Consider the following 110,333-nt stretch of genomic DNA (forward strand, 5'->3'; position numbering starts at 1 on the left):
AGATCGACGGGATCCCTAAGGCAATGACCGTGATGACGGGGATCATGGAGTTGCGCAGGACATGTTTCATGACGACGACGCTCTCGGACATGCCCTTGGCCCGTGCGGTGCGTACGTAGTCCTGACCCAGATTGTCGAGCATGGAGGCGCGCATGTAACGGCTGACCTGAGCGGTCGTCTGTAGGGCGAGCACCATCACGGGCATGATCATCTGCTGGATCTGGTACTTGAAAGTTTCCCAATCCACGACCTCGTGCGTGGTGTCGTAGATTGACGGCAGCCAGCCCAGCTGGACCGAGAAGATGACGATGACCAGAACGCCGGAAAAGAAGGGCGGGACGGAAAAGCCGATCATGCTGACGAATGTGCCGGCCTGATCGAAGACGGAATATTGTTTGTAAGCGCTGATGATGCCTATGGGCAGGGCGATGGCGACGCCAACGACATAGGACATGCCCACGACCCAGAGCGTCTGGGGCAAGCGTTCCGCAATCGTATCGAAAACCGGGCTGCGGGATTGGAAGCTGATGATGCGCTGGGCGTCGTTGGCGAAGTTGGTGCCGAAGGCGCCGTCGATCCAGTATTGCGGCTCCACAATGAAGAACTGGTAGAGCCAGAGGTAAAAGCGTGTGTACCACGGCTCCCCCAGCCCCAGCGCCTCGCGCATGCGTTGTTTGACGTCATCGGGGATCGTCAGGGGCATCTGGCCCATCGGGTCGCCGGGTGCCAGTTCCAGCAAAAGAAAAATGACCAAAGCAATAAACAAAAGCGTCGGGATCGACAGGACCAATCTACGGATCGTGTAGTTGAACATGGGCGGCGCCTTGGTTGATGGCTTTGGGTGAAAATGGGGAGCAGCCCCGGCGCAAGGACCGGGGCTGCAGGACGTTTTAGCGGTTGTCGCCGGTCCGGTACCAGTCAGCGATGTTCCAAAGCTCACTGTCCCAAACGTTCAGGTCGATGCCGCCCAGGCTGTTGGCGTGGGCTGACAGACGACCACGGTGCACCAGCGGGATCATCCCGCCGCGGCTGACCATGATGTCGTTGAGCTGGCGGGCAATCGCCGCGCGCTCGGCCGCATCGGCGGTCTGCGTCAATTGCGCGTGCAGGGCGTCATATTCCTCATCGCAGAAGCGGCTGACATTCTCACCCTGCCACTGGGTTGCAGGGCTAGGTGCCTTGTCGCAAAGACCGTTGCCGAGATAGGACTGTGGGTCCGTTCCGTTGAACGTGTTGGCGTACATTTCAACGTCCGCATAGAACTTCTGGAACGTGTCAGGCGAGCCTGGGTCACCGCCGAAGAACACGGATGCGTCGATGTTGCGCAGCTCGGCCTCGATACCGATCTCGGACCACCATTCCTTGATCAGCGCCTGGAAGTCCTGACGGACAGCGTTGGTTGAGGTCTGGTAGAGCACGCGCATCGGTACGCCATTCGCTTCGCGGATACCGTCGCCGTCGCTATCAACAAAACCGGCTTCGTCCAGCATGGCGTTTGCGCCAGCGATATCCTGCACGTCACATGTGAAGGTGTCAGAGTTCACGGCAGCCGGGGCAGGAACCCAGTTACAGGTGACTTTACCGGCCTGACCATAGCCGATTTCCACCAGCAGAGGACGGTCGATGGCCATCGACATCGCCTGATACACCGCAGGCTCACCCAGGAATGGGTGCGGGCGGATGACGGCGCGCTCATCCGGTCCAAGTGCCGGATCAGGGTTGGTGTTGTTGAGCATGATGCGCTCAACCAGTGGACCGAAGCCAGCAACCGGCGTGCCAAGGCCGCCTTCTTGCATGCTGGCGATCACATCAGGTGCCAGCTGCAGGTTCCAGGCATAGTCGAACTCGCCCGTTTCCATCACGGCGCGACCGGCAGCCGTTGCATCGCCGCCACCTTTAAAGGTGACCGAGGCAAAGGCAGGTTTGTTCGGATCGCGGTAGTTGTCGTTGGCGACCAGCTGGATCACGTCATTTGTGCGGAACTCGGTGACAACAAATGGACCTGTGCCGATGGGGCCAAAGTTTTCATCCGTGCATTCAGGTGCCCGCGCGCCCATGCAATCGGCGAACTGGGCTGCCTGCAGGATCGGGCTTTCACCGCCCACGAACGGGCCGTAAGGGAAGGGTGTGGGGTTTTCGAAGTTGACGACGACGGTCAGATCGTCAGGCGTTTCGACCGAGGAGACACCTTCGAACTTGGTGACCTGCGCACAGCCGGATTCCGGATCGGTGCAGTATTCATAGGTGAATTTCACGTCAGCAGAGGTGAAAGGCGTTCCGTCCGACCACAGGATGCCTTCGGAAATTGTCCATGTGATCGACATCAGGTCTTCGGACACGCCGCCATTGGCGACCGTGGGCACTTCGTCAACCAGCCATGGGATCAGCTCACCATCGGGATTGTAGCGCGCTAGCGGCTCAATGATCAGCGAGGCGGATTCGACGTCCTTGGTGCCGCCCGACAGGAATGGGTTCAGGATCGATGGCGCCTGCCAATAGATGATCTTGACTTCGCCATCGCGCCCGCGCTCGCCTTCATGCGCGTCGGCAAAGGCCATCGGCGCAAGGCTTGCTGTGGCAACAGCGCCCATAAGGGCTGTTTTGAGTTTCATGTGATTGTCTCCTTGTTGGTGCTCGTAGTCGCCTCGGCTCCTGCCGTTTGGTCGGCAGTGTTGTTCATGTCGTTGTAAAGGTGGCAGGCCGTGAACCGGCCCGGTGCGACCTCGCGGTAATCCGGCTCAACCTCTTTGCAGATATCCATCACCGATGGGCAGCGCGTGCAGAAGTTGCAGCCCTTTGGCGGGTTGGCGGGGGAGGGTACGTCGCCTTTGAGGATGATGCGTTCGGTTGTGCGGGCCAGGCTGGGGTCTGGTTCAGGAACCGCCGAAAGCAGCGCCTTGGTGTATGGGTGCAGCGGCTCAGCATAAAGCGCCTCGCGCGGGGCGAGTTCGACGACTTTGCCGAGATACATCACCGCCACGCGTGTCGCGATATGGCGCACCATGGAAAGGTCATGGCTGATGAAAAGGTAGGTGAGCCCGTATTCTTCCTGCAGGTCCTCAAGCAGGTTGACGACCTGCGCCTGAATAGAGACATCCAGGGCCGCAATCGGTTCGTCGCAGACGATGAATTTGGGGTTGAGTGCCAACGCACGGGCAATCCCGATCCGCTGGCGTTGCCCGCCTGAGAAGGCATGCGGATAACGCTTGGCAAATTTGCGGTTGAGCCCGACCGCATCCATCAACTCCGCGACCTTGGCGCGCTTTTCGCGGTCAGTGAGCGTGGTGTGCTCGTCCAGCGGTTCTTTGATGATGTCCTCAACTGTCATGCGGGGATTGAGCGAGGCTTGCGGGTCCTGAAACACCATCTGCATGGTGGGGCGCATCTCGCGCAGGGCCGGCTGTGGTGTCGCACCGATTTCGCGGCCATCGACCACAATGGACCCATCTGTGATGTCATAGAGGCGCAGAACGGCGCGGCCGCAGGTGGATTTGCCGCAGCCGGACTCGCCCACCAGGCCCAGCGTCTCGCCTTCCATCACATCAAAGCTGACGCCGTCGACGGCCTTCACCTCACCCACACGGCGGCGGAAAAGACCCGCGAAGATCGGGAAATGCATCTTGAGGTCCCGGACCGAGACCAGCGGCTTTCGCTCGGCGTCAAACATCGCGGGACGCCCCCGTCCGCGCGTCAAAGAAGCAGGCGACATCGTGGCCTTCGCCCACATCATAACGGGCCGGGTTTTCCTGTGCGCAACGATCAAACGCCACATCACACCGGTCGCGGAACGGGCAGGATGATGGCGGGCCGACCATGATCGGCGGTTGCCCTTCGATGATCGTGAGGCGCGAAGCACGCTCCCCATGGATCGTTGGGATCGTTTTCAAAAGCGCGCGCGTATAGGGGTGCTGTGGGTTGCCGAAAAGCTCCTTCACCGGTGCATGTTCGACGACCTGACCGCCATACATCACCATGACACGGTCAGCGATGCCCGCGATGACGCCCAGATCATGGGTGATCCAGATCACTGCCATGCCGAGTTTTTCGCGCAATTCCTTCATCAATTCGAGAATCTGCGCCTGAATAGTGACGTCCAGGGCGGTGGTCGGCTCATCCGCGATCAGGACTTTCGGATCACAGGCCAGCGCAATGGCGATCATCACGCGTTGGCGCATCCCGCCGGAAAACTGGTGCGGATAGTCCAGCAACCGACGCTTAGCATCAGGGATGCCGACAAGCTCCAAAAGCTCCTGCGCGCGTTTGGCGGCTTGGCGTTTGTTCAAACCCATATGCTTGCGCAAAGGCTCCGCCAATTGCATGCCCACGTTGAAGACCGGGTTCAGCGATGTCATAGGGTCCTGAAAAACAAAGCCGATTTTGCCACCGCGCACGGCACGCAATGTCTCTGGATTGACCTTCAAAAGGTCCTTGCCGTCGAAATTGACAGAGCCGTTGCGCACATCCGCTGGCGGGGACGGCAGGAGACCCAAAAGGGACATCATCGTCACCGATTTGCCGGAGCCACTTTCACCGACAACACCCAACAACTCACCGGGCTTGAGTGAGAAGCTGACATCGTTAACCGCATGGACCTCTCCGGCCCGCGTTCTGAACACAGTTTTGAGGTCCTGGACATCCAGGACGGGCAGCGCCCCATCGGGCATAGATGAACCTCCCAAGTGGTTCAGATATTGTTCTTGTTCCGCCGCACTTGTGAACAGAAAAGCGGCGTTTGCCCAAACGGTAACATCAAAATTCGAACCCGCAAGACGATTCCTGTTTGCGCGATCACAGAGCCTACGCAACACTGTGTTGCATCTGCATTGTGCAGACCTGAAATCGTGTGGTGCGATTTAATGCAAAAAATGAAGGATACCCCATGACACTCAGCGCCCGTGACCTCCTGGACCGGCTCGTCAGCTTTCCGACCGTCAGCCGCGACAGCAACCTGGAGCTGATTGATTTTGTTGAGGATTATTTGAACGGGTTTGGCGTAAATGCGATCCGGGTACCAAATGAAGACGGCACCAAGGCCGCACTTTACGCGCATATCGGTCCGGAGGTTGAGGGCGGAGTGGTTTTGTCAGGCCACACCGATGTGGTGCCGGTTGACGGGCAATCCTGGGACACCGATCCTTTTGTTGTGACGGAACGTCATGGTAAGCTCTTTGGTCGCGGCACGTGCGACATGAAAGGGTTTGATGCACTGGCCTTGTCTGCGGTGCCACTGGCGCTCGAAAAAGGGATCAAACGGCCCATACAGATCGCGCTAAGCTATGACGAGGAGGTTGGTTGCGTTGGCGCGCCACCCATGATCGACCACATGGTGGCAATGGGTATGCCGCGAGCGGATACGGTTCTGGTGGGTGAGCCGTCGATGATGAAGGTGGTGACGGGCCACAAGGGTGGTATCGGCTACCACATGCATTTTCGCGGCTTTGAAGTGCATTCCTCGCTCGCGCCACAAGGCGTCAGTGCCATTATGATGGCTGCCAAGCTGATCAACTGGGCCAATGAGGTGAATGCCGAAAACGCAAGCCAAACGCCGGGTCCGCTCGCCGCCGACTTCGTTCCGCCCTACACAACACTGCACGTCGGCACGATTGAGGGGGGGACCGCGCACAACATCACAGCCAAGGATTGCCGTTTTGGCTTCGATTTCCGCATCGTGCCGGGCGAAGATATCGGCGGGTGGCAGGATCGGTTCCATGCAAAGGTGGCCGCGATTGAAGCAGAGATGAAAGCGGTCCGACCGGAAGCGGGCATCACGGCCGAACAATACTTTGAAGTGCCAGGTCTCAAGCCGGAAGAGGATGGCAAGGCCGAACGCCTGATCCGCCACATTACGGGTGAGAACGCCAGCAACGTCGTTAGTTATGGCACGGAGGCTGGCCAGTTTCAGGAGCGCGGTTATTCTGCCGTCATTTGCGGCCCCGGCGACATTGCGCAGGCGCATCAGCCCAATGAATTCATCAGCGTCGATCAGTTCCAGAAGGGTGAAGCATTCATCAAGAAGTTGGTCGACGCGCTAGCCGACTGAAGCCGAACGCAACGCGAGACGCTTGTCAGCGGTGACGGCTCAGCTCGGGCCGAACCTTGTTGCAGTACGCGCAAATGTGCGCATGCCGTAACGGCCCGGCTTTTTCGCTTGTCACTCCGCTCCGATGTGTGAAAACTATCGCAGCAAATGTTTTTTAGTTCATAGCTGGGATGAATTGCAGCCAGCGCATATCGCGAAAATTCCGGAGAGACTAATGCCCGTCAAAAACCGTTTTGCAGAGCTTCTGCCAGAGATCACCTCATGGCGCCGCGACCTGCATGAACACCCTGAAATCTTGTTTGAGACGCATCGCACATCAAAAATTGTTGCTGATAAGCTCAACGAATTTGGCTGTGATGAGGTCGTGAGCGGTATCGGGCGCACTGGTGTTGTGGGGGTGATCAAGGGCAAATCCGACACGTCCGGCAAGGTTGTTGGTCTGCGCGCCGACATGGACGCTTTGCCGATCCATGAACAAACGGATGTGCCCTACAAGTCAAAGACTGATGGGGCCATGCATGCCTGCGGGCATGACGGGCACACCGCAATGCTGCTTGGTGCCGCGAAGTATCTGGCCGAGACCCGCAATTTCGACGGCACGGTCGTTGTCATCTTCCAGCCTGCCGAAGAGGGCGGCGGCGGCGGCAAAGAAATGTGTGACGACGGCATGATGGACCGCTGGAACATTCAAGAGGTCTACGGCATGCATAACTGGCCCGGCATGCCCGCCGGTCAATTTGCGATCCGGTCGGGCGCATTCTTCGCCGCGGCTGACCAGTTCGAGATTGAGATCGAAGGCAAGGGCGGTCATGCGGCCAAACCGCAAGAGACAATCGATACGACAGTGGTCGCCAGCCACGTGGTCCTGGCGCTGCAAACCATTGTGTCCCGGAACGCTAATCCCGTCGATCAAGTGGTGGTGTCCGTTACCAGCTTCGAGACATCTTCAAAGGCGCACAACGTCATCCCGCAGCGGGTCAACCTGCGTGGTACGGTGCGCACATTGAACGCTGAGACACGCGACCTTGCCGAAAAACGCCTGACCGATGTTGTGCAGGGCACGGCCGCCACGTTCGGGGCGACAGCAAAGGTTGATTACATCCGAGGCTACCCGGTGATGGTCAACAGCGAGGATCAGACCGAGTTCGCTATCGAAGTGGCCAAATCTGTGTCAGGCAATTGTACGCATGCCCCGCTCGTCATGGGCGGAGAGGACTTCGCCTTCATGCTCGAAGAACGCCCCGGCGCCTACATCCTTGTCGGCAATGGCGACACAGCTTCGGTTCATCATCCGGAGTATAACTTCAACGATGACGCGATTCCAGCTGGGTGCTCATGGTGGGCGGAGATCGTTGAGCAGCGGATGCCGGCGGCCTAATTTACCTAACATAGCAGGGCCCCATTTGTCGGGATTCAGCAAATGGCAGCTTCGGCACATGCAGACACTCTTGTTCGGTTGTTGAGATTTCTCGATGACCGATGATCGGTCGCTGCTTCCCCGCACAGTGCTGTGGCGCCGCATTGACGTCGAAGGACTGGATGCCTGTCACTATGGGCGATCAGAGAGCGGATACGAGATTTCGGGTACGGCGATCTATCTGGAGGGCAACGAACCGGCCAATTTCACCTACCGCATCTCTTGCGGCACAGATTGGTCGAGCAACTCTGCTTGGGTGACCGGACGGCTTGGTGCCACGGAGAAAAACATCAAACTATCGCGAGACGCCAGTGGCGAGTGGGCCTTCAATGATGAGAGCGTTGCCGGCCTCAATGGCCTTCTTGACATCGACCTCGGTTTTACGCCTGCCACTAATACGAATGCGATCAAGCGGCTTGGACTCTCAATTGGTGAGGAAGTCGAAACAACCGCCGTTTGGCTCGATACTGGGGATTGGTGCATCAAGCCGCTGAGGCAGGTTTATCAACGGCTCTCGGACACCGAGTTCGTCTATCGCTCACCGTCACATGACTATTCAGCAAAGCTAACAACCGATGATTTCGGGATCGTTCGCGAGTACCCCGGACTGTGGACGGCTGTATCGCCGCGCGGCAGCTATGCTGGCTAATCGCTCAACCCCCAGTATGCGACATATGGCGGCTGACCTGCCCATCGACCTTTTGGCGCGAATAGTCGAAATCGTGGCCTTTGGGTTTGAGCGCAATTGCAGCGCGGATCGCGTTTTCGAGGTCGATATCGGCCTCTGATCCGCGGAGGGGCGCGCGGAGGTCCGAATGCCCCTCCTGGCCAAGACAGGTGTAGATCTCACCTGTACAGGTGATGCGCACGCGGTTGCAGCTTTCACAGAAATTGTGGCTGAGCGGGGTGATGAACCCGATCTTCTGAGCAGTATCGCCCACGCGGACATAGCGGGCCGGGCCGCCGGTGCGTTCGGGCAGGTCAGTCAGCGTCGAGCGCTCCTCAAGCCGCGCGCGCAAATCCTTGAGCGACCAATACTGATCCAGCCGATCCTCGTTTCCGAGATCGCCCATCGGCATCACTTCGATAAAGGTCAGGTCCATGTCGCGGGATGCGCACCAATCGGTCAGGTCGAACAGCTCATCCTCGTTGAAGCCTTGCAGGGCCACGGTGTTGATCTTGACCCGCATGCCCGCATGTTGCGCGGCATCAATCCCGCGCAAAACCTGTGGCAGGCGGCCCCAACGGGTGATCTGCGCAAACTTTTCCTCATTGAGCGTATCAAGCGAGATGTTGATACGGCGGACACCTGCCGCGTAGAGATCGTCGGCAAACCGCTCCAACTGACTGCCATTCGATGTCAGCGTCAGTTCCTGCAAAGCACCGCTTTCCAGATGCCGCCCCATGCCTTTGAAAAACGTCATGATATCCCGGCGCACCAGCGGTTCCCCCCCGGTGATCCGCAGTTTCTTCACGCCAAGCCGGATGAAGGCCGAACACATCCGGTCAAGCTCTTCCAATGTCAGAAGCTCTTTCTTCGGCAGGAAGGTCATGTTCTCGGACATGCAATAGACGCAGCGAAAATCGCAGCGGTCGGTGACCGAAACGCGCAGATATTCGATATGGCGGGCGAAGGGGTCGATCAAGGGCTGGCTCATGCACATGACATTAGGCACCGGCATCTGGCTGCGCAAGACGCAAGCCGGTCGTTGTCACGCCCTCGTGTGCGACATAAGTTACCGGTATGAGAGCTTTTCTGATCCTTCCCGTCTTGGCCTTGGCCGGGTGCACGTCACCCTCTTTACAAGGCATCTTCGGCACCGAACCTGTGCAGCCAGTGGCCGCGCCCGCGCCGACGCTTGACCCCACACCGCCACCGCCACCGCCAACGACAGCGACGACGGTGGATCAGTTTGATACAACGACACAAGAGGACCGCGACGCGGCAACAGCCGTTGATGAAAGCGACGCAGGCGAGGCATTGGGCACAACCATCGCCTCCCTCGGCTCCCCGACCGATCCGGGAATTTGGCTGGAAACGCCATTGGTCGATGAGCTCACACCGGGCCGCGTGGCCTATCAAGGCACCGAGATTAACATCGAACTCCGCCCCTCAGGCGGCGCGCCGGGTTCTGGCAGCCAAATCAGTCTGGCGGCGATGCGGCTCTTGAATGCACCGCTGACGGGCCTGCCGGAGATTGAGGTGTTTACGCGGTAGGCATGGTTTTCGGCGGTCCGGCTCGTCCTCTCAACTGCCCGCCAGATAGAAGATGGACGTCATAACGACGGCCCATATCGTCGCAAATACACCACCTAAGCTGTAACCAATGCATGTAAAGCTGTCATTGGTCAGCCATCTTAAGAACAGCGGAAATGTAGCCACGTAAAAGAAACTCGGAAAATAGAAAATCAAGCCGAATTTTAGAAAGAGAGCGAACCCCTCCTGCAGCGTGCTGATTACATCCCTTCCCCGATCTGCTGTTGTTAGCAACAGCGCGCAGAACAACAGCAACACGGCAGCATTTATGGCAAAGCAAATAGCGTTTAGCGCCAAATAGAGGTGTCTGCCGCGAAACGTCATAGTGTACTTTGAGACTTTCAAATCGAACGATAACTCGAATTTCACACAATCCGGTGCAAGCATTAATGGGGAAGTGTGGTTATCTCCGTCAGCCTTTCGATAGTTTCCGCGCCGCCTCTGTCACCGCAAACGCCTTCATCCCGTCCGCGTGTTCTGCCAAAAACACCCGCACCTGCTCCGCATCATGTTTGGAGAGTTCCCGCAGCCACCAAGCGATGGCTTTTTGAATGAACCAATCATTGTCGCTGACATAGGACGCGGCCCAGCCGAGAATCCGGTCGCGCGCCGCCAGTTCTTCTGGTTTGGGGTTGTTCTGCTTTGTCCATGGCAGCGTCATGACGAGCGCTGCACGCCGCGTCCACATGTGATCCGACGTTGTCCACGTTTCGACTTCGTCCAACCGGGCGGGATCAGCGACAAGCCGCTTTTGCCCCGCAATGCTTGCATGATCGGCAATCGCCCAAGCGTCAAAGTCGGCGACCCATGAGGTGATCAGGTCCCACGCGCTCTCATCGTCAGGACGGATACGCGCTTGAGTCAGGAGTTTGGCCGCAGCAACGCGCCCCTCATGCGTGTTGCCTTTCCAAAGCCCTTTAGCGAGCGCCAGCCGTGTGTCGAGGTCAATCGCCGCACGCCATTCCTTCACAAGGGCATCGATCTGCGGATTAGAAACACCCAGATAGGGGCGGTCGACTTTGTGGTAACGGTGCATTTCCGCTGCCTTGACCGGGTCGCCCAAAGAGCGCAGGGCTGCGATGGCCTGTTTCGGTGTCATGGCAGTTTTGCGGTCAGATGTGCTTTGACCGATGGCCATTCGGTGGCGATGATTGAATAGACCGCTGTGTCTCGCAACGTTCCGTTTGGCATGATCATGTGGTTGCGCAAGATACCGTCAAGCTGCGCGCCCAGCCGTTCAATCGCTGCTCTGGATTGTCTGTTGAGCCGGTGTGTTCGAAACTCGACAACATTGCACGACAGTTTTTCGAATGCATGGTGCAGCATCAGAAACTTCATTGCTGTGTTCACGGAGGTGCGCTGCACCTCGCGTGAGAGCCAGGTGGCGCCGATTTCCACCCGCCCATTGGTCTGATCGGTATTGCAATAAGTGGTCATGCCGACGGGCCGCCCCTCGGGCAAAAGCACGGCAAAGGGCTGCATGTCCGGTTGGCCAATGCGTTTCGTAATCTCTGCAGGCACGTCCTGCGGTATGCCCGTGTACCACAGATCACCAAGCGAAGCTGCGGCTTCCGCCAAGGCAGGTGCATGTTCCTGATTGAGTGGTTCCAGGCGCACGTATCGGTTTTCGAGCGTGACCGGTGCAGGCCAGGTCATTCGACCGTGACCGATTTTGCAAGGTTGCGAGGTTGGTCCACATCAGTCCCCTTGGCCACGGCAGTATGGTAAGCCAGCAGCTGGGCTGGGACGGCGTAAAGGATCGGGGCCAGAAACGGATCTATGTCGGGCATCAGGATCGTCTCCCAAACGCCGTCGCCAGCTTCCTTCGCGCCTTCACTGTCAGTGATCAACAGGACCTTGCCGCCGCGCGCCATCACCTCTTGCATGTTCGACACGGTCTTGTCGAAAAGCGCGTCTCGCGGCGCCATGACGATGACGGGCACATGTTTGTCAACAAGCGCGATGGGGCCATGTTTCAGCTCGCCAGATGCATAAGCTTCGGCGTGTATATAGCTGATTTCCTTTAGTTTCAGTGCGCCTTCGTGGGCCAGCGGATACATCGCGCCGCGTCCCAGAAACAGGATATCGCGGGCCTCGGCCAGTTTTCGGGACAGGTCAGAGGTTTTGCCCTCGATCCCAAGTGCGAGGTTCAAAAGCCCCGGCAAGCTGCGCAGCGCCTTCAGTTTCTCTGAGAACTCCTCCTCAGAGATTTTCCCGCGTACGCGCGCAGCTTCAAGAACCAAGACGGCCAGGGTCGTCAACTGGCACGTAAAGGCCTTGGTCGAGGCCACGCCGATTTCGGTGCCTGCAAGGATCGGCAGGGCCAAGTCACTTTCGCGGGCGATCGAGCTTTCCGCGACATTGACGACCGAAACGATCTTGTCCGCTTTGCCGTCCATATATCGCAGTGCCGCGAGCGTATCTGCCGTCTCGCCCGATTGGCTGACAAAGACGGCGACTGTGGCGGGGGTGACGGGTGGTTCGCGGTAGCGGAATTCGGAGGCGACATCGACCTCCACCGGCAGGCCCGCGAGCTGCTCAAACCAGTATTTCGCCACCATGCAAGCGAGATATGCCGTCCCGCAGGCGACCATCGTCAGTCGTGAGACATGCGTGAAATCAAGACCGGGCTCCGGTAGTTGCACTGCCGTAGCGTCTGCGTTGATGTAATGCCCAAGGGCGCCTTGCAGCACATTCGGTTGCTCCGCGATTTCCTTGGCCATGAAGTGCTTGTAACCCGCCTTGTCCACCTGCGCGGTGTCGATCTGGATCATTTTGACCGCGCGATTGGCGATGTCGCCGGTGCGGTCGCGGATTTCGACGGAGTTGCGTGTGACAACCGCCCAATCGCCGTCTTCAAGATAGGTGATCCGGTCCGTCATGCCTGCAAGCGCAATTGCATCCGAACCAACAAACATCTCGCCATCGCCGTGGCCGATTGCCAAAGGCGGGCCCATCCGGGCGGCAATCAAGAGATCGTCCTGGCCATCGAACAGAAAACATAGCGCAAATGCCCCTTTTAGTCGTGCAATGGTCTGATCGGCAGCGTCACGCGGGCTCAGCCCTTGATCGATATAGTATTGTGCGACGAGGGCGACCGTCTCTGTATCGGTGTCCGTTTCAAAGCCGATGCCTTTCTCAGCCAAAAAGTCACGCAACTCGCGAAAGTTCTCGATGATGCCGTTATGAACCACTGCAACTGTGCCGGTGCGGTGGGGATGTGCATTTCCGACGCTTGGTGCACCATGGGTGGCCCAGCGGGTATGGCCGATCCCGGCCTTGCCTGGCAGGGGATCGTGGACCAGCAGATCGGACAGATTGATCAGCTTCCCAACCGCACGGCGCCGGTCGAGCCTGTCATTGTTGATCGTCGCGATGCCCGCACTGTCATAGCCGCGATATTCGAGCCGCTTGAGCGCCTCGACCAGAATGGGGGCGACCTCATGGTTTCCCAATACGCCGACGATGCCACACATGGGTTATTCTCCCCTCGCTTTACGCGCTTTGAGTTTTTCGAAGAGCCGGATTGCAAATCCCGGTTTGTTGTCCTGCCTTGCACGCGCCAGAGCCAGATCACCATCGGGCACATTGCGCGTGATGACCGAGCCGCTGCCAGTCATCGCCTGATCGCCCACGGTGACAGGCGCAACAAGCATCGTGTTGGAGCCGATGAAGGCATCCGCGCCGATGGTCGTCTTGTGCTTGAAAACACCGTCATAATTGCAGGTGATCGTGCCCGCCCCGATATTGCTGCGCGCACCGATTTCGGCGTCGCCGATGTAAGTCAGGTGGTTGACCTTGGCGCCTTCATCGATCTGCGCGTTCTTGATTTCGACAAAATTGCCGACCTTCACATCTTCCGCCAGCTCTGCGCCGGGGCGCAGGCGGGCATAGGGGCCGACCACGGCGCCGCGCGCTACGTGGCAGCCTTCAAGATGCGAAAAGGCGCGGATCGTGGCACCGGATTCGACCGTGACACCCGGACCAAAGACGACATTGGGTTCGATCACGCTGTCTCGCCCGATCACGGTGTCATACGCAAAAAAGACCGTTTCGGGGGCCGTCAGCGTCACACCATTGGCCTGCGCAGCGGCGCGGGCCTGCATCTGGAAAAGGCTCTCGGCCCGCGCAAGGCCTGCACGGGAATCCACGCCAAGTGTTTCCGCCTCATCACAGCGGACCACCGTGGCGCTCAGCCCCTTGGCGCGGGCGATACCGACGATATCGGTCAGGTAGTATTCGCCCGCGGCGTTGTCATTGCTCACGGCGTCGATGAGCGTAAAGAGCGTTCGCGCATTCGCCGCGACCACGCCGCTATTGCACAACGTTACCGCGCGCTCTTCTTCTGTTGCGTCCTTGAATTCAACAATGCGGTCCAACTGGTCGTCTTGCATGACGAGGCGGCCATAGCGCGCGGGATCAGCAGCCTCGAAACCAAGCACCACGACATCATGGGTGAGCCGCGCCGCCATCATCGCGGCGAGCGTCTCAGGCCGGATAAAGGGCGTGTCGCCATAAAGGACAATCGCATCGCCGTCGAACTCGGCCAGCGCGTGCTTTGCCTGGGCGACCGCATGGGCGGTGCCAAGCTGTTCGGTCTGGAGCGCTATTTCGGCGGTCTCGTCATATGCTTTGGCCGCCTTGCTCACCGCTTCAGCGCCGTGGCCTGCTACCACAATGGTTTTGGCGGGGTCGAGCGCCGCACCTGATTGCATCGCATGCACCAAAAGCGGCGCTGAGCCGATCTGATGCAGCACTTTGGGCATATCGGAGTTCATGCGGGTGCCCATGCCCGCGCCCAGAATGATCAATGCAACTGCCATGGCTGCCCCTGCCTTTTGTTGTCTCCGACTTCTACTTGGCTTTTTGCGTATCACAAGGGCAGGGGGTTCACATCAGTTTACATGGCGTTACAGAGGGGGCTGGACGCCAAGATGGAAAGGACCCTGATGCGCACCGTGATCTTCGACCTTGATGGAACGCTTGCCGATACAAGCGGCGATCTGATTGCGGCGGCCAATTATTGCTTTCGCGGCCTTGGTCTTGGCGATTTGCTGGACCCTGCGGAGGATGCGGCGACAGCCTTGCGCGGTGGACGCGCGATGCTCAATCTGGGCTTCTCGCGGGTGACAGGGTTCGGGCAGGCTGAGGTTGATGCGCAATACCCGGTGTTGTTGGCCGCCTATGGCGACGCCATCGATACCCACACAACGCTCTATCCCGGTGCGATGGATGCGGTGATGCAGCTAAAGTCTGATGGCTATCGGGTGGGGATCGCAACCAATAAACCCGAAGCGCTGGCCGATGCGCTCCTGCGCAGTCTTGGGGTGCGCGACGAGTTTTCTTCCCTGATCGGGGCAGACACGCTACCGGTCCGCAAACCTGATCCCGAGCATCATTTTGAGGCCGTGCGCCGCGCAGGTGGCGACCCGCGTCAATCGCTCTTGGTGGGCGACACCACGACTGACCGTGAGACTTCCCGCAATGCAGGCGTGCCCTCTGTTCTGGTCACCTTTGGCCCTGGCCGTGAGGATGTGCTGGCGCTTGATCCCGACGCCACGATTGACGGCTATGCCGAATTGCCAGGCGTCGTGGCGCGGTTGATCGGCTAAGGATTGACCTTGCGATATCTCCATCCCACAATCTGCCCATGACAGAGATTTTTACCGGTAGTTTCACCCAGCAGGAACCGATCCCCGGTGAGGGGATCGCCGCAGCCAATGCCGTGATGCAGCACGGACGCCTTCACCGCTACAATACGGTTGGCGACGAGGTGGCCGAGGTCGCCTTGCTTGAGGAAGAGTTTGCCGCGTCCACGGGGGCAAGATACTGCCTTGCTGTTGCATCGGGCGGCTACGCGATGACCACGGCGTTGCGGGCAAGCGGCGTGAAACCGGGGGACCAGGTCCTAACCAATGCGTTCACCTTGGCACCTGTGCCAGGAGCAATTGCCGCTGTCGGTGGCGTGCCGGTTTTCGTTGGCGTGACCGAGGATCTGCTGATTGATCTCGATGATCTGGCCGCGAAGCTGAATCAGGCCAAGGTACTTCTTCTCAGCCATATGCGCGGACATATCTGCGATATGGGCACGCTGATGGCGATGTGCAATGCCGCAGGTGTCACGGTGATCGAGGATTGCGCCCACACGATGGGCGCCGCATGGGACGGCGTGCCCAGCGGGCGTTGGGGCCGTTTTGGCTGCTATTCGACCCAGACTTACAAACATATCAATTCGGGCGAGGGCGGCTTTCTGATTGGTGACGATGCCGAGGATATGGCGCGCGCGATTATGCTCTCTGGCAGCTATATGCTCTTTGAAAAGCATAGGGCGGCCCCCCCGCCAGAGGTGTTTGCGCAGATCAAATATGAGACGCCGAACATCTCGGGCCGCATGGACAATCTCCGCGCAGCGATCCTGCGCCCGCAATTGCGCAATCTCGAAGAGCAGGGCGCGCGCTGGAACGAACGCTATCGCGTCGTCGAGGCGGGGCTCGCCGATACGCCCGGCCTGCGCCTTGTCGACAGGCCAGAGAAGGAACATTTCGTCGCCTCATCCTTCCAGTTCCTGCTGCTCGACTGGACACCGGACGCCGTGGCCGATGTGATCGGACGCTGTGCTGCGAGAGGGGTGGAGCTGAAATGGTTTGGCGGGGCGGAGCCGAAAGGCTTCACATCGCGCTATGACAGCTGGCGCTATGTGCCGTCGGAGCCGATGCCAAACTCGGATCGGGTGCTGGCCGGAATCATCGATATGCGTCTGCCGCTGACATTCAGCCTTGATGATTGCGCGCTGATCGCACGGATCATCCGCGCGGAAGTAGCAGCCGTCTATCAAGGGCAAGCGGCTGCGGAGTAGGATGGCGCAACGGCCAGAGATTGACCTTTGCCCGGATAGTGAGACGTTTCGACGCTGGTATTATCTTAAGGCGGAACTCGTGGCTTACGCGCGCGAACACGGACTCAAAACATCCGGTGGCAAATTCGAGATAGCGGATCGTATTGCCTATTATCTTGACCATGGTGAGCCGCCAGAAGAGCGGAAACGGACTGCAGCGGCTTCGAAATTCGACTGGCATCAGGCGGAGCTGACACCAGAAACCGTGATCACCGACAGCTACAAAAACGGCCAGAACATGCGGCGTTTCATGCAGTCCCATATTTCCGGCTTCAAGTTCTCGATCCCGTTCATGGACTGGATGAAGGCGAATGTGGGCCTGACACTTGCCGATGCCGTCGAGGCTGCGCGACAGATTGACGCCGCGAAAAAGGCAGGGGTGAAACAGCCCGATCAGCCACATAATCAGTACAATGCCTATACTCGCGCCTATTTCTCACAGGTGCCCGGAGGCACGCAGGCAGAGTTGCGCAAGCTCTGGGCGTTGCGTCGCAAACAGCCCGGTCCTTACGTTTTCGACATCGCGGATATGGCCCTGCTTTCAGAAAAATGACTCGACACGGGATGTGCCTGGCGTATATCTGAACGAGCGTTCAATTAATCGGAGCTTCTCTATGTTTCACGCGTCAATGACCTTTGATCTGGGGGATGAGGTCAATGCCTTGCGCGACATGGTCCACAATTGGGCGCAGGACCGGGTCAAGCCGATGTCGGCGGAAATTGACCGGTCCAACACCTTCCCGCCGGAACTCTGGCCCGAAATGGGCGAGTTGGGTCTTTTGGGCGTTACCGTGGACGAAGCGCATGGCGGCGCGGGCATGTCCTACCTCGCGCATACAGTCGCCATTGAAGAAATCGCGCGCGCCAGCGCCTCTGTCTCATTATCCTACGGGGCTCATTCCAATCTTTGCGTCAACCAGATCAAGTTGAACGGAAATGATGAACAAAAGGCAAAATACCTCCCCCGGCTGATTTCCGGCGAACACGTGGGGGCCTTGGCGATGTCCGAGGCAGGCGCGGGGTCTGACGTGGTGTCGATGACCTTGCGCGCCGAAAAGCGCAATGATCACTACCGACTGAACGGCAACAAATACTGGATCACGAACGGCCCTGATGCGGACACGCTGGTGGTCTATGCCAAGACCGACCCCGATGCGGGAGCCAAAGGGATCACCGCCTTTTTGATCGAAAAAGAAATGACGGGCTTCAGCACCAGCCCCCATTTCGACAAGCTGGGCATGCGCGGCTCGAACACCGGTGAGTTGATCTTTGACGATGTGCAGGTCCCGTTTGAGAACGTGCTGGGCGAAGAGGGGAAGGGCGTTCGCGTTCTGATGTCCGGCCTTGATTACGAACGTGTGGTGCTCGCCGGGATCGGCCTTGGCATCATGGCCGCCTGTCTGGACGAGGTGATGCCCTATATCAGCAGTCGCAAACAATTCGGCGAGCCCATCGGAAACTTCCAACTGATGCAGGGCAAGATCGCCGACATGTACACGGCGATGAACTCTGCCCGCGCTTATGTCTATGAGGTCGCGCGGGCCTGTGATCGTGGGACGGTCACGCGACAGGACGCCGCCGCCTGCTGCCTGTATGCTTCCGAAGAGGCGATGAAACAGGCGCATCAAGCCGTCCAAGCCATGGGCGGTGCCGGGTTCCTGAACGACGCGCCCGTCGCCCGCCTCTTCCGCGATGCGAAACTGATGGAGATCGGGGCGGGCACCTCGGAAATCCGCCGCATGCTCGTGGGTCGCGAGATGATGGGGGCGATGGGGTGAGGTGGCTTGCCATCCTGTTGCTGACAGCACCGCAGGCTTTGGCCGCTGATGAGCCATGGCCGTTTTCAGATGTCGTGGCTGCGTGCTATTCACAAGGCAACGCATCGGCAGAGTGCATCGGAGATGCCGCCACGGCGTGCATGGATTCTGATCCCGCTCAGACGCAAACGACTTTGGGCATGATGTTCTGTTTTCTGGGTGAACGCGACGCCTGGGATGTGCTGTTGAACCAGGAATACCAGAAGGCGCGCAATTTTGCGCAATCCATGGATGAACAAGACAGGGAATTCTTCCCCGAATACGCCGTCCGCGACGATCAGGTTCTTGCGGCACAACGTGCCTGGATCGCATTTCGAGATACGAACTGCGCGATGGCCTATGGACTCTGGGGGGCGGGATCAATGCGCCAGATTGCCGGGGCAGAATGTATGATGCGGATGACAGCCGAGCAAACGCTCGCTTTGCGGGTCTATCAAGAGCATTTGCGATGAGGCGTTGGGTCTACTTCCTGCCCGTTGCGGCACTGATCGTTTTCGCTGGCTATCTGGGCCTGCGCAGTGGTGGTATCCCGAACGAGACTGAGATCATCGATCGCTACGCGGCCGCCTACCTTGCAACCGCGCCCAACGGTGCAAGTCTGACAGATTGTTCTGCTACACCACATCCGGACGATGCCATTCGCATGGTCATCAACTGCGCACACCCGAGTGGTATTCTGACCACCTATTATATTGGGCCGCGTGGCGAGGCGCTGCCTGCTCCTCAGGGACCGTCGGCATGACCCGTGCTGCACATGAAGCTGCACTGGCTGATGTGACGGCGGCAGTCGAGGCTGCTGCTTTGGGTGGTGGTGAAAAGGCTCGCGACCGGCATCTCGGCCGCGGCAAGATGTTGCCGCGCGACCGGGTGGCGGGGTTGCTTGATCCAGGTTCTCCTTTCCTCGAAGTGGGGGCCACGGCTGCCCACAGCATGTATGACGGTGCTGCCCCCTGTGCCGGGGTGATTGCGGGCGTCGGGCAGGTCAACGGTGTTGAGGTTATGGTGGTCTGCAACGATGCGACCGTGAAGGGTGGGACCTACTACCCGATGACCGTCAAGAAGCACTTGCGTGCGCAGGAGATTGCGGAGGCCTGTCATATCCCCTGCGTCTATCTCGTCGATAGCGGCGGGGCGAACCTGCCCAATCAGGATGAGGTTTTCCCCGACCGCGATCACTTCGGGCGCATCTTTTACAATCAGGCGCAGATGTCGGCGAAGGGTATTCCGCAGATCGCCGTAGTCATGGGCTCTTGCACGGCGGGCGGGGCTTACGTTCCCGCAATGGCGGATGTGTCGATCATCGTGAAGGAGCAGGGCACGATATTTCTGGCTGGGCCGCCGCTGGTGAAAGCGGCGACAGGCGAGGTTGTCAGTGCCGAAGACTTGGGCGGCGGTGACGTGCATACGCGGCTCTCGGGTGTGGCAGATTATCTGGCCGAGGATGACGCCCATGCGCTGGCGCTGGCTCGGCAGGCGGTCACATCATGTGCCCGGCAGAAAGCATTGGAGATCAAGCGGTTGGCGCCTGAACCTCCTGCCATCGACCCTAATACGATGTTTGACGCGGTCCCCGCCGACCTGCGGACCCCCTATGACATTCGCGAGGTGATCCGACGGATCGTCGACGGCTCGCGCTTTGACGAGTTCAAGGCCAGGTTCGGTGAGACGCTGGTTTGTGGCTTCGCACATATTGATGGCTGGCCGTGTGGGATCATCGCTAATAACGGCGTGTTGTTTTCGGAAAGCGCGCAGAAGGGGGCGCACTTTGTGGAGCTTTGCAGTCAGCGCCGCATTCCGTTGGTTTTCCTGCAAAATATCACCGGCTTTATGGTGGGCCAGAAATACGAAAACGAAGGGATTGCGCGGCATGGGGCCAAGATGGTGACGGCGGTGGCCACTACATCCGTGCCCAAGATCACGATGGTCGTGGGTGGTTCCTTCGGGGCCGGGAATTATGGCATGGCAGGAAGGGCTTACAGCCCGCATTTCATGTGGTCGTGGCCGACATCCCGCATTTCCGTGATGGGCGGTGAGCAGGCGGCTGGTGTGCTCGCAACGGTGAAACGCGATGCGATTGAGCGTGGTGGCGGAGACTGGTCGGCGGAGGAGGAAGCCACCTTCAAACAGCCCACCATCGATATGTTTAATGAGCAATCCCACCCGCTTTACGCATCCGCCCGGCTGTGGGACGACGGCATCATCGACCCCCGCAAATCGCGCGAGGTGCTGGCACTGTCATTGTCGGCAGCGCTGAATGCACCGATCAAAGAGACACGCTTTGGCGTGTTCCGGATGTGATGCAGCAGCCATGCGCAACTCATGCAGAAACCATGCGCATGATTTATGTACTTGGCTGCCGCAGCGGAGGTGCAGATGCGCGGGATTAAAGACCGGATTTGGGAGCAATTGCCAAACGTCAAGATGCCAACGCTTGGCAAAAACATCGATATTCCGGTCTATGTGATCCATAACAGCGCAGACCCAGAAGACTATTTCTTCATCTTCGATTTTGAACAATTCGTGGAACGCTCCCGGTCGGGGATGTTCGTGCGTCCGAGGCTGAAAGTCTGGGCCGGGCGGAACGATTTTGGACGCAGCGCGTTTGCCCGGCAATTCCGCGAAAGTTTCGCCGCCGAGTTTGACGCCGCGCGGCAGGCGCTGGCCGCAGGTGGGGGCAAGAAAAACGGATGGTTCAGCTGGAGCCTTGGAAAGGAACTTCTAGGCGGTGCATTGAGCGGTTTTGTGGCCAATTTGGTACTGCTTGTGGCGATGTCGGCGGGCAAGCTGGTCTGGTCCGCGCTGCCCTTGCCGGGGTTTCTGCGTGAGAAAAGCGATGGTGAAAAGCTGGAAAACAGCATCGCCGAGACGCAAGGCAAGGTCGATCAGGCCTTGGCGGGAATGAAGGTGACGTTGCATCGCGAGCTTTATGAGCACGCGCGCAAATTTGGCCCCGTATCCCAGCGGGATATGGATTGCGATGCCTGGCCGTTGCCTGACTTTGTGGCTCAGCATCTGAATAACGGGACATCAACATCATGGTGGTAGGCAATGTTTGACAAAATTCTGATTGCCAATCGGGGTGAGATTGCATGTCGCGTCATCCAGACGGCCCGCTCAATGGGTGTACGGACAGTGGCGGTCTACTCGGATGCCGATGCGGATGCGCTGCATGTGCAGCAAGCCGATGAGGCCATCAGGTTAGGACCCGCCCCCGTGGCCGAAAGCTACTTGCGCGGCGACTTGATCGTTCAGGCAGCGTTGGAGACGGGTGCACAGGCGATCCATCCCGGGTATGGGTTTCTGTCGGAAAACCCGGACTTCGTGGAAGCTGTGGAGGCAGCGGGGCTGACCTTTATCGGGCCATCCGCCAAAGCCATCCGTGCAATGGGTCTCAAAGACGCCGCCAAGGCGCTGATGGAGCAGGCCAGGGTGCCCGTGGTGCCTGGCTATCACGGCGAAAACCAGGACCCAGCTTCTTTGTCCAAAAAAGCTGAAGCGATTGGTTACCCCGTGCTGATCAAAGCCGTCGCGGGGGGCGGCGGTAAGGGTATGCGGTTAGTTGAGGGGCCGAAAAATTTTCTGGAAAACTTGTCCTCTGCTCAGGCCGAGGCGCGCACGGCCTTTGGCAACCCGGATGTGCTGATCGAGAAATACATCCAAAGCCCGCGCCATATCGAAGTGCAGATCTTTGGTGACGGGACAGATGCGGTGCATCTTTTTGAACGCGATTGCTCGCTCCAGCGGCGCCATCAGAAAGTGATCGAGGAAGCGCCCGCGCCGGGCATGACGGACGCGATGCGTCAGGCCATGGGCGATGCTGCCGTGCGTGCCGCCAAGGCCATCGGTTATTCGGGCGCGGGTACTGTCGAGTTCATTGTCGACGGGTCAGAGGGGCTGCGCCTGGACGGTTTCTGGTTCATGGAGATGAACACGCGCCTTCAGGTTGAGCACCCGGTGACCGAGGCGATCACCGGTGTTGATTTGGTGGAATGGCAGCTGCGGGTGGCAGCGGGAGAGCCGCTCCCCGCACGGCAGCAGGACTTGTCAATCAACGGGCACGCGTTTGAGGCCCGGCTTTATGCCGAAGACGTGCCCGCAGGATTTCTGCCTGCAACGGGCGTGATTGATTATCTGAGTTTCCCCGACGATGCCCGGATTGACAGTGGGGTGACAGCAGGGTCCGAGATTTCGCCGTGGTACGACCCGATGATCGCGAAAGTCACCGTGCATGGGCCGGACCGGGCGAGCGCTTTGCGGTCACTCTCGGCAGCGCTGGATGCCACGCAGGTCGCAGGTACGGTCACGAACGTGAGTTTCCTGCGTAAGCTTTCACGTGAGCCTGGATTTGTTGCCGGTGACGTGGATACCGGCCTCATTGCGCGCGAAGAAGCGCTGCTTTGCGCAAAGGATCAGCCCACGTCGCGCGATATTGCCGTAGCAGCTGCCACGGCAGCGGATATCGGGCAGGGGCCGCTGGTGGGGTTCAGTCTTTGGGCGCCGCTTCAGCGTGACATTGTGCTGGCCATTGACGGTGATATGCAGGTCGCGCGCCTCACGGTTCATGATGACAGCCGCATCGACGTGCAAATCGGCGGTGAGATCACGACACTCACGCGGCGAGGCTCCGATTGGGGCATGCCGGCTGTTCGCCATGGCGACAGGATCACAGTTTTTGGCGCACAGACGCTAACCTTTGATGTTGTCGACCCGCTGGATCGCGGCGGGGTCGTGATGGGCGGCGATACGGTGCTGGCGCCGATGCCCGGGCTTGTGCGCGATGTGGCGGTCGCCGCCGGACAAGCCGTATCTGAAGGCGACCGGATCGCCGTGCTGGAGGCGATGAAGATGGAACATGTGCTGCGCGCGCCGCGCGATGGTATTGTCGCCTCCGTGTCAGTCGCGACAGGGGATCAGGTGACAGCAGGCGCACTCATGGTCGCATTGGAGGAGGCGTCATGATCCGGCTGCATCACTGTCACCAGACCCGGTCAATGCGTAGTCTGTGGCTGCTTTACGAGATTGGCGTGGATTTCGAACTGCAGGTCTATCCATTCGACAAGACGCTGCGCGAGGAGCCTTACAGGTCGCTCAATCCGACCGGCCGGGTGCCGACGCTGGAGATTGACGGGCTGACACTGACCGAAAGTGGCGCGATTGCCGAATATCTGTGCGAACGCTTTCCCGAAGCGGGCCTCGGGCGAGAGCCGGGCCACAAAGAGCGCGGCGCCTGGCTCAACTGGATCCATTTCGCCGAGACGATCAGCCAGCATACTGCCGCGCTGACCCAGCAGCATGTGGCGCTTTACGAAGATCACATGCGCTCGCCCATCGTGATGCAGTTGGAGGCGAAACGGTTGGCCAAGACCTTGGCGACTGTCGAGGCCGGTTTGGCCAATGACTTTCTGTCGTCATTCTTTTCCGCAGCTGATGTCGGGGTGGGGCAGGCGGTCTACATGGCGGGGCATTTCGTGAAACTGGAGCAGTTTCCGAAGCTTTCAGCCTGGTTTGACCGGATAACCGCCCGCCCCGCCTATCAAAAGGCCCTGCCGGAGGGCGCGGCCCTTTATGCCAAGGACTTCTACCCTCCATGGGAGATCCCCGCGTGACCGACTTTGTCCGCATTCACGAGGTCGGGCCACGCGACGGATTGCAGAACGAAAAGGGGGTCATCCCGGTCGCCGACAAAGTCGCGCTGATCGATTTGCTGAGCCGCTCTGGTTTGCGCGATATCGAAGTGGGTAGCTTTGTGAGCCCGAAATGGGTGCCGCAGATGGCTGATACGGATCAGGTATTGACGCGCCTGACCCCCGCGCCGGGCGTGCGCTATGCTGTGCTGATCCCCAATATGCGCGGCTGGGAAGGCTTTATTGCCGCGCGTGTGCCGGAAGTCACCTACGAGGTGGCCGTGTTCATTTCCGCCTCCGAAGGGTTCTCGCAAAGCAATCTGAATTGCTCCATCGCAGAGGCGGTGGCGCGGCTGACGCCGGTTGTCCGGGCCGCGCTGGCTGCCGATGTCACTGTGCGCGGCTACGTTTCTTGCGTGACCGATTGCCCGTTTGACGGGCCGGTCGCCCCTGATGCCGTGGCGCGGGCCTGTCACATGCTGCTGGACGTCGCGCCAATGCAATTGTCACTGGGCGATACCATCGGCAAAGGCACACCTGAAACAGTGGGGCGCATGCTGGACACGGTGCTTAAAGACGTGCCTGCGTCGGGCTTGGCGGGGCATTTTCACGATACCGGCGGGCAGGCGCTCGCCAATATCGAGGTGTCCTTAGACAAAGGTCTGCGTGCTTTTGACAGCGCAGTCGGGGGGCTGGGCGGCTGCCCCTATGCGCCCGGTGCCCCGGGGAATGTCGCAACCGAGGCTGTTTTGGACCTCGTTCATGGGCTTGGTTTTGAAACGGGTGTCGATCCCGACATTATCGTGCAGGCGGCTGTATTGGCACGGGGAATGCGATGATTGATCTTACTGTCGATGACCGGGGTGTGGCGACGCTGGCGCTGGCCCGACCCGACAAACACAACGCGCTATCGCAGGCCCTGATCGATGCTTTGCGCGAAGCGGCTAATCAGATTGCAGGCAATCGGGACATCCGGGTGGTCGTGCTGGCCGGGCAAGGGCCATCATTCTGCGCTGGGGGCGATCTGAACTGGATGCGCGATCAGATGGCGGGCGATGCGGCGATGAAACGCGCCGCCGCCCGCTCCATCGCGGGTATGCTCGGTGCGCTCAACACCCTGCCGCAACCGCTTATTGGCAAAATCCACGGAAACGCCTTTGGCGGTGGTGTGGGTATGGCCTGCGTCTGCGACGTGGCCATTGCCCCCGATCATGTGAAGTTCGGGCTGACCGAAACCAAATTGGGGCTGATCCCGGCCACCATCGGGCCCTACGTGCTGGCGCGCATGGGCGAGGCCAATGCGCGGCGCGTGTTCATGTCAGGTCGCATCTTCGGCGCGCAGGAGGCCGTCGATCTGGGTATTCTCGCCAAGACCGTCTCAGCCGACGCGCTTGATGCAGCGATTGAGGCGGAGGTCACGCCCTATCTGGCCTGCGCTCCGGGAGCGGTTGCGGCGGCCAAAGCCTTTGCGCGATCCTTGGGGCCCGTCATCGATCAGGAAACAGTAGACCGGTCCATCGATGCATTGATCGCTCAATGGAATTCCGAGGAAGCCGCAGAAGGCATCGCGGCCTTCTTTGAAAAGCGTGCTGCGGCTTGGAACCCTACGTTATAAGGGCTTCATAAGGCTTTCGTCAGATTTCCGTCTCACTTTAGACCCATTCGCCCCGTTAAGTCTTCTTAACGAGGAGAGACCGATGCTGTTTGAATGGCCCACACCTGATCAGATGTTGTACCGCGTGATGCGGTTGCGACGCCTTGTGGCCTTGGCCATTGCAATTCCGGTGGGCGTGATGCTGATCGGTGCAGCAATTGATCCCGCGTTTCTCGCAGCTGACCGGGCGACGTTGGGCGCGTTGGCCGTCGCTGTGATGGTCGTGGGGCATGTGATGCTGTTTCCGAATGTGCCGACGGAGACGTTGAGCCTTTCGATTGGTGTGACCGGCCTTGTGCTGGCTGCCCCCTGGATCAAATCGCTGGCTTGGATGGCCCCTGCGGAAAACGCCTCTGCAGCCTATACCATTCTGGTGGGGCTCGCCCTGTTGGGCGCGGGTGGGGTCATGGCGCTGTCCAAGGCGCTGTTGTCGATGCTGGTCTATGCCGGTCCTGCCATCAAGTTGCGTGTAAAGGCGTCAATGGATCTGCCCTGCTCAACTTCGGTCGCGCGGCGTCAGTTTGCATTGCAGCCTGCCACGCGTCGTGGCCGCATCCTGTGCGGTGTGGCTGATAGCGATGGTCTTTTTGACGTGGCGATTGTTGCACCCCAAGTGGCCGACCCTGACAATCCTGATCAGCCTTTCGTGGCGCGTCTTGCGGCCAAAGTGCTGCATTCGGACGAGACCAGCCATCAGGTCATGCTGGTGCTAGGGGACGGTCAGGTGGCTGCCACTTCACAGACATTCACCGCAACGGATGAGGGCTGCCGGGTCGAGATGGTTGAGATGCCGGGAGACTTCACATTGGGCATGCATGCGATGTATTGGCTCACCGACCAGCAGGCCGACAATATGACGGAATGCGCCGACACGATCCTGTCAGAGCCTGCGCGCGCTAACGGCCTTTCGCATGGTGTCTCTCTCTTGTCCCTGGCAGGTGCCGTCCTGTCGCCACGCGCGCCGGTCGCCGACCGGGCGAAGTAAAGCGCGCCAATTCCCCACAACAAATGCAAACGTCTGCTGCGTATCTCTCCGCATCAGGTGTCAAATAGACAGCTAGCCGACGCCGTGACTTGGTTGACGCTCCAAAGGCCTGCAGCTATGCACCTTGCAGCCATATCACACGAGTGAAGGGACGCCCAAGTGCAAGAGATGTTGTCTGAGTATCTGCCGATCATGATCTTTCTCGGGCTGGCAATTGCACTGGGGCTGATCCTGATACTCGCTGCGGCCATTGTCGCCGTGCGCAACCCCGATCCAGAGAAAGTTTCGGCCTACGAATGCGGGTTCAACGCGTTCGACGATGCGCGGATGAAGTTCGACGTGCGCTTTTACCTGGTCTCGATCCTCTTCATCATTTTTGACCTCGAGGTGGCGTTTCTTTTCCCCTGGGCCGTAGCTTTCCAAGAGGTTAGCATGGTCGGTTTCTGGTCAATGATGGTCTTTCTCGCCGTTCTGACGGTTGGATTTGCCTACGAATGGAAGAAGGGCGCGCTTGAGTGGGAATAGTCCTCGGGGTGTTTTGATCTCTTGTCTGGTGGGGCAAGAGGCGGCTAAAGGCGGGCGCTGCACCTGAGATACCTAGAAAGCGCTGACAATTTTTTTCGAAGGAGATTTCGCCAGACTTCTCAAAAAATCTGGCGCGCCTGTGGCGCTTCTACCCGGCGTTTTTTGTACTCTTTGCGCGACGGCCTGCGCACAAGTTTGCGGCTCAGTTGCTGAAACGAAAAACGCCCGCAGCAAGGTTGCTGCGAGCGCCTATTTTTCGTTAGAAAGTAGCGGCTTAAGTGGGCGAGTTGATCCACACTTCCACGCGGCGGTTGATCCGGCGGCCCTGGTCGGTCTCGTTGCAGCCAGATGGCGCCACTTCGCCGTAACCGACTGAGCGCAGGTTGACACTGGACAACCGGTTGCCAGCAGTGCCCACAACCTCGGCAGCCACCTGGGCGGCGCGGCGCTCGGCCAGGTTCAGATTGCTGTCAAAGCGACCGACACTGTCAGTGAAGCCGACAAACAGAACCTCTGTGCCCGCAGGTTGCTCCGCGAGGTAGGAAATCAGGCGCTCCTTGTCGACATTGGCCCGTTCATCCAGCTCTGACGAGCCGGTGCGGAACCGGAAGGTGGTCGACAGGCGGTCAAAGTCGCGCATCTGGCCCAGCATCCGCTGTGCGGTTTGCTGCTCAAGCTGGCCGCCGGGTGTACTGCGAAGTGCAACACCGCGCACGTCGGTTGGAGATTGCTCCTTGCGGTTCACGCGGAAGCCGATGAAACCGGCCTTACGCAGGACACCGTCCACCTCGTCAGAGGTCGCGAAATCTACGAAGTCGCCAACATTGTCATTTTCCGTGTCGCCGCGTGTATAGAGGTAGAGCCGACGTTGCAGCGCATATTCTTCGGTCTGTGCCGAGAATGCGTCGGGTACCATGGTGATCCCACACTGGTTCACGATGTTGATGGTGTTCGCACCACGCTGGAACGCATAACCGACGACACCAATCGCGCCGGGATTTTCGTTCACGAATTGCGCCACGGCGTTACTGCTTGGAACAATTTCAGCACTCGGGGTGAGGCTAATATCCGCGCTGCCGAAGAAGCTGCTTTCAAACGCGTCCTGGCGGTTTGAGCCGACGATATTGCGCAGCACCACCTGAACCGGCAGGTCAGGTCCACCAAGCTGGGCCCAGTTTGAAACCGCACCACTATAGATGCCAAAGAGCTGACGCACATCCAGCGTGCTGATCGGGTTATCGGGGTGGACGACGACAATCAGGCTGTCAACGGCCAAAATATGTTCCTGCGAGGGCGATAGCATATCGCCCGCACCGGCGTCGCGGAGGGCGCTGACTTCCTGCGGGACGAGACGGCGTGACGTCATTGCCACGTCAGATTCGCCTGACAGAAGATCCGAGATCCCGGCGGAAGCGCTGGAGCCGGTCACCTGAATACTGGCAAGATCATCGCCAAAGCCCTGATCGCCAACAAGTTTTGCCACAAATTGGCCGGGCACAGCGGTGTTACCAATGTCAGCTGCCGCGTCTTTCGAACCGGCAAAACCTTCAACCAACAAAGGCATCAGACCGGCACCGATTTCCTCGGACCCTGAAATGGCCAGGTCCACGTCGGCCACGCTCAGGTCAGGGCAGGCGGCGCCGCTGCAAATCACGCGGTTGGCTTGAACCCTTAGTGGTCCCAACAGGGTTTGGATTGTATAAGTGTTGTTCTCAAAGCTCAGCAGGTCGCCGGTCATGTTGACGGTACCGTCGCTTGAACGCAGCGTGACCTCTTGCGCCAGTGCGCTGCCTGCCATGCCTGCAATCGCAGTTGCTGCGACCATCCCAAGCCAACGGGCGTTTCTAGGGTTTCTCATAATACTTTGGCCTCCATTATATCCCATAATCGCGATCGCGGACCGATTCATGCACATCGCCTATGGCGCTCTGTCCTTTGATTAAACTTTATTGCGTCGTCTCTTTAGCTAAAATGTGGGCAAAGTTAGGCATATTGTTTCGGGCAATGCGGCAATTGTGACGGATAGCTTTCACTTACAACTTGTCGCCGGTTTGGCTCGTCCTTGATGGCTGTTCAACCAATTCCTATTGAGTTCACAAGCCTGTCTCCGACCCCTGTATGATCAGGCGCGGCCTACCCCGTGAGCCGCCCAGAAGACGCGTACACATTCTGCGACATGCGCGTCTGCGGCACCAGGCTTCAACGTCTTTGCCGCTCCGGTGAGCATGGCCTCGCTCGTTGGACCGCCCATGATCAGCCAGTTGAAGGTCTCCGCCGCGCGGTGCGGTTCCGGTGTGTTCAGCTTGCCCGCCGCATGCCACTTCGTGAAGGCGCGTTCGAGCCGGTTGATGGAACTGCCGGGTCCCAGTTCGAACACGGCTTTACCAAAATCGGGAAAGCGTGCGGCCTCTGCAATTGCGACCCGCCTGATTTGCATCAGATTCGGGTCATGCGCTGTGCGTAGCTGTTGGCGCGCATGGGCCAGCAAGAAGGTATGTGGGTCGTCAGCCTGCTGTGGTTCGGCTGTTGCCTTGCGCTGGGCCGCAACCGCCTCTGCGATCATTCGTTCGGCCATCTCGAGAAACAATGCTTCCTTGGTGCCCGCATGCGCATAAAGCGTCTGTTTTGAAACTTTCGCCTGTGCTGCGACCTCATCCATGCGGGTTTCGACAAAGCCTTTACTGAGGAAAAGCTCTGTCGCCGCAGCGAGGATTTTTTCGCGGGTACGCCTGACACGCGGAGGAAGTGTTTCGCTGCTCATGACGGATGAGATAGCGCATATTCGTTGACAAATCAAACTAGACGGTCAAGTTTGATTATAAAAGGAGTGCTATGAACCAGATTCGTCTGACATGTCGCTGCGGCAAGTCCGCGATGGTTCTTGCCGGTCCGCCGATTGTGGCGGCTGAATGTCATTGCACCAGTTGTCAGGACGCGGCCAGCATCATGGAGGCACTGCCAGACGGCGTATCAGAGCTTGCCGAGACGGGCGGGACGCAATTTGTGCTGATGCGCAAGGATCGCATCCGTTTTGCCGACGGCGCTGAACGCCTGCGTCATTTTCGCCTGAAACCGGACAGCAAAACCCGGCGTGTGGTGGCGACCTGTTGTTCGAGCCCGATGTTTCTGGAATTCGCTGACGGCCATTGGCTGTCGATCTATGCTGCCCGTTGGCCGGAAGGTCAGCGACCGCAGATGGATTTGCGCACAATGACAAAGGATCGCGAAGAGGGGCCATCGCTGCCGAATGACATTCCCAATCCAAAGTCACACACGGTTGGGTTTATGGTCAGGTTGCTGGTTGCATGGGTCGCAATGCGGTTCCGGGTGCCGAAGGTGAATGTGGCGGAAGAAAGGATGACGTTTGATGTCTGACGAAACGATGGAAGTTCTAACGGCTGCCGGAAAGCCCTGGCGTGTGAACAAGGCAAAGTTCGAGGCGATGCGCGCCAGCCTTTTGGAAGCGTTGCCAGACGAGGCGCCCGGCATCACGGTGACCGAAGCGAAGGAGGCCCTGCTTCCCACATTGGACGCGGCGCTTTTTCCCGGCGGCGAGAAGGCCGGGTGGTGGATCAAGGCCGTGCAACTGGATCATGAGGCGCGAGGCCTGATCAAGCGCAGCAAGGGCAGCCCCTTGCGGATTTATCGCACCAAGTAGCCAATCTGCGGTGTCAGTGAAAAAGGGCGTCCTCTGCGGCGCCGGATCGCGTTGACGGCCCTGAGCCTGACGTCTACATGGATAGGAGCCAAATGCAGCAGCCCTGCCAGATGAAGGGAGCCACCATGGGTGTCATGACCGGGACCGCAGTTGGGGCCGATAAGGAACACGGCGCGCAACTGATCAACAGTGAGTTGCAGGACAAGGGTTTCCTCGTCACATCTACTGCCGACATCATCAATTGGGCGCGGACCGGGTCGTTGCACTGGATGACGTTCGGGCTGGCCTGCTGCGCGGTCGAGATGATGCATACTTCCATGCCGCGTTATGATCTGGAGCGGTTTGGGACTGCGCCCCGTGCGTCTCCGCGCCAATCGGACCTGATGATCGTGGCGGGCACGCTCACCAACAAGATGGCTCCGGCGCTCCGCAAGGTATACGACCAGATGCCCGAGCCACGTTATGTGATCTCCATGGGCTCCTGCGCCAATGGGGGCGGCTATTATCACTACAGCTACTCCGTGGTGCGCGGCTGCGACCGGATCGTGCCCGTCGATGTTTATGTGCCGGGCTGCCCGCCCACGGCAGAGGCGCTGCTCTATGGTATCCTGCAATTGCAGCGCAAGATGCGTCGGACGGGGACAATCGTGCGCTAAGCCGCACGCGAGGAAGGAACGAAGATGACCGAAGCCCTGCAAGAACTTGGTACCCATCTGGAACTCAAGCGTACCGATTGCGTGCTGTCGTGGGAGGTCGCACATGATGAGTTGACGGTGAATGTCGCGCCGTCGTCGTTGGTGAGCTTTGTGGAGTTCCTCAAGACCGATCAGAACTGCAAGTTCTCGACGCTGATTGACATCACCGCCGTCGATTATCCCAGCCGTGCGAAACGGTTTGACGTCGTTTATCACTTCCTCAGCATGTACCAGAACCAGCGTATCCGTCTGCGCGTCCAAATCCGCGAAGAGGATATGCTGCCCTCGATAATCAGCATTCATCCGTCAGCCAATTGGTTCGAACGGGAAGTGTTCGATATGTTCGGCATCCTCTTCAGCGGCCATCCCGACCTGCGGCGCATCCTGACCGATTATGGATTCCGGGGCTATCCACTGCGCAAGGATTTCCCGACCACGGGCTATACGGAAGTCCGCTATGACGAGGTGCAGAAAAGGGTTGTCTACGAACCTGTGAAGCTGGTGCAGGAATATCGCCAATTTGACTTCATGTCGCCGTGGGAAGGCGCGGAATATATCCTACCCGGTGATGAGAAGAAGGACGAAAAGGCGGGCTGATGCCTGAGCTGCGCGGCAGATGCATGTGCGGTGCTGTGCAGTTTACTGCGGACCCGCCCGCGCTGGAGGCAGGTGTTTGCCATTGCGGACAATGCAGCCAATGGACGGGTGGGATGTTTATCAACGTCTATTGTGCCGACACGATCCGCTTGGATGACGGAGCGCCAGTAGGCTCATACAAGGCGAGCGAATGGGGCGAGCGTCTTTTCTGCCAAGAATGCGGGTCTTCGCTGATTTGGCAGACACAGGATGGCCAACATCAAAGCGCCTCGATCCATTGCTTTGACAACCCGTCTCAGTTCAATCTCACCACCCAGATTTTCATCGATCGCAAACCTGATTGCTATGCTCTGGCCAATGCCACGGAAAACCTGACCGAGGCGGAGGTCTTCGCGAAGTATGCGCCTGACGGTGACGTGTGACGCAAGCAGACCTGATTGACGGCATCGACGCCCGGTTCCGCACCGCAGACCGGCTATTGTTCATTATCGGCAGCCAGAAATGCGGCACGAGCTGGTTGCACCGGTACTTTGAAGGCCACCCCCAGGTGTGCCTACCGGCGTGGAAAGAGCAGAATTACTGGAATGCCATCGACGGCTATCCGGTGGACGATTTCTTGAAGCTGCGTCGCAGGCAATTGCAGGGGCCCAACCCGGTGTTGCGTCTTGCCCGCAGAGTTGGGCTGAAACCTTACAAAAGGCCCGCCAAGCTCGCTGCAGTTACCCGCGCCCTTGCGGCACAGCGTAATGCCGGACCACCGCATAGCGGCTATGCAGATTCTATCTTTGAGTTCCGCACCCCGGAAAGCCGCGTGTTCGGCGAAGCCTGTCCGCAATATGCGTTGCTGCACAGCGATACTTACCGTCAGATGGACCGGCTTGGGCCAGAGGTGCGGTTTGTCTTTGTGATGCGCGATCCGGTGGCGCGGATGATTTCTGGCGTCAAACACTCCATGCGGATGGCCGCCAAACAATCCACCTTTCGGCGGGAAGATGTGGTTGATGCCGTTCTTGCCTCGACGCGTGGCCCAGGCAGTTGGGGCTATCGGATGACGCGCTATGACGAAATGATCGCGCGGCTTGAGGCAGCCGTCTCGCCAGAGCGGATCGGCTACTACTTCTTTGAGGATCTGTTCGATCAGACGCAGATTGATCAGCTATGTGATTTCGTTGGGGTCTCCCGCCACACCGCCGACTTTGAAGAAAAGGTCAACTTTGACGGACGGCCCCAACTGACCCTCACCGCAGAGGAACGGGTAGAAGTGGTTGCGACCTTTCGCAATGTCTATGAATCGGTCATTGATCGGTTTGGTGATCAGGTGCCTGACGCATGGCACAGATCGCTGGAACTGTTGCCTGAGATGGCTGCGTCGTGACATCGCCAACAATCCTTTTTTGCGTTGGCGCGACCAAGGCAGGGACCTCCTGGCTGTATCGCTACCTGCACGACCATCCCGATTGCGCCATGCCGGCCGTGAAAGAGGCGCATTATTGGGACACGTTTGATGCGGACGCGCTTGCCAAGCAGACGACGATGTTCCGCGTTCGTTTACGCGAGTTGCGCGACATGAAGGCCGAGGCATCCGAGGAAGCGAAAGGCTGGAAGGTCAAGAACCTCGACCGGCGGATTAATGAGATGAAGGCGCTTCTTGCTGTTCTCGAAGGGGACAGGGTAGAGGATGCGGCTTATCGGGGTTGGCTGATGGACCGGGGCGGGTGGCCCAAGCTGGTGGCGGATATGACGCCTAATTACGCCACGCTCCCCGACGAGACGCTCGCGCGTATGATCGCACTGAGCCCTGATGCCAAGGTCATGTTTCTCATCCGCGACCCGCTGGATCGGCTCTGGTCCCATATCCGCATGCAGGCGCGTCGCCAGCGCCAGGACCATGAAGTCTATGAGAAGAAGGCAAATAACATCCTATACCGCATGCTGAACCGCAATCAGGAGCGGCACATCCTCAAACGCGGCGACTATCCGAGCATCATACGCAAGCTGCGTCGCGTCGTCCCGGAGGACCGGTTGCGCGTGCAATTTGCCGAAGACCTCTTTACAAATGACGGCGTGGCAGCGGCGTGTGCCTTTCTGGGGATTGCGCCCGTGGCCGCAGAGGTTAAAACACCCGTGCATGAGGGCCCGGAGGTTGTCATGCTGGACAGGTTGCGCCCAAGGGCGCTGGGATTGTTGGACAAACACTATGATTGGGTGGCCCGCAATATCGGCCCCCTGCCACAACGCTGGCACGATAACCGCGCAAAGGGCTAGGCCATGATGGACGGCGATATTCGGACAAACACATATGATGACGGCTCGACCGACGCCGCCACAGATGAACAGCAGATCCGGAATTTCAACATCAACTTCGGCCCGCAACACCCGGCTGCGCATGGCGTTTTGCGGTTGGTGTTGGAGCTGGACGGTGAGATTGTGGAGCGTTGTGATCCGCATATCGGCCTGCTCCATCGTGGCACCGAAAAGCTGATGGAAAGCCGCACTTACCTGCAGAACCTGCCCTACTTTGACCGGCTCGATTACGTGGCGCCCATGAACCAGGAACATGCCTGGTGTCTGGCCATTGAGAAGCTGACCAAGACCGAGGTGCCGCGCCGCGCGTCACTGATCCGGGTGCTTTATTCCGAGATTGGCCGGGTGCTGAACCACCTGCTGAACGTGACGACTCAGGCTTTGGATGTGGGTGCGCTGACCCCACCGCTTTGGGGTTTTGAAGAGCGTGAGAAGCTGATGGTGTTCTATGAGCGTGCTTGCGGTGCGCGTCTTCACGCAGCCTATTTCCGACCAGGTGGTGTCCATCAGGACCTGCCCGACCAGTTGATCGAGGATATCGATCAATGGGCGCAGGAGTTCCCGAATATCCTCAATGACATTGACGGGCTCTTGACCGAAAACCGGATCTTCAAACAGCGCAATTGCGATATCGGGGTGATTACCGAGGAAGAAATCCTCGAATGGGGTTATTCCGGTGTGATGGTGCGCGGGTCCGGCCTTGCCTGGGATTTGCGCCGTGCGCAGCCTTATGAATGCTATGACGAGTTCGAATTCCAGGTGCCCGTAGGCAAAAACGGCGATTGTTATGATCGTTACTTGTGCCGCATGGAAGAGATGCGCCAATCAACCCATATCATTCGGCAGGCCTGCGAAAAGCTCCGGCATGAAAAGGGTGATGTGATGGCGCGGGGTAAGATGACGCCACCGACACGGGGTGAGATGAAAACCTCGATGGAGGCGCTGATCCATCACTTTAAACTCTACACCGAGGGATTCCACGTGCCCGCGGGCGAGGTCTACGCCGCCGTTGAGGCGCCAAAGGGGGAGTTTGGCGTCTACCTCGTGGCAGACGGCACGAACCAGCCTTACCGCGCCAAGCTGCGCGCGCCCGGTTTTCTGCACCTGCAATCCATGGATCATGTGGCATCCGGTCACCAATTGGCGGATGTCGCTGCCATCATCGGCACAATGGACATCGTCTTTGGTGAGATCGACCGCTAGAGAAAATGCGTTCAATCCTTTGGCTTTGCGCCCTTGGCGCGGCCATTTTCCTAACGGATTTTTCCTATTGGCAGATCTGGGATCACGCGGCAGCTTCCCGCGAACGCAGTGTGGCCTTTTCAGACACTTGTTCCAAAATCGCTGCGGATTTTGACGCTCAAGCATTGGGGGCGGTGCGTCCGCGCGCTTATGAGCAAAGCCTTGGTATCCTAAAAAAGCATCCCTTAACGCAAGTTGCGCAGTGCACGCAGGTGCGCGGACGCTGCGAGGTGGGCTATGTTTCAAAAGATGTCACCTCCGCCTCTTGGCAATATGACGCCCGTTTTGTTGCGCGCCCGATGCATCATTGCATTTTTCCTGTCACGCTCCTTCAAGGCGTCGGCGGGATGCGCGAAGTGGAGTTGATGGAATGATGACCTTTACAATCAATTACTGGCTTTTGGCTTATGGTGCCGTCGGCGGTGTTGCGGCTGTGCTCACGGCGCGCGGCAGGAACCGGCTGATCAAGGCGGCGATAGCTGGCGCAGTTGCGGTATTTCTGATTGACCTCGCGCGCGGGCTTTTGTGAACTTGCAGCAATTGGTGGGAACTGGAAGGAATTGCCCAATGGTCCGTTATGTCGCGACACTCTCTTTGCTTGGTCTTGCAGCCTGCGTTGCACCTGTTCCAACCACTTCACCCACGCCAGTGCCCACACTCGAACCCGATCCAGAGCCGGCGCCCAATCCACAATCCGCCAAAGAGCGTTTTGTTGCGGCGGTTGAGGCCAATGGTTGCGTGATGACGGCACAGAACGTGCGCACAATCATGGATCAGGCCACCGTCGGTACGGGTGACCTGGAAAACATCATCGTTGCATTGCAGGCGGAAGGGCGTGCGGCACCTGATGGCGCAAATATCCGCGTCATCACCGATACCTGCGTCGCCTGATGATCCTCGGAATTGTCCCCGATTTGATCGTCGTATCAGGCATTGCTTTGCACCCACTGCCTTTTGTTGTCTTTGCAGGTGCGACGGTGATTGCAACAGGTTTTGGTGTGCCGTAACGCGCTCGAATTGCGGGTTCTGCCCGTTGTCATCAGATCACCGTCGGTGTAGGTCGAAAACAATGCGGACATACCCGCGTTTTTAGAGACCCTGAGCCGAGGTTTTTCATGCTGCGTCGTCTTCATCCAGAGCAACCCGACAGCTTTGCGTTCACGCCAGACAATCAGAAATGGGCCGAAGCGCAGATGAAGAAATTCCCCGAAGGAAGGCAGGCCTCGGCCATCATCCCACTTTTGTGGCGCGCGCAGGAGCAGGAGGGCTGGCTGAGCCGCCCGGCGATTGAGCATGTCGCGACCATGCTGGATCTGGCCTATATCCGAGCTTTTGAGGTCGCGTCGTTCTATTTCATGTTCCAACTCCAACCTGTCGGTGCGGTGGCGCATATCCAGATTTGCGGCACGCTGTCTTGCATGATTTGCGGTGCTGAAGATCTGGTGGGTGTCTGCAAGGACAAGATCGCGGCGAAGCCGCATGAGCTCTCTGCCGATGGCAAGTTCTCCTGGGAAGAGGTCGAATGCCTCGGTTCCTGTGCCAACGCGCCGATGGCGCAGATCGGCAAGGATTATTATGAGGACCTGACGGCTGAGCGTTTGGGGGAAATCATCGATGAACTCGCGGCAGGTCGGGTGCCGGTGCCTGGACCTCAGAATGGCCGCTTTGCCGCGGAACCGCTGAGCGGGCTAACAAGTCTGAAAGACTACGAAAGCGGCAAGACCAAATACAATGCCAGTGCGCAGGCTGCAGTAGATATCGGCGATACCGTCAAGCGGATTGACGGCACCGAAGTGCCCCTGGTCACCCCATGGATCAGTGATGGCGCTGCCCCAGTTAGAGCCAAAGCGCCTGCTGCTAAGCCAAAGGCCAAGGCCAAACCGAAGGCATCGGCAAAACCCAAGCCCGCCAAGGAAGAGGTTGTCGCGACGACCACAGAAACTGCCCCCGAAACCCTGTCGGCGCCACGTGACGGCGGCGCTGATGATCTGAAAAAGATCACAGGTGTTGGTCCAAAACTCGAAGGCGTGCTGAACGAACTCGGAATCTGGCACTTTGATCAGATCGCGCAGTGGGGACCGGCGGAAATTTCTTGGGTCGACTCTCGGCTGAAATTCAAAGGGCGCATCGAACGCGACAATTGGGTGGCACAGGCGACCGCTCTCGCCAAAGAAGGTTAATGCGAGGCCAGCGCCCGATTCTTGGCGCAGGCAGTCACCCGCTGATCTCCAGATTGCACAGCGAAGGCGCGGTAACCGGGCGAAATTGACTCTTTTTTGGGTGTTAACCGTTACGGTTGCATAAATAATTTTCGATTTTCGCGCATTTCGGTTACAGCTTGTAGGCAGCAGGGGCTGAGGCGTTTTGCCGCAGGCGCCCTTCCAGATCTGCATGACCGCTGCCCGGTCACCTGAGGGAGAGAGATTAAGATGAAAGATACAGCACCAATCAGCGTTGGTATCATCGTGGTGGCGGGCCTTTTCGGCATTGTCGCCACTGGAGTGGCCATGGTTCTTTACAGTTACGAGATCGGGGGAGGCGCGACAATCGGGGTGATTGTTGCGTTGATCGCGGCCATTGTGCTGGCACTTGGTTGGCGTGATCCGGCGCCGGGGCCAATGGGTGTCGCCGCGCCAGTTGCAGCGCCAGCGCCAACGGCCGTACCCGCCGCAGAGCCAGTCGCCGCGCCCGCACCTGCTCCAGAGCCAGAACCCACGCCCGCTGCAGAAGTTGCTGAAGAAGCGCCAAAGGTCATGCCATCAGCCGCTTTGCCTGGTGAGGCTGAACTGGATGCCAAGAAGGGTGAATGGAAATATGAAGGTGATGCGGCACCTACTGAGGCGGCGCAGCCTGAATTCCTGAGTGCGGCGCGCGAGGGCGGGCCAGATGATCTGAAACTGATAAAGGGTGTCGGCAAGAAACTCGAAGAGACCTTGCATGGCATGGGTATCTATCACTTTGACCAGATCGCCGAATGGGGCCCGGCAGAGCAGGCCTGGATGGACGACAACCTCAAAGGCTTCAAGGGCCGGGCGACCCGAGACAACTGGGTAGAGCAGGCCAAGACGCTTGCGGCAGGTGGCACCACCGAATTCTCCGACAAGGTGAAAAAGGGCGACGTTTACTAAGCCGCATTTAAGACCAATCGCGCGCGTCTTTTTCGCGCGCGATACTTCACGCCTGCTGCGAAACGCATTAGAGGTTTTCGTGACATGGCGGAACACGGACAGACCAAACAGGCCAAGGCAGGGCAACGCGTCGCGTTGATCGTGGCAGGTACCGGTGTTTTATGGGTGTTCGTAACGATGGTCGGTGCCGAATATGGCTGGTCAAACCGGACCCGCGCGTTTTTTGATCTTGCGGCTTTGGCCGGTTTCGGATTTGCCCTGTGGCAGACTTACAGGTTGTGGCGCGCGCGTCAGGATGAGAAGGGCGAGAAATAATGCTCAAAGATGAAAACCGGATTTTCACCAATCTTTACGGGATGCATGACCGCACGCTTGCCGGCGCCAAGGCCCGTGGCCATTGGGATGGCACGGCGGAGATCATCAAGAAGGGGCCTGAGTGGATCATCAATGAGATGAAAACCTCTGGCCTGCGCGGGCGCGGCGGGGCCGGTTTTCCGACAGGGCTGAAATGGTCTTTCATGCCCAAGGAGAGCGATGGACGACCCGCCTATCTGGTCGTGAATGCCGACGAATCCGAACCGGGCACCTGTAAGGACCGCGAGATCATGCGCCATGATCCGCATACGCTGGTTGAGGGGTGCATGATCGCCAGTTTCGCGATGAATGCCCATGCCTGCTACATCTACATTCGCGGCGAATACATCCGCGAGAAAGAGGCGCTGCAGGCAGCGATTGACGAGGCTTATGAGGCGGGGCTGGTCGGTAAGAACGCAGCCAAATCCGGCTGGGATTTCGATATCTATCTGACCCATGGGGCGGGCGCCTATATCTGCGGTGAGGAAACGGCCCTTCTGGAAAGCCTTGAAGGCAAGAAGGGCATGCCGCGCATGAAGCCGCCATTTCCGGCGGGTGCGGGCCTCTATGGGTGTCCGACGACGGTGAACAATGTCGAATCGATTGCCGTTGTGCCCACGATCCTGCGGCGCGGTGGGGAATGGTTCGCTTCGATGGGCCGTCCAAACAACGCAGGCACGAAGCTGTTTGCGATTTCTGGGCACGTGAATAACCCTTGTGTGGTTGAGGAAGAGATGTCGATCAGCTTTGAAGAGCTGATCGAAAAGCATTGCGGCGGCATTCGCGGCGGTTGGGATAACCTCAAGGCCGTGATCCCCGGCGGCTCTTCGGTGCCGTGTGTGCGTGGTGAGCATATGCGCGACGCGATCATGGATTTCGATGCGCTGAAGGAAAAAGGATCGTCTCTCGGCACGGCTGCGGTGATCGTGATGGATAACTCCACTGATATGATCAAGGCGATCTGGCGTCTCTCCAAGTTCTACAAGCATGAAAGCTGCGGTCAGTGCACCCCGTGCCGCGAAGGGACCGGCTGGATGATGCGCGTTATGGCGCGTCTGGTGAAAGGGGATGCAAGCCCTGAAGAGATTGATATGCTCTTTGACGTGACCAAGCAGGTCGAGGGGCACACGATTTGTGCGCTTGGCGATGCAGCGGCATGGCCCATTCAGGGTCTGATTAAGAACTTCCGGGACGAGATTGAGGACCGGATTAAGGACAAACGCCTAGCGGGGATGGCTGCGGAATGATGGGACGTGGATTGATGATGGGGGCAGCGTTCGCGGTTGCCGCTTGTACAACGGGATCGGGTGCTGCGCGCCCGTTCGAGGACCCGGCGGTCCAACAGCTTTTCAATATGCCAACGCCGCGCTATTTCGCGACGCTCAAAGTCGCCAATCAGGTCGCACAGAACTGCGCGCGCTATCGCTATGACGCGATCCTTGATGCGGAACTGAATGAGCGGCGCAACGAAGTCGGGCGCGGTACCCTGACCGCACGCCCATTGACCGCGCAGATCGAAGCGGAAACGGATGTGACAGAGCGCAGTTTCCAAGGCAAGCACGGTGTCGAACTCACTGGTTCCGACCTTTGTCCGGCCGCCGACGCGGAAGTCCTGGAGAATTCGGCACTCAGCGCGCTGCTTGTTCCTGTCTGAAATCACTGAACAAAGGATAGCCGATGCAGCTGAGAATCGCGGGGATTGGGGTGTTGAGCGCCCTAGTCATATCGGCTTGCGCGCCGATGATCTCCCCAAACGACACGCCCATTGCGCTGCGCAACGTGTCTGCCGACGCGATCTTTGCATTTGATGCAGAGGCGACTTGTTCGGGTTTTTCGGCGAATGAGGAGGCCGTCGAGGAACGTTTTGAAGATGTGCTCGCTGAAATGATCGAGGTGGGGTATTCTTCGGCGCAGTTCGACGCCATGTTGGTTGGCCTTGAGGTTGAGACAGATTGGTTCATTCCCTATCTGATCGCACTTGAGCGCAAACACGATATTGATGCATCTGATGATGCGCAATTCTGCAACGTGATGGCGCAAGAAAGGCGTGAACGCAGTTCGATCGGGCGATTGTTGAATTAGCGCGCTCTGGCAAGGTCGGCAAATCGCTGACATTGCCCGAACACCGCGTTTCGGGGTAGCTCTGAAACGATAATGGTGAATGGATCATGAGGGACTGACATGCATCTGGCAGAACTGAATATCGGGCGGTTGATCGCGGCACCTGACGATCCGCGTGTGGCGGAGTTCATGGAGAATCTCGACCGGATCAATGGGCTGGCCAAGCGGATGCCGGGATTTGTGTGGATGATGGAAGGGTCGGGTGAGCCGGGGCGCGGCAATACCGAGACCTGCATTGACGGCGATCCGCGCTTTATCGCGAACCTGTCGGTCTGGGAGACGCCCGCGCAGTTGGAGACCTTTGTTTTCGGGACGCTGCATGATCAGTTCATGAGGCGACGCAGGGAATGGTTTGAAGAACTGGTGCAGATGCATTTTGTGATGTGGTGGGTCAAGGAAGAGACCGAGCCGACATTGGATGAGGCGCTGGCGAAGCTTGATCACCGTGCTGCGCACGGCGACAGTCCGGATGCCTTTGGCTGGGACTGGCTGCGCGCCGCTGCACAATGACCCGGCATCTGGCGGAGTTCAATTTCGGTACGCTGCGTTATTCTTGGGATGATCCGCGCCTTGCGGATTTTCAGAATGGTTTGGATCAGGTCAACGCAATTGGTGCGCGCAGCCCCGGTTCTGTCTGGCGGATGCCCGATGATGTGATGGAGGCCGCGCAGGAGGACCCGCGTGGTCCGTTAGCGGACCGGCCCAATACTGCGTCGACCTTGTCGGTCTGGACGGGGCCGGGCCGGCTTTACCGTTTCGCGATGAAGACGCTGCATGCGCGGTTCATGGCGCGTAATGATGAATGGTTCGTGCCCGGCGATCGGGGATACCTCGTCTGCTGGTGGGTGCCCATCGGTCACCGCCCGGACGTGGCCGAGGGGATGGCGCGCTGGAATGAGTTGCAGGCGCAGGGTGAGACAGAGAATGTGTTTGGCAGCAATATGTTAGCCGATCTCGCTGCGCGCGAAACCGCCTGAAATAGCTGATAACCCCACGCTGATATTGAATAGCGCGGGCGCTTGACCACATCTGTCCGCATGCAAGGCACACATATGTCTGCTGTTGAGGAGAGTGAACATGACCAAGTTTCCAGCTTTGGCCCTTGCGGCCCTTGTTGCGATAACTGCCATCGCAGGCAGCCTGTCGGCGCAGCCACCGCTGAAGGACGTCCAACGCGTGCGCGACGGGATTATCCATGTGGGCATGGCTTATGAGATCTCCGAGAAATGCAGTACTATTCGTGCGCGGACCTGGCGGGGCATCAACTTTTTGCAATCGTTGAAGAGCCATGCCGAAGATCTTGGCTATTCTGATGCCCAGATCGACGCCTATATCAACGACAATGACGAGAAAGACCGGCTCGAAGGCATTGCGCGGGGCGAGCTTGCCCGGCTGGGCATCGTGGAGGGTGACGAGGCCACCTATTGCGCGGTCGGTCGGTCGCAAATTGCCGCAAATACGCGCGTTGGCTGGCTGCTGCGTTAAGCCGCGCGCCAACATGCGAAAATCAGGTTCTTTTTTGTTGATCTGACTGGCATCATGTGGTCGGTCGCGCTAAAACGCGACAACGCGCGAGCCGCCGCCACCGCGGGGTATGCGCACAGGGAACACATAGGACACCAGCCATGTCTGATCTGCGCAAAGTCGTCATTGATGGAACTGAGGTCGAAGTTGACGGGGCGATGACCCTGATCCAGGCCTGCGAGGAAGCGGGGATCGAAATCCCGCGCTTCTGCTATCATGAACGGCTTTCGATAGCAGGTAATTGCCGCATGTGCCTGGTTGAGGTTGTGGGTGGTCCGCCCAAACCTGCCGCCAGTTGTGCCATGCAGGTGCGTGATCTGCGCCCCGGTCCCGAAGGGCAGCCCCCGGTTGTGAAAACCAACTCCCCCATGGTCAAGAAGGCCCGCGAAGGGGTGATGGAGTTCCTGCTGATCAACCACCCGCTTGATTGTCCAATTTGCGATCAGGGCGGTGAATGCGACCTGCAGGATCAGGCGATGGCCTATGGTGTTGATTTCAGCCGCTATCGTGAGCCCAAGCGGGCAGTGGATGATCTGGACCTTGGCCCGCTGGTCGAAACCCACATGACCCGCTGCATCTCCTGCACCCGCTGTGTGCGTTTCACGACCGAAGTCGCAGGCATTCACCAGATGGGCCAGACGGGTCGTGGCGAGGATGCCGAGATCACCTCTTATCTGGGTGAAACTCTCGATTCGAACCTGCAGGGCAACATCATTGATTTGTGCCCGGTCGGCGCACTCGTCTCCAAACCTTATGCCTTCACTGCGCGGCCTTGGGAGTTGACCAAGACCGAAAGCATCGACGTGATGGATGCGCTGGGCTCTAATATCCGGATCGACACCAAAGGCCGCGAGGTCATGCGCTTCCTGCCCCGCAACCATGACGGCGTGAACGAGGAATGGATTTCCGACAAGACCCGCTTTGTCTGGGACGGGCTGCGGCGCCAGCGATTGGACACGCCCTATATCCGCGAGAACGGCAAGCTGCGCAAAGCCAGCTGGCCAGAGGCGCTGAGCGCTGCTGCTTTGGCAATGAAGGGCAAGAAACTCGCCGGTCTGGTGGGCGATCTGACCCCGGTTGAGGCGGCCTTTGCGCTGAAGCAATTGGTCGAGGGGCAGGGCGGTAATGTCGAATGCCGCACCGATGGGGCGAAACTGCCTGCGGACAACCGGTCGGCTTACGTTGGCAACGCGACCATCGAGGATATCGATGACGCGCAGATGATCATGCTGATCGGCACCAGTCCACGTGATGAGGCGCCGGTGCTGAATGCCCGCATCCGCAAGGCGTGGCTGAAAGGGGCCAAGGTCGCGCGGATCGGGGAGCCGGCTGATCTGACTTATGACGTGGTCGATATTGGCCATGACCGCGCGGCGCTGGAGAAGCTGGCGGGCATGGACCATTCCGACAAGCACGGGGTGCCCGGCGTGATGATCGTGGGGCAGGCTGCCCTGAACGAGGCGGATGGTGAGGCTGTGCTGAGCCTGGCCATGAAAGCTGCCGAGGCCGCGCAATCGAAATTCATGGTCCTGCACACCGCCGCTGGCCGCGTCGGTGCGATGGATGTGGGTGCCGCGACCGAAGGCGGTATGGATGCGATCAAGGATGCCGAGGTGATCTACAACCTTGGCGCTGATGAGGTCGAAATCGCGCCGGGCGCATTTGTGATCTATCAGGGTAGCCATGGCGATCGGGGTGCGCACCGCGCCGACATCATCCTGCCGAGTGCAGCCTATACGGAAGAAAACGGGCTTTTCGTCAACACTGAAGGCCGTCCGCAACTGGCCATGCGGGCCGGTTTCCCACCCGGCGAGGCGAAAGAGAACTGGGCGATCCTGCGGGCGCTCTCGGCGGAACTGGATGCGACCTTGCTGTTCGACAGTCTCGCGCAACTCCGGCAGGCGCTCATCAAGACACACCCGCATCTGGGCAAGATCGATGAGGTGCCTGAAAATGAATGGCAGCCGATCCCCGTCAAAAAACCAGGCAAAGCGGCATTCCGCAATGCCATCAGTGATTTCTATCTGACGAACCCGATTGCCCGTGCCTCGACCCTCATGGCGGAACTGAGTGCAAATGCAAAGGCGCGTAAAGCTGCCCCACTGGCGGCTGAGTAAGGACGACACGTATGGTTGATTTCTTTTCCAACACCAATGCGGGCATCGTCCTGGTTATTCTGTTTCAATGCCTGCTGATCCTGATCCCGCTGCTCGTCGCACTGGCCTTCCTGATGTATGCCGACCGCAAGGTCTGGGCAGCGGTGCAGATGCGGAAAGGGCCCAATGTGGTTGGCGCGTTCGGGCTTTTGCAAAGCTTCGCCGACTTCCTGAAATACATCGTCAAGGAAATCGTTGTACCCGCTGGCGCGGACAAGGCGGTGTTCTTTCTCGCCCCGATGATCGCCTTTGTGCTGGCGGTGATTTCCTGGGCCGTGATCCCCTTTAACGAGGGCTGGGTCCTTGCCGATATCAACGTGGCGATCCTGTACATCCTCGCGATTGGATCGCTTGAGGTGTACGGCGTGATCATGGGCGGCTGGGCCTCCAACTCGAAATACCCTTTCCTAGGCTCGCTGCGGTCGGCGGCGCAGATGATTTCTTACGAGGTGTCGATTGGCTTGATCATCATCGGCGTGATCATCTCGGCGGGCTCCATGAACTTCGGTGATATCGTCGCCGCACAGGATGGTAGTGGGGGCCTCTTCAGCTGGTTCTGGGTCGCGCATTTCCCGATGCTGTTCCTCTTCTTCGTCAGCGCCTTGGCCGAAACCAACCGCCCGCCATTCGATCTGCCCGAGGCGGAGTCAGAACTCGTCGCAGGCTATCAGGTGGAGTATTCTTCGACCCCCTTCCTGCTGTTCATGATTGGTGAACTCATGGCCGTCGTGCTGATGTGCGCACTGGTAAGCCTCCTGTTCTTTGGCGGCTGGCTGTCACCGGTGCCGTTCCTGCCCGATGGCATCTTCTGGATGGTTCTGAAGATGGCGGCCTGCTTCTTTGTCTTCTCGATGGTTAAGGCGATCACCCCGCGCTACCGCTATGACCAGCTGATGCGGATCGGCTGGAAGGTCTTCCTGCCATTATCGCTGGCCTGGGTCGTGATCGTGTCATTCCTTGCGAAATTCGAAGTGCTCGGCGGGTTCTGGGCGCGCTGGGCCGTAGGAGCTTGAACATGTCGGAAAACAAGATCTGGGAAGCGATTGCACAATCCTCATCGCGTGAATTGTTCAACTTCGTGATGACGCTAGAGACGCATTTTGCCTTCAAACGTTTAGGTAAGGAGACGGATGCGGCGACGGATGTCAGCGAGGGCGAATTGGCGCAGTTTCTGTTTGAGATTGCGGATGAGCAAGCGACACCCGTGCGCAGCAATGTTGTTGAGGTGAAGTCGTGATACAAGTGCACTGCAATGGCGCGGCCAAGCATGAAGTATGTCGCGGGTCTTGGGCTTTTTGGACTCTAGGAGAGTGATGCTTGTTCGAGTAACCATATCGATTTTGGCAGTCTGCTGGTGTTCAAGTGCATTTGCCCAATCATCATCCGAAGCGTCGCCACGCTCAGATGCTTTGGCTGATACGGTTTGGTCTTACATTGTCGATACTTGTCCACCTGCGGCGCTTGGTCATAGCGCGCTTAACGAAGAATTGTATCGTCTTTTGGGTGAGCCGTTGACCGACGATAGTTCGCCGATATTGGGCTTCATCGAGGCACGCGGTCGGGACATAATGGTCAACACCATGTCTGACCTCGACAAACGCACAATGGGAACCGTTTTTGTCGGATCTCAAGGGGTTTTGCATCAGCTGAATTTCATGAATGCGGTCGCTAATGACGAACATTTAGCCGCAGCTGACTATCTGGAGCAAGAGGCCACGTTGCATCTTCTGGCAGACACTTCCCTGCAACTTATGGAATGCCTGTGGCCGTCCGTGGGCGAGGTAATGGAGCCGCAAACTGAATCTGGTTGGGGAGAGCAGGGTCAGCAGTTGTGGATCGAGATGGCTAAGTCAATCTACACAGCGAGTTGTGAGACAGATTTCTTCAAACTTGCTACGGAGTATCTTGAAGCAGACTTCGCGGCTGTCCAACCAGCAGATCGGAAATCATTCGTTGCTGAGCTAACAAAGCGGCACGAGGATTACCTTGAGGCCGAGCAAATAGCAGAGACATGCGAGGATTTTAGCTGATATGACCCAAATCGACTACAACCGCGCGGCCAAGTATTTCCTGATGCAGGATATCTGGCAGGGTTTCAAACTGGGGATGAAGTACTTCTTTGCCCCCAAGGCCACAGTGAACTACCCGCATGAAAAGGGGCCCTTGTCGCCTCGTTTCCGTGGCGAACATGCGCTACGGCGTTATCCGAATGGCGAAGAACGCTGCATTGCCTGTAAGCTTTGTGAGGCTGTTTGTCCCGCCCAGGCCATCACTATCGATGCCGAACCGCGCGATGACGGCTCCCGCCGCACGACGCGCTATGACATCGACATGACGAAATGCATCTATTGCGGCTTCTGTCAGGAGGCTTGTCCGGTTGATGCCATTGTAGAAGGTCCAAATTTCGAGTTCTCGACAGAGACCCGCGAAGAACTCTACTACGACAAAGAGAAGCTTCTGGCCAATGGCGACCGGTGGGAGGCTGAAATCGCGCGAAACCTCGAATTGGACGCACCTTACAGATGAGCCTTAAGACCATCCGCATGGCCAGCTATCGCGCGTCAGAAGAACGGTTATCCTCTGACAACGAAAGCCTTCGCGACGCCCTGGAAGAGGCTTTGCGCCGCATCGCGGAATTGGAAACCGAAGTTGCCCGGCTGCGCGGTGAATTGCCTCCTGCTGAGGATGATGAATGACCGACGCCAACCCCTTTGAAGCGATGATGAAGATGGGTCAGGACTGGGCAAAGGCCATGAACCCGGCGCTCGAATCCTTTACGCCCAACGGGTTCGAGGCGCTTTTCCCGACGATGCCAAAGGACGTCATGGAGATGTTCATGGGCAAGGGGATCAGCCCAGACGGTTTGGATGCAAAGACGCGCCTGCTTTTGACGCTGGCCGGACTCACCGTGCTTGGCGCGCAGGCCGAAGCGCAGATCAGGATCACCGTGCGTCATCTGGTTGAGGCCGGGGCGACGAAACAGGAAATTGCTGAGACCATTGCCCTGATGGGGATGTTCGGTGGCGTACCCGCCATGAGCAAGGCCATGGAACTGGCAAACGAAGTATTGGAAAAGGACGAAGCCGAATGACCGTCTTTGCATTCACATTCTATCTTTTTGCCGTCGCGACCATAACTGGCGGTCTGATGACCGTCATCAGCCGCAACCCGGTGCACTCTGTTTTATGGTTAATCTTGGCGTTTTTGTCGTCTGCCGGGCTCTTCGTCACGTTGGGCGCGGAGTTTGTCGCGATGCTCCTGATCATCGTCTATGTCGGTGCGGTCGCAGTGCTGTTCCTCTTTGTTGTGATGATGCTCGATATCGACTTTGCTGAATTGAAAGCGGAGATGACGAAGTACCTGCCATTGGGCCTTTTGATCGGGGTTGTGGTGCTGATGCAACTGGCGCTGGCTTTGGGTGTCTGGGGTTTCGCCGATGGGGTCGAGGACCGGATTGCCGCACCTGCAGGTGATCTGGACAATACGCGCGCACTTGGTCTGTTGATCTACGACAAATATATCCTTCTGTTCCAACTAGCAGGCCTCATTTTGCTGGTCGCAATGATCGGGGCGATCGTGCTGACATTGCGACACCGGGTCGATATCAAACGCCAGAACGTGCTGGAGCAGATGTATCGTGACCCCGCAAAGGCGATGGAACTGCGCGACGTGAAGCCGGGGCAGGGGCTTTGAATGCCGAATTTTTCGAGAAAAATTTGGCGGGTCCAAGAATTTTCTAGAAAATTCTTTACGCTCAGCTTTGCTTTGTTGCTGGGCACCCAAGCCCATGCGCTGACCCTCGTAGATTGTACCCGGACCACGCATATTAGCCATGGTGGTGAGGCGGATCATATGGACCTTGGAGAGGGTCGTGTGATGTGGCGGGACTGGTGGTCGCAGGAAGGCACGGCCACAACCTTTATTCTGGCCGATTGTGCGAGTGGCGAGACGCTGTCGGCGCGCGCGGCGGAAGAGAATATGGGCGCGCGCCATGCATTTGACCGCACCGGTGACGTGATGGCGGTGCTCGACCGGCATCAATCAGGCGCGCGTGTCTTTGCCACTTTCCCGCGGATTGCGGATGATCTGGGCAATATTGCGCGCGACGTGGTGATCTCCACAGAGGTGCAGGAAAACTGCGCCTGCGCGGCGCTTTATCCGGAACTGCGCGGCGACAAAACGGAATTTGCGCTGGCCGGTTGAAGGCGCGCGCGGACAAGACTAAAGGGTCCATGAGCGACCCGAAAAGGGACGAAGTGATGATCGGATGTGATCAGATGGGCCGTGATCCGAGATCGGATAAAGCCAAGCGGGCCAAGGAACGGAGCCGGGGATATGCGTAAATTCGTGTTGGCGACAACCGTACTGGCCCTGGCCGCCGGGCATTTTGTAGGTCGGGATGCCGTGTCACTGGTTCACGGCCAACCTGTGGGTGGCCCGGGTCAAAACGGCATGGGCCCCGCATTGCCGCAAGGAGCATCCAGATGATCGGACTTGAGCATTATCTGACAGTCGCGGCTGCGCTCTTTGTGATCGGGATTTTCGGTCTCTTCCTGAACCGTAAGAACGTCATCATCCTCTTGATGAGCATCGAATTGATGTTGCTGGCGGTGAATATCAACCTCGTCGCGTTTTCCAGCTATCTCGGCGATCTGGTGGGGCAGGTCTTTACGCTCTTCGTACTGACGGTTGCTGCCGCCGAGGCCGCAATTGGCCTCGCGATCCTTGTTTGTTTCTTCCGCAACCGCGGGACCATCGACGTTGAAGACGTCAACGTGATGAAGGGCTGAGTTCATGGAAACCATCATCCTTTTCGCCCCGCTGGTCGGTGCCATTCTCTGCGGTTTTGGTTGGAAGCTGATTGGCGAGACGGCGGCTCAATGGGTTGCGACGAGCCTTCTGTTCCTCGCCGCGTTCCTGTCCTGGATCGTGTTCCTGACTTTTGACCCCAACGCGCATCCGAATGGCGGCTACACGGTCACGATCTTGCGCTGGATCGAAAGCGGGACGCTGAGCACCGATTGGGCGATCCGCATGGATCGGCTGACGGCGATCATGCTGATTGTGATCACCACGGTCTCGGCGCTCGTGCACCTCTATTCATTCGGCTACATGGCGCATGACGACAATTTCCGGGAAGGCGAGAGCTATCGCCCCCGGTTCTTTGCCTATCTGTCGTTCTTCACCTTTGCGATGCTGATGTTGGTGACGGCGGATAACCTGATCCAGATGTTCTTTGGCTGGGAAGGGGTGGGCGTCGCGTCCTACCTGCTCATTGGGTTTTACTTCCGCAAACCCAGCGCCAATGGCGCCGCGATCAAGGCCTTTGTGGTCAACCGGGTGGGTGATTTCGGTTTTGCGCTTGGGATTTTCGCGCTTTACCTCGTGACGGACTCGGTCCGGTTTGAGGATATCTTTGCCGCGATCCCCGACCTGCAGGATCACACGCTCACCTTCCTGTGGCGCGATTGGAATACGCTGAATCTGATCGCGTTCCTTCTGTTCATCGGGGCGATGGGGAAATCCGCACAGCTCTTCCTGCACACATGGTTGCCCGACGCGATGGAGGGCCCGACGCCCGTGTCGGCCCTGATTCACGCGGCGACCATGGTGACGGCTGGTGTGTTCCTTGTCTGCCGGATGTCGCCGCTGATGGAATATGCGCCAGCCGCGACCGATTTCATTGTGTTTCTTGGGGCCTCGACCGCGTTCTTTGCGGCGACCGTGGGGCTGGTGCAGAACGATATCAAGCGCGTCATCGCTTATTCGACCTGTTCGCAGTTGGGCTACATGTTCGTGGCCGCGGGCCTTGGCGTCTACTCGGTCGCCATGTTCCACCTGCTGACCCACGCTTTCTTTAAGGCGATGCTGTTCCTTGGTGCGGGCTCTGTGATCCATGCGATGCATCATGAGCAGGACATGCGGAATTATGGCGGGTTACGCCACAAGATCCCCAAGACCTTCTGGATGATGATGATCGGGACGTTGGCAATTACCGGTGTGGGTATTCCGCTGCTATATGTGGGCTTCCCGATTGGGTTTGCGGGCTTCGTCTCCAAGGATGCGATCATCGAAAGCGCTTATGCGGGCACGGCGGGAGGCTATGCTTTCTGGATGCTGGTCGTGGCCGCCGCGATGACAAGTTTCTATAGCTGGCGGCTGATGTTCCTGACCTTCTATGGTGAGCCGCGCGGCGACAAACACACGCATGAACATGCCCATGAGAGCCCGATGACGATGCTGGCACCGCTTTATGTGCTGGCCATCGGGGCCGTGTTCAGCGGGATGCTCTGGTATGGCTCTTTCTTCGGGTCCAACGATAAGGTCGGCAAGTTCTTTGGCGTGCCCTATGCCGAAGCGTCTGAGCATGGTGATGAGAGCCATGGCGATGATCACGCCGAGGAAGGCGGCCATGGCAAGGCGCATTACAATCTGGTCGGTGCACCGGGTGAGGGGGCCATTCACAACAGCCCCGACAACCATGTCCTGAACGACGCGCATGAAGTGGCCGTGTGGGTCAAGCTCGCCCCGTTCGTGGCGATGTTGGCAGGGCTGGGGCTGGCTTATCAGATGTATATTCGCCGCCCGGATTGGCCTGCGAAGCTGGCCGAACAGCAGCGTCCGTTGTATCTGTTGCTGCTCAACAAATGGTACTTTGATGAGATCTTCGATTTCATCTTTGTCAAACCGGCCATAGCTTTGGGTCGTATCCTGTGGAAGCAGGGCGATACCAATACAATCGACGGCGGCATCAACGGCGTGGCCATGGGCGTGATCCCGTTCTTTACCCGCCTCGCGGGTCGGGCGCAATCCGGCTACATCTTTAGCTATGCCTTCGCCATGGTCTTGGGGATCGCAATATTGCTGACCTGGGTCACACTTGCCGGGGGGGCAAACTGATGGGCAATATCCTTTCGCTCACGACGTTCCTGCCACTTTTAGGTGCGCTGATCCTCGCCCTTTTTCTGCGAGGTGAGGACGAGGCGGCGCAGGGTAACGCCAAATGGGTTGCGCTGATCACGACGGTCGTGACGTTTATCGCGTCACTCATTATTCTGGCAAATTTCGACCCTGCTGATACCGGCTTCCAGCTTGTGGAGGAGCGTGCCTGGCTCTTGGGCCTGCAATACAAGATGGGCGTGGACGGGATCAGCATCCTCTTCGTGATGCTCACCACCTTCCTGATGCCGCTGGTGATTGCGGCCTGCTGGGACGTGAAGGAGCGGGTCAAGGAATACATGATCGCGTTCCTTGTGCTTGAGACGCTGATGCTGGGCGTCTTCATGGCCCTTGATCTGGTGCTGTTCTACCTGTTCTTTGAGGCGGGGCTGATCCCGATGTTCCTGATCATCGGTATCTGGGGCGGCAAGAACCGGATTTATGCGAGCTTCAAGTTCTTCCTTTATACTTTCCTTGGCTCGGTCCTGATGCTGGTCGCGATGGTGGCGATGTTCAGCGATGCGGGCACCACTGACATCCCGACATTTATGAACCACACATTCGGGACCGAGACGTTCAGCGTGCTGGGTATTCAGATCATTGGCGGCATGCAGACGCTACTGTGGCTCGCCTTCTTTGCGAGCTTCGCAGTGAAGATGCCGATGTGGCCTGTGCACACATGGTTGCCGGATGCGCACGTTCAGGCGCCCACAGCAGGCTCTGTCGTGCTGGCGGCCATCCTGTTGAAGATGGGCGGCTATGGCTTCCTGCGCTTCAGCCTGCCGATGTTCCCCGTCGGGTCAGAGGTGATGGGGCCGCTGGTCTTGACCCTGTCAGCCATCGCGATTGTCTACACCTCGCTTGTAGCCTTGGTGCAGGAAGACATGAAGAAACTCATCGCCTATTCTTCGGTCGCCCATATGGGATACGTCACGATGGGGATCTTTGCGGTGAACCAGCAAGGCGTGGACGGAGCCATCTTCCAGATGATCAGCCACGGCTTTATCTCGGGCGCGCTCTTCCTTTGCGTCGGGGTCATCTACGACCGGATGCATACGCGTGAAATCGACGCCTATGGTGGTCTGGTCAACCGCATGCCCGCCTATGCGTTGATCTTCATGTTCTTTACGATGGCCAATGTTGGCCTGCCGGGCACGTCGGGCTTCGTTGGGGAATTCCTGACACTGATGGGCATCTTCCAGGTGAACACATGGATCGCGGTCTTTGCCACATCCGGCGTGATCCTTTCTGCGGCTTACGCGCTGTGGCTCTATCGCCGTGTGGTGATGGGCGATCTGATCAAGGAGAGCCTGAAAACCATTCAGGATATGACAACGCGCGAACGGGCGATCTTTGCACCGCTTGTGGTGATGACGCTGCTCTTGGGTGTGTATCCGGCGCTGGTGCTCGACATCATCGGGCCAAGCGTAGCCGCGCTGGTCGGCAATTACGAAACAGCTTTGGCGACCTATGAGGCCGCCACGCAATTCGCTTCGAATTAAGGAATGCGGTCATGATTGGCGCTGATATCCAAATCCTGATGCCCGAGATTGTGCTGGCGCTTTATGCGATGGCCGCGCTCATGGCAGCCGTCTACACGACCAAGGATGACGCAGCGCCGCTGCTGACATGGGGTACGTCGGGGCTGTTCATTCTGCTGGCCGTGTGGATTGGCATCAACGGGCAAGGCACGAATGTGGCCTTTGGCGGCATGTTCGTCGATGACGCCTTTGCGCGGTTCGCCAAAATCACGATCCTTGTTTCCGCTGCCGCCGTCCTTTTGATGTCGGAAAGCTACATGCAGCGGCGCGGGCTCTTGCGCTTTGAGTATCCGCTTTTGGTGGCATTGGCCGTGGTTGGCATGATGGTCATGGTCAGCGCTGGGGATTTGATGGCGCTCTATATGGGCCTCGAACTGCAATCTCTGGCGCTTTACGTGGTCGCCTCTTTACGGCGTGACAGCGTGAAATCGACCGAGGCCGGCTTGAAGTATTTTGTGCTGGGGGCGCTTTCTTCGGGCCTGCTTCTTTACGGTGCCTCGCTGACTTACGGCTTTGCTGGCACAACCCTTTTCAGCGGGATTATCGAGGCAACCGCGGACGACCCATCGCTCGGCCTTCTTTTCGGTCTGGTGTTCCTGACCGCAGGCTTTGCCTTCAAAGTCTCTGCCGCACCGTTCCACATGTGGACACCCGACGTCTACGAAGGCTCGCCCACACCCGTGACCGCTTTCTTCGCGACAGCCCCCAAGGTGGCCGCAATGGCGTTATTTGCCCGCGTGGTGCATGACGCATTTGGCGGCATCGTCGGGGATTGGCAACAAATCGTGGCTTTCCTGTCGGTCGTCTCCATGTTCCTTGGCGCCGTCGCTGCCATCGGTCAGACTGACATCAAACGCCTGATGGCCTATTCCTCGATCGCGCATATGGGCTTTGCACTGATGGGCCTCGCGGCTGGAACCGCGTTCGGCGTGCAGGCCATGCTGATCTACATGGCGATATACGTGACGATGAATATCGGCACATTCGCCTTCATTCTGTCGATGGAGCGCGATGGGCGGCCTGTCACCTCAATTGACAGTTTGCGGATGTATTCCAACCAGCAACCCTTGCGGGCGCTGGCGATGCTGATCCTCTTGTTCAGCCTTGCCGGCGTGCCACCCATGGTGGGGTTCTTCGGCAAGCTCTATGTGCTGCGTGCCGCAGTTGAAGGTGGGTTGGCATGGCTCGCCGTTCTGGGCGTGATCGCGTCGGTGATTGGCGCCTTCTATTACTTGCGGATCGTCTACTACATGTATTTCGGGGAAGCGGGCGAGACGCTTGATGGCAAGATGAACCCTGTGCTCTGGACCTTCCTGATGGGGTCAGCGCTGATCATGGTGCTGGGCGTCGTTAACCTGTTTGGAATCGAACCCATGGCCGCAGCGGCGGCAGCCACACTTGTCAACTAAGGACAACGCGCATAGCCACTGGCCCGAAGGTTACGGGCGGGTGGTGCTTGATACTGTCGACAGCACGATGGCGGAGGCCGCGCGGCGGGTTGATGATATCACCAAACCGACCTGGATCATGGCGCGCCACCAGACCGCTGCACGTGGCAGGCGGGCCCGTCCGTGGATCGCGCCACCTGGCAATCTGAATGCCACGTTGATCTTCAATCCGGGCTGCACGGCAGCAGAGGCGGCACGGCGGTCTTTTCTCGCGGCAAATGCGCTTTACCAGGCGCTAGCCATCTATGTGCCCGCAGAGAAACTCAGTCTGAAATGGCCCAATGACGTTCTGTTATCTGGCGGCAAGGTCGCGGGCATCCTCTTGGAAAGCAGCGGGCAGGGGCCATTCATCGACTGGCTGGCCATCGGGATCGGCGTCAATCTGCAGCACGCGCCCGAGGTTGTCGATGCCAGTTTCGCGCCGACCAGCCTGATGCAAGCGGGCGGATGGGAGGTTGAGCCGGACGACTTCCTCGCCACGCTTGCCGATGCTTATGCAACGCAAGAGGACAAGCTACGTCATTTTGGCTTTCAGCGCATCCGCGACGATTGGCTCGCCAATGCAGCGCGACTGGGTGAGGTCATCACCGCACGCACGGGTCGTGAGGATGTGACGGGCATCTTTGACAGTATCGATGAAGACGGCAACCTTGTCCTGATCACCGGCACCGGACCCCGCGCGATCTCGGCTGCGGATGTGTTTTTCTAGGGAGAGTCCCCATGCTTCTGGCGATTGATTGCGGCAACACGAATACCGTGTTTTCGATCTGGGACGGCGAGCAATTCATCGCGACATGGCGCCAAAGCACCGAATGGCAGCGCACGGCGGATCAGTATTATGTCTGGCTTTCGACGCTGATGCGGTTCCAGAACATGGAGGTGCATATCGATGAGATCATCATCAGTTCCACCGTGCCGCGCGTCGTCTTCAACCTGCGCGTTTTTGCGGACCGTTACTACAATTGCCGCCCGCTTGTGGTGGGAAAGCCGGATTGCCTGCTGCCCGCTGATCCACGGGTCGACGAAGGCACACAAGTCGGGCCGGATCGTCTGGTGAATGCGGCGGGAGCCTATGATCGCCACGGCGGCGATCTGATTGTCGTGGACTTCGGGACCGCCACCACCTTTGATGTTGTGGCCCATGATGGGGCTTATGTGGGCGGCGTGATTGCGCCTGGCGTGAACCTGTCGCTTGAGGCGCTGCACAACGCTGCCGCCGCCCTGCCGCATGTGGACATCTCAAAGCCGCAAAAGGTGATCGGGACGAATACGGTTGAATGCATGCAGTCCGGTGTTTTCTGGGGTTACATCGGCCTCGTGCGTGAGATATGCGCGCGGATCAAGGCGGAGCGGGGTGCAGAGATGCAGGTGATCTCGACTGGCGGTCTTGCACCGCTGTTCCAGCAATCCGCAACGCTGTTTGACGCGTTCGAAGACGATCTGACGATGCACGGCCTGACCGTCATCCACCAATATAACAAGGACAATGCATGAGCGACCGCCTGATCTATCTGCCTCTTGGAGGCGCCGGCGAGATCGGCATGAACGCCTATGTCTATGGCTATGGGGCCCAGGACAAGGAACGGCTGATCGTGGTGGATCTGGGCGTGACCTTCCCGGATATGGACGGCACGCCGGGGGTCGATCTGATCCTGCCCGACATCACCTGGCTGGAAGAACGCAAGGCGCAGATCGACGGCATCTTCATAACCCACGCGCATGAGGATCATGTGGGCGCCATCGGCCACTATTGGGAACGGATCGGCGCGCCGGTCTATGCGCGGCCTTTCACCGCCAATATCGCGCGCCGCAAGCTCGATGAACACGGTCACCCTGAAAGCGTGGTGAAGGTGGTTGAGCCCTATCCACACATGATCCCCTGCGGGCCGTTCAAGGTGGCGTATCTGCCGATCAGCCATTCGATCCCCGAAAGCGCGGGGCTGTTGATCGACACGCCCGACGGGCGGGTCCTGCATTCCGGCGATTTCAAGATCGATGAAACGCCGGTGGTCGGTGACCCATGGGATCAGTCGCTCTGGGAAGAGGTCTCCAAGGATGGCGTCAAGGCGCTGGTCTGCGACAGCACCAACGTGTTCTCGGACGCGCCGGGGCGGTCAGAGGCCTCCATCGGCCCCGCCATCACCGATCTCATGTCAGAGGCCAAGGGCATGGTCGTGGCGACCACCTTTGCGTCGAATATCGCGCGGTTGAAAACGCTGTCGCTGGCGGCAAAAGAGGCCGGGCGGTCCGTCTGCCTTCTGGGTCGGGCCATGCGGCGCATGGTCGAGGCGGCGACCGAGGAAGGCATCCTGCACGGCTTCCCCAGCACCGTCAGCCCCGAAGATGCGCTGAACATTCCCCGTGAGAACTTGATGCTGCTGGTCACCGGCTCCCAAGGCGAACGGCGCGCCGCGTCCGCGCAACTGGCGCAGGGTTCTTATCTTGGGTTGAAGTTGACGGAAGGAGACACGTTCCTCTTCTCTTCCAAAACTATCCCTGGCAATGAGCGGGGCGTGATCCGGATCATGAACCAGCTTTCCGAACTCGGCGTCGATGTGGTCGATGATGCGGGCGGCAAATACCACGTCTCCGGCCACGCCAACCGGCCCGATCTGGAGAGGCTGCACCAGATCGTCAAACCGCAAATCCTGATCCCCATGCATGGCGAACACCGGCACCTGCGCGAGCATGTGAAGCTGGGCAATGCGGGCGGGCTGACGGGCATTCTGGCGGTCAACGGCATGATGATCGACCTCTCCGGCAACCAGCCCAAGGTGACGGGCTATGTGGATACGGGCCGCACCTATCTGGACGGGACGGTGCAGATCGGCGCGCTCGACGGTGTGGTGCGCAACCGCATCCGCATGGCGCTGAACGGGCATATGATCGTGACGTTGATCATCGACGAAAACGACGAACCGCTGGGCGAGCCATGGGTTGAGGTGAACGGGCTGCCTGAGGTCGGATCATCCAATGCGCCGCTGGTCGAGGTGGTCGAGGAAGACCTGAGCCAATTCCTGAACCGCGCCGAGGACCGGACACTGGCGGATGACGATAAGTTGGAGAAGGAGCTGCGGAGCATCGCGCGGCGCACGGCGCAAAGCGAGATCGGGAAGAAGCCGGAAGTGACGGTGATTGTGTCGAGGTTGGGGTGATTGTGTTCCAATCAATGGGTGAGTTCTAAAAATGACGCATAGCTTTGGACGAAACTTGTGCGATTTCAACGATGATGAAGTCCTGACTCGCGGGATGTTGTTCAGGTTCCCGGCGCGTCAACCGTACGAGAGCTATGTAGATTTCATGTTGTATCAGCCCATAGAGGCCGATGTTTCAATGGGTTTAGTCGTTTCGTCCGGTATCAAGGCGGGGCTGATAGCTGTACATCTACCATCTGAAGCAAAGGTTCTTGGCCGTGGTGATTGCATATCGGCAGGATGGCTGAAATCAAATTGGTCGACTTGGGTCTATTCGGATTGCAAAATGACCGATGTCGCGGTGCTGCCACCTCGTTCATTGACTAACGTAGGTGTTGCAGGTTGATCCACATGAACTGACTGAGAAAGGGTTATATATCGCCCTTGTAGCTCGCACGCCTCACACCGTGTGTGTGATGCGGAATCTATGCCAACGGTAGGGCATCGCCCGACCTGGAGGGCGTTTGCTCAGCTGACGATGGGCGCGACCTGCTCACGCGAACAGCCGTTAAGCTATTTGAAACGCTGCAAAATCGCCCTCCGGGGGGAGGTCGGGCGATGCCCGGCGAGCCGGGCGGCAGGTTGCAACCGGCGTGCCAGTGAACGTGGGTTGGGATCAACCTAAACCTTTGCCCGTTCCGCAAAGCTCATCGCGATGAAGGCGGGGGGCTCGTCGCCCATGCCGACGACTTCGGGTTCTTGCCGTCCACGACCGCGTCCGCCGCGTGAGCGTTCTGGCTTGGGCTTGTCCTCGCGCTTTGGTTTTTCGTCCGGGGTCGGTGCCTCGGCCGTGTCGTCCTTCTTCCGCCGCTCACGCTTCGGTTTTTCCTCCGGTGCGGGCATCGGATTATCCAGACGCGGGATGTCCTGCTTCACCAGCCGTTCCACGTCTTCCAGGTTTTTCTCGTCGCGCGGAATGCATATCATGATCGCGGTGCCGGTCCGGCCCGCGCGGCCTGTGCGTCCAATCCGGTGCACGTAATCCTCGGCATGGCTCGGGACGTCGAAATTGAAGACATGGCTGACCATGGGGATGTCGAGGCCGCGGGCGGCGACGTCGGAGGCGACGAGGAACCGCAGTTCATCATCGCGGAACTTATCCAGCGTGCGCGTGCGGTGCGATTGGTCCAGATCGCCATGGATAGGGGCGGCGTTGTAACCGTATTTGTTCAACGATTTCGCGACGATATCGACGTCAGACTTGCGGTTGCAGAAGATGATCGCGTTGGTGCAGGCCTCGCCTTCCGCATCGATGAGGGCGCGCAACAGGGCGCGTTTCTCGGATGGCTCCTTGCGCTTGTCAGAGCCTTTGAAGATCACCACACCTTGTTTGATATTGTCATTCGTTGTCGCCGCGCGCGCCACTTCGATCTTGGCAGGGGCGGAGAGGAAGGTGTTGGTGATCCGCTCAATCTCCGGTGCCATGGTGGCGCTGAAAAACAGGGTCTGCCGGGTGAAGGGGGTGCGTTTGAAGATTTCCTCGATATCCGGGATGAAGCCCATGTCGAGCATCCGGTCCGCCTCATCCACCACCATGACCTTCACATCCGTCAGGATCAGCTTGCCGCGTTCGAGATGGTCCAGCAGACGACCGGGTGTCGCGATCAGCACATCGACGCCTTTGTCGATGATCTTGTCCTGATCCTTAAAGCTGGTCCCGCCGATCAGCAAAGCTTTGGAAAGCTTGGTATATTTGGCATAGGTGTCGAAATTCTCTGCCACCTGTGCTGCGAGTTCCCGTGTGGGTGCCAGCACCAGCGAGCGCGGCATGCGCGCCCGTGCGCGACCACGTCCCAGCAGGGTGATCATCGGCAGGGTGAAACTAGCGGTCTTGCCGGTACCGGTCTGCGCAATCCCCAGCACGTCTTTGCCTTCCAGCGCTGGGGGAATAGCGCCCGCCTGAATGGGGGTCGGGCTCTCATAACCCGTCTCAGCGACGGCTTTGAGAACCTTGGGGTCAAGGTTCAAATCAGTGAACTTGGTCATCTACGTCCTATGTCTGCGGGTCGGTCCGCAAAGGTGAATGGACGCGTGTTCCCTGCGCCCTGGCATCATCTGCCCGTCTAGCGGGTGGGCAGGCGATAGCCCAATTGCTGCAATGCGTCAAGTTGGGCAGATTTTTTCGTGGTTTAGCGTGTTTTTGCCGCCGTTTCGCGCATCAGTGCGAAGCGGCGGAAGACGGTGCCGTTATCCTCGTTCAGGAGGTTCAGCAGATGTCGCGCGAGCCGTCCGCAGCCCGGCGCATGTTTCGCATCGCGCCAGAGGGGTGCAAGGAGGTGTGCTTCAAGGTCGCCGTTCAGCACTGAGAAGTCTTTCATCCCCATGGGCAGGGGGGACTTGTTGCGATCCCTGATCTTGAACGGTTTCCGTGCGGGCAGGCCGGAGAAGCAGCGTTCCGCCTCGTAGATTTTCATCAGTGAAAAGAAGATGTTCATCGATTGCGCCAGCATCCGGTCGCCTTCGGTTTCGCCGAATTGTGCGAAGGTGATGATGGCCGAGATCAGCCAACGGGTCGGCAGGTTTTCCAGCAGCCAATCCTCTTCTTCGGCCCAGAGGCGCAGGAAGAGCGCGGGCGCTTCATCGGGGTAGGTGTGTTTGCGCAAATGCGAGATCAGGAGACCATGCAAAAGGGCCAACTCCGAATGGCCCGCGAGTTCCCCGAGCAGCATATGGCGCTTTTTGGCGACGCGGCTGAGGCCTTCGGGCCGGGGCAGTTCCTGCGGGGGCAGAGACATCGCGGCGAGCGCTTTGAAGTCGACATCCAGTGGCGGCAGCTCTTGCCCCGGATCATGGGTCAGCAAGGCGCGCCGTTTCTGGTATTGCGGCAGCAATCCGGCAATGCCATCGGGAAATGTCTGTTTGGGTTCGGTCACATCACACCTGATTTTGCCCGACTATGGCCCGGTGCTGCGCGGGCTTACAAGTGCGATGTCGGGTGCAGGATCGGGGCAAAGCCCGCGCGCAGGACGTCGACCATGGGGCGGGGGGTGAGGACGGTTGCAGTTCCCGCAGGGCGCGGAATGGGCGCGCCGTAACCGTCTGGCGCGAAGGGCAGAAGGTGGTTGCCCTGCACCATGTACGCTGCGTCGCCAAGCAGCACGAAGACTCCATCGGGCAGCGTATCAAGATCCGCCTCATGCCGGATCTGCTGGCGGGTTCGGGTCACTCGCGCGCGGTGCAGGGCGGTATCCATCGCCATCCGGTCGGCGCCATCGGCCACACCCGAAGCCCATGCATTGCGGAACGCATGATAGGCGTCACGCCTGCAATAGTGGCAGGGTCGGTGGCCGGCGGCGAGGGCAACAGCCTCGTCAAGAAAGAAAAGAGCCGACCAGCCACGCTCTGGCATCGGGCCGTGATAGACACCGCGCGGATGGTCAAGCGTACAAACAAGCCAATGCTTATGCGACCAGCGCGAGGTGCCCAAAGTGCCGTCAGGCTGATGGATGATCCCGCGATTGCCGGTAAAGAGGCCGCGCGCCGGGTTTGCTACAATCTCGCCAGTAGGAAGAACGCGGTTTTGCAGGGGCATGCAGCACTCCTTTTTCCGCGCCGCCAGGTCCTAGCCGTCGATCACCACGGCATCGCGCATGATGGTCGATTGCCAGGTCTGAGGGTCGTCGATCGTCTCAAGCGACCCACGCAGGGACAGGCGCATGCCTTCCATGACAAAGGGCATCGGCTCTGCCAGGCTCACCTGCAGGGCGGCGCCATGATCGGGATCACCGCAGAACGGGCAGAACCCCATGTCAGAGACGAGCATGAATTCCCGCACGTTGCTTGTATCGCCCAAAGGCACGGCAAAGCCGGTGATGTCGAATTGCTCCACCCCATCCTTGATCTCCGATGGGAAGATCTTGCGGACCTCATACGAGTTTTCGGTGATGATCTCTTCGATTTCAATGGCTTGAATGGCGTCCCATGCGGCGCTGTTGATCCGCTCGGCCAGGGCCGGGGATGCGGCGGCCAGCGCGGTTGCAGAAACGCTCATCGTCAGGGACTTTGCCATCGATTGCCTCATCTTTTTTGTCCTTGGACTGACATATCAAATCCGCACATCCTGTCCAGTGTGGCAAGAATCCGTGGGCGGAAATGATCTTATACCATCATTTCCTTCGTGGCGCTTAATGTGACGTCGGGGTAATCGCGGCCCACGCGGTCAATGTCCCATTGCAGGCGGGTCAGGAAAACCGCGTCGCCATCATTGTCGGTCGCAATATGCTGTTTGTTGGCGGCAGCGAATTTTTCGACTGCGTCCTTGTCGCCATGCACCCAGCGGGCTGAAGTGAACTGTGAGGGTTCAAAGCGGACGGGCAGCCCGTATTCCATCTCGATCCGGCTGGCGAGCACTTCGAATTGCAGCGCGCCGACGACGCCGACGATGAAACCGGACCCGAAGGTGGGTTTGAAGACCTTCGCTGCGCCTTCTTCGGCAAATTGCATCAGCGCCTTTTCCAGATGCTTCGCCTTCATCGGATCGCCCGCGCGGCAGGTCTGCAAGAGCTCCGGCGCGAAAGAGGGGATGCCGGTGACGCGGATCGCCTCTCCTTCCGTCAACGTGTCGCCGATGCGGAGCTGTCCGTGGTTGGGGATGCCGATGATGTCACCCGCCCAAGCCTCTTCCGCCAATTCGCGGTCAGCGGCGAGGAACAGGACGGGGTTCGTGATCGCCATCTGTTTTTTCGACCGCACATGGGTCAGCTTCATGCCGCGCTCGAAATGGCCTGACGCCAGACGCAGAAACGCCACGCGGTCGCGGTGTTTGGGGTCCATATTCGCCTGCACCTTGAAGACGAAACCGGCGACCTTCTTTTCCTCGGGCGCGATCTCACGCGGCTGAGCCGTTTGCACCTGCGGTTCCGGCCCATATGTGCCGATCCCGTCCATCAACTCTTTCACCCCGAATGAGTTGATCGCTGAGCCAAACCAGATCGGCGTCATCGACCCGTTCAACACCGCCTCATGATCAAGCGTGGGTAACAGCTCCTTAGCCATCTCGATCTCTTCAAGGAACTTCGCAAGCAGGTGTTCCGGAACGTGCTCAGCGAGTTTCGGGTCGTCGAGGCCATTGATCTCAATGCTCTCCGCCACCTTGTTTCTGTCGGCCCTGTCCATCAGCTCCAACCGGTCGCGCAGGATGTCGTAAGTGCCGATGAACTCGCGACCGACACCAATCGGCCACGCGGCCGGTGTGACGTCAATGGCAAGGTTCTCCTGAATTTCGTCAATGATCTCAAAAGTATCGCGGCTTTCGCGATCCATCTTGTTACAGAAGGTCAGGATCGGCAGGTCGCGTAACCGGCAGACCTCGAACAGTTTTTGGGTCTGGCTTTCGACACCCTTGGCGCCGTCAATCACCATGACCGCCGCGTCAACGGCAGTGAGCGTGCGGTAAGTATCCTCCGAAAAGTCCGAGTGGCCGGGTGTGTCCACCAGATTGAAGCGGAATTTTTCGAAATCGAACGACATCGCGGATGCCGAAACCGAAATCCCCCGGTCCTTCTCCATCTGCATGAAATCTGACCGCGTGCGCCGCGCCTCACCCTTGGCACGCACCTGCCCAGCCATCTGAATGGCACCGCCGTAAAGCAGGAATTTCTCGGTCAGGGTCGTCTTGCCCGCATCGGGGTGCGAGATGATCGCGAATGTGCGGCGGCGGGCAATTTCAGGCGGAAGGTCGGGGCGGTTTGTCATGCGCGGTCATGTAAGTCGTCAGGCCGTAAAGGGCAATTCCCGATCTTGCTTAACCGATACTTTGGGAATGTCGGCTACACCTCGTGCACGGAAAGGGGGCGCAAGATGCGCGGGTGGATCTGGATTTTGATGATGGCTGTCGCCGCTTGCGGTGGCGGCGGTGGTGATGGTGGCACCGGTGGTGGGATTGATCCCCGCCTCACGCGGCTTGATCTCTATGAGGCGCAGAAGCTGCGGGTGCTGGGTGATCCGGGGGCAGGGGTCATGGGGATGGCAACGACGTCTGAACTGGCGATACCGGACAGCGGTTCGGCGCTCTTTACCGGCTCGGCCACGATCAGGGTAGAGACGGACGCGGCTCCTTTGGTTCTTTTTGGCGATGCAGAGGTGACGATCGGCTTTGCCGACGGGCAGGCTGACGGTACGCTTGATAGCTTCTTTGGTACCAATGCCGGCGGTTCGGTTGTTGACTACAACGGTGCCATCACAATCGATGGCGGGGAATTAACGGACGGCGTGTCGCTTGACTACAGCGGCGCCCTGACCGGTGCAGGCGAAAACCTGGTTTTTGACGGAACGATGGAGGGGCAGTTTCTGGGCGACCCGGTTGGCGCATTGAGTGCTGCAGATCTCGAAGCCGATGTGATCGTCAGCAGCACGCCAACTGACGCCACGTTGGTTGTGATCGCCGAGACGGATGGTGTGGAGGCTCCCACGACCCCCTAGCTGGCAGAGGCCTTGCGCAGCAGCCGGGCCGCGTCTGCCGTCGGCAATAGGTGGTCTTTGACCTCATAAGCGCGGCTGAGGTCGTGCCGATGGTTCAGCACTCCGGCTTCCGCAGGCAGGGCCGCGCGGGTTTGGGGATCAACTAGATGCGACTCTGCCGCAATTCCCTCAGCATAGATGATGAAGTGCTCATCAAAGATCAGTTGGAAGTAATCGACGAATCCGCCACGATGCCGGACGACCGTCTCTCCATTCACCAAATGCCGGGCTTTGAGCAGCACTTCTGATCGGCCCACGCCAATCTCGTCAGCGCGCTGATAGACGAACAAACGATGATCCGGGCGCAGGACCAGGTCGTTTTCATTATTCAGTGTGCCCTTGCTAATCACGACCGGTGCAAAGCTGCCCGTCGCGCGCAATGTGGCCTGCCCGATCCAGCGGATCGGCCTTTTGCCCGCATCGCGGGTCAGTACGAGGTCACCATTTCGCAGGGTCTCAATTGGCTGTTGGGCGCCGTCAGCCATCGTTATGTGGGTGCCCCGCGCGAAAGAGCCGCTCGCAGCTTCGGCAAAGCGTCGGGTCGCCGCATGTCGCGCGATGCCGACTAAACGATATTCGAGGTTTGGGATGAGCTCTCCCAAGGGTAAAAGAAATATCGCGGCCACTGTCCCTGCGGCGACCTCGACGAGGATAAGTACATCGTGCGTGCCACCATCCTTGCCCATCAGTGTCAGGCAGCAATCCAAATGCACATCGTGGTGCGGCGGGTCCGCCCGCTGCAGCCCGTCCGCGCCAGAATTCAGTGCAAGAGGATGAAGAACGGCGCGATCGCTTAGCTGATAGACGTCGTCCATCACCAGTTCATCAGCAAATGACATCGGCTCGCCCACCGTCACGCCCGCCGTTGCAACAAACGCGGCTGCGTCAAAAACATCGATTGTCAGTTGATGCATGCTCATCTTCATCGGCCTATCAAGCGATGGATGCGATGGAAAGTCTCGTGTGGTGATTGCCGCTGGGTCAGGCGGGTGCTACCTCCGGCAAGGTAGAATGAAAGGAAGGCATCTGATGGATCTGGGCATCAAGGGAAAACGCGCGCTGGTCTGCGCATCATCAAAAGGGCTGGGCAGGGGTTGTGCAGAGGCATTGGCCGACGCCGGCGTGGACCTGGTGCTGAACGCCCGCGGGGCCGAGGCCTTGGATGCGACGGCGGCCCATATCCGCGATACTTACGGCGTCGATGTTGTAACTGTCGCTGCCGATGTCGCGACGGATGCTGGGCGGTCGGAACTCATCACTGCCGCGCAGGGCGTTGATATCCTTGTCAATAATGCGGGTGGTCCCCCTCCGGGTGTCTGGTCGGATTGGGATCGCGACGATTTCATCAAGGCGCTCGATGCCAACATGCTGGCGCCGATCGCGTTGATCAAAGCGCTGATGCCGGGGATGATAGATCGCGGCTGGGGGCGGGTTGTGAACATCACATCCGGCTCGGTCAAGGCGCCCATTCCGCAACTGGGGCTTTCGAATTCCGCACGCGCGGGCTTGACCGGTTACGTTGCCGGGACCGCGCGTCAGGTGGCGCAATTTGGGGTGAATATGAACAACATGCTGCCTGGCATTCACGCCACCGATCGGGCGATCAGCCTAGATACTGGCGTATCCAAGGCGCAAGGCATCACGATGGACGAGGCTAAAAAGCAGCGCGAGGCGACGATCCCCACCCGCCGCTACGGCACGGCACAAGAATTCGGCGCGATGTGTGCGTTCCTGTGCTCACAACATGCGGGCTTTATCGTCGGGCAGAATATCGTTCTGGATGGTGGTGCGATCAACGCGACGATCTGATGGCCGAGCGCTTCAGTCTCAAGGATCACCTGTTCAACCCGGAGACGGTTGGGCGTCTGGGCGGGTATTTTGAGGCGGCGGGGGTTTTCAAAGCCGCCCCGTTCGTTGCGGATGTGCTGGCCGAGATGGAGCCGCTGGAGCTAAAGGCCCGGATCAATCTGATTGCCAACGTCTTGGCGCGTTACCTGCCAGGTGACTTCCCTGCGGCGGCGGATGCGATCAATGCCGCGTTGCCGCCTCCGCTGGATCCGACGCTGACGGACGATGACTTTGGCCATTTTATCTATGCGCCTTTGGGGGTTTACGTGGAAAATCATGGGCTTGAGGATCATCTTGAACTCAGCCTCATGACGTTGGAGGCCGTCACCCAGCGCTTTTCGATGGAATTCTCAATCCGTGCGTTCCTCAATCGCTGGCAAGATGAAACGCTGGAACGCATGCAGGATTGGGTGCACCACGAACATTACCATGTCCGGCGTTTGGTGAGCGAAGGGACACGGCCCAAACTGCCTTGGGGGCAGGCCGTCGGGCTGACCTCGGCACAGACCTTGCCGCTTCTGGACCAGTTGCATGGCGACCCGACACGGTTTGTGACACGCTCAGTCGCCAATCACCTGAATGATATCACCAAGAAAGAACCGGACGCGGTGATTGACCGGTTGACCGAATGGCAAAGCGCGGATCGGCAAAATGAAAAGGAACTGGCCTGGATGCGCAAACATGCCCTGCGCGGTTTGATCAAGGCGGGTGATCCGGCGGCGCTTTTGCATCTGGGCTACCGGCCTGACGTGGCGGTGACGGTCTCGGACTTCGGGATCACGCCAGACACATTGGCCCGTGGTGACAGCGCCGAGGTGGCGATGATGATCGAGGTTAAGGAAGACGCGCCATTGATCGTCGATTACGTGATTGATTTCGTGAAGGCGAATGGCAGCACGGCGCCAAAAGTCTTTAAGATGAAGGTGTTCGACGCCAAAGCGAAGAAGCCAATCACCTTGCGCAAGAAACATGTGTTCAAGGACAATGCGACGACCTTCACGCTTTATCCCGGCCAGCATCAACTGCATGCGCAAGTGAACGGGCGGATCGTGGCCTCTGTCGCTTTTGAACTGACCTGACCTTGCCCCAACGGCCAAGGGTTGTTAGGTGAGCAAAACCTTAACGTTTCAGTCAGGCATCGTTGCGCGTTTATGCAAACCCCCCGTCTTGAGATCAAAGATATCGTCAAGGACTTTGGCGGGCGCCGGGTGGTGGACAATGTCGACCTGACCGTGATGCCGGGGCAAGTGACCTGCCTGTTGGGGCCGTCAGGCTGCGGGAAGTCCACGACATTGCGGATCATTGCTGGCGTTGAAAAGCAGGATAGCGGCACGATCCACGTGGATGGCAGCCTCGTTTGCGATACGGTGTTTCGCCTGCCGCCAGAGGAACGCTCCATCGGATTGATGTTTCAGGATTTTGCGCTGTTTCCGCATCTGACGGTCGGGCAGAACGTGGCTTTTGGACTGAAAGGCAAGGACAGCGCTGCGCGTGTTGAGACGCTCCTCAAGAAAGTCGGCATGCTGAGCCATATCAACGACTACCCCCATCAATTGTCCGGCGGAGAACAACAGCGCGTGGCCCTTGCTCGGTCGCTTGCCCCAAAGCCGCAGATCATGCTGATGGATGAGCCGTTTTCGGGCCTAGATGACCGCTTGCGCGATGGTATCCGCGATGAAACGCTGGATGTTCTTAAGAGCGAGGGTACAGCAGTTTTGCTTGTGACACATGAGCCCGGCGAAGCGATGCGGATGGCGGATGAGATTGCGCTGATGCGGGATGGTCGCATTGTGCAGCAGGGGGCACCGTACAATATCTATAACGCACCGGTTGATATCGAGTCATCTGCATTTTTCAGTGATATCAATGTGATACGAAGTAGAGTTAAGGGAGCTTTGACGGATACCCCCTTTGGCCAATTCCTCGCACCCGGGGTGCCTGACGACACTGAAGTGGATATTGTGATCCGCCCGCAGCATCTGAAAATCGACTTCGACCGTGGAGGACGTGGCCCGAACCCGACGCCGCAAGATGGCACTGCCGCTCGTGGTGTGGTGCAACGGGCGCGGTTCATGGGGGCGTCCAGCCTTGTCGAATTCCGGATGGATTATGACGGGTCGATCCTAAAAGCGGTGGTGCCCTCGGTGTTCTTGCCTAAGCCGGACACCGCCCTTTGGTTGATGATCCGGCGTGACCGGTGTTTTGTGTTTCCAAGGCGGTAAGGCGATCGTTGCAGGTGAATCTGAAGGTGAAGTAAGGGTGCTCTCGGCGGTAGGTAACCCGCTGCGCTATGCCGCTCGTCGATGGTTCTGGGAGCAACTCGTCCTTTTGCGTTAGCCTCTGACCTCTCGTCCTTTCTCATCCCAAAGTCGGCGAGCTTCTGCCCAGCTTGGGATGTGTTCCGTTTCGAAGCCGTAGACCTTGCCCGTCGCAATTCTACGAAAGGCTTTCATTGCGCTCAGATGCGGTTCAGCGTGCAGGTATGCAATCATGTCGTCGCGGGAGGTCCAAACGGTCACGGTGTGGTGCACGCCTTTGATAGAACGTGCCTCCGCTGACAGGCAGGTGGATGTCGCGTTCGCTTGCGCCATCGATGCCATTGCATGTTTCCAGAACACCGGCAGATGCTAGAGATGGTTGAGCCTGAGGCCCGTGATCGAGACATAGACTGATTTGGACATAAAGCGCTCCATTCTAGTTGACACTGTCAACTTCATTTGGTTTATCTGTAGACGGCGTCAACCTCTTGGAGTTCAGATCTGTGTCAGATGCAGAATTTGTAAAGAAGTACGGCCCCTGGGCGCTCGTCACAGGCGCGTCTGGCGGCATTGGACAGGAGATAGCGGTCGATCTGGCCGAGAAGGGCCTGAACCTGATCCTGGTCGCGCGCAGCGCAGAAAAACTTCAATCTCTGGCGAAGTCGTTGACCGAGAAACATGGGATTGACGTGCAGGCCATTGCCGCTGATCTGGGCGTGGAAGAGGATGTTCTACGCCTCATCGCTGCGCTGTCTGAGACCGAGGTCGGTCTTTACGTGGCAAATGCGGGCTTTGGGTCAGTTGGCGCATTTGCGGACAGTAAGATCGATAACGAACTTAATATGATTGACGTCAATTGCCGCGCGCTGACACAGCTTGCCTATCCGCTGGTAAGGTCCATGCGGGTGCGGGGCAACGGTGGCATGATTTTCCTCAGCTCTATCGTGGCCTTCCAGGGCGTGGCGCAATCGGCAAATTACGCCGCGACCAAAGCCTATGTTCAGAGCTTTGCCGAAGGTTTGCAGGTCGAACTCGCCCCAAGCGGCATTAATGTTCTTTCCGCGGCACCTGGGCCGGTTGGCACCGGATTTGCTGGCCGTGCGGGCATGAATATGGGCAGTGCTGCAAGGCCGGATACCGTTGCCAAAGCAACAATTGCTGCGCTGGGGCGCGCGCGCACAACGCGGCCCGGCTTTCAAGCGAAGCTCTTGGGTTATGGCCTAGGCATCTTGCCCCGCCGCGTGCGAACCTTGATACTGACGAACGTGATGAAGGGGATGACGTAACACCGCGATGGCAAAGCAGAAGCCAGACAATCTGAAAGAGGCGCTGGTGGATGAGGCCTTTTCGGTTATCGAGGAAAAAGGGGTTGAGCAGCTAAGCTTTCGCGAGATATCGCGCAGGCTGGGCGTGTCACATCAGGCCCCTTACAAGCATTTTGCGTCGCGTGATCATATTCTGGCAGCTGTCATTGGGCGTTGCTTTGATGCCTTTGCCAGCCATCTGAATAATCGCCCGAAAGCCGATTCATCGGTGGATGATCTGCGCAATATGGGCCTTGCCTATATGGGCTTTGCCGAGCAGCACCCGCTGATGTACCGCTTGATGTTCAACACGGCCTTGCCGCCGGTTCACGATCATCCGGAGATGCTGGCCAAGTCGCAGCACGCTTTCGCTTTGCTGCGCGACCGGTTGGCGACGATGGAACTGCGTGATCCGGCCACAGACGTACCCGATCCGGCGCGCCATGATGCGGTCTTCATCTGGGCGGCTTTGCATGGTCTGGCCAGTCTGATGCAATCCGACGCTATCGCAACGCTTGGCCTGTCTGATCGGGAGCGTGATATCGCGCGGCAGCGCATGTTCCAGCGGTTGAGCCTTGCGATGCATGATCAAGACGTTGACCGTGTCGAGTGACCGCGCAGGGACGACGTGCGTTTCTTTACTTGAGCCGCGCGGCCCGGCCACCACGGCGCTTTGTGATCTGACCTGCGCGCGAGGGCAAATCAGCCATCACTTCTTGCCGGGCTTCGGGCGTCATTTGCGACCACGCGCCGATCTCGTCAATTGAGCGCAGGCAACCGGTACAAAGCCTGCTTTTCGGCTCAATCACGCAGATTTTCACGCAGGGGCTTTCGATCTCGGCGCGGGCCCAGATGTGGTCGGTGTTTTCTGGCTTGCTCACGCCTCGTTCCTTAGATGGAGTAGTCGGTCCAATAGTCCCTGCAAGATATAGCCTGCCGCGACGTGATCAATAACCTCTGCGCGACGTTTTCGCGACGTATCCGCCGCTAATAGAGCACGTTCGGCGGCCACAGTCGAAAGTCGCTCATCCCAGAAGGTGATCGGCAGTGGCGTCAGCCGCTCCAGGTTGCGGGCGAAGGCGCGGGTGGCCTGACAGCGCGGCCCTTCGGAGCCGTCCATGTTGATAGGCAGGCCGAGTACAAAGCCGGTGACTAACCGATTGCCTGAAATCTCCAAAAGCTTCGCGGCATCCACCCCGAATTTCTTGCGGCGGATCGTATCAACCGGAGTTGCGACTGACCGCATGACATCAGAGATCGCCAGACCAATTGTCGCCGTGCCGAGGTCCAGCCCCATGATCGCGCCGGTGTCAGGCAGGGCATCGCGAAAGGCTTGGGGTGTGTCGAGGATCATTCGTCGAGTACGCCTGCATCACGGGCCGCATTGGTCAGGATTTCCATGCCGCGCATGGAACTGACAAAGACCTGCTGTGCTTCCTCCCAGACAGCGCGAGCAGCCTCTGTCTCACCGATTGAGCCATAGGAACGGATAAGGCGCGCCCAATCCTGGGCAGGACCGCCTTGGGTGGCCAACCGATTTGCAAGACCCGAGACCATATTGCCAATCATCGCTTGCTGTTCTTCGGGGGGAAGCTGCGATGCAGCTTCCATCTGCGCGAACGTCGGTCCGCGTGTCTCGGGCAACGCGTATTCCACGCCGGCGCGGAAAGCTGCGTCGCTGATCTGCGCGCGGGCGCTGGCGATGTGGAAATTATTCGGATCGCCCGTTTCAACCAGATCGCGCCAGAGCCGCAGCGCCAGATCGGGGCGGTCAGTTTGATTGTAGAGCGCGCCCAGATAATAGAGCGCGGCGATATTCGCTCTGTCTTCGTCGAGGATCGTGTTGATCACATCCTCGGCTTCGGGCGAGACGAAGCCACCCGCCGCCACGACCATCAGATCAAGCAGGCGCTGGCGGTCGATCATTTCGACCGCGTCGCCCTTGATCGCGATCACCTGGGCCTGCGCCTTCGCGGCACCTGCGTAATTGCGCAGTTCGACCTCATGACTGGCTAGCAATGACCAGGCCTCCAGATCATCGGGCCGGGTTGGGGCGATGACGCGCAATTGGGTGATGGCTTCGCGGTATTCATCGGGCACTTCAACAGGCGGTGGCGCGGGTGCGGCGGCCTCTAACGCGGCCTGGCCGGGGCGGTTGGCGCGCATTTCCTCGCTCGCGGCCAGCCGGGCCTGCAGTGGCATATCCGGATAGCCGGGCGCACCTATGGCCCAGTAGACATAAACGCTAATGCCAAGAATACCTGCACCGATCAAAGCAGGGGCAAGCAAGCTGCCTTTGCCCGCCTTGTTTGGTGTCGTCTTGGCGCGATTTGCGGCGAGCAGACGGCGGGCGACTTCGGTCCTTGCACGCTCGGCCTCATCGGGGGCGAGCAGGTCGCGGGCAAGGTCGCGCTCAATCTCATCCAGTTGCGCGCGATAGACGGCAATGTCGGGGTTCTCCTCGGCGACGCGGCCACCGCGCACCAGCGGTCCCGCAATGATGGCGGCGACAACCAAGGTCATCACAATACAGACAAGCCAGAAAATCATCTTTCCCCGTGAATTTGATCTTTGTTGCACATAACGGTCGCGATGCATGCTGAAAAGGGCCTGCGACATGGCATCCATTCACGGTGTCGCGCGCATGTCGTAAAACGCAAATCAGACGCCGCTGGCAGTTGCTAAGGCGTGGCGCGTTCGGTCCAGATAGATGGGCAGGCGCTGGTGCGTGCCATAAGGGGATTTGGGATCGATGAAACGCTATTCCGCTTTTGCCATCGCGCGCGAGGCCATGCGCCAGCACAAGGGCTGGGACCGCGCCTGGGCCAAGCGTGAGCCCAAGCAGAAATACGATGTGATCATCATCGGGGCAGGCGGGCACGGTCTGGCCACGGCCTATTACCTTGGCAAGAATTTCGGGATCACGAATGTGGCGATCCTGGAAAAGGGCTGGCTGGGGGGCGGGAATACCGGACGGAACACCACGATCATCCGCTCCAACTACCTGCAAGACCCGTCAGCGGCGATCTATGAGAAGTCCCGCAGTCTTTACGAGACGATGAGCCAGGACCTGAACTACAACGTCATGTTCAGCCCGCGCGGTGTGATCATGCTCGCGCAGACGCAGCACGAAATCCGCGGCTACCAACGCACGGCGCATGCCAATGCGCTGCAAGGTGTTGAGACCGAATGGATCGGGCCGGAGCGGGTGAAAGAGCTGTGCCCGATCATCAATATCGACGGCCCGCGCTATCCGGTGCTGGGCGGGCTGTGGCAGGCGCGCGGCGGCACAGCGCGGCATGATGCTGTCGCCTGGGGCTATGCGCGGGCCTGTTCGGATATGGGCATGGACGTGATCCAGAAATGCGAAGTCACCGGTGTCCGGCAGGAAAATGGCAAAGTCGTAGGGGTCGATACGACGAAAGGTGCGATCGATTGCGACAAGCTCGGCATTGTTGTCGCGGGCCATTCCGGCGTGCTGGCCCAGATGGCGGGTTTCCGGTTGCCCATTGAAAGCGTGGCGCTACAGGCGCTGGTGTCAGAGCCGATCAAACCCTGCATGGATGTGGTTGTGATGGCGAACACGGTGCATGGCTACATGTCGCAATCCGATAAGGGCGAAATGGTGATCGGCGGCGGGGCTGATAGCTACAACAACTACACCCAGCGCGGATCGTTCCACCATATCGAGGAAACGGTGCGCGCGCTGGTCGAGACCTTTCCAATGATCAGCCGCCTGAAGATGTTGCGGCAATGGGGCGGGATCGTGGACATGACCGGCGACCGCTCACCCATCCTGTCGAAAACGCCTGTGGATGGCATCTTCGTCAATTGCGGCTGGGGGACGGGTGGGTTCAAGGCGATCCCCGGTTCTGGCTGGGCCATGGCCGAGCTGATCGCAAAGGGCGCCTCACCACTGACGGATGAGTTCAGCATGTTCCGCTTTCGCGACGGCAAGTTCATCGACGAAAGCGTTGCAGCGGGGGTGGCACATTGATCGCGGAGAAAGGGCACCTCTACGCCCCGTCACTCATCCCTTTTGCGGTCGGGGAAGCGTTCGTGGAAATCCCCGGGGATGATGATTTCGTCATCATCGGGGAGCTCTCCCCGCAGACGGTCGATAATCATAAAGATGATTGCCGTCGTCAGCGCGCCACCAGCTATGATCAAAAGCAGTTCCATGCGTTACCCCTACCAAAACGCGTCGGCGCAACGAACCCGATGATTGACGCCCCGGCAACGCTTGGCCGACGCAATGCGTCAAATCCGGCTGAGCCTTGCTCATATAAGCCGGGGAAAACCGCCGATGTTCCCCTTACATCACAGTCTGCTTTGATGGGATTGTCTCAAAAGGAGGACGCACCATGGATGACTATACCCAATCACGAACCAGCAGCGGCAGCGGCATCGGCTTCCTCGTGGCGGCTGTTATCGTTGTGCTTGTACTACTTTATGCGCTTTTTGCAGGTGGCTCGGTCGACCCGAATACAGACCCCGCAGCGGCCGGGGCCGCAGACGGCACGGCACCTGTTCTTGAAGAAACGGCGCCCGCAGCACCCGCTGTGCCTGTTACCGAATAACGCCACTCACCCGAACACCGCCAAAGGCGGGCGCTTTGACGCGTCCGCCTTTTTTGCGCGCGCTGGCCGGGTGATGGTGCGTTGCATCCGCCAAAAATCAGTGAGTGAGGGTGTCCAATGTTGATCCTGCGCTGCCCCTATTGCGGCATGGATGTGGATGAAACCGATCTGCAGCCAGGTGGTGAGGCCCATCTGAAACGGGAAGGGCCGGGATCCTCGGACGAGGATTTTGAGGATTATCTGTTCCTGCGCGCCAACCCCAAGGGTGTGCATATCGAACGCTGGCGGCATGCCCATGGCTGCGGCAAGTGGTTTCATGCGGTCCGCTGCACGAATACGCTTGAGGTTTTCGGCACCTATCCCGCCCAGACGCTGGAGCCCCCGCAAGAGATCAAGGACAAGATTGCCGGTAAACGCCCCGGCTGGTCATGGGGGGGCTTCAAATGAGTACACGTCTTGCCGATCACGGCCGCCTCATCAACAAGGCCAAACCGGTCTCTTTCACCTTCAACGGAAAGCACTTGCGCGGTTTTGAAGGGGACACGCTCGCCTCGGCCCTTTTGGCGAATGATCAGATGCTGGTGGGCCGGTCCTTCAAGTACCATCGCCCGCGTGGTGTTGTGGCCGCCGGTGCGGAAGAGCCCAACGGGCTTGTGAATCTGGGCAAAGGCGGGCGCTTTGAGCCCAATCAGCGGGTGACGACAACGGAGTTGTTCGAGGGGCTGACGGCCACATCGCAAAACCACTGGCCAAGCCTCGAATTTGATGTGGGTGCGATCAACAGCAAGCTCTCTCGCTTTCTGCCTGCGGGCTTTTACTACAAGATGTTCATGTTCCCGCGCCCATTTTGGAAACATGTCTATGAGCCGTTCATTCGTAAGTCTGCGGGCCTTGGGAAAGCACCCAAGGATCGTGACGTGGATACTTACGAGCATTTCCACGCGCATGTTGATGTGCTGATCATCGGCGGCGGTATCGCCGGATTGGCGGCGGCTCTAGCAGCCGGAGAGCGCGGCGCACGCGTGCTGCTGATGGAACAGGGTGCCGATTGGGGCGGACGGGCGCTTGTAGATAGCCCGGAAATCGATGGCCAGCCTGCAGAGGAGTGGATCAAGAAAGCCGTTCAAGTGATTGAAAAGATGCCACATGTTGATATGCGCCTGCGCTGCATGGGAGCCGGTATCTACGACCATGGCTATGCGCTCGCCTATGAGCGGCTAACCGATCACGTGCCAGAGGATGAGGGACCACGCCACCGGCTCTGGCGTATCCGCGCCAAGCAGATTGTCACGGCCACTGGCGCGATTGAGCGGCCGTTGTCCTTTGCCGGCAATGATGTGCCCGGTGTGATGCTGGCCTCTGCCGTGCGCGACTATGTGGTCAATTACGGTGTCTCGGTTGGTGACCGGACGGTCGTCGTCACCAACAATGATGATGCCTATCGCACGGCAATCACGCTCAAAAAGGCCGGGTTGGAAGTCCCCGTGATCGTAGACGCGCGGGCTGAAGTGGCTGGCGATCTGGTTGACGAGGCGCGCGACCTTGGCATTCGGGTCGAGACGGGCAAAGGCATTGCGGCGGTCAAAGGCGGCAAGCGTGTCATCGGAGTTGCGCTCTGCGCCCAGGCCGGTGAAGGCGCTGTGCTGGAAGAGATTGCATGTGAGTGTGTGGCCATGTCAGGCGGGTGGTCGCCGGTGGTGCATCTGTGGTCTCATTGCGGGGGCAAGCTGAACTGGGACGCGGATCAGGCGATGTTCCGGCCGGACGCGGAGTGCCCGCCCACGAGCCACGATGGGCAAGGCTTTGTCGCGACCGCCGGGACGGCCAATGGCCATTTGCTCACTGCCGAAGTGCTGGGCGATGGTTGGGCCGCCGGGCGCGCGGCGGCAAAGGCTGCAGGCCACACCAAGCGGGGTGGTCAGGCACCCGAAGGGCAGGATGCTGGTGAGGGGCCGATGGCTCCGGTCTGGCTGATGCCACAGGGCGCGGCACATGCGCTGCGGTCAAAGGCGTGGCTGGATTTCCAGAACGACGTTAAGGTGTCCGACGTCCAACTGGCCGCGCAAGAGGGGTTTGAAAGCGTCGAACACGCCAAGCGCTACACGACGCTCGGTATGGCGACGGATCAGGGAAAGCTGAGCAACATCAATGGTCTTGCGGTGCTTTCTCAATCTCTCAATGACGAGATTCCGAATGTCGGCACGACGACATTCCGCCCGCCTTACACGCCCATTTCCATGGGCTCTATTGCCGGGGTTGCGCGGGATGATCTGTTCCAACCGATCCGTAAAACACCGATCTCGGACTGGGCCAACGAAAACGGTGCGGACAACGAGCCGGTGGGCCATTGGCGCAGGCCCTATGCCTATCTCCGGCCCGGCGAAAGCGTCGAGGATGCCGTCAATCGCGAGGTCAAGAATGCCCGCGAAAACCTCGGCCTGCTTGATGCCTCGACCCTTGGCAAGCTGATCGTGAAGGGGCCGGATGCGGGCAAGTTCCTCGACATGATGTACACCAACATGATGTCGACGCTGCCCGTGGGCAAATGCCGCTATGGGCTGATGTGTTCGGAAAACGGCTTTCTGATGGATGACGGGGTTGTGGTGCGCATGGCCGAGGATACCTGGCTTTGCCACACCACAACCGGCGGCGCCGACCATATCCACGCGCATATGGAGGACTGGCTGCAATGCGAGTGGTGGGACTGGAAGGTCTATGTCGCCAATGTCACCGAGCAATATGCGCAAATCGCGGTCGTCGGCCCGAAGGCCCGCAAGGTGCTGCGCAAACTGGGCGGCATGGATGTCTCGGCCGAGGCGCTGCCGTTCATGCAGTGGGCGGAAGGGAAGATTGGCAATTTTGATGCCTGCGTCTTCCGCATTTCATTCTCGGGCGAACTCTCTTACGAAATCGCCGTGCCTGCGGGGCAGGGCCGCGCCTTCTGGGATGCGCTGATCGAAGCGGGTGAAGAGTTCGGTGTGATGCCCTACGGGACCGAGGCTTTGCATATCATGCGCGCCGAGAAAGGCTTTATCATGATCGGGGATGAGACCGATGGCACCGTGATCCCGCAGGACTTGAACCTGCATTGGGCGCTGTCGAAGAAGAAAGAGGATTATCTGGGCAAACGCGCCCATGCGCGCAGCCACATGGCGAGCGCAGACCGCTGGAAACTCGTTGGGCTGGAGACAGAGGATGGCTCTGTTTTGCCGGACGGGGCCTATGCGCTCGCGACCGGCACGAATGAAAACGGTCAGCGGAATACGCAAGGCCGCGTGACGTCGACCTACTACTCACCAACGCTGGAGAAGGGCATCGCCATGGGGCTGATCCACAAAGGGCCTGACCGCATGGGTGAGGTGATCGAGTTCAACAAGGTCGACGGTACGACCGCCCGCGCCAAGATCGTTGATCCCGTCTTCTATGACAAGGAGGGGGATAAGCAGAATGTCTAACGCTGTCAGCGCATTACAGGGCAAGGTTGCGGCTGGTGAGGTGACGATCCGCGAAGCGGGCCTGCGCGGCATGATCACCCTGCGCGGCGACCTGAGCGACCGTAAGTTGAAGGCGATCTGCACCAAACTAACCGGCGTTAATTTTCCGGCGCAAGGACAGGCAAAGAGCGAGGGTGAAAAGGGCCTTTGCTGGATGTCTCCCGACGAGATGTTGATGCTACTGCCTTACGCCGAGGTTCCTGAGGCGCTCACGCAGATCAACAATGCTATGGCCGGTACACATTACCTGGCCGAAAACGTCTCGGACGCCCGTGCGATGTTCTTTGTCGAAGGGGAGTTCTGCCGTGAAGTCATCGCCAAACTCGCGCCCGTCGACCTGCATCCTGACACGTTCAAACCGGGCGATTTCCGCCGTACCCGCCTGGGCCAGATCGCTGCAGCCTTCTGGATGCGGGATGAAGACACGTTTGAGGTGATCTGTTTCCGCTCCGTCGCCGCTTATGCGTTTGACCTTTTGGCTGCATCGGCCAAGGCGGGACGCGTAGGTCATTTTTGAGGGCGCGCAGCTGCTGAGGCAAATGTCACTTCCGGACGCCTGCGCAATGCGCTAGCGCTGCAGCATGATACGTCTTCTTGTTTGTTGCGCAGCCGCTTTCCTTGCATTGACCTCTACCGCTGCAGCCTGCGAAGGGCAGGTCGCCTGTCCCTTAGGTGATCGCTCATACCATCTGCGAGTGCCGGATAACTGGGACGGTCAAAGCGCGTTGCCGGTCCTTTTGCATTTTCACGGATGGGCGCGGCAGGGCGATCTGATCGTTCGGCATGACCGGATTGCGACCAAGATTGTGGCGGACGAAGTGTTGCTGCTCGCACCAAACGGGTTGAACAAGACCTGGTCCTTTCAGAGGGCCGCTTCGCCAGATACGGCCTTTGCCCGTGCGGTTATCGAGGATGCAGCCAGCCGCTACTCCATTGATCGGGAGAGGATTTTCGTGTCGGGGTACTCTTGGGGTGCCCGGATGGCATGGCGGTTTGTTTGTGAAGATGGCGACGGGATCGCCGCATTGCTCGCGGTCGCGGGAACGTTGCCGCAGGACATCAGCTGCGCGACGCAGCCTGCCCAAGTGCGCCAGGTTTTTGGCCTCGATGATCAGGTCCTCCCATTCCCCTTCGGCCCCGGCGGCGATCAGACATACCCCGTGGCGCTCTGGCGCGAGGCGTTTGCGTGTGGGACAGGCCGGGATGACGGGCCATGGGCCGCGCGATCCTTCCTGACGTTTCAGCGCACGTCCTGGGATTGCCCGGGTGGCGCTGTCGTGCTCGACGTGCATCCCGGTGGCCACTTCATCCCGCATGACTGGATTCCGTTGCAGATCGCCGAGATTCTGGCCGCGGAACAAGGCGACTGAAGCGCGCCTAGGCTGACACCGTCACCCACTGCGCCCGCCATTCTGGGGCCGGGAAGTCATCGGGCCAGTATTCGCGTTGATGCGTAATCAACCCGTCCGCGACCGTATGGAACGTGATGGCACGCGCCCTCATCTGTCCATCGGTGATCGCAACATCCGTCACGACCTGATCGCCCTCGGCGAGAACAGATTGCACGTCAAAGCGCCACAAACCCGCTGCCGGGTAGGCCGTGTTGACGGCAGCAAAGTTGTCGCGCCCCGTAATGAGTTCGCGCGATTGTGGCCAGTAGCCCTGAAAATCAGGCGAGAGCCATTTGCTGGCCGCCACGAAATCATTCGTTGCCATGGCGTTCCAGAATGCGGTGACCACGTCCTTTGGTGTCATGTCTGTAGCTCCTTGCTGGGCTTGACGTTGGGTCCCATTGTGACATGTATCGTCGCATCCGGCCCTTAACTTAGAAAGATACCCGAGATGGCTTTTGAACTCCCCGACCTTCCGTATGCTCACGATGCGCTTGCTGACAAGGGCATGTCCAAGGAAACGCTCGAATACCACCATGATCTGCACCACAATGCCTATGTCACGAACGGCAACAAGGCGATTGAGGGTACCGAATGGGCGGATAAGTCGATGGAAGAGATCATCGTCGGCACCTACGATAAGACCGCCGTTGCGCAGAACGGGATTTTCAACAATATCAGCCAGTTGTGGAACCATAACCAGTTTTGGGAAATGATGGGCCCCGGTGACAGTGCGATGCCCGGTGAGCTGGAAAAGGCGATTACGGAGAGCTTTGGCTCGGTTGATGAATTCAAATCGCAGTTCAGCGCTGCAGGGGCTGGGCAGTTCGGCTCTGGCTGGTGCTGGCTGGTCAAGAATGCCGACGGCTCACTGGCTGTGACCAAGACCGAAAACGGTGTGAACCCGCTTTGCTTTGGGCAGACGGCCTTGCTGGGCTGTGATGTGTGGGAGCATTCTTACTACATCGATTTCCGCAACAAGCGCCCGGCTTACCTGACCAACTTCCTTGATAATCTGGTGAACTGGGAAAATGTAGCCTCCCGGATGTAACCGATCTGACATGGACAATGCCAAAGGCCCGTGGGACACCGTCCTGCGGGCTTTTTGATTTCGGGGGCGGACATGGTTGGACCGGATTTGGATGAGGTCGCCGAAGCGGCGGAGCTTTTGGCGGATGCGATCATCGAAACGCCAATCCTGCCCCTGAAATCCGCGCGCTGGGACACGGTGTTGCCGGATTGCGCATCAGTGACGCTGAAGCTGGAACTGTTCCAGCAGACCGGGTCGTTCAAGGCGCGGGGTGCGCTTTTCGGGCTGCGCGGTTTGACCGATGATCAACGCCGCGTTGGTGTCGTGGCGGCGAGCGGTGGGAACCATGCGCTGGCCGTGTCATGGGCTGCAAAGATGGCAGGGGTGAATGCGCTGATCACCATGCCAGAGGCGGTTGATCCCGCGCGGATTGCAGGTTGCAAGGCATTAGGGGCGGAGATTTCGCTGCATGGAGATATGGCGGCAGCCTTTGCTGCAATGTATGCCGCCGCTGATGCTGGACGGACGATCATGCACCCCTATGAGGCGGTGCATATGATCCTGGGGGCAGCGACTTGCGGGCGCGAATATGCGCTGCAGGCGCCAGAGATCGATACGTTTGTCATTCCCGTCGGTGGCGGCGGGTTCAGCGGTGGCATGGCCGCAGCGATCAAACAGATGCGCCCTGAGACGCACGTGATTGGCGTTGAGCCCATGGGCGCCGATACGCTATGGCGCAGTCTTGCGGCAGGCAGCCCGCAATCCATGCCAGAAGTGAAAACGATTGCCGACAGCCTCGGCGCGCCCTTCGCTTTGCCGGAAAGCTTTGCGGTGGCACAGGCCTATGTTGATGAGGTCGTACGCATCGAAGACCACGACATGCTGCGGGCCATGGTCCAGTATCAGGAGATCCTGCGGATCACGGCGGAGCCTGCTTGTGCGGCGTCGCTTGCTGCGTTGACGGGGCCACTGTCTGACCGTGTCGCCGGGCGGCACGTTGGGTTGATCGCTTGTGGCTCAAACATCTCGCTCACACGTTATGCGGAACTGATGCAGGCGCTATAGGGCGCGCTTGAGCATGGCTTCCAAGCCCGCCATATCTTCAGCGACGGAGGTGAATTCCAGAATGTTGTTGTCAGCAAATCCGTGATCGACGACATGTTGCAGAAGGTCACAAAGCGGGTCCCAGAACCCATCGACATTCAAAAGGATGATGGGCTTTGCATGCAGTCCAAGCTGGCGCCAGGTGAGTGCCTCGAAGTACTCATCGAGTGATCCCGCCCCGCCCGGCAACACCACCACCGCGTCGGCGTTCATGAACATGACCTTCTTTCGCTCATGCATGGTCTCGGTCACGACAAAACTGTCCAGATCGCGCTTGCCCACTTCCCAATCCATCAGATGGGCGGGGATCACACCGAATGTGGCTCCTCCTGCCGCCTGCACGGCGTTGGCGACCTGACCCATCAGCCCCACATCGCCCGCACCATAAACAAGCCGCCAGCCATTGCTGGCCAGCATGTTGCCCACGGCCACAGCCGCCTCGCCATAGACAGGATCATCGCCATTGCGCGAGCCGCAATAGACACAGACCGATTTTTCGAAGGTTGACATCACATCGGCCTCACGCAGCTTCGCTTTGACCGGTCATAGCGGTGTTGGTAGGGTGTCTCAACATTATCCGTGCGTGCGGTGAGCAAAACCGCCGAAGAAGGGGTGGCACGTGGCAGAGGAAAAGACATCGCGGGTTGTGCCGCTTGTGCTGGGTGGGGCGGCGGCCATCGTTATTGGGGCAGGGGCGATCATGCTGTTGCCTGCGCCGGAGCCTGTGTCTGAAGTCGCTGAGGCCGCGCCTGCATTTCCTGAACCGGCGCCCGTTGTTGCCGAGGAAATCGCATCGGTTGCACCGGTTGTTGCTGAAGAGCCAGCCGCACCCGCCCCGCCGCCCGGCCCGTCTTTTGATACGTTCCGCGTTGAGGCTGACGGCTCCATGGTCATCGCTGGGCGCGCCGAACCGGGGCAGGTCGTGGATATCATGCTGGCCGGTGAGGTGATTGACCGTGTGACGGCGGATGCAACGGGCAGCTTTGTGGCCTTGCCCTCTGCCGGACCAGCGGAAGAGCCGCGTCGCTTGACGCTGTTGGCCGATCCCGATGGTGCCAAACTTGGCTCTGAAACCAGCTTTATCGTCGCCCCGATTGCGCCGCCTGTCGTCGCATCCGTGATTGCGGAACCTGAGATTACCGAAGAGGCCGAAACGGAGACGGTGGCTGCTGCAGATGTTTTGCCGACACCTGAGCAAGATACCACGCCGGAAGCCGAGCGCGAAAGCGCGACCCTCGCACCGCCAACTGTACTCGAAGCGGACGAAGAGGGTGTCCGCGTTGTACAATCCGCTTCCGCACCAACCACGCCGAACGTGGCGCTTGATGCGATCACCTATGATCCAGACGGCGAGGTGCAGTTGGCCGGACGCGCTACTGGTGATGGCGCGGTGCAAGTCTATATTAACAATCAGCCCATCACCGCAGCGCCCGTGTTTGAAGGCGGGGATTGGCGGATCGACCTGCCGGCAATTGACACGGGCGTCTACACCTTACGCATCGACGAGGTCGACAGCGCCGGAGAGGTCGTTTCCCGGATAGAAACCCCGTTTCGCCGCGAAGAGGCAGCGGATGTTGCCGCGGTTCTGGCCGAAGAGACCGATCAGGAAGGCTTTGAAGTTGCGGTCAGAACCGTGCAGCCCGGCGCCACGCTTTGGGCGATTGCCGAAGAGAACCTCGGTAGCGGGATTTTGTATGTTGAGGTGTTTGAGGCCAATGCCGACCTGATCCGCGACCCGGACCTGATTTACCCCGGTCAGATTTTTCGCATTCCCGACATCACGCAATAGCGCACCACCACTGGTGTTCCACCACAGCCCGGCTTAGGTAAAGGTCTTGCCAAGGCGGAGCAAGTAATGCGTGGTCTGACGAAAACCGATGCCAATCTGAACGATGCCCAGGTCCAGGGCTGGGCCGTGATCCGTCGCGTTGTCCCTTATCTCTGGCCGGATGGGCAGGCATGGGTCAAACGCCGGGTGGTGATGGCGCTTGCGGTCCTGCTCTTGTCAAAGGTGATCGCGGTGGGCACGCCGATCCTTTACAAACAGGCAGTTGATGCGTTGGCGCCAGAGGGAGCGGACGCCGCGACCGTGTTAGGGTTGGGCGCCGTTGGCCTGACGCTGGCTTACGGTTTGGCGCGTCTGATGACCGTCGGGTTTCAGCAATTACGCGACGTGGTCTTTACGCGTGTTGGACAACGCGCTTTGCGGCAATTGGCGCTTGAGACCTTTACCCATATTCACCGCCTGTCGATGCGCTATCACATCACCCGCAAAACCGGCGGGCTCAGCCGGATTATCGAACGAGGTGTGAAAGGTGTCGATTTCCTGTTGCGCTTCCTCTTGTTTTCGATGGGGCCACTGGTTCTTGAGCTTCTGATGATCTCGGTCGTTCTGTTTTTTCTTTTTGATGTCTGGTACTTGGCGGTCGTCGCTTTGACAATCGCGCTTTATGTCTGGTTTACGTTCAAGGTCACGGAATGGCGGGTGCGTATCCGTAAGGAAATGAATGACCAGGATACGGATGCCAATCAAAAGGCCATTGACAGCCTCTTGAACTTTGAAACCGTCAAGTACTTTGGGGCCGAACGATGGGAGGCGGACCGGTACGACACCGCAATGGCGAATTACGAAAACGCCGCCATCCGCACGAACTACTCGCTGGCCTTTTTGAATTTCGGCCAGTCAGTGCTCATCACGGGTGGTCTCGTTGCGGTTATGGTCATGGCCGCAATGGGCGTACAGCGCGGCGATCTGACAGTGGGCGATTTCGTGATGGTCAACGCCTACATGATCCAGATTACGATGCCGTTGAACTTTCTTGGCACGGTCTATCGCGAAATCCGGCAGGCGCTGATCGATATGAGCGACATGTTCGATCTGCTGGGTCAACCTGCCGAGGTGCAGGACAAGCGGGGTGCCAAGGACTTGCAGGTGAATGGCGGACATGTCGAACTGCGTGACGTGGCATTTGGCTATGACGTAGAGCGGCCCATTCTGAAGGGGATCAGCATTGATGTCCCGCGCGGTCAGACGGTAGCCATTGTGGGTTCATCCGGGTCGGGGAAATCCACCATCGGACGGCTTCTGTTTCGGTTCTACGATGTCGGCTCAGGTGCCTTGCTGATTGATGGACAGGACGTGCGTGACGTGACGCAGGCCAGCCTTCATGCGCAGATCGGTGTCGTGCCGCAGGATACAGTCCTCTTTAACGACACCATCTACTACAACATCGCTTATGGGCGTCCGGATGCGACCGAGGACGAGATTATCGCCGCAGCCAAGGCGGCGAAGATCCATGATTTTGTGTCGGGTTTGCCTGAAGGCTATCAGACCACCGTCGGTGAACGCGGGCTCAAGCTATCGGGTGGTGAAAAGCAACGGGTGGGGATCGCGCGGACCCTTCTGAAGAACCCGCCGATCCTCCTCTTGGACGAGGCCACTTCGGCGCTTGATACCGAGACGGAGATGGAGATTCAGGCCGAACTCAAGGCGATGGGCGAGGGGCGGACAGTGATCACCATCGCCCACCGTTTGTCGACCATCGCCGATGCTGACCGCATCATCGTACTGGAAAACGGGCACATCGTCGAAGAGGGTCGCCACGAAGACCTGCTGGCCCGTGAAGGCCGCTACGCGCATCTGTGGAACCGGCAATCCGAGGAAGAACCTGTCGAGTGATCCATGGCGAAGAAAGGGCCCATCACAGATATTCTGGATATCCTTGAAGCCCGCATCGCTACTGGACCTGTCGATGGGCGCGGCCTTTTTGATGCGCTGGACGCTGCGGGGCTCGTGCCCGCGCTCATGCTGCCCGCGCTGCTAATCGTATCACCGTTGAGCGCGATCCCGCTCTTCTCCAGCTTTTGCGGCCTGATCATCGTGTTCATCGCCCTTCAGGGCGCTGCGGGTCGCAAGCATCCCTGGCTCCCGGGTTGGCTGCTTGACCGGCACCTACCGACGCAACGCACGAAGAATGCCGTATCTGTGTTGCGACGGCTGACAAGCTGGCTCGACCGGGTCGCGCATCAAAGGCTGTCGCTACTCGTCGGCGGACCGATGAGCAGGCTGCTTTACCTCATTTGCGCCTGTGCGGCGGCCTGCATCCCGTTTCTGGAACTCTTACCGATGTCGTCGTCGACCATCGGGGCAGGTGTCACGCTGATCTCGGTTGGAATACTAACCCGCGACGGTATCTTCGCGGTGCTTGGCCTGATCTGCTTTGGCCTTGCGTCGCTTATTCCACTGTTTGTCGTCACACAGGTTGCCGCACTTGCGGCGTGAAAATGGTCGCGCAGCAACATGCGCGACCCTGTGTGTTACTCTGCGGCCTGTAGTGGGTTCTTTAGCTGCAGTGGCGGTAGCGGCTCTTCCACCTGTTCTTCATCCCAGATGAACTCTGGCGCCTTGACCCGCCGCGCCTGCCGTTCCAGCGCCCAATCGCGCGCGGCACGACTGCTGCGGCCCATTGAGAGTTTTGCCAGAAGCCGCGCGATCCAGAGCATATACGTGACAAACCAGACCCGGACCGCCAGCATGGACGGTGTGAAGACCAGCGTCAGCATCGTCGCAATCCCGAGGCCGAAGACGACAGCCGTTGCCAGCTGCTTCCACCAGAGCGCCGTGGGGCTGTCGATGGAATAGCCGCCATTCATGAAATCGAGGCTGAGGCCAAACATCATCGGCGCAAGGCCCGCCATGGTCGTGATCGTGGTCAGCAGAACCGGCCTGATCCGTGCCTGAGCGGTGCGCGTGATCGCCTCGGTCCGGGGCATGTATTTGCTGTATTCCTGATATGTGTCGATCAGGATGATGTTGTTGTTCACCACGATACCCGCAAGGGCGACGATACCGGTTCCAGTCATGATGATCGAGAAGGGCTGCCCCATCACAAGCATCCCCACAAGCGATCCGGCGGTGGACATCACAACGGCCATCAGCACGAGGAACGAGTTATAGATACTGTTGAACTGCGCGAGCAGGATGATGAACATCAGCCCCAACGCACCGGCAAAAGCCACCTGCAGGAAGGCACCGGATTCCTCCTGATCCTCCTGATCGCCGGTCCATTCCCACGCGATGGAAGCGGGCAGGGGGTTGGTCTCCAACCACTCGGTCAGCACCGCGATCCGCTCATTGGGGTTGACCGGTACTTCGTTTACGTTTCCGGCATCCACAAGCGCTGCCAGATCCGTAAAGCTCGCAGCCGCCTCCAGGCTGACAACGTTGTAACGATCCATCCCGGTCGCTTCATCATTGACGCGTTCGACAATGGCCTGCGTTTCGCCGTCGACCAGCTTGAAGAGATTGGCCCCCACATCCGCCTTCACGTCGAAATACCGTGTCTGGTCGATCCGATCGATCTGCGCGAGCTTGGCGACAGGCGTGCGCGTGATGAAGTTTGACAGCGGGACAAGTCCCTGATTGGTGCGCACGCGCAAACTGTCAAGCGTCGATAGCACTCGGTCCTCGGCAGGCAGGCGGACGCGGATCTCAATCTCTTCGTCAGAGGTATCAACCCGCATCGTATCGAGCAGGATGCCGCGCGTGACCATCTGCACCATCGCGCCAACGGTGGCCACGTCTGCGCCGAAGCGCCCGGCCTTTTCGACATCCACATCGATCTGCCAGTCGATACCGGGCAGGGGCAGTGAATCCTCGATTGTGATCAGTCCTGGTGTCTGGTCGAAGTACGCACGTGCTGTGCTGGTTGCCAACAGCAGGTCATCCCAATCATCGCCCTTCAGGCGCAGATGCACGGGCTTGCCCGAGGCAGGGCCACGGTTTTGCGCGAGAATCTCCGTCTCAATGCCCGGCAGCCTGGCAAGCTCTGCCTGCAGCTCATCGAGCACAACGTCACCGTCAAGCTCGGCGATACCGGCACGATCTTCCCATGGAATCGTCTCAAGCTGCACCTGACCGATCGTGTCGGCAGGGATCGCGGCACCACTGGCATCCGTGTTCAGCCCACCGTCACCGGCAAAGGCGAAGGCCGTGATCACGCCGGGATGGGCGAGCACGATATCCTCGGCCTGACGCACCAGCGCATCCTTTTCGGCCAAAGACAGGTTACCGCGCGCCCGGACATAGACGATGGCCTGTTCGGGCTCGGATTCCACAAAGAATTCAACGCCGTTGTTGTTGCTGCCATAATAACCAAAGATCGAGAAGACCGTGAAAGCGACAGCGCCGACTGTTACCAGCGGCATGATCGGGTTGCCCACGATGAAATGCATGAAGTGACCGAAGGGGCTGCGTTTGTAGCCAGCCTGGATCTTCTTTTCGCCCCGTTCAAACTTGGCGGCACCCATCGTGATCGACAAAAGGAACGCACCGACCAAGAAGAGGAGCATGCCGGGTAACGAGTCACCCAGCCCGCTGGTTTGCACCGCTTCTCCGGTCAGATAGCCGGGGTTCAGCGTGAGCATCGCGCCCGTGAACACAACCATGATCGCTGGAAACACCAAAAGTGCCCGCATGAACCACGGCAGTCTTGCGCGTAGCGCGTCTGATGCCCGCCCGAACATCCGGCTCATCCGCCCGGTCACGCCGCCCATTACGGGCAGGTAGATCAGTGCGACGACGAGTGATGCGGAGAGAACGAAGATCAGCGTGACGGGCAGCATCCCCATGAATTGCCCCGGCACACCCGGCCAGAATAGCATGGGCAGGAAGGCGCAGAGGGTTGTCGCGGTGGACGAGATGATGGGCCAGAACATCCGTTTGGCCGCCTCCACATAGGCATGCATTGGCCCGGTGCCTTCGCGGATGCGCTTGTCGGCATATTCCACCACCACGATGGCACCGTCGACAAGCATCCCCACCGCCAGGATCAGCCCGAACATGACGATGTTCGAGATACTGATCTCCATCACCGCCAGGAGCGCGAAACAGAGGAGGAACGAGGTCGGAATCGCAAAACCGACCAGCAGGGCAGGGCGCGTACCCAAGGCCGCCAGTACCACGATCATCACCAGCGCGATGGCCGTCAGAACCGAGCCTTCCAATTGGCTGACCATGGAGGCCACGTTGCGCGACTGATCGTTGGAGGTGCCGACCTGAATGGCCGCCTGCAATTCCGGCGGCCAGCTGGCGCGTTCCAGTTCGACCTCTTCTTTCACCAAGGCTGCGGTGTCAATCAGGTTGTAGCCCTTGCGTTTGACCACCTGCAACGCGACGGTGTTGACCCCGTTAAAGCGCGCCGTGCCTTCTCTGTCTTCGAATGTCAGACGGATCGTCGCAAGGTCACCCAAGGTGATCACGCGGTCGCCGTCGGTCTTGACGGGCAGGTTGTAGACATCCTGTGGCTCATCAAAGGAAGATGGAATTTTGACGGCAAAGCTGCCTTGCGCCGTTTCCACTTCACCAGCCGCAATCAGAAGGTTGTTGTTGGTGACAACACCGATCAGCTCACTGGCCGTGACGTTGTAAGCCTCCAGCCGCAACGGGTCGATCACGACTTCCAGCATCTCGTCACGCTGCCCGGCAAGCCCGGCCTCCAGCACAGCATCCAGCCCTTCGATCCGGTCCTGCAGGTCCTTGGCGACGCGCAGCAATGTGCGTTCGGGCACCTGACCGGTCAGGTTCACAATAACTATTGGGAATTCGGAAAAGTTGATCTCGGTGATTTGGTATTGGTCGGCACCTGCGGGAAACTGCGCCTCGGCATTGTTCATGGCCGAACGGATATCGGCAATGATGGCGGACTTGTCCCAGCCGAACTCAAATTCCAGCGCCATACCGGCAAAGCCCTCTGCCGCCGTCGCGGACATGGATTTCAGACCGTCAAGATCAGAAAGCTCCGTCTCCATTGGCTGCACGAGCAGCGTTTCGCTGTCTTCGGCTGAGATACCCGGGAAGGGAACTGAGACAAAAATCGCCGGGATTTCGATATCCGGCTCACCCTCTTTCGGCAGGCCCACATAGGCCATGCCCCCCGCCAGCAATGACAGGGCAATAAAGGCCAGCACCATCCGCGCACGCGCGGCGGCCATATCGACGATACCGTTCATCCCTTGGCCTCTTGAAATGTGGGCGCGACAGCCACGCCATCCACGACGAATTCCTGCCCGATTGTGATGATATCAAGTGCATCCGGCAGGTCGGTGACCCACACACCCTGGGCGGTGTCGCGCAGCAGCGTGACGGCCATGAACTTTGCCGTATTGTCCGCATCCACCGTGCGCACGCCCAATACTCCGTCATCATCCAAGGTCAGTGCCGATTGCGGGATCAGGTGGGCCATCTGACCTTCAGAGGCCACGATGATCTCGGCAGTTTGGCCGTCGCTGATCGCAAGGTCCTGATTTGGAATGGTGACCTCGACGCGGAATGTGCGGGTCAACTCGTCAGAGCTGCGCGACAGGAAGGTTACAAGGCCCTGCACCTCTCGCCCGTCCGCAATGCGTGCGCCGGCGATGGCGCCAACAGTAATCTTGCGCACGTCAAGTTCAGGGACAAAGCCCACCAGCTTGATCTCTTCAAGCTGAATGATCGTCGCACACAGCGCGCCCGGCTGCATCAGTGTGCCCAGTTCGGCGGTATCGGTCTCCAAGAGGCCCGAAAACGGAGCAGTGATTTCGAGACGCTCAATCTCGCGCTCAGCCGACGCCACGGCCGCCTCGGCGGCTTCAATGCCAGCTTCGGCGGAAGCTACGGCAGAGTTTGCGCGCTGCCGACCGGCAGTTGCGGCATCCATGGCCGCCTGAGCGCCGACCAGCCGCGTTTCAGATGCAAAACCGTCCTCTGACAGCTGCCTTGCGGCGTTCAGATTGATCTCTGCCTCGCGTACCCGCGCGTCGGCTTCTGTCACACCCGCCAGCGCTTCTGGGACGCGCCCCATTGCTTCGGCCAGACGTGCACGCGCTTCTGCCAAAGACGCCTCGCGCGTGCCGGGGTCAAGACGGCACAGCATATCGCCTTCACTCACACTCGCCCCCTTGCGCAAGGGTTCCGAGATCACAAGACCAGACGTCTCGGCAGCAACCGAGACCTGACGCGCGGCCTCGGTCCGGCCACGCAAAACGACAGCGCTGTCAATCGTTTGTGCGGTTGAATGCATCGCGACGACCCCTACGGCAGCAGACGCGGCTGTGTTATTTGCAGCGGTCGCAGTTGCTGTCTCGTTAATGGCCTCTGCGGCAGGCGCTGCGTCACCTTGCGCGAACGCTACCAGCTGGTCCCGCTCAAAGATCACGAAATACAATACGCCGAGCACCAGCAACGCGGTGATCACAGGAATGAGTCTCATACCAAGCCCCTATACCTATCGGACAAGCACCGATAGCAATTGGATTTTTTGTTCGTCCTGCGTGTCTGAGATTATCCTTGATCACGCAATATGCACTAAACCACTCAGTTCACTTTACACCTCTGTTTCCGTCACGACAAGTTCACTTTTCTGCGTTGCAGCTGGATCGTTATGCTCGGCTCTTGTTCATCCTGTCTGCTTCACGATATGTACGCGCAAACGGCGCGTCGTATGCCGCTGACGAAAGAGGCCCAAGGTGAGCAATCCGGACAGTTTTATCAACGAAGTCACCGAAGAGGTGCGTCGCGAGAAGCTTTTTGGATATCTGCGTCGCTATGGCTGGATCGGTGTTGTCTGTGTGCTGGCGCTAGTTGGTGGGGCGGCCTGGATCGAATATAGCAATGTGCAAGCGCGCAATGCGGCAGAGGCTACGGGCGACGCCCTTTTGGCCGCACTTGAAGAGGATGACCCGACCGCCCGCGCAGCCGCGATTGCGGCGGTCAGCACAGATGGCAGTGCCGCCGCTGTCACAGCGCTCTTGACCGCGTCCACCCAAGTGGAGGCAGGCGATGTTGAGGGCGCGGCGGCGACACTCGATGCCCTTTCCATCAATCAGGATGTGCCAGAGACCTATCGCGAGCTTGCGACGATCAAGGCCGCGATGCTGCCTGTCGCGGATACCGAAACGCGGCTCGCGTCGCTGGAGTTTCTGTCTCAGCCAGGTCAGCCCTTCCGGCTTCTCGCGTTAGAGCAGCTTGCCTATGTGACATTGGAAACCGGCGATACCGAAGCCGCCCTTGCGATTTTGCGCCAGATCGAAGAAGACGCAGCCGTGAGCCGCGGCCTGCGCGAGCGGGCGCAAACCCTTATGGTGGCCTTGGGTGAGCCTTTGCCCGAACCCGCTACCGAGTAGATTTCAGATCGGATCACGGACGTGACAGGCAGAACACTTATCGGCGCGACGCTCGCACTCGCTTTTCTGGCGGCTTGCGGCGAAGAGGATGTCATCCTGCCGGGGGAACGGTTCGATGTGCGTCCACAGGCGGCGACAGTGAACGAGGTCCGGCTTGTTGCCCTGCCAACGGCTGAGGTGAATGCTGACTGGACCCACCGCAATGGCGGGCCTGCGCACCGGATTACCCATCCGGCTTTGGGCGCGACGCTCAGCCCTCTTTTTGTTGCGGATATTGGTGAGGGCGATGACCGCCGCGCGCGGATTACGGCAGAGCCCGTCGTTGCGGGCGGCGTAATCTACACGGTGGATTCGCGTGCAACTGTAACGGCGACATCATCAGCGGGCGCGACCTTGTGGTCACGCAATCTGGCGCCCAGCCGCGACGGGGCGGCGGATGCCTCGGGCGGCGGTGTTTCCGCAGGTGGTGGCCAGGTCTTTGTGACGACCGGCTTTGGCGAGATTACGGCCTTGAATGCGACCGATGGCCAAGTGCAATGGGTGCAGGATCTTGACGCACCGGTCACCACTGGACCCACCTTGCGCGGCGATCTGGTTTATGTCGTCTCGCGCGACAGCACGGCCTGGGCGCTCGACACCAGCAATGGCCGCATTCGCTGGCAGCGCAGCGGCACGCCTTCGGATGCCAACTTTGGCGGCGGGGCGTCACCTGCCGTGCAGGGGGAATTCGCGATCTTCCCGTTTCCATCGGGCGAGGTGGCCGCAACGTTCCCGCGCGGCGGTCTGCCACGCTGGTCGACTGTCGTGTCAGGTGATCGTCTGGGGCGGGCGGCCTCGCTGATCAACGATATCGCCGGTGATCCGGTCATTTCCGGTAATCGTGTCTATATCTCCAACTTTGGCGGTCGCACCGTGGCGCTTGACCTCCGGGACGGGACCCGCATCTGGACGGCGGGTGAGGGGGCGGTCAGCCCGGTCTGGCCCGTCGGCGATGCCCTGTTCCTGATCAACGATGTGAATGAACTCGTTCGGCTCGACACACGCACTGGCCGCCCCGTCTGGCGCATTGCCCTGCCGAAATTCGATGAGGGGCGCACCGTACGGCAACGCGCCATCTTTGCCCATTACGGCCCGATCCTGGCTGGTGGGCGGTTGATTGTCGCGTCATCCGATAACCTGATCCGGCAGTTTGACCCCACCTCTGGCGCGCTTTTGGGCACAATTGATCTACCCGGTGGCGCGGCCTCCGCTCCAATTGTGGCGGGCGGGACGCTTTATGTCCTCAGCAAAACGGGCCAATTGCACGCTTTTCGTTGAGCATCACTTCGTGTAACGGGTTCGGTCAAACCCGTCAGGAGCCGCTTGATGACCTTTACCCTTGCCATTGTGGGGCGTCCCAATGTGGGCAAATCCACGCTGTTCAACCGTCTGGTGGGCAAGAAACTCGCGCTGGTCGATGACCAGCCGGGGGTGACCCGCGACCTACGCGAGGGCGAAGGGCGGCTGGCCGATCTGCGCTTTACCGTGATCGACAGCGCCGGTCTGGAAGAGGCGACAGATGACAGCCTGCAGGGCCGTATGCGCCGCCTGACGGAACGTGCGGTGGAAATGGCCGATATCTGCCTTTTCATGATCGATGCGCGGGCCGGTGTGTTGCCCGCGGATGAGGTCTTTGCCGATATTCTGCGCAAGAAAAACGCGAATGTCATCCTCGCCGCCAATAAGGGCGAGGGGAAGGCGGCGGATGCCACCATTCTTGAGGCTTATTCCCTTGGGCTGGGAGAGCCGATCCGCATCTCTGCCGAGCATGGTGAGGGGATGGGCGATCTTTTAGAGGTGCTGCGCCCGATTGCGGAGGCGCATGCCGAGCGCGCAGCGGCGGATGCGCCCGAGGTCGACGTAGATGTGGGCGACGATGATGAGGACGCGCCGCGCGTGCCCACACACGCAAAACCGCTGCAGATCGCCGTTGTCGGGCGTCCAAATGCGGGCAAATCGACCCTGATCAACCAGATCATTGGTGAAGAGCGTTTGTTGACCGGGCCGGAGGCGGGGATCACGCGCGATGCGATTTCGGTTCAGACCGAATGGGGCGGCGTTCCGATGCGCATCTTTGATACCGCTGGTATGCGCAAAAAAGCGAAGGTGCAGGAAAAGATCGAGAAACTCTCTGTCTCGGACGGGCTGCGCGCGGTGAAGTTTGCCGAGGTGGTTGTCGTCCTGCTCGACGTGGAAATCCCCTTTGAACAGCAGGATTTGCGGATTGCCGATCTGGCGGAGCGGGAAGGCCGCGCGGTGGTCGTGGCTGCCAACAAATGGGATGTTGAGGGCGACAAACAGGCGAAGCTCAAGCAATTGCGCGATGATTTTGAGCGGCTCTTGCCTCAGCTGCGCGGTGCCCCGTTGGTCACGGTTTCCGCTAAGACGGGCAAAGGGCTCGACCGGCTGCAGCAGGCGATCATGCGCGTGCATGAGGTCTGGAACCGCCGCGTGGCGACGGCGCTACTCAACCGCTGGCTCACAGGCATGCTCGAACAGCACCCGCCACCGGCACCGGGCGGCAAGCGGATCAAGATGCGCTACGCGACGCAAGTGAAGACGCGCCCGCCTGCTTTTGTGGTGATGACATCGCATCCCGAAGCGGTACCTGAAAGCTACAAGCGCTATCTGATCAACGGGTTACGGCTCGATTTTGACATGCCGGGTGCGCCGATCCGGCTGTATCTGCGTGATCAGGGGGACAAAAATCCGTATAAGGACAAAAAATCGTCCCAGCCATCCCGGCTGTCAAAACACCTCAAGAAGGGACCGACGGCGCGGTAAAGCGGGCCATCGCGGTCAGCCCGGTCAGGATAAGAATGCCGCCAGCAGCGAGCGCGGTCACCGTCCAATTCGCGGCCCCATTGGCGACGCAGATCCCGGCAAGCGCCCAAGTCAGCGTCAGGCCGTAGCCAGCCTCGCGCGTGCGCATCAGGACCGGAACCGCGACAAACAGAGCGCCCAGAATGCCCAGATAGGCCCAGCCGACAGGCCCGGTGATCAGGTCAAAGCCTGCCGCGGTGCTGCCCAATGCCACAAAGGAGGCAGCTGTCAGCCAGCCAGCATAAATGCCAATGGGCACACGGAAAAACCACCGATCCTCTGCCGGTGCGCGCAAAAGGGCTAGAATGGCGCCGAGCCCCATGACAAATATCAGGATCGTCGCCCAAATGGCGTTGGTGTTTGCGACGGCGAGCCATGGCGTACCAACCCCAAGGCTAACGATCAGCGGCCAACGCGCCTGATCCCAGGCCGCGTCAGCTGCCCGTTTCCATATGCCATAAAGGGCTGAAACCAGCAGCCAAGTGTAGATCAGCCCCCAGATTGCAAATGCATAACCTGCAGGCTGCACCGGCGGATTGATCTGTGGGATTGGTAATTGATCGGCACGAAAACCGCTGAACGGGACGGTGACAAGTGGCGACAATACAAATGTCAGCGTCAGGATCAGCGTGATCAGTGCAGGTGTGTGTCTCATGACCTGTAAGATAGGGCATTTGGGTCACTTAAACAGCATGGTCATGAAAAGCTGACTTGTCAGAAGAGCCGCCATGCGTCAGCATTCGCGTATTAGACGAAGGAAATTTGACCCATGAAACGGATTGCAATTCTGTGCGATGGCACGTGGAATTCACCCACGATGAAAATCCCGACGAATGTGGTGAAGCTGCGCGATGCCTGCCTCGACGACGGTAAAAGCCAAGTCGTCATTTACATCCCTGGTGTCGGGGTTAACGAGATCACAAACAAGCTAATCGGCCTTGTCCACAAGTTGGGCGGCGGCGCCTTCGGCTGGGGGCTTGGTGCGAATGTTAGGCGCGCTTACCAGCAGCTTTGCCAGCATTATGAGCCGGGGGATGAGATTTATATCTTCGGCTTTTCGCGCGGGGCATATACGGCGCGATCGCTGGGTGGGATGATCCGCAAGTGTGGGATTGTGCCCAAAAACCGGATTAAAAGCGTGTTTACGCTGAACAAGGCATGGCGGCTTTACAAGCGGCGCGGTGCGGAACTGGACAAAGGTCCGCTCTGGACCCAGCGAAAGGCATTGTCGCCTGATATCGCCACATCAGAAGACGACTGGAAGGAACGCGGGCAGATCGGGAGCATCGTTGATGTCCGCTATATCGGCGTGTGGGACACTGTCGGAGCGAAAGGCCTACCAGTGTCTTTACTGGGCCCAATCGCGAAGTTCTGGAACCGGCGCTATGAGTTCTATGACATGAAGCTCTCCGGCATGGTCAAGAATGCCCGCCACGCGATTGCGCTGGACGAGCAACGTATTCTTTTTGAGCCGACCAAATGGGACAACCTTCCAGAGCGCAACGATGGTGCTGTTGGCCCGGACCGACCGTATCAGCAGCTTTGGTTCATTGGCGATCACGGCACGGTTGGTGGTAGTAAAGAGACGCGTGAACTCGTTTCGTTCCCTTTGGAGTGGATTGCCCAGGGTGCCGAAAAACTGGGGCTGCAGCTTGATGGCAGCGTGGAGATTCCCGATGTTCCGGGCGATGCATCGGCCCGGTCACCGCATCTCGATCAGCGGGTCGGACCGCTTTATGCGTGGCGCGTGGGTCCAACCGATCCGATGCTCTACCATTTTTCAGTGGCAGAGCGGATGCGTTTGCTTGGCAACGGCTACAAGCCGCAATCGGCAAGCGGGGTGCGACAGGCCTTGCTTCAATTGCCTGCCGAACAACCGGATGTTAGACCAGAAGTCCTTCATGCGTGATCCGGGTTTTGCCGCGCAGATAAGGATGCAGGGCGGCGGGCAGGTCGACCGACCCGTCCTCCTGCTGCCCGTTTTCGACGACGGCAATCAGCGCGCGTCCCACCGCAAGGCCGGAGCCGTTGAGGGTGTGTACGAATTGCGGCTTACCACCCTCGCAGGGCTTGTAACGCGCATTCATACGCCGGGCCTGATAATCACCCGCGACTGAGACAGAACTGATCTCGCGATACTTGTTCTGGCCCGGCAGCCAGACCTCAATATCATGGGTCTTGCGCATGCCAGCCCCCAGATCACCGGTGCAAAGCACAACCGTGCGGTAGGGCAGGTCCAGTTTTTCAAGGATGGCTTCGGCGCATTTTGTCATGCGGTCATGCTCAGCGGCGCTGTCCTCTGGTCGGGTGATGCTGACCATCTCGACCTTTTCGAACTGATGCTGGCGCAGCATGCCCGATGTGTCGCGACCTGCCGATCCGGCCTCTGAGCGGAAGCACTGGGTGTGGGCGACATAGCGGCGGGGGAGGTAGTCTTCCTCAATCGTCATGCCATTGACGATATTGGTCAGCGTCACCTCAGCCGTGGGGATCAGCCACCAGCCATTGGTGGTCTGATAGCTGTCCTCGCCGAATTTCGGCAATTGGCCGGTGCCGTACATCATCTCTTCGCGCACGAGCACGGGGGTGATGGTTTCGGTCAGCCCATGCTCTTCCACATGGACATCGATCATAAACTGCGCGAGCGCCCGGTGCAGCCGCGCAACAGCGCCTGAGAGCAGGACAAACCGGCTGCCCGACAGCTTGGCCGCCGTTTCAAAATCCATTCCTGGACGGATCGCGGGGATTTCGTAATGCTCAACAGCATCAAAGCTGAAATTGCGTGGGCTGCCATGGCGATGAATTTCTACATTGTCGTCCTCATCACCGCCATCCGGGATCGTCTCATCTGGCAGGTTCGGAATGCCCATCAAGAGATCGGTGAGGGCAGCGTCCTTCGCCTTGGCCTCATCATTCAGCGTCGCGATTTCTGACTTCTTTTCGGCCATAAGCGCACGCAAGCGCTCAAACTCAGCCTCATCCCCGCGCGCTTTAGCGGCACCCACCTCTTTGGCGGCCTTGTTCGCCTCGGCCTGCGCTGTCTCTGCCGCCAGAATCTTTTCACGCCGCGCTTCATCCAAGCTGAGAACCTCAAGGGATACCGGCGCAATCCCACGACGAGACAGGGCTGCATCAAAGGCAGCGGGGTTGTCACGGATAGCGCGGATATCATGCATGGGTCCGGTCCTTTGGTGTTTGTGTCAGTGGGCGTCATATGCCCGAATGCAGGCATCAAGTGAACCAAGAAAGTTTGGGTGACCGGCGCCCTGCATCGCCGCAATGATTTTTTGTATTAAAGGTAGTATGTTAGGGGTGAAACTGAAGGCGGGATTGCCCGCATAAAGTGGCATTGTTAGTGTTGTGGAGCGCGCATCTTATCCTATTGAAGGACATGCCACATCGTGATGGCGTTTCTATTTCGCATGCTGATGGCTGCGACCATCACTATCCTCGCGGTTTTGCCTGGCAAATTCGCGCATGCCGATGACGCGGACGCGGCATCAGGCGGCGTCTATTTTCTGCTCGAGGTCGCGCTGGAAGATGCCCGTGCGGCGTGTCTGGATCGCCTATGGTCAGAGATACGGGACGCCCTTGCCCCCGACCGCGAAATCGTTGGCTTCATAAAGCGCTTGGAAAGCCCCGCGACAGAACTGCACATCCGTATCACTGAAGAGGCAGGTATAAGCCATGCGATGTCGGTTGTGCGTGACCTTGCGTCAACAGGGCCAAGTGACACTGTGCCGTCATTTATCAACGTGAAGGCCGAAAACCAGACATTGATCATCCGCCTTAGCCCGACAGGGCAGGGGGTGACCGATGAAATCACGATGGAACAGACGCTGACCACACTTGATCGACGATTGCGCGAGCTTGGTATCTTTGCCCCAACAGTGATGCGGCAAGACGATGATCGGATTGTGGTGATTGCTTTCGGGGAAGGCGGGCACGAGGCGCTTTTGCAAGCGCATTGGACCCAGGCGCAGCTGAGTTTTCATACAGTCATTGCGATCACGGCAGAGCTGGAGACGGTCGCAGGGACGGGCCAGACCCTCTTGCCCGCTCAGAACGATCCGGAGCTGTTCTACCTCGTTGAGCGCAGGCCGGTTGTCCGCGGCGAAGATCTTGCCGATGTCCGGCTGACGTTTGATAGAAACGACCGGCCCGCGATTGCGTTTCAATTTGCGCCACCTGCGGCAAGTCGGTTTGCTGACTATACACAGGCCAATATCGGGACTGCATTTGCGATCGTACTGGATGGAGTCGTCCTTTCCGCCCCCGTTATCCGAACGCAGATCTCAGGTGGGCAGGGGATCATTGTGGGCAACTTCACCGAAGAGGAGGTCGTCGATCTTGTCGCGATGCTGCAAGCGGGTTTTTTGCCCGCAAGGTTGGCTGTTATCGAAGAACGCGTGATCGGCCCCGTCATTGACCGTCTCGATGAGCAGTAAGCCGACTTCGGACAAATAGCTGACCGCAGGTTGGGACGCTTCGATCAGCCAAATCAATTGCACCGCCTCGCCAAGAATCGTTTTGTTGATTGCTTTCCGCAAACCCAGCGCCCATATGACAGCGAAACCAAGGCAAAAGACCGTTAGGCGCGGTTGCCAAGCGCGCGGGCGGGTCATAATGTGCCGCGAATTTTCAGGGCGGTACGGCCGCGCAGATCAAGGGATGGAATATGAGAGCCGAAGACCTCATTTTATTGCTGCTGATTTTCGGGATCATGTATCTCCTGCTGATCCGGCCCCAGCAGAAAAAAGTGAAAGAACATCAGGCCATGCTCTCGGCCTTGCGGCGCGGGGATCAGATCATCACTCAGGGCGGCGTTGTCGGCAAGATCGTCAAGGTCAAGGATGACGCCAATGAGGTTGAGGTTGAGATCGCCAAGGGTGTGAATGTCCGCGTTGTGAAATCAACCATCGCAACCGTGATGAACAAGACCGAACCGGCGAAAACCTGAACCGCCGAAAGGCTGCCTGATGCTCAATATCTCTTTTCCCAAGCTGGTCATGATCTGGTTGACGGTCGCGGTCGGTTTGCTTTTCGCCATGCCGAACGGGTTCTATGGCCGGGTTGAGACCCACAATGACGCGATGGCGATCATTGAGACGGGTCAGACCAGCGCAGAGTTGGAGGCGGACGCGGCGGAATGGCCGAGTTTTTTGCCATCCGGCCTTGTTAATCTGGGTCTCGATCTCCGCGGCGGAGCGCATCTCTTGGTCGAGGTGCAGGTTGAGGATGTGCATGCTTCATTCCTCGAAGGCTTCTGGCCATCCGTGCGCGACGTTCTGGCGGCTGAACGCGATGTCGTTGGCTTTGTCACCCGTGAGGATAGTCCGCCCACCGAATTGCGCGTACGTATTTCGCAATCCGAAGGGGCGACCCGCGCCTTTGAGCTTGTGCGCGGTCTGGCGAGTCCTGTGGCCTCATTCACCGGTGCAGCGGCCACCAATATCGACGTGCGGCTCAACGGCACACTTCTGACCATCACGCTCAGCGAAGCCGAACGCGCGGCGATGGATGAACGCACAATCCTGCAAACGCTCGAAATCATCCGCCGCCGGATTGATGAGGTGGGCACCCGTGAGCCCACAATTCAGCGGCAGGGGGCCGAGCGTATCCTCGTGCAGGTGCCCGGCGTTGGTTCCGCCAACGAGATTATTGACCTTTTGGGGACCACCGCACAACTGACCTTCAATCAGGTTGAAGGCATCGCATCGGACGCCGATGAGCCTCCCGGAACCGGCAACATGATCCTGCCATCGCTGGATGAGCCGGGATTGTTCTATCGGCTGGAACGGCGGCCTGTTGTGACGGGCGAGGATCTGGAAAACGCGCAGCTTGATTTCGACCAGAATGGCCGACCTGCTGTGGCGTTCCGTTTCAACACATCTGCTGCGCGGACGTTCGGGGATTACACGCTTGAGAATGTCGGGCGGCAATTTGCGATTGTGCTGGATGAAGAGGTCATCTCCGCCCCCACAATCCAAAGCCATATTCCAGGCGGTTCGGGGATCATCACCGGGAACTTCACGGTCGAAGAGGCAACCAATCTTGCGGTCCTTCTGCGTGCCGGTGCGCTGCCAGCAGAACTGACATTCCTAGAGGAGCGGACAATCGGCCCGGAACTGGGGGCCGACAGTATCGCGGCGGGGCAGATCGCCTGTATTGTCGCAGGCCTCGCCATCCTCGTCTACATGGTGCTGAGCTATGGGCTTTTTGGCATCTTCGCTAACATCGCTTTGGTCATCAATGTGGGGCTGATTTTCGGGTTGCTGAGCATCGTCGGAGCCACGCTGACCCTGCCGGGGATCGCGGGGATCGTGCTGACCATCGGGATGGCAGTGGACGCCAATGTGATCGTCTTTGAGCGGATCCGCGAGGAACTCAAAACCGCCAAAGGCCCTGCGCGGGCGATTGAACTTGGCTATGAAAAGGCGCTGTCTTCAATCATCGACGCCAACATCACGACATTCATCACAGCCGTGATCCTGTTCACCATGGGCTCTGGTCCGGTCAGCGGCTTTGCCGTGACCTTGGGCTTTGGGATCATCACATCCGTCTTCACTGCGATTTTCGTCACACGGTCCCTGATCGTGGTCTGGTTCGCGCGCACCCGCCCCAAGACAATCGAGGTTTAACATGCGTCTGAAGCTGGTTCGCGAAAACACATCGATTGATTTCTTCAGCAAGGCCAGGATCTGGTTGGGCATTTCCATGGTGCTGATGGTGGTGGCCTTTGCGTCATTCCTGATCCAGGGGCTGAACTACGGGATCGACTTTCAGGGCGGCACAAGTATCCGGACTGAGTCGACCACACCGGTTGATGTCGGGGCCTATCGCTCCGCTTTGGAGGCGCTGGACCTTGGTGATATCTCGATTGCCGAGGTCGATGATCCGCTTTTTGATGAAGATCAGCACGTGGCATTGGTCCGTGTGCAGGCCCAGGAAGGCGATGAGCGGATCGCGAGCGAGACGATTGAGGCCATTCAATCGGCTTTGCGCACGATTGATCCTGATATGACCTTCCCATCGGTAGAATCCGTGGGCCCCAAAGTCTCCGGCGAGTTGATCCAGACCGCGATTATCGCTGTGGCCCTCGCGGTTGTGGCGATCCTGCTCTACATCTGGCTCCGCTTTGAATGGCAGTTTGCCATCGGGGCCGTACTGGCTTTGTCACATGACGTGATCCTGACTATCGGCATCTTTTCGGAACTGCAGATCAAGTTCGATTTGGCGATTATTGCGGCCCTTCTGACCATCGTGGGCTACTCGATCAACGACACGGTGATCGTGTTTGACCGGGTGCGGGAGAACCTGCGGAAGTACAAGAAGAAAGACCTCAAAGAGGTCCTGAATATCTCGATCAACGAAACGCTCAGCCGGACTTTGATGACCTCGGTGACAACCCTGCTCGCGCTGATTTCGCTCTTTGTTTTGGGCGGGGATGTGATCCGAGGTTTCGTCTTTGCGATGATCTGGGGCGTGATCATCGGGACCTATTCGTCGATCTTCGTGGCGTCTGCTATCCTGCTTGTGCTCGGCGTCAAACGCGACTGGTCCAAGAAGGACCCGTCCGCCGGGACACGCTACGGCCATATCGATACCTGAGGGGGGCGGATGCGCCTGAACGAAGTCGAATACAACGATGCGATGCCCATTGATGGCTATGGCCCCGGCTTCTTTCGGATTGGCGGGGAGCGGTTTGAGGGCACGGTCGCTGTCTTTGCAAGTGGCGTAAAGACTTGGGATGGCTTTTCCGATACGCAGACGATCATCGATCAGGCCGATACGATGGATGTGCTTTTTGTCGGCACAGGCGCCGAGATCGCGCATCTGCCCAATGATTTCCGCGTCACGCTGGAGGCGGCTGGGATCGGGGTAGAGCCGATGGCCTCACCCGCCGCATGTCGGACCTACAACGTGCTTTTGTCTGAAGGGCGGCGCATCGCTGTTGCCTTGCTGCCGGTCTGAATGCTGACAGTCCAGAACCTGACTTGCGCACGCGGCGGGATGCCGGTGCTGAGCGATGTCGGGTTTACGGTGGAAGCGGGGCAGGCGCTGGTCCTTCGCGGGCCGAACGGGATCGGGAAGACAACGCTCTTGCGGACCTTGGCCGGATTGCAGCCCACCATTGAAGGGGAAGTGGATTACCCAGAGGATCAGGGTGCCTATGCCAGCCATGCGGATGGCGTGAAAGCGGCGCTGACAGTCTTGGAGAATCTTCAATTCTGGGCGGATGTCTATGGACAGAGCGATGTAGCCGCAGATGTTTTGCCCGGCGGCACCGCCGGGCAGCCCCCGGCCGCCCCCCCGGGCGGGGGGTTCACTCCCACCCGCGGCCGGGGGCTGCCCTCCGTTCTTGATGCCTTCGATCTCGACGACTTGCGGAACCGCATGGGCGGCACCCTCTCTGCCGGGCAGCGCCGCCGCCTCGGCCTCGCGCGACTCGCGGTGATCGGGCGCAAGGTGCTTTTTCTTGATGAGCCCACAGTGTCCTTGGATCGTGCATCGGTGAGCCTCTTTACCGATTGGCTGAAGGCCCATCTGGCGGCGCGAGGCATTGCTGTCATCGCCACCCATATCGATCTTGGGCTGGACGCACCGGAACTGGACCTGACCCCATTCAAAGCCGCACCCGATATGGGCGGCGGCGCGGATGAGGCCTTCTTATGATCGCCCTTCTGCTGCGTGACCTGCGCCTCGCTGTCAGAGCAGGCGGCGGATTTGGCCTCGGCCTTGCCTTCTTTCTGATCGTCGTCGTGCTAGTCCCGTTTGGTGTGGGGCCGGAAACGGAACTTCTGTCGCGCATCGCACCGGGCATCCTCTGGGTCGCGTCTTTGCTGGCCGCGCTCCTCTCGCTCGACCGCATCTTTGCACTCGATTACGAGGATGGCTCGCTGGCCCTGTTGGCCACATCACCCTTGCCACTCGAAGGGGCGGCGTTGATGAAGGCGTTGGCGCATTGGATCACCACCGGTCTGCCGCTGACCATCGCGGCTCCTGCACTGGGGTTCCTGTTAAGCCTCGCGCCCGATGCCTATCTCTATCTGCTCATCTCGCTTCTGATCGGCACGCCAGCCCTGTCGATGATCGGCACTTTCGGCGCCGCGCTGACCGTTGGGCTGCGCCGTGGCGGGCTTTTGTTGTCATTGCTTGTCCTGCCGCTCTACGTCCCAACGCTGATCTTCGGTGCAGAGGCTGTAAGGCGTGGCGCTGATGGGCTCGACCCGACCGGTGCGCTGATCCTGCTGGGGGGCATCACTGCAGGGACATTCGCGTTGATGCCTTTCGCCACTGCGGCGACGTTGCGCATCAATCTGCGGTGATGGGGATTGAGCGTATGGCAGGGGAGGGCTAGATAACGGCCATGTCGATGTGGGAATACGCCAATCCGAAGCTCTTCATGGGCTGGACCCGTCCGGTTCTGCCGTGGCTCTTCTGGTCGGCGGGGCTGTGCCTTGCCGTAGGCCTTGTTTGGGGCTTTTTCTTTACGCCTAACGACTTCCGCCAAGGATCGACGGTCAAGATAATTTACCTGCATGTCCCATCAGCCCTGATGGCGATCAATGCATGGCTGATGATGCTGGTGGCCTCGATCATCTGGGTCGTGCGACGACACCATGTGTCGGCACTAGCAGCACGGGCGGCTGCACCTATTGGCGTCGTGATGACCCTTATCGCGCTCTTTACGGGCGGCATCTGGGGCCAGCCCATGTGGGGGACTTATTGGGCTTGGGACCCACGGCTGACATCCTTTCTGATCCTATTTCTGTTCTATCTGGGCTACATCGCCTTGTGGGAGGCGATTGAGAACCCCGACACCGCCGCGGACCTGACAAGCGTGCTTTGCATGGTCGGATCGATCTTCGCGATCCTGTCGCGCTACGCTGTGCTGTTCTGGAACCAGGGGCTGCATCAGGGGGCAACGCTGTCGCTGGACAAGGAAGAGAACATCTCGGACGTATTCTGGTTCCCGCTTCTGGTCTGCATCGCGGGGTTTGTCCTTTTGTTTATCGCCCTCGTCCTGATGCGCACACGCACCGAAATCCGCGCCCGCCGCATGCGGGCCTTGCAAGCGAGGGCGGCACGTGCCTGATTTGGGAGAATATGCGGTTGAGGTCCTGTCGGCCTATGCGGTCACGCTGGCGCTTTTGGCGATCCTGATCGGGCTCAGCTGGCGGCGCTATGCGCGGGTGAAGGCGGCATTGGAGGAGGTTGAACGGAATGGCTAAAATCTCGCCCCTAATGATCCTGCCGCCCGCGATCTTTGCGGCCTTTGCGGGGCTGGCGCTGGCTGGGATGATGCGGGATAACCCGGACGAGTTGCCCTCGACCTTCGTTGGTCAACAGGCGCCGCCGGTGCCGGTCGAGGCCGTTCAGGGCACAACGCAACTGACCGACGAGGACCTGCGGTCGGGCGACATCACCATCGTGAATTTCTGGGCCAGCTGGTGTCCGCCATGCCGGGCGGAGCATCCGAATCTCTTAGACCTAGAGGCGCAAGGCTACCGCATCGCGGGCGTGAACTTCCGCGACCAGCAAGAGCAGGCCTCGACCTATCTGGTCGATTACGACGATCCGTTCTTTGCCACTGGGTTCGATTTGCGAGGCCGGGTCGCCATCGACTGGGGCGTGACCGCCCCGCCGGAGACATTCATAGTGGACGGAGACGGCACGGTGCTCTACCGGTTTGTCGGACCGCTGGTTGGGTCAGATTATGAGCAGCGGTTCTTGCCGGAATTGGCGAAGGCTGTGGAGTAGTCGAAAATCGCGTGCCAATCTTGCGGATCACAGCCTGCTGAACATTTTGTCGATGGATAGTTGAATGCAGAAATCGTTGAAGTCTGCGGCAACATCCGGATAGTCATCGTAACCTACTCCAAACGCAACAAATCGTGGCCGTTCTTCATTTGTTGTGTCCATTAAGAAGCTTACACCCATATCATCGTCAGCAATGACGATATGGTTGAGGTTTGCTTTCGAACCCAGTGCGTCTCGATGAAATATGGTTTGCTGTACAACATCCATGAAAAAGTTGTTGCGATTACGATCCAAGCCGAAGATTTCAAATCCTTGGCCAACCATGGCTCCGTATTTTAATAGGAACTCGCGGTATACTGGTGGAAATTTCAACCGAAGCTCAACTTGTGCCGCCTCTATCTCTTCGGCGCGGGCCGCTTCGGCGATGTAAGTTGGGTTTGGCGGTGTCTCCGGGACGCCATTGTCAAAGTACCCACGGCCAACCACCACAGGCATTGTCATAATGCTATCGATTTGAAGATGCATGATGCCTTGGCAGATTTACAAATAAGTTGGACCCCGGCGTTTCCGCCGGGGCCATTTATCATCAAGCCGCTTTCGCCAGGTTCTGCAGCACGTAATGCAGCACGCCGCCGGATTTGATGTAGTCGATCTCGACTGCTGTATCGATCCGGCATTTCAGGGTGATGTCCTTAGTCGACCCATCTGCGAAAGTGATGTTGGCCGTCACCTCTTGCAGGGGTTTGACATCCGCCAGCCCTTCGATTGTCACCGTTTCCTCGCCTGTCAGGCCGAGAGATTTGCGGGTGTCGCCGCCGGTGAATTCGAACGGCACGACGCCCATGCCGACGAGGTTCGAGCGGTGGATGCGTTCGAAGTTTTCGGCGATGACCGCCTTGACGCCCAAGAGCGAGGTACCCTTCGCTGCCCAGTCACGAGATGACCCGGCGCCGTATTGCTCACCGCCGAAAACAACCAGCGGGGTGCCGTTGGCCTGATGCGCCATCGCGGCCTCGAAGATCGAGGTTTGCGCGCCGTCGGGCCCTTTGGTGTAGCCGCCTTCGACGCCGTCCAGCATCTCGTTCTTGATGCGGATATTGGCGAAGGTGCCGCGCATCATGACCTCGTGGTTGCCACGGCGGGAGCCGTAAGAGTTGAATTCGCGCACGGGCACCTGCCGTTCGATCAGGTATTTGCCGGCAGGCGTCGTGTCCTTGAACGAGCCTGCGGGGCTGATGTGGTCGGTGGTGACCATGTCGCCGAGGACGGCCAGGACCTTGGCGTTGACCACGTCTTTGATCTCGCCTGGTTCCTTGGACATGCCCTGGAAATAGGGCGGGTTTTGAACGTAGGTCGAAGTGGGTGGCCAGTCATAGGTTTCGCCGGTGGAGGTCTCCACCGATTGCCACTTTTCGTCGCCTTTGAAGACATCTGCATATTTGCTGATGAACGCCTCGCGGGTCACGGTTTTCTCAACCAGTTCGTTGATCTCGGCAGAGGTGGGCCAGATGTCTTTGAGGAACACATCATTGCCGTCCTTGTCCTGTCCCAATGGCTCGGTCGTCAGGTCGGTATCCATCGTGCCTGCCAGCGCATAGGCCACGACCAGCGGAGGCGAGGCGAGGTAGTTGGCGCGGACGTCAGGGCTGATGCGACCCTCGAAGTTGCGGTTGCCGGAGAGGACCGAGGTGGCGACCAGATCGCCCTCAGCAATGGCATCCGACAGTTCTTTCTGGATCGGGCCGGAATTGCCGATGCAGGTGGTGCAGCCGTAGCCGACGAGGTTGAAGCCGATCTTGTCGAGGTCGTCTTGCAGGCCTGCGGCCTCCAGATATTCGCTGACCACCTGCGAACCGGGGGCGAGTGATGTCTTAACCCAAGGCTTGCGATCCAGACCCAAGGCGGCGGCTTTGCGTGCCACAAGACCCGCGCCGATCATCACGTAGGGGTTCGAAGTGTTGGTGCAGGACGTGATGGAGGCAATCACGACCTTGCCGCTCTCCATTGTGTAATCCTCGCCCGCGACGGCGACTTCCTTGCCCATGGGGCGCTTGAAGGTCTCTTCCATTTCCTTCTTGAATGCCGCTTTCGCATCGGTCAGTGCCACGTAATCCTGCGGGCGTTTGGGGCCGGAAATGGCGGGCACGATGGTGCCCATGTCGAGATGCAGCGTGTCGGTGTAAACGGGGGCATAGTTCTCATGGCGCCAGAAGCCGTTTTCCTTGGCATAGGCCTCGACGAGCGCGATGCGCGCTTCATCACGGCCGGTGTTGCGCAGGTAGCGTAGGGTTTCGCCGTCGATGGGGAAGAAGCCACAGGTCGCGCCGTATTCGGGCGCCATGTTGGCGATGGTCGCACGGTCGGCAAGCGGCAGCCGGTCCAGCCCTTCGCCGTAGAATTCGACGAATTTGCCGACAACGCCGAGTTCGCGAAGCATTTCCACGACTTTCAAAACGAGGTCGGTGCCCGTCGTGCCTTCCATCATCTCGCCGGTCAGTTCAAAGCCGACGACTTCGGGGATCAGCATGGACACAGGCTGGCCCAGCATCGCGGCCTCGGCCTCAATCCCGCCCACGCCCCAACCAAGAACAGCGAGGCCGTTGACCATTGTGGTGTGTGAGTCTGTGCCAACGAGCGTGTCGGGATAGGCGACCTCTTCACCATTCTGGTCCTTGTCGGTCCAGACGGTCTGGGCGAGGTACTCCAGGTTCACCTGATGGCAGATGCCGGTGCCGGGGGGCACGACGCGGAAGTTGTTGAAGGCGCCCTGACCCCATTTCAGGAACTGGTAACGCTCCATGTTGCGCTCATATTCGCGGTCCACGTTCATCTGGAAAGCGCGGGGGTTGCCGAACTCGTCGATCATGACGGAGTGGTCGATGACCAGATCAACCGGGTTCAGCGGGTTGATCTGTTGAGCATCACCACCAAGGGCCACGATGCCATCACGCATCGCCGCCAAATCAACGACGGCAGGCACGCCGGTGAAATCCTGCATCAGCACGCGGGCTGGGCGGTAAGCGATCTCGCGCGGGTTCTTGCCGCCATTCGCAGCCCATTCGCCGAACGCCTTGATGTCGTCGACCGAGACCGAGAATCCGTCATCCTCGAACCGCAACAGGTTCTCCAGCACCACTTTCAAAGCGGCGGGCAGCTTCGAAAAATCGCCCAGACCCGCCGCCTCTGCCGCCGGGATCGAGTAGTAGGCAACCGACTGGTTGCCGACGGTGAGGGTTTTGCGGGTTTTGGCTGTGTCTTTGCCGACTGTGATGGTCATGGCTATCCCTTTCGTGGCTATGCAGACGAGACTTGAGGTGCTTCTGCACCAAGCAGAAAAAGCAATCAAGAGGCTCACGCAAGTTTCTGTATACCATTGCACACAATTTCTCACAAGCGTGATCATGACCCCCAATTGCAACATGACATAACACTCGCAATTGGTTGATTGGCTATTTCAAGCAAAGCTGCGTAAGCCTGTTGGGCAGTAGACCATCAGGACCTCCAATGCGCCATTTTCTAGCAGCCGTCGCGTTTTTCGGCCTCCTCCAAACGACCCAAGCCTTCGCACAAAATGGCCCCGTGGTGATCGAGCTTTATACGTCGCAAGGATGCTCGTCCTGCCCACCCGCCGACGCGATGTTGCATGATCTAGCAAAGCGCGACGATGTGATCGCGCTGGCATTGCATGTGGATTACTGGGACTACATCGGCTGGAAAGACAGTTTCGCACAGCCAGCCTTTACGGCGCGGCAGCATGACTACGCGCGTGCCGTCAATTCGGCGACTGTTTACACCCCGCAAATGGTGATTGGCGGTGTGGATCACGTGATCGGATCACGGCCGATGCAGGTGATGGACACGATCCAGGCGCATAGCGCCAAGGGCAATCCGGTTGCGGTGTCGCTGACGCGGCAGGGCGAACGCGTTCGGATCAGCGCGCAACCCGGCGGTGCAGGTGATTATGTGGTGCAGCTGGTCCGTTATACGCCGGAAGAGACGGTTGCCATTCGTCGCGGTGAGAATGCCGGACGCAACCTGAGCTATGCAAATATCGTGACGTCCTGGACGGTGCTGGACCGGTGGGATGGGCAGTCGCCGCTGAACCTTGTGGCACAAGCCGAGGGGGATGCGCCCGTTGCGGTCATCATTCAGCAAGCGACAAACGGGCCGGTCGTGGGTGCCGCTCAACTCCGCTGACGCACTTTCCAGCGACGGTGCACCCAAAACCATTGCTCGGGGTGATCTGCGATCCGCGCTTCGAGACGCGCTGTCATGGCAGTCATCATGACGTCCGGCTGGCCATGTGGAATGGGCTCTTCCACAACCACTTTGAACGACAGACCATCCGGTTGACGGATGCCAAAGTAGGGGATCACCAGCGCATCAAGCTTCAACGCGATATCCGCAGCGGATGTGGCCGTGCGGGCGGGTTGACCCAGAAAGGGTAGAACAATCCCGTTTGCTGACACGTCAAAAAGCAATGTGCCCATGCCCCCGGATTTCAGATGGCGGGCAAATCCCATTGTGCCGCGGCGTCCCTGAGCGAAGACGGGGCCGCCCCAGGATGTCATCGTCTTGGCGTAATGGTCGTTGAAATAGGCGTTCTGCATGGGGCGGTAGAGGCCGCCGATCACATTACCCATCCGGGTGAGCACCTGACGCGGGGCCTCGTGATTTCCAAAATGTGCGGTCACAAAGATAACCGGGCGTTTTTCTGCTGCTGCGTTGGCCAGAGGGTCAAGCCCGCTACCCGTCGGCACGATATCCGACAAGCGGGAGCCGAATTCGCGCCAGGAATAGTTCTCCATGATTGTGCGGCCAAAATTGTCGCAGCATCCTTCGGCAATTCTGCGTCTCTCTTCCGCTGGCATGTCAGGGTAGATCATCGCAAGGTTATCTTCAGCCCGTTTGCGGTAACCGACAAGCGGGCCAATGGCCCGGCGCAACGCGCGGCCCATCATGG

Annotated in this window: 120 protein-coding genes (2 of these 120 cut by a window edge); 88 read left to right on the forward strand and 32 right to left on the reverse strand. The window is 59.0% G+C overall.

All coding sequences use genetic code 11. From position 1 onward, the window contains the following. The 4 genes from SLH49_RS16070 to SLH49_RS16085 form a co-directional block, all read right to left on the reverse strand. Window positions 1–814: the 5' portion of an ABC transporter permease gene (locus SLH49_RS16070; protein ID WP_320270177.1), read on the reverse strand. Its footprint begins 194 nt before the window's first position; only the first 814 of its 1,008 coding nucleotides appear in the window; it begins with the start codon at window positions 812–814; the stop codon falls past the left edge of the window. A gap of 76 nt (window positions 815–890) precedes the next feature. Beyond that, entirely contained in the window at window positions 891–2,612 is a 1,722-nt protein-coding gene (locus SLH49_RS16075; protein WP_320270178.1) for a peptide ABC transporter substrate-binding protein, read from the reverse strand. Continuing rightward, the gene (locus tag SLH49_RS16080) at window positions 2,609–3,667 is read right to left on the reverse strand and encodes a dipeptide ABC transporter ATP-binding protein (protein WP_320270179.1); all 1,059 of its coding nucleotides are present in this window, start codon (window positions 3,665–3,667) and stop codon (window positions 2,609–2,611) included. The genes SLH49_RS16075 and SLH49_RS16080 overlap by 4 nt, the downstream gene beginning before the upstream one ends. Continuing rightward, a complete protein-coding gene (locus SLH49_RS16085) occupies window positions 3,660–4,664 on the reverse strand; it encodes an ABC transporter ATP-binding protein (RefSeq protein WP_320270180.1) in 1,005 nt (334 codons plus the stop codon). Before SLH49_RS16085 ends, SLH49_RS16080 begins: the two co-directional genes overlap by 8 nt. A gap of 215 nt (window positions 4,665–4,879) precedes the next feature. Between SLH49_RS16085 and argE the strand changes: the two genes are divergently transcribed. The 3 genes from argE (at window position 4,880) to SLH49_RS16100 (ending at window position 8,106) form a co-directional block, all read left to right on the forward strand. Then, window positions 4,880–6,040, forward strand: a complete 1,161-nt coding sequence (gene argE, locus SLH49_RS16090) for an acetylornithine deacetylase (protein ID WP_320270181.1) — start codon at window positions 4,880–4,882, stop codon at window positions 6,038–6,040. 214 nt (window positions 6,041–6,254) lie between these two features. Continuing rightward, window positions 6,255–7,418 (forward strand): M20 aminoacylase family protein, encoded by a 1,164-nt coding sequence (locus SLH49_RS16095; protein ID WP_320270182.1) that lies wholly within the window; start codon window positions 6,255–6,257, stop codon window positions 7,416–7,418. Between the two features lie 94 nt (window positions 7,419–7,512). Next, the gene (locus SLH49_RS16100; RefSeq protein ID WP_320270183.1) at window positions 7,513–8,106 is read left to right on the forward strand and encodes a putative glycolipid-binding domain-containing protein; all 594 of its coding nucleotides are present in this window, start codon (window positions 7,513–7,515) and stop codon (window positions 8,104–8,106) included. 4 nt (window positions 8,107–8,110) lie between these two features. On the opposite strand, the gene moaA is transcribed toward SLH49_RS16100, so the two are convergent. Continuing rightward, entirely contained in the window at window positions 8,111–9,115 is a 1,005-nt protein-coding gene (gene moaA / locus SLH49_RS16105; protein ID WP_320270184.1) for a GTP 3',8-cyclase MoaA, read from the reverse strand. Window positions 9,116–9,201: 86 nt separating this feature from the next. On the opposite strand from moaA, the gene SLH49_RS16110 reads away from it, so the two are divergent. Beyond that, complete coding sequence (locus SLH49_RS16110; RefSeq protein ID WP_320270185.1) at window positions 9,202–9,675, forward strand: D-galactarate dehydratase; 474 nt, start codon at window positions 9,202–9,204, stop codon at window positions 9,673–9,675. 30 nt (window positions 9,676–9,705) lie between these two features. Here the strand turns inward: SLH49_RS16110 and SLH49_RS16115 are convergent, their stop codons facing one another. From SLH49_RS16115 to glmU, 5 genes are all read right to left on the reverse strand, one after another. Beyond that, window positions 9,706–10,038 (reverse strand): hypothetical protein, encoded by a 333-nt coding sequence (locus SLH49_RS16115; protein WP_320270186.1) that lies wholly within the window; start codon window positions 10,036–10,038, stop codon window positions 9,706–9,708. 88 nt (window positions 10,039–10,126) lie between these two features. Continuing rightward, the gene (locus tag SLH49_RS16120) at window positions 10,127–10,813 is read right to left on the reverse strand and encodes a DNA alkylation repair protein (RefSeq protein ID WP_320270187.1); all 687 of its coding nucleotides are present in this window, start codon (window positions 10,811–10,813) and stop codon (window positions 10,127–10,129) included. Then, window positions 10,810–11,370 (reverse strand): GNAT family protein, encoded by a 561-nt coding sequence (locus SLH49_RS16125; RefSeq protein WP_320270188.1) that lies wholly within the window; start codon window positions 11,368–11,370, stop codon window positions 10,810–10,812. Before SLH49_RS16125 ends, SLH49_RS16120 begins: the two co-directional genes overlap by 4 nt. Then, window positions 11,367–13,190: a glutamine--fructose-6-phosphate transaminase (isomerizing) gene (glmS, locus tag SLH49_RS16130; RefSeq protein WP_320270189.1), complete on the reverse strand. Its 1,824-nt coding sequence runs from the start codon at window positions 13,188–13,190 to the stop codon at window positions 11,367–11,369. Before glmS ends, SLH49_RS16125 begins: the two co-directional genes overlap by 4 nt. Window positions 13,191–13,193: 3 nt before the next feature. Beyond that, a complete protein-coding gene (glmU, locus tag SLH49_RS16135; RefSeq protein ID WP_320270190.1) occupies window positions 13,194–14,537 on the reverse strand; it encodes a bifunctional UDP-N-acetylglucosamine diphosphorylase/glucosamine-1-phosphate N-acetyltransferase GlmU in 1,344 nt (447 codons plus the stop codon). Window positions 14,538–14,663: 126 nt separating this feature from the next. On the opposite strand from glmU, the gene SLH49_RS16140 reads away from it, so the two are divergent. From SLH49_RS16140 to SLH49_RS16205, 14 genes are all read left to right on the forward strand, one after another. Beyond that, window positions 14,664–15,326 carry an HAD-IA family hydrolase gene (locus SLH49_RS16140; protein ID WP_320270455.1) on the forward strand — a complete coding sequence of 221 codons (663 nt, stop codon included), beginning with the start codon at window positions 14,664–14,666 and terminating at the stop codon, window positions 15,324–15,326. Window positions 15,327–15,364: 38 nt separating this feature from the next. Continuing rightward, a complete protein-coding gene (locus tag SLH49_RS16145) occupies window positions 15,365–16,570 on the forward strand; it encodes a DegT/DnrJ/EryC1/StrS family aminotransferase (protein WP_320270191.1) in 1,206 nt (401 codons plus the stop codon). Window position 16,571: 1 nt separating this feature from the next. Then, window positions 16,572–17,162: a DUF6434 domain-containing protein gene (locus SLH49_RS16150; RefSeq protein WP_320270192.1), complete on the forward strand. Its 591-nt coding sequence runs from the start codon at window positions 16,572–16,574 to the stop codon at window positions 17,160–17,162. Window positions 17,163–17,223: 61 nt separating this feature from the next. Next, window positions 17,224–18,387: an isovaleryl-CoA dehydrogenase gene (locus SLH49_RS16155; protein WP_320270193.1), complete on the forward strand. Its 1,164-nt coding sequence runs from the start codon at window positions 17,224–17,226 to the stop codon at window positions 18,385–18,387. Beyond that, window positions 18,384–18,878: a lysozyme inhibitor LprI family protein gene (locus tag SLH49_RS16160; RefSeq protein ID WP_320270194.1), complete on the forward strand. Its 495-nt coding sequence runs from the start codon at window positions 18,384–18,386 to the stop codon at window positions 18,876–18,878. Before SLH49_RS16155 ends, SLH49_RS16160 begins: the two co-directional genes overlap by 4 nt. Next, the gene (locus SLH49_RS16165) at window positions 18,875–19,168 is read left to right on the forward strand and encodes a hypothetical protein (RefSeq protein ID WP_320270195.1); all 294 of its coding nucleotides are present in this window, start codon (window positions 18,875–18,877) and stop codon (window positions 19,166–19,168) included. Before SLH49_RS16160 ends, SLH49_RS16165 begins: the two co-directional genes overlap by 4 nt. Further along, on the forward strand, window positions 19,165–20,724 hold the full coding sequence (locus SLH49_RS16170) for a carboxyl transferase domain-containing protein (protein ID WP_320270196.1): 1,560 nt from the start codon (window positions 19,165–19,167) through the stop codon (window positions 20,722–20,724). Before SLH49_RS16165 ends, SLH49_RS16170 begins: the two co-directional genes overlap by 4 nt. A 75-nt stretch (window positions 20,725–20,799) precedes the next feature. Next, complete coding sequence (locus tag SLH49_RS16175) at window positions 20,800–21,471, forward strand: hypothetical protein (RefSeq protein WP_320270197.1); 672 nt, start codon at window positions 20,800–20,802, stop codon at window positions 21,469–21,471. A gap of 3 nt (window positions 21,472–21,474) precedes the next feature. Further along, window positions 21,475–23,385 carry an acetyl/propionyl/methylcrotonyl-CoA carboxylase subunit alpha gene (locus SLH49_RS16180; RefSeq protein WP_320270198.1) on the forward strand — a complete coding sequence of 637 codons (1,911 nt, stop codon included), beginning with the start codon at window positions 21,475–21,477 and terminating at the stop codon, window positions 23,383–23,385. Beyond that, window positions 23,382–24,032 carry a glutathione S-transferase family protein gene (locus tag SLH49_RS16185; protein ID WP_320270199.1) on the forward strand — a complete coding sequence of 217 codons (651 nt, stop codon included), beginning with the start codon at window positions 23,382–23,384 and terminating at the stop codon, window positions 24,030–24,032. The genes SLH49_RS16180 and SLH49_RS16185 overlap by 4 nt, the downstream gene beginning before the upstream one ends. Then, window positions 24,014–24,889 carry a hydroxymethylglutaryl-CoA lyase gene (locus SLH49_RS16190; RefSeq protein WP_320270200.1) on the forward strand — a complete coding sequence of 292 codons (876 nt, stop codon included), beginning with the start codon at window positions 24,014–24,016 and terminating at the stop codon, window positions 24,887–24,889. Before SLH49_RS16185 ends, SLH49_RS16190 begins: the two co-directional genes overlap by 19 nt. After that, the gene (locus tag SLH49_RS16195) at window positions 24,886–25,665 is read left to right on the forward strand and encodes a crotonase/enoyl-CoA hydratase family protein (protein ID WP_320270201.1); all 780 of its coding nucleotides are present in this window, start codon (window positions 24,886–24,888) and stop codon (window positions 25,663–25,665) included. Before SLH49_RS16190 ends, SLH49_RS16195 begins: the two co-directional genes overlap by 4 nt. Before the next feature lie 82 nt (window positions 25,666–25,747). Beyond that, complete coding sequence (locus SLH49_RS16200; protein WP_320270202.1) at window positions 25,748–26,689, forward strand: hypothetical protein; 942 nt, start codon at window positions 25,748–25,750, stop codon at window positions 26,687–26,689. Window positions 26,690–26,848: 159 nt separating this feature from the next. After that, window positions 26,849–27,214: an NADH-quinone oxidoreductase subunit A gene (locus SLH49_RS16205; protein WP_320238992.1), complete on the forward strand. Its 366-nt coding sequence runs from the start codon at window positions 26,849–26,851 to the stop codon at window positions 27,212–27,214. A gap of 274 nt (window positions 27,215–27,488) precedes the next feature. Here the strand turns inward: SLH49_RS16205 and SLH49_RS16210 are convergent, their stop codons facing one another. After that, window positions 27,489–29,072 carry a phosphate ABC transporter substrate-binding/OmpA family protein gene (locus tag SLH49_RS16210; RefSeq protein WP_320270203.1) on the reverse strand — a complete coding sequence of 528 codons (1,584 nt, stop codon included), beginning with the start codon at window positions 29,070–29,072 and terminating at the stop codon, window positions 27,489–27,491. 264 nt (window positions 29,073–29,336) lie between these two features. Next, window positions 29,337–29,975: a TetR/AcrR family transcriptional regulator gene (locus SLH49_RS16215; RefSeq protein WP_320270204.1), complete on the reverse strand. Its 639-nt coding sequence runs from the start codon at window positions 29,973–29,975 to the stop codon at window positions 29,337–29,339. A 71-nt stretch (window positions 29,976–30,046) separates the two neighbouring features. Here SLH49_RS16215 and SLH49_RS16220 point away from each other — a divergent pair, with 71 nt between their 5' ends. The 38 genes from SLH49_RS16220 (at window position 30,047) to imm45 (ending at window position 58,461) form a co-directional block, all read left to right on the forward strand. Then, window positions 30,047–30,589 (forward strand): hypothetical protein, encoded by a 543-nt coding sequence (locus tag SLH49_RS16220; RefSeq protein WP_320270205.1) that lies wholly within the window; start codon window positions 30,047–30,049, stop codon window positions 30,587–30,589. Next, entirely contained in the window at window positions 30,582–30,872 is a 291-nt protein-coding gene (locus tag SLH49_RS16225; RefSeq protein WP_320270206.1) for a DUF6958 family protein, read from the forward strand. The genes SLH49_RS16220 and SLH49_RS16225 overlap by 8 nt, the downstream gene beginning before the upstream one ends. A 125-nt stretch (window positions 30,873–30,997) precedes the next feature. Next, a complete protein-coding gene (locus SLH49_RS16230) occupies window positions 30,998–31,528 on the forward strand; it encodes a NuoB/complex I 20 kDa subunit family protein (RefSeq protein WP_181417207.1) in 531 nt (176 codons plus the stop codon). Window positions 31,529–31,552: 24 nt separating this feature from the next. After that, entirely contained in the window at window positions 31,553–32,164 is a 612-nt protein-coding gene (locus tag SLH49_RS16235; protein WP_320238987.1) for an NADH-quinone oxidoreductase subunit C, read from the forward strand. Further along, window positions 32,164–32,586 (forward strand): GFA family protein, encoded by a 423-nt coding sequence (locus SLH49_RS16240; RefSeq protein ID WP_320270207.1) that lies wholly within the window; start codon window positions 32,164–32,166, stop codon window positions 32,584–32,586. Before SLH49_RS16235 ends, SLH49_RS16240 begins: the two co-directional genes overlap by 1 nt. Continuing rightward, window positions 32,583–33,539, forward strand: a complete 957-nt coding sequence (locus SLH49_RS16245) for a sulfotransferase (protein WP_320270208.1) — start codon at window positions 32,583–32,585, stop codon at window positions 33,537–33,539. The genes SLH49_RS16240 and SLH49_RS16245 overlap by 4 nt, the downstream gene beginning before the upstream one ends. After that, on the forward strand, window positions 33,536–34,429 hold the full coding sequence (locus SLH49_RS16250; RefSeq protein WP_320270209.1) for a sulfotransferase: 894 nt from the start codon (window positions 33,536–33,538) through the stop codon (window positions 34,427–34,429). Before SLH49_RS16245 ends, SLH49_RS16250 begins: the two co-directional genes overlap by 4 nt. Before the next feature lie 3 nt (window positions 34,430–34,432). Beyond that, complete coding sequence (locus SLH49_RS16255) at window positions 34,433–35,671, forward strand: NADH-quinone oxidoreductase subunit D (protein ID WP_413785302.1); 1,239 nt, start codon at window positions 34,433–34,435, stop codon at window positions 35,669–35,671. A 5-nt stretch (window positions 35,672–35,676) separates the two neighbouring features. Then, window positions 35,677–36,084 (forward strand): hypothetical protein, encoded by a 408-nt coding sequence (locus tag SLH49_RS16260; protein ID WP_320270210.1) that lies wholly within the window; start codon window positions 35,677–35,679, stop codon window positions 36,082–36,084. Further along, window positions 36,081–36,239 (forward strand): hypothetical protein, encoded by a 159-nt coding sequence (locus SLH49_RS16265; protein WP_320270211.1) that lies wholly within the window; start codon window positions 36,081–36,083, stop codon window positions 36,237–36,239. The genes SLH49_RS16260 and SLH49_RS16265 overlap by 4 nt, the downstream gene beginning before the upstream one ends. A gap of 38 nt (window positions 36,240–36,277) precedes the next feature. Then, window positions 36,278–36,601, forward strand: coding sequence for a hypothetical protein (locus SLH49_RS16270; RefSeq protein WP_320270212.1), 324 nt, complete (start codon window positions 36,278–36,280; stop codon window positions 36,599–36,601). 224 nt (window positions 36,602–36,825) lie between these two features. After that, on the forward strand, window positions 36,826–37,890 hold the full coding sequence (gene nuoE / locus SLH49_RS16275; protein ID WP_320270213.1) for an NADH-quinone oxidoreductase subunit NuoE: 1,065 nt from the start codon (window positions 36,826–36,828) through the stop codon (window positions 37,888–37,890). Between the two features lie 249 nt (window positions 37,891–38,139). Continuing rightward, complete coding sequence (locus SLH49_RS16280; protein WP_320270214.1) at window positions 38,140–38,838, forward strand: NADH:ubiquinone oxidoreductase; 699 nt, start codon at window positions 38,140–38,142, stop codon at window positions 38,836–38,838. Between the two features lie 84 nt (window positions 38,839–38,922). After that, complete coding sequence (locus tag SLH49_RS16285) at window positions 38,923–39,153, forward strand: DUF5337 domain-containing protein (protein ID WP_320270215.1); 231 nt, start codon at window positions 38,923–38,925, stop codon at window positions 39,151–39,153. Then, the gene (gene nuoF, locus SLH49_RS16290; protein ID WP_320270216.1) at window positions 39,153–40,439 is read left to right on the forward strand and encodes an NADH-quinone oxidoreductase subunit NuoF; all 1,287 of its coding nucleotides are present in this window, start codon (window positions 39,153–39,155) and stop codon (window positions 40,437–40,439) included. The genes SLH49_RS16285 and nuoF overlap by 1 nt, the downstream gene beginning before the upstream one ends. Continuing rightward, window positions 40,436–40,846, forward strand: a complete 411-nt coding sequence (locus SLH49_RS16295) for a hypothetical protein (RefSeq protein ID WP_320270217.1) — start codon at window positions 40,436–40,438, stop codon at window positions 40,844–40,846. The genes nuoF and SLH49_RS16295 overlap by 4 nt, the downstream gene beginning before the upstream one ends. 23 nt (window positions 40,847–40,869) lie before the next feature. Further along, window positions 40,870–41,274, forward strand: coding sequence for a hypothetical protein (locus SLH49_RS16300; RefSeq protein WP_320270218.1), 405 nt, complete (start codon window positions 40,870–40,872; stop codon window positions 41,272–41,274). Window positions 41,275–41,373: 99 nt separating this feature from the next. Next, window positions 41,374–41,823: a DUF3291 domain-containing protein gene (locus SLH49_RS16305; RefSeq protein WP_320270219.1), complete on the forward strand. Its 450-nt coding sequence runs from the start codon at window positions 41,374–41,376 to the stop codon at window positions 41,821–41,823. Beyond that, window positions 41,820–42,290 carry a DUF3291 domain-containing protein gene (locus tag SLH49_RS16310; protein ID WP_320270220.1) on the forward strand — a complete coding sequence of 157 codons (471 nt, stop codon included), beginning with the start codon at window positions 41,820–41,822 and terminating at the stop codon, window positions 42,288–42,290. Before SLH49_RS16305 ends, SLH49_RS16310 begins: the two co-directional genes overlap by 4 nt. Before the next feature lie 100 nt (window positions 42,291–42,390). Next, window positions 42,391–42,798 (forward strand): DUF5333 domain-containing protein, encoded by a 408-nt coding sequence (locus SLH49_RS16315; RefSeq protein ID WP_320270221.1) that lies wholly within the window; start codon window positions 42,391–42,393, stop codon window positions 42,796–42,798. 140 nt (window positions 42,799–42,938) lie between these two features. Next, entirely contained in the window at window positions 42,939–44,954 is a 2,016-nt protein-coding gene (gene nuoG / locus SLH49_RS16320) for an NADH-quinone oxidoreductase subunit NuoG (protein WP_320270222.1), read from the forward strand. A gap of 11 nt (window positions 44,955–44,965) precedes the next feature. Further along, the gene (gene nuoH / locus SLH49_RS16325; RefSeq protein ID WP_320270223.1) at window positions 44,966–46,006 is read left to right on the forward strand and encodes an NADH-quinone oxidoreductase subunit NuoH; all 1,041 of its coding nucleotides are present in this window, start codon (window positions 44,966–44,968) and stop codon (window positions 46,004–46,006) included. A gap of 2 nt (window positions 46,007–46,008) precedes the next feature. After that, window positions 46,009–46,230: a hypothetical protein gene (locus tag SLH49_RS16330; protein ID WP_320238969.1), complete on the forward strand. Its 222-nt coding sequence runs from the start codon at window positions 46,009–46,011 to the stop codon at window positions 46,228–46,230. 76 nt (window positions 46,231–46,306) lie between these two features. Continuing rightward, window positions 46,307–47,023 (forward strand): hypothetical protein, encoded by a 717-nt coding sequence (locus tag SLH49_RS16335; RefSeq protein ID WP_320270224.1) that lies wholly within the window; start codon window positions 46,307–46,309, stop codon window positions 47,021–47,023. A gap of 1 nt (window position 47,024) precedes the next feature. Continuing rightward, entirely contained in the window at window positions 47,025–47,519 is a 495-nt protein-coding gene (gene nuoI / locus SLH49_RS16340; RefSeq protein ID WP_320270225.1) for an NADH-quinone oxidoreductase subunit NuoI, read from the forward strand. Continuing rightward, window positions 47,516–47,689, forward strand: coding sequence for a hypothetical protein (locus SLH49_RS16345; protein WP_320270226.1), 174 nt, complete (start codon window positions 47,516–47,518; stop codon window positions 47,687–47,689). Before nuoI ends, SLH49_RS16345 begins: the two co-directional genes overlap by 4 nt. Beyond that, a complete protein-coding gene (locus SLH49_RS16350; RefSeq protein ID WP_320270227.1) occupies window positions 47,686–48,084 on the forward strand; it encodes a carboxymuconolactone decarboxylase family protein in 399 nt (132 codons plus the stop codon). The genes SLH49_RS16345 and SLH49_RS16350 overlap by 4 nt, the downstream gene beginning before the upstream one ends. Beyond that, window positions 48,081–48,686, forward strand: a complete 606-nt coding sequence (locus SLH49_RS16355) for an NADH-quinone oxidoreductase subunit J (RefSeq protein ID WP_320270228.1) — start codon at window positions 48,081–48,083, stop codon at window positions 48,684–48,686. Before SLH49_RS16350 ends, SLH49_RS16355 begins: the two co-directional genes overlap by 4 nt. Before the next feature lie 75 nt (window positions 48,687–48,761). Continuing rightward, window positions 48,762–49,196: a hypothetical protein gene (locus SLH49_RS16360; RefSeq protein WP_320270229.1), complete on the forward strand. Its 435-nt coding sequence runs from the start codon at window positions 48,762–48,764 to the stop codon at window positions 49,194–49,196. A gap of 132 nt (window positions 49,197–49,328) precedes the next feature. Then, window positions 49,329–49,481, forward strand: coding sequence for a hypothetical protein (locus SLH49_RS16365; RefSeq protein ID WP_320270230.1), 153 nt, complete (start codon window positions 49,329–49,331; stop codon window positions 49,479–49,481). Continuing rightward, on the forward strand, window positions 49,478–49,783 hold the full coding sequence (gene nuoK / locus SLH49_RS16370) for an NADH-quinone oxidoreductase subunit NuoK (RefSeq protein WP_008235370.1): 306 nt from the start codon (window positions 49,478–49,480) through the stop codon (window positions 49,781–49,783). Before SLH49_RS16365 ends, nuoK begins: the two co-directional genes overlap by 4 nt. Before the next feature lie 4 nt (window positions 49,784–49,787). After that, window positions 49,788–51,893 (forward strand): NADH-quinone oxidoreductase subunit L, encoded by a 2,106-nt coding sequence (gene nuoL, locus SLH49_RS16375; protein ID WP_320270231.1) that lies wholly within the window; start codon window positions 49,788–49,790, stop codon window positions 51,891–51,893. Further along, the gene (locus SLH49_RS16380; protein ID WP_320270232.1) at window positions 51,893–53,434 is read left to right on the forward strand and encodes an NADH-quinone oxidoreductase subunit M; all 1,542 of its coding nucleotides are present in this window, start codon (window positions 51,893–51,895) and stop codon (window positions 53,432–53,434) included. Before nuoL ends, SLH49_RS16380 begins: the two co-directional genes overlap by 1 nt. An 11-nt stretch (window positions 53,435–53,445) precedes the next feature. Further along, complete coding sequence (gene nuoN / locus SLH49_RS16385) at window positions 53,446–54,882, forward strand: NADH-quinone oxidoreductase subunit NuoN (protein ID WP_320270233.1); 1,437 nt, start codon at window positions 53,446–53,448, stop codon at window positions 54,880–54,882. Beyond that, a complete protein-coding gene (locus SLH49_RS16390) occupies window positions 54,872–55,630 on the forward strand; it encodes a biotin--[acetyl-CoA-carboxylase] ligase (RefSeq protein ID WP_320270234.1) in 759 nt (252 codons plus the stop codon). Before nuoN ends, SLH49_RS16390 begins: the two co-directional genes overlap by 11 nt. A gap of 11 nt (window positions 55,631–55,641) precedes the next feature. Then, complete coding sequence (locus SLH49_RS16395; RefSeq protein WP_320270235.1) at window positions 55,642–56,415, forward strand: type III pantothenate kinase; 774 nt, start codon at window positions 55,642–55,644, stop codon at window positions 56,413–56,415. Then, window positions 56,412–58,076, forward strand: a complete 1,665-nt coding sequence (locus SLH49_RS16400) for a ribonuclease J (RefSeq protein ID WP_320270236.1) — start codon at window positions 56,412–56,414, stop codon at window positions 58,074–58,076. Before SLH49_RS16395 ends, SLH49_RS16400 begins: the two co-directional genes overlap by 4 nt. Window positions 58,077–58,107: 31 nt before the next feature. After that, window positions 58,108–58,461, forward strand: a complete 354-nt coding sequence (gene imm45 / locus SLH49_RS16405; protein WP_320270237.1) for an Imm45 family immunity protein — start codon at window positions 58,108–58,110, stop codon at window positions 58,459–58,461. A 275-nt stretch (window positions 58,462–58,736) separates the two neighbouring features. Here the strand turns inward: imm45 and SLH49_RS16410 are convergent, their stop codons facing one another. From SLH49_RS16410 to SLH49_RS16430, 5 genes are all read right to left on the reverse strand, one after another. Continuing rightward, complete coding sequence (locus tag SLH49_RS16410) at window positions 58,737–60,101, reverse strand: DEAD/DEAH box helicase (RefSeq protein WP_320270238.1); 1,365 nt, start codon at window positions 60,099–60,101, stop codon at window positions 58,737–58,739. A gap of 143 nt (window positions 60,102–60,244) precedes the next feature. Then, window positions 60,245–60,988 (reverse strand): hypothetical protein, encoded by a 744-nt coding sequence (locus SLH49_RS16415; RefSeq protein WP_320270239.1) that lies wholly within the window; start codon window positions 60,986–60,988, stop codon window positions 60,245–60,247. 44 nt (window positions 60,989–61,032) lie between these two features. After that, window positions 61,033–61,647, reverse strand: coding sequence for a hypothetical protein (locus SLH49_RS16420; RefSeq protein ID WP_320270240.1), 615 nt, complete (start codon window positions 61,645–61,647; stop codon window positions 61,033–61,035). A 30-nt stretch (window positions 61,648–61,677) separates the two neighbouring features. Next, the gene (locus tag SLH49_RS16425; protein ID WP_320270241.1) at window positions 61,678–62,124 is read right to left on the reverse strand and encodes a hypothetical protein; all 447 of its coding nucleotides are present in this window, start codon (window positions 62,122–62,124) and stop codon (window positions 61,678–61,680) included. Window positions 62,125–62,213: 89 nt separating this feature from the next. Beyond that, window positions 62,214–63,809 carry a peptide chain release factor 3 gene (locus tag SLH49_RS16430; RefSeq protein WP_320270242.1) on the reverse strand — a complete coding sequence of 532 codons (1,596 nt, stop codon included), beginning with the start codon at window positions 63,807–63,809 and terminating at the stop codon, window positions 62,214–62,216. Window positions 63,810–63,914: 105 nt separating this feature from the next. On the opposite strand from SLH49_RS16430, the gene SLH49_RS16435 reads away from it, so the two are divergent. Further along, window positions 63,915–64,535, forward strand: coding sequence for a hypothetical protein (locus SLH49_RS16435; protein WP_320270243.1), 621 nt, complete (start codon window positions 63,915–63,917; stop codon window positions 64,533–64,535). On the opposite strand, the gene SLH49_RS16440 is transcribed toward SLH49_RS16435, so the two are convergent. Further along, the gene (locus tag SLH49_RS16440; RefSeq protein ID WP_320270244.1) at window positions 64,532–65,494 is read right to left on the reverse strand and encodes a Hint domain-containing protein; all 963 of its coding nucleotides are present in this window, start codon (window positions 65,492–65,494) and stop codon (window positions 64,532–64,534) included. The two genes, SLH49_RS16435 and SLH49_RS16440, sit on opposite strands and share 4 nt — an antisense overlap. 109 nt (window positions 65,495–65,603) lie before the next feature. Between SLH49_RS16440 and SLH49_RS16445 the strand changes: the two genes are divergently transcribed. The 3 genes from SLH49_RS16445 to SLH49_RS16455 all read left to right on the forward strand — a co-directional run bounded on the left by SLH49_RS16445 (window position 65,604) and on the right by SLH49_RS16455 (window position 68,644). Beyond that, window positions 65,604–66,383, forward strand: coding sequence for an SDR family oxidoreductase (locus SLH49_RS16445; protein WP_320270245.1), 780 nt, complete (start codon window positions 65,604–65,606; stop codon window positions 66,381–66,383). Next, window positions 66,383–67,501, forward strand: coding sequence for a DNA alkylation repair protein (locus SLH49_RS16450; RefSeq protein WP_320270246.1), 1,119 nt, complete (start codon window positions 66,383–66,385; stop codon window positions 67,499–67,501). The genes SLH49_RS16445 and SLH49_RS16450 overlap by 1 nt, the downstream gene beginning before the upstream one ends. Window positions 67,502–67,573: 72 nt before the next feature. Continuing rightward, complete coding sequence (locus SLH49_RS16455; protein ID WP_320270247.1) at window positions 67,574–68,644, forward strand: ABC transporter ATP-binding protein; 1,071 nt, start codon at window positions 67,574–67,576, stop codon at window positions 68,642–68,644. Window positions 68,645–68,755: 111 nt separating this feature from the next. Here SLH49_RS16455 and SLH49_RS16460 read toward each other — a convergent pair whose 3' ends face one another. Further along, window positions 68,756–69,022: a hypothetical protein gene (locus SLH49_RS16460; protein WP_320270248.1), complete on the reverse strand. Its 267-nt coding sequence runs from the start codon at window positions 69,020–69,022 to the stop codon at window positions 68,756–68,758. A gap of 161 nt (window positions 69,023–69,183) precedes the next feature. Here SLH49_RS16460 and SLH49_RS16465 point away from each other — a divergent pair, with 161 nt between their 5' ends. Next, on the forward strand, window positions 69,184–69,966 hold the full coding sequence (locus SLH49_RS16465; protein WP_320270249.1) for an SDR family NAD(P)-dependent oxidoreductase: 783 nt from the start codon (window positions 69,184–69,186) through the stop codon (window positions 69,964–69,966). A gap of 7 nt (window positions 69,967–69,973) precedes the next feature. Beyond that, entirely contained in the window at window positions 69,974–70,597 is a 624-nt protein-coding gene (locus SLH49_RS16470) for a TetR/AcrR family transcriptional regulator (protein WP_320270250.1), read from the forward strand. Between the two features lie 25 nt (window positions 70,598–70,622). On the opposite strand, the gene SLH49_RS16475 is transcribed toward SLH49_RS16470, so the two are convergent. The 3 genes from SLH49_RS16475 to ccmI are packed head-to-tail and all read right to left on the reverse strand — an operon-like array spanning window position 70,623 to window position 72,534. Continuing rightward, window positions 70,623–70,865, reverse strand: coding sequence for a DUF1289 domain-containing protein (locus SLH49_RS16475; protein WP_320270251.1), 243 nt, complete (start codon window positions 70,863–70,865; stop codon window positions 70,623–70,625). Continuing rightward, window positions 70,862–71,338, reverse strand: coding sequence for a Holliday junction resolvase RuvX (gene ruvX, locus SLH49_RS16480; RefSeq protein WP_320270252.1), 477 nt, complete (start codon window positions 71,336–71,338; stop codon window positions 70,862–70,864). Before ruvX ends, SLH49_RS16475 begins: the two co-directional genes overlap by 4 nt. Continuing rightward, window positions 71,335–72,534, reverse strand: coding sequence for a c-type cytochrome biogenesis protein CcmI (gene ccmI / locus SLH49_RS16485; RefSeq protein ID WP_320270253.1), 1,200 nt, complete (start codon window positions 72,532–72,534; stop codon window positions 71,335–71,337). Before ccmI ends, ruvX begins: the two co-directional genes overlap by 4 nt. A gap of 202 nt (window positions 72,535–72,736) precedes the next feature. On the opposite strand from ccmI, the gene SLH49_RS16490 reads away from it, so the two are divergent. Next, window positions 72,737–73,981 carry a sarcosine oxidase subunit beta family protein gene (locus SLH49_RS16490; protein ID WP_320270254.1) on the forward strand — a complete coding sequence of 415 codons (1,245 nt, stop codon included), beginning with the start codon at window positions 72,737–72,739 and terminating at the stop codon, window positions 73,979–73,981. 29 nt (window positions 73,982–74,010) lie between these two features. Here SLH49_RS16490 and SLH49_RS16495 read toward each other — a convergent pair whose 3' ends face one another. Then, complete coding sequence (locus SLH49_RS16495; protein ID WP_320270255.1) at window positions 74,011–74,166, reverse strand: hypothetical protein; 156 nt, start codon at window positions 74,164–74,166, stop codon at window positions 74,011–74,013. Window positions 74,167–74,348: 182 nt separating this feature from the next. Here SLH49_RS16495 and SLH49_RS16500 point away from each other — a divergent pair, with 182 nt between their 5' ends. From SLH49_RS16500 to SLH49_RS16520, 5 genes are all read left to right on the forward strand, one after another. After that, window positions 74,349–74,564, forward strand: a complete 216-nt coding sequence (locus SLH49_RS16500; RefSeq protein ID WP_320238937.1) for a hypothetical protein — start codon at window positions 74,349–74,351, stop codon at window positions 74,562–74,564. A 117-nt stretch (window positions 74,565–74,681) separates the two neighbouring features. Next, window positions 74,682–75,011, forward strand: coding sequence for a sarcosine oxidase subunit delta (locus SLH49_RS16505; RefSeq protein WP_320270256.1), 330 nt, complete (start codon window positions 74,682–74,684; stop codon window positions 75,009–75,011). Then, window positions 75,008–78,019 (forward strand): sarcosine oxidase subunit alpha family protein, encoded by a 3,012-nt coding sequence (locus tag SLH49_RS16510; protein ID WP_320270257.1) that lies wholly within the window; start codon window positions 75,008–75,010, stop codon window positions 78,017–78,019. Before SLH49_RS16505 ends, SLH49_RS16510 begins: the two co-directional genes overlap by 4 nt. After that, on the forward strand, window positions 78,012–78,575 hold the full coding sequence (locus SLH49_RS16515) for a sarcosine oxidase subunit gamma (RefSeq protein ID WP_320270258.1): 564 nt from the start codon (window positions 78,012–78,014) through the stop codon (window positions 78,573–78,575). The genes SLH49_RS16510 and SLH49_RS16515 overlap by 8 nt, the downstream gene beginning before the upstream one ends. Window positions 78,576–78,639: 64 nt before the next feature. Beyond that, a complete protein-coding gene (locus SLH49_RS16520) occupies window positions 78,640–79,428 on the forward strand; it encodes a polyhydroxybutyrate depolymerase (protein ID WP_320270259.1) in 789 nt (262 codons plus the stop codon). Window positions 79,429–79,435: 7 nt separating this feature from the next. Here the strand turns inward: SLH49_RS16520 and SLH49_RS16525 are convergent, their stop codons facing one another. Then, complete coding sequence (locus tag SLH49_RS16525) at window positions 79,436–79,813, reverse strand: nuclear transport factor 2 family protein (protein ID WP_320270260.1); 378 nt, start codon at window positions 79,811–79,813, stop codon at window positions 79,436–79,438. Between the two features lie 87 nt (window positions 79,814–79,900). On the opposite strand from SLH49_RS16525, the gene SLH49_RS16530 reads away from it, so the two are divergent. Continuing rightward, window positions 79,901–80,500 carry a superoxide dismutase gene (locus SLH49_RS16530; RefSeq protein ID WP_320270261.1) on the forward strand — a complete coding sequence of 200 codons (600 nt, stop codon included), beginning with the start codon at window positions 79,901–79,903 and terminating at the stop codon, window positions 80,498–80,500. 72 nt (window positions 80,501–80,572) lie between these two features. Then, a complete protein-coding gene (locus SLH49_RS16535) occupies window positions 80,573–81,544 on the forward strand; it encodes a threonine/serine dehydratase (RefSeq protein WP_320270262.1) in 972 nt (323 codons plus the stop codon). On the opposite strand, the gene SLH49_RS16540 is transcribed toward SLH49_RS16535, so the two are convergent. Beyond that, window positions 81,539–82,093 (reverse strand): TIGR00730 family Rossman fold protein, encoded by a 555-nt coding sequence (locus SLH49_RS16540; RefSeq protein ID WP_320270263.1) that lies wholly within the window; start codon window positions 82,091–82,093, stop codon window positions 81,539–81,541. The two genes, SLH49_RS16535 and SLH49_RS16540, sit on opposite strands and share 6 nt — an antisense overlap. A gap of 109 nt (window positions 82,094–82,202) precedes the next feature. Here SLH49_RS16540 and SLH49_RS16545 point away from each other — a divergent pair, with 109 nt between their 5' ends. From SLH49_RS16545 to SLH49_RS16555, 3 genes are all read left to right on the forward strand, one after another. Continuing rightward, the gene (locus SLH49_RS16545; protein WP_320270264.1) at window positions 82,203–83,372 is read left to right on the forward strand and encodes a LysM peptidoglycan-binding domain-containing protein; all 1,170 of its coding nucleotides are present in this window, start codon (window positions 82,203–82,205) and stop codon (window positions 83,370–83,372) included. Window positions 83,373–83,438: 66 nt separating this feature from the next. Then, a complete protein-coding gene (locus SLH49_RS16550; RefSeq protein WP_320270265.1) occupies window positions 83,439–85,262 on the forward strand; it encodes an ABC transporter ATP-binding protein/permease in 1,824 nt (607 codons plus the stop codon). A 3-nt stretch (window positions 85,263–85,265) separates the two neighbouring features. Next, window positions 85,266–85,865: an exopolysaccharide biosynthesis protein gene (locus tag SLH49_RS16555; RefSeq protein ID WP_320270266.1), complete on the forward strand. Its 600-nt coding sequence runs from the start codon at window positions 85,266–85,268 to the stop codon at window positions 85,863–85,865. A gap of 35 nt (window positions 85,866–85,900) precedes the next feature. On the opposite strand, the gene SLH49_RS16560 is transcribed toward SLH49_RS16555, so the two are convergent. Continuing rightward, on the reverse strand, window positions 85,901–89,593 hold the full coding sequence (locus tag SLH49_RS16560; protein WP_320270267.1) for an efflux RND transporter permease subunit: 3,693 nt from the start codon (window positions 89,591–89,593) through the stop codon (window positions 85,901–85,903). Next, window positions 89,590–90,831, reverse strand: coding sequence for an efflux RND transporter periplasmic adaptor subunit (locus SLH49_RS16565; RefSeq protein WP_320270268.1), 1,242 nt, complete (start codon window positions 90,829–90,831; stop codon window positions 89,590–89,592). Before SLH49_RS16565 ends, SLH49_RS16560 begins: the two co-directional genes overlap by 4 nt. Window positions 90,832–91,087: 256 nt before the next feature. Here SLH49_RS16565 and SLH49_RS16570 point away from each other — a divergent pair, with 256 nt between their 5' ends. Genes SLH49_RS16570 through der form a run of 3 tightly spaced genes read left to right on the forward strand, consistent with a single transcriptional unit; the run spans window position 91,088 to window position 94,567 of the window. Next, window positions 91,088–91,744 carry a tetratricopeptide repeat protein gene (locus SLH49_RS16570; protein ID WP_320270269.1) on the forward strand — a complete coding sequence of 219 codons (657 nt, stop codon included), beginning with the start codon at window positions 91,088–91,090 and terminating at the stop codon, window positions 91,742–91,744. 21 nt (window positions 91,745–91,765) lie between these two features. Then, window positions 91,766–93,061 carry a PQQ-like beta-propeller repeat protein gene (locus tag SLH49_RS16575; RefSeq protein WP_320270270.1) on the forward strand — a complete coding sequence of 432 codons (1,296 nt, stop codon included), beginning with the start codon at window positions 91,766–91,768 and terminating at the stop codon, window positions 93,059–93,061. Between the two features lie 48 nt (window positions 93,062–93,109). Further along, window positions 93,110–94,567, forward strand: a complete 1,458-nt coding sequence (gene der, locus SLH49_RS16580; RefSeq protein ID WP_320270271.1) for a ribosome biogenesis GTPase Der — start codon at window positions 93,110–93,112, stop codon at window positions 94,565–94,567. Here the strand turns inward: der and SLH49_RS16585 are convergent. Next, window positions 94,542–95,261 carry a hypothetical protein gene (locus SLH49_RS16585; RefSeq protein WP_320270272.1) on the reverse strand — a complete coding sequence of 240 codons (720 nt, stop codon included), beginning with the start codon at window positions 95,259–95,261 and terminating at the stop codon, window positions 94,542–94,544. The genes der and SLH49_RS16585 overlap by 26 nt on opposite strands. Window positions 95,262–95,375: 114 nt before the next feature. Here SLH49_RS16585 and SLH49_RS16590 point away from each other — a divergent pair, with 114 nt between their 5' ends. Further along, window positions 95,376–96,515, forward strand: coding sequence for a DUF2235 domain-containing protein (locus tag SLH49_RS16590; protein WP_320270273.1), 1,140 nt, complete (start codon window positions 95,376–95,378; stop codon window positions 96,513–96,515). Here SLH49_RS16590 and serS read toward each other — a convergent pair. Then, window positions 96,490–97,782, reverse strand: coding sequence for a serine--tRNA ligase (gene serS / locus SLH49_RS16595; RefSeq protein WP_320270274.1), 1,293 nt, complete (start codon window positions 97,780–97,782; stop codon window positions 96,490–96,492). The two genes, SLH49_RS16590 and serS, sit on opposite strands and share 26 nt — an antisense overlap. A gap of 228 nt (window positions 97,783–98,010) precedes the next feature. Between serS and secD (SLH49_RS16600) the strand changes: the two genes are divergently transcribed. The 10 genes from secD (SLH49_RS16600) (at window position 98,011) to SLH49_RS16645 (ending at window position 105,370) form a co-directional block, all read left to right on the forward strand. Next, window positions 98,011–99,054, forward strand: a complete 1,044-nt coding sequence (gene secD, locus SLH49_RS16600) for a SecDF P1 head subdomain-containing protein (protein ID WP_320270275.1) — start codon at window positions 98,011–98,013, stop codon at window positions 99,052–99,054. A 230-nt stretch (window positions 99,055–99,284) separates the two neighbouring features. Further along, complete coding sequence (gene yajC / locus SLH49_RS16605; protein WP_320270276.1) at window positions 99,285–99,566, forward strand: preprotein translocase subunit YajC; 282 nt, start codon at window positions 99,285–99,287, stop codon at window positions 99,564–99,566. Between the two features lie 19 nt (window positions 99,567–99,585). Next, window positions 99,586–101,247 carry a protein translocase subunit SecD gene (gene secD, locus SLH49_RS16610; protein WP_320270277.1) on the forward strand — a complete coding sequence of 554 codons (1,662 nt, stop codon included), beginning with the start codon at window positions 99,586–99,588 and terminating at the stop codon, window positions 101,245–101,247. A 1-nt stretch (window position 101,248) separates the two neighbouring features. Beyond that, window positions 101,249–102,217 (forward strand): protein translocase subunit SecF, encoded by a 969-nt coding sequence (gene secF / locus SLH49_RS16615; protein ID WP_320270278.1) that lies wholly within the window; start codon window positions 101,249–101,251, stop codon window positions 102,215–102,217. Between the two features lie 9 nt (window positions 102,218–102,226). Beyond that, on the forward strand, window positions 102,227–102,580 hold the full coding sequence (locus SLH49_RS16620) for an Mth938-like domain-containing protein (protein ID WP_320270279.1): 354 nt from the start codon (window positions 102,227–102,229) through the stop codon (window positions 102,578–102,580). Beyond that, window positions 102,581–103,282 (forward strand): heme ABC exporter ATP-binding protein CcmA, encoded by a 702-nt coding sequence (locus tag SLH49_RS16625; protein WP_320270280.1) that lies wholly within the window; start codon window positions 102,581–102,583, stop codon window positions 103,280–103,282. Beyond that, a complete protein-coding gene (ccmB, locus tag SLH49_RS16630; RefSeq protein WP_320270281.1) occupies window positions 103,279–103,935 on the forward strand; it encodes a heme exporter protein CcmB in 657 nt (218 codons plus the stop codon). Before SLH49_RS16625 ends, ccmB begins: the two co-directional genes overlap by 4 nt. 41 nt (window positions 103,936–103,976) lie before the next feature. Continuing rightward, on the forward strand, window positions 103,977–104,705 hold the full coding sequence (locus SLH49_RS16635; RefSeq protein ID WP_320270282.1) for a heme ABC transporter permease: 729 nt from the start codon (window positions 103,977–103,979) through the stop codon (window positions 104,703–104,705). Beyond that, window positions 104,698–104,841: a heme exporter protein CcmD gene (ccmD, locus tag SLH49_RS16640; protein ID WP_320238913.1), complete on the forward strand. Its 144-nt coding sequence runs from the start codon at window positions 104,698–104,700 to the stop codon at window positions 104,839–104,841. The genes SLH49_RS16635 and ccmD overlap by 8 nt, the downstream gene beginning before the upstream one ends. After that, window positions 104,834–105,370, forward strand: coding sequence for a DsbE family thiol:disulfide interchange protein (locus tag SLH49_RS16645; RefSeq protein WP_320270283.1), 537 nt, complete (start codon window positions 104,834–104,836; stop codon window positions 105,368–105,370). The genes ccmD and SLH49_RS16645 overlap by 8 nt, the downstream gene beginning before the upstream one ends. A gap of 27 nt (window positions 105,371–105,397) precedes the next feature. Here SLH49_RS16645 and SLH49_RS16650 read toward each other — a convergent pair whose 3' ends face one another. Both SLH49_RS16650 and acnA read right to left on the reverse strand, forming a co-directional pair. Next, entirely contained in the window at window positions 105,398–105,871 is a 474-nt protein-coding gene (locus tag SLH49_RS16650; RefSeq protein WP_320270284.1) for an SMI1/KNR4 family protein, read from the reverse strand. 85 nt (window positions 105,872–105,956) lie between these two features. Continuing rightward, window positions 105,957–108,647, reverse strand: a complete 2,691-nt coding sequence (acnA, locus tag SLH49_RS16655; protein WP_320270285.1) for an aconitate hydratase AcnA — start codon at window positions 108,645–108,647, stop codon at window positions 105,957–105,959. A gap of 227 nt (window positions 108,648–108,874) precedes the next feature. On the opposite strand from acnA, the gene SLH49_RS16660 reads away from it, so the two are divergent. Continuing rightward, on the forward strand, window positions 108,875–109,567 hold the full coding sequence (locus SLH49_RS16660) for a DUF1223 domain-containing protein (protein WP_320270286.1): 693 nt from the start codon (window positions 108,875–108,877) through the stop codon (window positions 109,565–109,567). On the opposite strand, the gene SLH49_RS16665 is transcribed toward SLH49_RS16660, so the two are convergent. Further along, window positions 109,555–110,333, reverse strand: the 3' portion of a protein-coding gene (locus SLH49_RS16665; RefSeq protein ID WP_413785303.1) for a lysophospholipid acyltransferase family protein. 109 nt of this gene lie beyond the right edge of the window; 779 of the gene's 888 nt are visible here — the last part of the coding sequence; its start codon lies beyond the right edge, outside the window; it ends in the stop codon at window positions 109,555–109,557. The genes SLH49_RS16660 and SLH49_RS16665 overlap by 13 nt on opposite strands.

Source organism: Cognatiyoonia sp. IB215446, assembly GCF_033963825.1.
In the GTDB taxonomy this organism is placed as follows: domain Bacteria; phylum Pseudomonadota; class Alphaproteobacteria; order Rhodobacterales; family Rhodobacteraceae; genus Yoonia.

Excerpts from the sequence above, each read along its gene's own strand:
- SLH49_RS16295 (WP_320270217.1), top strand. The coding sequence starts at position 40,436 with ATGATGGGACGTGGATTGATGATGGGGGCAGCGTTCGCGGTTGCCGCT.
- SLH49_RS16100 (WP_320270183.1), top strand. The coding sequence starts at position 7,513 with ATGACCGATGATCGGTCGCTGCTTCCCCGCACAGTGCTGTGGCGCCGC.
- SLH49_RS16365 (WP_320270230.1), top strand. The coding sequence starts at position 49,329 with ATGCGTAAATTCGTGTTGGCGACAACCGTACTGGCCCTGGCCGCCGGG.
- SLH49_RS16315 (WP_320270221.1), top strand. The coding sequence starts at position 42,391 with ATGACCAAGTTTCCAGCTTTGGCCCTTGCGGCCCTTGTTGCGATAACT.
- SLH49_RS16565 (WP_320270268.1), bottom strand. The coding sequence starts at position 90,831 with ATGAGACTCATTCCTGTGATCACCGCGTTGCTGGTGCTCGGCGTATTG.
- SLH49_RS16535 (WP_320270262.1), top strand. The coding sequence starts at position 80,573 with ATGGTTGGACCGGATTTGGATGAGGTCGCCGAAGCGGCGGAGCTTTTG.
- SLH49_RS16620 (WP_320270279.1), top strand. The coding sequence starts at position 102,227 with ATGCGCCTGAACGAAGTCGAATACAACGATGCGATGCCCATTGATGGC.
- SLH49_RS16190 (WP_320270200.1), top strand. The coding sequence starts at position 24,014 with ATGGGAGATCCCCGCGTGACCGACTTTGTCCGCATTCACGAGGTCGGG.
- SLH49_RS16200 (WP_320270202.1), top strand. The coding sequence starts at position 25,748 with ATGCTGTTTGAATGGCCCACACCTGATCAGATGTTGTACCGCGTGATG.
- SLH49_RS16410 (WP_320270238.1), bottom strand. The coding sequence starts at position 60,101 with ATGACCAAGTTCACTGATTTGAACCTTGACCCCAAGGTTCTCAAAGCC.
- SLH49_RS16305 (WP_320270219.1), top strand. The coding sequence starts at position 41,374 with ATGCATCTGGCAGAACTGAATATCGGGCGGTTGATCGCGGCACCTGAC.
- SLH49_RS16650 (WP_320270284.1), bottom strand. The coding sequence starts at position 105,871 with ATGACAATGCCTGTGGTGGTTGGCCGTGGGTACTTTGACAATGGCGTC.
- SLH49_RS16085 (WP_320270180.1), bottom strand. The coding sequence starts at position 4,664 with ATGCCCGATGGGGCGCTGCCCGTCCTGGATGTCCAGGACCTCAAAACT.
- SLH49_RS16490 (WP_320270254.1), top strand. The coding sequence starts at position 72,737 with ATGAAACGCTATTCCGCTTTTGCCATCGCGCGCGAGGCCATGCGCCAG.
- SLH49_RS16435 (WP_320270243.1), top strand. The coding sequence starts at position 63,915 with ATGCGCGGGTGGATCTGGATTTTGATGATGGCTGTCGCCGCTTGCGGT.
- SLH49_RS16115 (WP_320270186.1), bottom strand. The coding sequence starts at position 10,038 with ATGACGTTTCGCGGCAGACACCTCTATTTGGCGCTAAACGCTATTTGC.
- SLH49_RS16550 (WP_320270265.1), top strand. The coding sequence starts at position 83,439 with ATGCGTGGTCTGACGAAAACCGATGCCAATCTGAACGATGCCCAGGTC.
- SLH49_RS16230 (WP_181417207.1), top strand. The coding sequence starts at position 30,998 with ATGGGTGTCATGACCGGGACCGCAGTTGGGGCCGATAAGGAACACGGC.
- SLH49_RS16420 (WP_320270240.1), bottom strand. The coding sequence starts at position 61,647 with ATGCCCCTGCAAAACCGCGTTCTTCCTACTGGCGAGATTGTAGCAAAC.
- secF (WP_320270278.1), top strand. The coding sequence starts at position 101,249 with ATGCGTCTGAAGCTGGTTCGCGAAAACACATCGATTGATTTCTTCAGC.
- SLH49_RS16140 (WP_320270455.1), top strand. The coding sequence starts at position 14,664 with ATGCGCACCGTGATCTTCGACCTTGATGGAACGCTTGCCGATACAAGC.
- SLH49_RS16590 (WP_320270273.1), top strand. The coding sequence starts at position 95,376 with ATGAAACGGATTGCAATTCTGTGCGATGGCACGTGGAATTCACCCACG.
- SLH49_RS16345 (WP_320270226.1), top strand. The coding sequence starts at position 47,516 with ATGAGCCTTAAGACCATCCGCATGGCCAGCTATCGCGCGTCAGAAGAA.
- SLH49_RS16525 (WP_320270260.1), bottom strand. The coding sequence starts at position 79,813 with ATGACACCAAAGGACGTGGTCACCGCATTCTGGAACGCCATGGCAACG.
- glmU (WP_320270190.1), bottom strand. The coding sequence starts at position 14,537 with ATGGCAGTTGCATTGATCATTCTGGGCGCGGGCATGGGCACCCGCATG.
- SLH49_RS16335 (WP_320270224.1), top strand. The coding sequence starts at position 46,307 with ATGCTTGTTCGAGTAACCATATCGATTTTGGCAGTCTGCTGGTGTTCA.
- acnA (WP_320270285.1), bottom strand. The coding sequence starts at position 108,647 with ATGACCATCACAGTCGGCAAAGACACAGCCAAAACCCGCAAAACCCTC.
- SLH49_RS16300 (WP_320270218.1), top strand. The coding sequence starts at position 40,870 with ATGCAGCTGAGAATCGCGGGGATTGGGGTGTTGAGCGCCCTAGTCATA.
- SLH49_RS16555 (WP_320270266.1), top strand. The coding sequence starts at position 85,266 with ATGGCGAAGAAAGGGCCCATCACAGATATTCTGGATATCCTTGAAGCC.
- SLH49_RS16195 (WP_320270201.1), top strand. The coding sequence starts at position 24,886 with ATGATTGATCTTACTGTCGATGACCGGGGTGTGGCGACGCTGGCGCTG.
- SLH49_RS16150 (WP_320270192.1), top strand. The coding sequence starts at position 16,572 with ATGGCGCAACGGCCAGAGATTGACCTTTGCCCGGATAGTGAGACGTTT.
- SLH49_RS16080 (WP_320270179.1), bottom strand. The coding sequence starts at position 3,667 with ATGTTTGACGCCGAGCGAAAGCCGCTGGTCTCGGTCCGGGACCTCAAG.
- SLH49_RS16350 (WP_320270227.1), top strand. The coding sequence starts at position 47,686 with ATGACCGACGCCAACCCCTTTGAAGCGATGATGAAGATGGGTCAGGAC.
- SLH49_RS16240 (WP_320270207.1), top strand. The coding sequence starts at position 32,164 with ATGCCTGAGCTGCGCGGCAGATGCATGTGCGGTGCTGTGCAGTTTACT.
- ruvX (WP_320270252.1), bottom strand. The coding sequence starts at position 71,338 with ATGATCCTCGACACACCCCAAGCCTTTCGCGATGCCCTGCCTGACACC.
- nuoN (WP_320270233.1), top strand. The coding sequence starts at position 53,446 with ATGATTGGCGCTGATATCCAAATCCTGATGCCCGAGATTGTGCTGGCG.
- SLH49_RS16355 (WP_320270228.1), top strand. The coding sequence starts at position 48,081 with ATGACCGTCTTTGCATTCACATTCTATCTTTTTGCCGTCGCGACCATA.
- SLH49_RS16095 (WP_320270182.1), top strand. The coding sequence starts at position 6,255 with ATGCCCGTCAAAAACCGTTTTGCAGAGCTTCTGCCAGAGATCACCTCA.
- SLH49_RS16255 (WP_413785302.1), top strand. The coding sequence starts at position 34,433 with ATGATGGACGGCGATATTCGGACAAACACATATGATGACGGCTCGACC.
- SLH49_RS16145 (WP_320270191.1), top strand. The coding sequence starts at position 15,365 with ATGACAGAGATTTTTACCGGTAGTTTCACCCAGCAGGAACCGATCCCC.
- SLH49_RS16285 (WP_320270215.1), top strand. The coding sequence starts at position 38,923 with ATGGCGGAACACGGACAGACCAAACAGGCCAAGGCAGGGCAACGCGTC.
- SLH49_RS16225 (WP_320270206.1), top strand. The coding sequence starts at position 30,582 with ATGTCTGACGAAACGATGGAAGTTCTAACGGCTGCCGGAAAGCCCTGG.
- SLH49_RS16540 (WP_320270263.1), bottom strand. The coding sequence starts at position 82,093 with ATGTCAACCTTCGAAAAATCGGTCTGTGTCTATTGCGGCTCGCGCAAT.
- nuoG (WP_320270222.1), top strand. The coding sequence starts at position 42,939 with ATGTCTGATCTGCGCAAAGTCGTCATTGATGGAACTGAGGTCGAAGTT.
- SLH49_RS16120 (WP_320270187.1), bottom strand. The coding sequence starts at position 10,813 with ATGACACCGAAACAGGCCATCGCAGCCCTGCGCTCTTTGGGCGACCCG.
- SLH49_RS16260 (WP_320270210.1), top strand. The coding sequence starts at position 35,677 with ATGCGTTCAATCCTTTGGCTTTGCGCCCTTGGCGCGGCCATTTTCCTA.
- SLH49_RS16165 (WP_320270195.1), top strand. The coding sequence starts at position 18,875 with ATGAGGCGTTGGGTCTACTTCCTGCCCGTTGCGGCACTGATCGTTTTC.
- nuoF (WP_320270216.1), top strand. The coding sequence starts at position 39,153 with ATGCTCAAAGATGAAAACCGGATTTTCACCAATCTTTACGGGATGCAT.
- SLH49_RS16510 (WP_320270257.1), top strand. The coding sequence starts at position 75,008 with ATGAGTACACGTCTTGCCGATCACGGCCGCCTCATCAACAAGGCCAAA.
- secD (WP_320270277.1), top strand. The coding sequence starts at position 99,586 with ATGCTCAATATCTCTTTTCCCAAGCTGGTCATGATCTGGTTGACGGTC.
- SLH49_RS16495 (WP_320270255.1), bottom strand. The coding sequence starts at position 74,166 with ATGGAACTGCTTTTGATCATAGCTGGTGGCGCGCTGACGACGGCAATC.
- SLH49_RS16400 (WP_320270236.1), top strand. The coding sequence starts at position 56,412 with ATGAGCGACCGCCTGATCTATCTGCCTCTTGGAGGCGCCGGCGAGATC.
- SLH49_RS16455 (WP_320270247.1), top strand. The coding sequence starts at position 67,574 with ATGCAAACCCCCCGTCTTGAGATCAAAGATATCGTCAAGGACTTTGGC.
- SLH49_RS16185 (WP_320270199.1), top strand. The coding sequence starts at position 23,382 with ATGATCCGGCTGCATCACTGTCACCAGACCCGGTCAATGCGTAGTCTG.
- SLH49_RS16645 (WP_320270283.1), top strand. The coding sequence starts at position 104,834 with ATGGCTAAAATCTCGCCCCTAATGATCCTGCCGCCCGCGATCTTTGCG.
- SLH49_RS16075 (WP_320270178.1), bottom strand. The coding sequence starts at position 2,612 with ATGAAACTCAAAACAGCCCTTATGGGCGCTGTTGCCACAGCAAGCCTT.
- ccmI (WP_320270253.1), bottom strand. The coding sequence starts at position 72,534 with ATGATTTTCTGGCTTGTCTGTATTGTGATGACCTTGGTTGTCGCCGCC.
- nuoI (WP_320270225.1), top strand. The coding sequence starts at position 47,025 with ATGACCCAAATCGACTACAACCGCGCGGCCAAGTATTTCCTGATGCAG.
- SLH49_RS16520 (WP_320270259.1), top strand. The coding sequence starts at position 78,640 with ATGATACGTCTTCTTGTTTGTTGCGCAGCCGCTTTCCTTGCATTGACC.
- SLH49_RS16560 (WP_320270267.1), bottom strand. The coding sequence starts at position 89,593 with ATGAACGGTATCGTCGATATGGCCGCCGCGCGTGCGCGGATGGTGCTG.
- SLH49_RS16170 (WP_320270196.1), top strand. The coding sequence starts at position 19,165 with ATGACCCGTGCTGCACATGAAGCTGCACTGGCTGATGTGACGGCGGCA.
- SLH49_RS16110 (WP_320270185.1), top strand. The coding sequence starts at position 9,202 with ATGAGAGCTTTTCTGATCCTTCCCGTCTTGGCCTTGGCCGGGTGCACG.
- SLH49_RS16515 (WP_320270258.1), top strand. The coding sequence starts at position 78,012 with ATGTCTAACGCTGTCAGCGCATTACAGGGCAAGGTTGCGGCTGGTGAG.
- SLH49_RS16155 (WP_320270193.1), top strand. The coding sequence starts at position 17,224 with ATGTTTCACGCGTCAATGACCTTTGATCTGGGGGATGAGGTCAATGCC.
- SLH49_RS16460 (WP_320270248.1), bottom strand. The coding sequence starts at position 69,022 with ATGGCATCGATGGCGCAAGCGAACGCGACATCCACCTGCCTGTCAGCG.
- secD (WP_320270275.1), top strand. The coding sequence starts at position 98,011 with ATGGCGTTTCTATTTCGCATGCTGATGGCTGCGACCATCACTATCCTC.
- nuoK (WP_008235370.1), top strand. The coding sequence starts at position 49,478 with ATGATCGGACTTGAGCATTATCTGACAGTCGCGGCTGCGCTCTTTGTG.
- SLH49_RS16660 (WP_320270286.1), top strand. The coding sequence starts at position 108,875 with ATGCGCCATTTTCTAGCAGCCGTCGCGTTTTTCGGCCTCCTCCAAACG.
- SLH49_RS16235 (WP_320238987.1), top strand. The coding sequence starts at position 31,553 with ATGACCGAAGCCCTGCAAGAACTTGGTACCCATCTGGAACTCAAGCGT.
- SLH49_RS16500 (WP_320238937.1), top strand. The coding sequence starts at position 74,349 with ATGGATGACTATACCCAATCACGAACCAGCAGCGGCAGCGGCATCGGC.
- SLH49_RS16270 (WP_320270212.1), top strand. The coding sequence starts at position 36,278 with ATGGTCCGTTATGTCGCGACACTCTCTTTGCTTGGTCTTGCAGCCTGC.
- SLH49_RS16625 (WP_320270280.1), top strand. The coding sequence starts at position 102,581 with ATGCTGACAGTCCAGAACCTGACTTGCGCACGCGGCGGGATGCCGGTG.
- nuoL (WP_320270231.1), top strand. The coding sequence starts at position 49,788 with ATGGAAACCATCATCCTTTTCGCCCCGCTGGTCGGTGCCATTCTCTGC.
- SLH49_RS16125 (WP_320270188.1), bottom strand. The coding sequence starts at position 11,370 with ATGACCTGGCCTGCACCGGTCACGCTCGAAAACCGATACGTGCGCCTG.
- SLH49_RS16505 (WP_320270256.1), top strand. The coding sequence starts at position 74,682 with ATGTTGATCCTGCGCTGCCCCTATTGCGGCATGGATGTGGATGAAACC.
- serS (WP_320270274.1), bottom strand. The coding sequence starts at position 97,782 with ATGCATGATATCCGCGCTATCCGTGACAACCCCGCTGCCTTTGATGCA.
- SLH49_RS16215 (WP_320270204.1), bottom strand. The coding sequence starts at position 29,975 with ATGAGCAGCGAAACACTTCCTCCGCGTGTCAGGCGTACCCGCGAAAAA.
- moaA (WP_320270184.1), bottom strand. The coding sequence starts at position 9,115 with ATGAGCCAGCCCTTGATCGACCCCTTCGCCCGCCATATCGAATATCTG.
- SLH49_RS16310 (WP_320270220.1), top strand. The coding sequence starts at position 41,820 with ATGACCCGGCATCTGGCGGAGTTCAATTTCGGTACGCTGCGTTATTCT.
- SLH49_RS16445 (WP_320270245.1), top strand. The coding sequence starts at position 65,604 with ATGGATCTGGGCATCAAGGGAAAACGCGCGCTGGTCTGCGCATCATCA.
- SLH49_RS16425 (WP_320270241.1), bottom strand. The coding sequence starts at position 62,124 with ATGGCAAAGTCCCTGACGATGAGCGTTTCTGCAACCGCGCTGGCCGCC.
- SLH49_RS16530 (WP_320270261.1), top strand. The coding sequence starts at position 79,901 with ATGGCTTTTGAACTCCCCGACCTTCCGTATGCTCACGATGCGCTTGCT.
- glmS (WP_320270189.1), bottom strand. The coding sequence starts at position 13,190 with ATGTGTGGCATCGTCGGCGTATTGGGAAACCATGAGGTCGCCCCCATT.
- SLH49_RS16280 (WP_320270214.1), top strand. The coding sequence starts at position 38,140 with ATGAAAGATACAGCACCAATCAGCGTTGGTATCATCGTGGTGGCGGGC.
- nuoH (WP_320270223.1), top strand. The coding sequence starts at position 44,966 with ATGGTTGATTTCTTTTCCAACACCAATGCGGGCATCGTCCTGGTTATT.
- SLH49_RS16440 (WP_320270244.1), bottom strand. The coding sequence starts at position 65,494 with ATGAGCATGCATCAACTGACAATCGATGTTTTTGACGCAGCCGCGTTT.
- SLH49_RS16430 (WP_320270242.1), bottom strand. The coding sequence starts at position 63,809 with ATGACAAACCGCCCCGACCTTCCGCCTGAAATTGCCCGCCGCCGCACA.
- SLH49_RS16470 (WP_320270250.1), top strand. The coding sequence starts at position 69,974 with ATGGCAAAGCAGAAGCCAGACAATCTGAAAGAGGCGCTGGTGGATGAG.
- SLH49_RS16450 (WP_320270246.1), top strand. The coding sequence starts at position 66,383 with ATGGCCGAGCGCTTCAGTCTCAAGGATCACCTGTTCAACCCGGAGACG.
- SLH49_RS16585 (WP_320270272.1), bottom strand. The coding sequence starts at position 95,261 with ATGAGACACACACCTGCACTGATCACGCTGATCCTGACGCTGACATTT.
- SLH49_RS16210 (WP_320270203.1), bottom strand. The coding sequence starts at position 29,072 with ATGAGAAACCCTAGAAACGCCCGTTGGCTTGGGATGGTCGCAGCAACT.
- SLH49_RS16635 (WP_320270282.1), top strand. The coding sequence starts at position 103,977 with ATGTCGATGTGGGAATACGCCAATCCGAAGCTCTTCATGGGCTGGACC.
- yajC (WP_320270276.1), top strand. The coding sequence starts at position 99,285 with ATGAGAGCCGAAGACCTCATTTTATTGCTGCTGATTTTCGGGATCATG.
- SLH49_RS16180 (WP_320270198.1), top strand. The coding sequence starts at position 21,475 with ATGTTTGACAAAATTCTGATTGCCAATCGGGGTGAGATTGCATGTCGC.
- nuoE (WP_320270213.1), top strand. The coding sequence starts at position 36,826 with ATGCTGCGTCGTCTTCATCCAGAGCAACCCGACAGCTTTGCGTTCACG.
- imm45 (WP_320270237.1), top strand. The coding sequence starts at position 58,108 with ATGACGCATAGCTTTGGACGAAACTTGTGCGATTTCAACGATGATGAA.
- SLH49_RS16395 (WP_320270235.1), top strand. The coding sequence starts at position 55,642 with ATGCTTCTGGCGATTGATTGCGGCAACACGAATACCGTGTTTTCGATC.
- argE (WP_320270181.1), top strand. The coding sequence starts at position 4,880 with ATGACACTCAGCGCCCGTGACCTCCTGGACCGGCTCGTCAGCTTTCCG.
- SLH49_RS16380 (WP_320270232.1), top strand. The coding sequence starts at position 51,893 with ATGGGCAATATCCTTTCGCTCACGACGTTCCTGCCACTTTTAGGTGCG.
- SLH49_RS16220 (WP_320270205.1), top strand. The coding sequence starts at position 30,047 with ATGAACCAGATTCGTCTGACATGTCGCTGCGGCAAGTCCGCGATGGTT.
- ccmB (WP_320270281.1), top strand. The coding sequence starts at position 103,279 with ATGATCGCCCTTCTGCTGCGTGACCTGCGCCTCGCTGTCAGAGCAGGC.
- der (WP_320270271.1), top strand. The coding sequence starts at position 93,110 with ATGACCTTTACCCTTGCCATTGTGGGGCGTCCCAATGTGGGCAAATCC.
- SLH49_RS16175 (WP_320270197.1), top strand. The coding sequence starts at position 20,800 with ATGCGCGGGATTAAAGACCGGATTTGGGAGCAATTGCCAAACGTCAAG.
- SLH49_RS16265 (WP_320270211.1), top strand. The coding sequence starts at position 36,081 with ATGATGACCTTTACAATCAATTACTGGCTTTTGGCTTATGGTGCCGTC.
- SLH49_RS16330 (WP_320238969.1), top strand. The coding sequence starts at position 46,009 with ATGTCGGAAAACAAGATCTGGGAAGCGATTGCACAATCCTCATCGCGT.